The sequence below is a fragment of the Nocardia sp. NPDC049707 genome (assembly GCF_040674855.1).
Classification (GTDB): domain Bacteria; phylum Actinomycetota; class Actinomycetes; order Mycobacteriales; family Mycobacteriaceae; genus Nocardia.
In genome coordinates, this window is sequence record NZ_JBFANN010000026.1 from 1 (window position 1) to 108,735 (window position 108,735).

Genomic DNA, 108,735 nt, shown 5'->3' on the forward strand with positions numbered 1-108,735 from the left:
GCGTCCGGATGAATCCGGATTCACCGTTTCCAAGCACGACAGCCTCCGCGTCAGCCGCTTGAACCGGGATCCGCATAGAGGGGCCGAGTCGGCACTCGGACGCGAGACAGCAGGGGGCCGCGAACACGCCGCGCCGAAGGCGCGGCAAATCAAACACCGCGTAGCATCCCCGGGTGAATGGCCGGGAGAGAGAGTTAACGGGGAATGCTGGATAGGAACGTGTCACGGCGGCGGCTGATCGGGCTCGGTGCCGCGGCCGCGGCCTTCGTCGCGGGTTGCAGTACCGATAAGGGCAGTACGACTACCGCGCAATCGAGAACGACCGCGAACGCCGTTGACGTGCAGGCCATCCCCAGATCCCCGTTGCAGCAGGCGCCCGCGGCCAACTCCCCCGCGGCGGTGGCCGCCCGGCACGCGGGTGCGCAGCCGACGCGGTGGGGCATGGAGATGGATGGCATCACCAGCACTTTCGCGGCGACCGGCAAACAGATGGCGCTCACCTTCGACGCATGCGGCGGGCCGGGTAACAACGATATCGATGAGACATTGCTGAATCTGCTCATCTCCCAGCAGATTCCGGCCACCCTCTTCCTGAATAAACGCTGGATCGATGCGAATTCTGGTCGCGCCGCGCAATTGGCGGCCAATCCGCTGTTCGAGCTGGCGAATCACGGTGTGGCACACAAACCGCTCTCGGTGACCGGCCGGGCCGCCTATGAGATTCCGGGCACCGACTCGCCACAGGAGGCCGTCGACGAGGTCTGGGCCAATCACGAACGGCTCACCACCTTGCTCGGCAAACCGCCGCGCTTCTTCCGCCCGGGTACCGCGCACTACGACGATGTCGCGGTCGCGATCGTCAACGAGTTGGGTGAACGGCCGGTCGGTTTCAGCATCAATGCCGACTACGGCGCCACCGCGAGCGCGGCGCAGGTCCAGAATGCGATGAAAGCCGCCGCGCCCGGCGCGATCTCGCTGGCGCATATGCACCGGCCGAATTCCGGAACGGCCGCCGGAATGACGGCGGCGCTGCCCACACTGCGTTCAGCGGGGTTCACCTTTGTTCATCTCTGAGCACCGTTGCCATCGATAGTCCAGGTCGGCACGGCGTTGGCCCGGCGCATCGCGGGACCGAAGATCACGGATTGGAATGGACGTCTGCGGGATCGCGCCAATAGCGCGCAACCCTCGGCGGCGAGCCAGTATGGTACCGATGCGGACTTGTGTCCCGACGTCAGCCGACCGCGTGCCGGTCGCTCGAAAATCAATGGTGAGACGGATCATGGCCGTGCACCGGGCATTTCGCCAACGCGAGGTGACCGGATCGGCCCGATCCGCGCGGAAGGCGGTAGCTAGGGTGGCGCAGGGAATCTTCGCGCACACTCGATGGCGGAATCTCGAGCAGTGGCGAGTCCGCTGGAAAGTCGGTGCGGCCGTTGCGCTTCCGCTGGCCGCGGCCATTCTGCTCGGCTGTCTGCGCCTGACGGTCTTCTTCGGCGATTACTCCGAATACAACAAGGCGGCCGATCGCATCTCCGATATTCCGGCGATCACCGCACTCGAATCGGCGGCCTCGACCGTCGCCGGCGGGCAGGTTTACGGCACCACCACCGACCAGGATCTGGTCGAATTGTCAACGGCTATCACCGAAGCCACAGTGCGCGCGGGACGCAAGGGCATCGACGCGACGGTCGCCAGGGCGTTGAAGCAGATGACCGCGACCAGCGAGGTCATCCGCTCGGGCGGTAAGGGCGGCGCCGATCCGGTGAAGGCCGTCGAGCTGAACAATGCGATCGTCGCCGATGCCATCGGCACCGTGGACAAATTGCTCACCCCGATCGGCGTCGGCTCCGTCGTGGCCGCGAAAGCGCAGGTCTCCGATGTGCTGGTCGCCAAGGTCGAGGGCTTCAACTGGCTGATGGCGGCCATGTCGGCGATGCAACAGCCGTCCAAGGCCGAAGGTTTCGCTATCGCGCAGGGGCGCTTCCTGACCACGGCCGATGCGGTTGAGCGGGTACTGCCCACCGCCAAGCCCGATCTCGATCGGGTGGTGCGCCCCAACAACCTCGCGCTGAAGGGCATGATCGAGGTCGCGATGCGCACCCACGCCGTCGATCTGGCGGAAATGCGGCGGATGACCATCGAATCCCGCGATGTCTTCACCGGATTGACGCGCCAGATCGTGCAGGGCGTCATTCGCGATGTCGACGACAAGGTCGCCACGGCCCAATCCGCAGCTCTGCAGGCCTCCCTGGTGGTGCTCGGGACCGTCATCGCGGCGCTCGCACTGGCGCTGTGGGTCGCACACTCGCTGCTGCAGCCGCTACGCAGGCTGCGGGCGGGCGCCACCGAACTCGCCGAGAAGGACCTCCCGAGCGAGGTCGAGCGGATCATGCGCGGCGCTCAGCTCGCGGATATCGAGGTGAAACCGGTGCCGGTGCACACCGGTGAGGAGATCGGCGAAATCGCCCGCACCGTCGACGGTTTGCACACCCAGGCCCTCAAACTCGCCGCACAGCAGCAGCTGCTGCGCGATCAGGTCAACGGCATGTTCGAGACCATGGCGCGGCGCAATCAGACGCTGGTGGATCGCCAGCTCAGCATGATCGAGGCGCTCGAATTCGAGGAGAAGGATCCCGAGCGGCTCGGCCACCTGTTCCGACTCGACCACTTGGCCGCGCGCATGCGGCGCACCAGCGCCAATCTGCTGGTGCTGGCCGGGACGCGGTCACGCCACGATCGGTCCGGACCGATCGAGGTGCGCGATATTCTGCGCGCCGCGGTGTCCGAGGTCGAGGACTATCAGCGGGTCAAATCCGGTGCCACACCTGATGGTTGGGTCGCGGGCATCGCGGCCACCGATGTGGTGCATCTGATCGCGGAGATGCTGGAGAACGCGCTGCGGGCCTCGCCGCCCGATAGCGATGTCACTTTCGCCTACAGCCGGACCTCCGAGGGCGGCCTGCTCATCGAGGTCGTCGATGAGGGCATCGGCATGGTGGCGGAGGAACTGAACGAGATCAACGAGCGGTTGGCGACACCGACCGCGGTCACCGTCGCGACGACCCGGCAGATGGGCATGTTCGTGGTCGGCAAACTCGCCGACCGGCACGGCATTACCGTTCGCCTGCGCCGGACACATGATCGCGCGCTCAGTCCGGGAATCACCGCGAGCCTGCACATTCCGCCCGCGCTGATCGAGGTGCCGTCGCAGGATTCGGATGATCCGTCGACGCTGGAACCGTTGATTCCGGTGCATCGGGACACGCTCGGCACCAAGGCGGCGGCCGAGGCAAGCGCGGGTGTTGCCAAGCCAACGGCCAATACGGTGGCACCCTCTGCCAAGTCCGCACCCGCGGCGCGGCGGATCGGTGCGCCGCCCTCGCCCGCACCAAAACCGGCGGAGTCCACGGCCGATGTGGCCGCGGCACCGTCGGTGATCACCAGTTATGGTCTGCCGAAACGGGTTCCGGGAGTCAATCGCAAGGGACGTCGCAAGGCACGCGGGGCTGCCGCGACGTCGCCGAGCACAACCGCGGCCGGTTCGGGTCCTCCGACCGGGCCACAGGAGCGGGTGGCCGAGACGGCCTCGTTGTTCCACTCCGGAGCGGAGGATTCGGCGGAGTCCGTCGAATCCACTTCGAACGGGTCGGCGCAGCAGACCGAGGGGGGAGCGGCGCCGCCGATTTTCGCTGGCATGATGTCGGCGTGGTTGGCTGATCCGACCACAGGGGAGCTGCCGGTTCCGACAAATTGGCATTCGGCGGCGGATGAGGGCTGGTCCGCGGCAAAGCGGGCGGCGGATGCGCCGATCACAGAAAGGACAACATCCGGGCTACCGAAACGAGATCCAGGGAATCAGTTGGTGCCGGGAGGGGCCGAATCGGGGTCGGCGGCAACGGAATCGGCGGCGAGCACGCGCCGCGACCCGGATACGATCCGCACAGGATTGAACCGGTATCAACGGGGGGTACGTGACGGAAGAGCCACTGGTAAGTTGAAAACCCTTGCAGCCGAGGATGTTCGATGACCGCACCTGAACAAGCACCACCCGAAACCGCCTCCCGCGCGCTCTCGGCGAAAATCGTGATAGCCGGCGAGCTCGGCGTCGGCAAAACCACGCTGGTCGGCGCGGTTTCGGATATCGTTCCGCTGAAAACCGAAGCGCTGATGACCGATCTGGGCTCCGAAATCGACGACACCTCGGCGGTTCCGGATAAGACGACCACCACGGTGGCCATGGATTTCGGCCGGATCACCCTGAACGATGGTCTGGTGCTGTACCTGTTCGGCACCCCCGGCCAGCACCGATTCTGGTTCATGTGGGACGACCTGAGCCTCGGCGCGATCGGCGCGATCCTGCTGGTCGACACCCGTCGGGTGGACGAAAGTTTCGCCGCGGTCGACTATTTCGAGGAACTCGGACTACCGTTCCTGGTCGCGGTCAACGAATTCGAGGGTGCCCCCAAGTTTCCCGAGGAGGCCATCCGCGATGCTCTCTCGCTATCCGACGATGTCCCGGTGATGACGATCGACGCGAGGGATCGAGAGTCCGCCAAGACCGCGCTCATCACCCTGACCGGCCATGCGCTGGCGCGGGTGAAAGCCAAGAGTTAGCGAAATGGCGGCTCGTGCACCGAGCCGCCTCGCTATTCCTCGCCGAGGGAGGCGAGCCAGTCGACCGCGACGGATTCGCCGCGGTCGACGGTGAAGAAGGCGACCTCGAGGTGTTGGCCCAGATCGACGAGGCCGATCGCGGCCAGCGGTACCGGTTGGATCAGGCGCACGCGCCACGGTTTCACCTCGTCCCAGGCGCGCAGTTCGAGGTCCAGGCGCAGCACCGGGTCGTCGCGACCGGCGTAATCGGTGGCGACCGGTGTGGCGGCGAGCACGGTCGCATCGGCGCGGCGGCCGTCGGAGAGGATCTTCGAAATGCTCATCCGGCCGGTATCGGCGATATCGGGAACATAGAGCACCACGCGGTCGCGATCGCCGGGATCGACCCGGCAGCCGATCACATCACCGGGCTGCATCCACTCCAGGTCGTCCTCGCGCATCCGCTGCCGTACCCGGGTTTCATAGGGCAGCACACCTTCTACCTGCACGCGAACCCAGAAAACGTGTCCGGGTCCACTGCGCCCCGCGACGTTCGTGTCAGGCCTGGAGGCACCACGGGGCGCCGCCGAGACAGCGCTGGGCAAGGCATACGCGCGCACGAAGGGCCTCGCGAACGACGCCATCGAACTCTGCCGCACACCGAGGATGGTCGCCGAGCCGATCACCCCGCGCAGCAGCAATTCGCGCCGCTGCGCATCCGATAACGCACCCGCGCGCAGTCCGAAGTTCCGCGGTCCCCCACTGCGCGCTCGCCACCCCGAGTTAGCCGACGCCAGGTTCATGGGTGCTAACGTTAGCCGGAGTGTGGTCAGAGTCACAGCAACACCACCGTCTACCCTATTGGCCATGACCGCTGAGTTCCCGACCATTCCCGACGATCTCAAACCTGCCGACGGACGGTTCGGCTGTGGCCCCTCCAAGGTCCGCCCGGAGCAGTTGCAGTCTCTGGTGTCCGTTGGCGCCTCGGTGTTCGGAACCAGTCACCGGCAGAAGCCGGTCAAGGATGTGGTCGCGCGGGTGCGCAGCGGCCTGCGCGAGCTGTTCACGCTGCCCGACGACTACGAGGTGGTGCTGGGCAACGGTGGCACCACGGCATTTTGGGATGCCGCCGCCTTCGGCCTGATCCGGGAGCGCTCGCTGCACCTGACCAATGGCGAGTTCAGCTCGAAGTTCGCCGCGGTGGCCAAGGGCAACCCGTTCATCGGCGATCCGATCGTGGTCTCGGCGGAGCCGGGCAGTGCGCCCGAGCCGGTCGCGGATCCGTCGGCCGACCTCATCGGCTGGGCGCACAACGAAACCTCCACCGGTGTTTCGATCCCGGTGCAGCGTCCGGCGGGTTCGGAGCACGCCCTGATCGCCATCGACGCCACGTCCGGCGCGGGCGGCCTGCCGGTCAACATCACCGATGCCGATGTCTACTACTTCGCACCGCAGAAGTGCTTCGCCTCCGACGGCGGCCTGTGGGTCGCGCTGATGAGCCCGGCCGCGCTGGCCCGGGTCGAGGAGATCAAGGCCTCGGGTCGCTGGACCCCGGACTTCCTTTCGCTGCCGATCGCGATCGACAACAGCACCAAGGATCAGACCTACAACACCCCGGCGCTCGGCACCCTGCTGCTGTTCGCGGACCAGATCGAGTGGATCAACGGCAACGGCGGCCTGGACTGGGCGGTCAAGCGGACGCTGGATTCGTCGTCGCGGCTGTATGCCTGGGCCGAGTCGAGTTCCTTCGCCACCCCGTACGTCGCGGATCCGGCGCATCGCTCACAGGTGGTCGGCACCATCGACTTCGCCGACTCGGTCGATGCGGCCGCCGTCGCCAAGGTGCTGCGCGCCAATGGAATCGTCGACACCGAGCCCTACCGCAAGCTCGGCCGCAACCAGTTGCGCGTCGGTATGTTCCCCGCCATCGACCCCGAGGATGTTTCGCAGCTGACGCGTAGCATCGATTGGGTTGTCGAAAAGCTGGGGTAAATCGAGCTCGGTCATTGCGACACGCCCACTTTCGACACGCCGTATCTCCAGCGCTGCGAGTTGAATAGAGCAGATTAGCGGGGCGCGCAGGGTCTTTCGCAGATTTCCGCCCCGCGTGTCTTGCCGCCAGATCATCAGTAGTGCACTACTGTTTCGGAAAGTGGGCGGTGTCGCGAGCCGACGCGATAAGGAGGTAACGGTGCGTGAACTTCGAGTGATCGGGGTGACGCCCGATTCCACGCACATCGTGTGTATCGACACCGAGACCGGCACCAAGTACCGGCTGCCCGCCGACGACAAGCTTCGAGCCGCCGCACGCGGAGACCTTGCCCGATTCGGCCAGATTGAGATCGAGATGGAAGCAACTATGCGTCCCCGCGATATTCAAGCTCGTATCCGTGCCGGGGCATCCGTTGAACAGGTCACCGCAGAATCCGGTATGCCGCTGAGTCGCGTGGAGCGATTCGCCTATCCGGTACTGCTGGAGCGGGCCCGCGCCGCCGAACTCGCGCAGAAGGCGCATCCGGTGCGCGCCGACGGTCCGGCAGTGGAAACTCTCATCGATATCGTCACCGCCGCGTTCACCGAACGTGGGCACACACTCGAGAATGCCGAATGGGATGCCTGGAAGGACGAAAAGGGCTTCTGGGTCGCGCAATTACAATGGCAGAACGGCCGTTCCGAGATAGCGGCGCATTGGCGCTACCAGCCCGACGCGCACGGCGGCTCGGTTTCCCCGCTCGATGATCCGGCCTCGGATCTGATTGATCCCGACTTCGGCCGTGCCCTACGCGGGCTCGCCACCATCCTGCCGCCACAGGCGCAGATCGAGGCGCCCGCGGCGCCCGAACCGCCGGTAGTAGAGACACGGCCGGTGGAAACTCGTCCAACCGAGCCGCCGCGTCCGGCACGCGAGGCCGTCGCGGCACCAGCACGTCCGGCGGCGCGGACCCAGCCGACTCTGGACGAGTACTACGAGCAGCGTTCCGTTGTGGTCGCGGGCAGCAGTACCCCGGTCGGTGCGGGCGGTACGGCGGCCGCGATTCCCGCCGCCGCGAGCACGAATGCCATTCCGGCCGCCAGCAGTCCGGTCACCGCCGGGACGAATACGACTTCGGTCGCCGGTAGCGCTCCGGCCGGTGCGGCCACCGCCCCGTCCGCACCCGCTGCGCCCGCTGCAACCGCTGCGCCCGCCAAGGCCGCGAAGCCCGCAGCGGACGAAGCGCCGAAGAAGGCACCACCTACGAAGCCGGCTAGAAACAAGCGAGGAAAAGCACCGATGCCGTCCTGGGAGGACGTGTTGCTCGGAGTACGCAGCTCGGGGCACTGACTCCCGTTCCCGCACTCGGGTTCCGCGCGCATCAACTCCTGATCAAGATCAGGTGGACATGGTGGTGGGATCTCTCGTGCGATGCCGCCACAGGTTCCACCTGATCTTGATTCCAGGTCTGGGGCTGGCTGGCGTGTTCGGATGCGGAAGGTAAGACGTTGGGGCGGCAGTGCGGGTAGATTTTTTGGTGTGTTGTCGACTTGATCAGTCGACGTCGGGCAGTTCACGGTGGCGGGAGTTGCTAGCGGACGCCGTGGGTTGCTAGAAGTTCGCGGAGCTGTTTGGTGCAACCATCGGGAGGTGCCGGAAAATGCTGTCCAAGGCTTCGTCTCTCTGGTACGTCGACGCACAGGATCCGTTGGCCGTACTCCACGCGAACCACGATCCGGATCCCGAAGCCGCGCTCGCGCTGGCGAAACAGCTGCACACCGACCGCGATGTCAGGCCGATTATGGTCGGCACGCTGGGTGGGTGCGGCGGGCCGGCTGCCGACGAGGTGTATATCGGCTGTTATCCCGGGGTGACGGTGGTGTGCTCGGCGCAGGCAGCGCGGGTGCATCCGACGGCGCTGCCGGAGTTGCTGGTTCGCCCACTCGCCTCGGAGCACACCTATCTGATCTCGTTCGACGCCCATTACGGATGGGGCGCGTTCGCCCATTGGGAGCGTGGCGAATTCCGGCGCTCGTTCAGCTCGACGCGGGTGAACATCCTGGAAGACGAGGGCCTTCCGCTGGTTTGGGAACGTTCATTTTGGGCCGGTGATCATCCGGTGCGGTGGCAGGCCGGCGAACTGCCCAACCCACAAACCCTCCCTTTCGACCCACCCGATTTCGCCGACGCCGCTAATAACGAATGGCTCGGCTTCCAGTACCGCGCGCCATCCCCGGAAGGCGCACTGGTACCAGGCGATATCGCGGTCTGCGGATTCACCCTCTACCCCAAGGGCCAAGCCCCCGACCCGGCCGACCTGATACCGCTGGAGGAGCGCAACGGCGATACGAAACCGAGACGAGGTCTGCTCAATTGGCTGCGAGGCATTGATCGCGTCTCGTGAGCCGGTGCTATCGGCTTTACAAAGATCGACCGCCCACCCGACCGGCTCCGTGCCCCCCAACTGGCGGTCGTGGTCGCGCGAGCTACGAAGCCTGCTAGCTCGACAGACCGCCGATGATAAGGACGAACCAACCGAGCAGCACACCGGCGGCGCCCCCACCGATGACCCAGCGGGTCACGGGTACCAGACGCCAGCGCCACGCGGTGGGGGCGGCGCCGCCGACCGCGATCAGGTTGACCACGATCGCGAGCAGCGGATGGACGTCCGCCAGCGCCGAGCCGAACGCGTACACACCGACAGCCGTCAGCAGCGCAACCATGATCGCGACAGTGAGACCGGCGGCCCACGGGGTCGGATCCTGATACGGCTGGTAGGGCCGGTACGCGCCGTTCGGGAAGTAACTCACGGCTGCGCCTCGCTGACGCTCGGCTCCGCCGTGAGCCACGGCACGCTGTGTCTTTGGTTCACTCGCTGACGCTCGCTCACGACCGCACCCTCATGACGTCCTCACCCGTTCATAGAACGCCATGGCGGCCGCGGTCGCCACATTGAGCGAATCGGTGCCGGGTGACATCGGGATGCGGGCTCGAATATCGGTGGCTCGCATGGCTTCCTCGGTCAATCCCGGTCCCTCCGCGCCGAGCAGCAGCGCCACCCGCTCCCCCGTCATCGCCGTCGCCAGATTCACCGCTGCCGGGTTCGGAGTGAGCGCGATCAGCTGGAAACCCTTGCTCCGCAACATATCCAGGCCCTCTGGCCACTTCGGCAGTTGCGCGAACGGCACCCGCAGCACATGTCCCATCGACACCCGCACCGCACGCCGATACAGCGGGTCGGCGCATCGATCGCCGAACAGAATCGCCTCGACACCCAGTCCGGCGGCATTCCGGAACATCGAGCCGAGATTCTCGTGATCGTTCACGCCCTCCAACACCGCGACCGTGCGGGCCCGCTCGATGACGTCGGCCACGCTCAACTCCGCGGGCCTCCGAGCCACCGCGAGCACCCCGCGATTGAGATGGAAGCCGACCACCTCCGCCATTACCTCGGCTGTCGTCCGGTAGTACGGCACGTCGATGCCCGACAACTCGGCCGCGAGTTCGGCACGCCGCTTCTCCACCCCGAACAGCGCATTCGGCCGAAACCGCGAATCGAGCATCCGCTGCACGACCACCACACCCTCCGCGATCACCAGCCCCTTGCGCCCGGGCAGATCCGGCCGCAGATCCGCGGACTTCAGGTCGCGAAAGTCATCGACCCGCGAGTCAGTGGGGTCGTCGATATCGATCACTTCGGCCACCGCTACATCCTGCCGGGCGCCGACATCGCCGCGAAAACCGGTGCCGAACCGCTCGGATCCGGCGACCGCCCGACCGGAACGCTATTGGAGACAACGGGCGACAGGCACAGGCACAAGCACAAGCACAAGCACAAGCAACTCCCGACACGCGACCGGCAACGGCCGACACGCGACAAGCAACGGCCGACACGCAACGGGCAACGAGCAACGGGCAACGGGCAACGGGCAACGGGCAACGGGTGATGGCGCCGTGCTCGGGAAAGAGCCCAGTCCAACGCGTTCGTTCTGTCGTACGGACTGGACACGGCCATGAGCCCGCCGGAGCGCGGAAAATCGGCTGCGGGGTGGTCGCGCGGATGCGATCGTCGAGGGATGACGCGTATACCAGGCATCACCATTCGGTCGGCCACTGACGATGATATGGCGGACATCCAATTGCTCGGCGACACCTCGTTCGGGATGCGCAGCGACTCAGCCCGCGCGGAATTGCGGGCACGGCTCTTTCCGACCGAGGACGCGATCGTTGCCATCGACAACGGACGAGTCGTCGGACATGCCAGGTCGACCCGAATGACGCTGACGGTGCCGGGCGAACGCACTGTCGATGCTTGCGGAATCGCCGGAGTCGGGGTCGCGCCGCCGCACCGACGGCGCGGGATTCTGCGAGCCATCTACACCGAGCAGCATCGCCGCACCGAGGCGGCCGGACTCGCGCTGACCATCTTCACCGCGAGTCAGGGCGCCATCTACGGCCGGTTCGGATATGGGCCGACGATTCGGGAGAATGCGGTCTCGATCGATCGGCGGTTCGTCGAATTCCTGCCGTCGGCACCAGATCCGGGCGGCGTGGTGCTGAGCACGTTGGCCGACGCGGGCGAGCCGGTACGCGCGATCTACGACCGGTGGCGGCGCCTAGTGCCCGGTGCGCAGGTGCGTCCCGAGGCGCGATGGCACATGGAGTTCGCCGATCCGCCGGCGTTCCGCGACGGCGGCACCGATCTTTTCGCATTCCTGCACCCGGACGGTTACGCGCTGTACCGCTATCACCGTCGCGAACATGGGATGGTCGCGGTGGTCGCGGACATGCGCGCGGTGACCTCGGAAGCAGGTATCGCGTTGTGGCGGGCGCTATTCGGATTGGAACTGTGCAGCCACGTCGAGGCGGCGATCAGCGACAACGATCCGCTCCCATATCTGCTCACCGATCTGCGACTCGTGCGCACGAAGGCGCGCTACGACGCACTGTGGTTGCGGCTCATGGATGTTCCCGCCGCCCTGACCGCTCGCACGTACCTGCGCGACCTCGATGTCGTTCTCGCAGTACAGGATCCGTTCCGCAATGCGGGCGGCACCTTCGCGCTGAAGGCGCGCGACGGCATCGCCGAATGCGCACCGACCACCCGCCCACCCGATTTCGAACTCGGCATCGACGTCCTGGCCTCGATGTACCTCGGCGCATACCCGGCCCGGGTCTTCGCGGCCGCCAACCGTTTGCAAGCCAAGGACGCCGGGCGACTACGCGCCCTCGACGAGGCATTCGGCGCGGAACGCGACGCCGTGCTCGGCTGGGCCTTCTGAGCCGAACGGTCAGGCGGCCACCAGGAATTGTTGGCGCAGCCAATGAATACCTGCATAGTTGGCGACACCAATGTTGGAGTCACCAATAAAGGAGGATGCCATGTCCAGCGATACTGTGATTGCCGACCGTCTCGAGATCGCCGACCTGTTCACCCGGTTCGCCAGACTGCTCGACGAGCAGCGATGGGAGGATGCGGACACCATCTTCACCGAGGATGTGGCGGTCAACTCGCCGCGAATCCAAGTCCGCGGCATCGACAAGGTCGTCGACTACATGCGACAGGCCGAGGTCGAGGGCGAGCACACCCAGCACACGAACGCGGACCTGCTGGTGAATTTCGACCGCGACCAGGCCGCGGCGACGGCGAACTCGGTGGTGTACTACTACCGCGACGGTCGACCGCCCCACCAGACCGGCGGCCTGCGACTGGTCGGCACCGTGGTACGGACGCCCGCGGGCTGGCGATTCGAAGCCCGGATCATGCTCGCCTGGATGCACAAGGATTGATCTCGCGCGGCGCAGCATGAGCTTGGAACCGCTGTTCGGCCATCAGCGCGGACCTCGCCCGGGTTGGATCGAAGTTGTCGCTTCATCCATCCACGCGCGAGGTCGTGGTCGGCATGGGCTGGATCCCGTGCGTTGGGGCTGGTTCCGCCGGTTCGGCTGGGCCGGTATCGCCGATCGGGGATTCCCCTGAGTCGACCTCGTACTCCGGACCGATGTCCGAATATGCCGCGCGCTGGCATGCTTGATTCATGAAGCCGATTCAGCTGGTCCTCAATGTCCTGTGGCTCGTATTCGTCGGGTTCTGGATGGCGCTGGGCTACATCGTGGCGGGCATCATCTGCTGCATTCTGATCATCACGATCCCCTGGGGTATCGCCTCGTTCCGGATCGCGACCTATGTGCTCTGGCCGTTCGGACGCACCACGGTCGAAAAACCTTCCGCGGGGGTCGGTTCGATGATCGGCAACATCATCTGGTTCATCGTCGCCGGTTGGTGGCTGGCGCTCGGCCACCTGCTAACCAGCATCCCGCTGTTCGTCTCGATCATCGGCATCCCCTTCGGCTGGGCGAACCTCAAGCTCATCCCGATCTCCCTGTTCCCCCTCGGCCGCGAAATCGTGGACAGCGACCAACCATTCGGCGCCCGATAAGCCCGCGGCGGCTACGCACCTCGCCAGCAATCCGGGCAGCTTGTTCGGGTTACTCCGAGTCGTCGACGATTTGCTTCATGATGGCGACGGCGCGGGTCAGCACGAGCAGTTGTTCGTCGGTGAGAGTTGAGAGCTGTTCGGTCATCCAGGCTTCGCGGGCGCTGGCTTCGTCGGCGATCAGTGCGCGGCCGGCATCCGAGAGCGAGACGATGATCTGGCGGCCATCGGTCGGATGTGGTTTGCGCTCGACCAATCCCAGATCGCTGAGCGAGGCAATCACGCGCGTCATCGAGGGTGGCTGCACGCGCTCCTTGGCAGCCAATGCGCCCGGCGTCATCGCCCCCTCACGATGCAGGCTGGCGAGCGCGGAGAGCTGCGTCAGCGAAATCTGCGCGTCAGCGCGCCGCCCCCGCAGATGACGCGTCAAGCGCACCGCGGCGAGCGACAGCTCACCGGCGAGAGCTCGAACATCGGATGGCGTTGTCACAGAGCAGAACGATACGGGACACGCCGGCCGGTGACCCGCTGTTCCCGCGGCTACGCTGTAACTGTGCCCCAGAATGTCCCGCAGATCCCGCCGCGCTTCACCGATCCACGGCCGGTCCTCGCGTTCGGCAGCATTCTCTGGCTGATCGCTACGATCGTCGTGTGGACCAGCGATCGCTGGGAGTCCGCCCGCCCGGTGTGCCTGATGGGGCTGGGCGTCGGCCTGCTCGGCTACATAATCTTCGCGATCCAGCGCCGCAGCGCCCGTCGCGGCGACAAAGGCGCGCAAACCGGACTGTGACCGCCCGTCTCAGCTCACTTCGAACTCGGTGGTGGTGCCGGTGAAGGGGTGCAGAGCGCCGTCCGGGCTCAGGCTGTCGGCGAAGTGTCGCATGCGGTGGGTGCCGGGGGTGGCATCGGTGGGGATATCCCAGGTGAAGCGGGCCACGGATTCGGCGAGCCCCCGCTTGCTCCAGTAGAAGCGGACGGCCCATTCGCCCTCGTTGGCGACGCGGACCCAGTCGCCGGACGCATTGCGGCGCTGCACTTCCAGGAAGGTCCCGTTGCGGCGGGGGTTGTGTTTGGGGTGGGCGGAGACGAATTCGGCGGCGGCCTGGGTACCGCGCGCGTATGCGGCGGCGGGCTGGGTCAGGACATCGCCGAAACCACGGCCTGACGGTGTGGCATCCGGACCGGGTGCGGGTTGGAAGTTCGGCTGCAGGTTGGATACATCGCGGGGTGCCGGTCCGCGCGGGACCTGCCGACGGGCGGCGAAAGCCGTTGCCAGACGGGTGAATTCCTGCTGGTAGGCGGGCAATGTGTAGCGGCCGAAGAGGGTCGAACCGCCCTCGTACTGCTGGGAGTCGTACTCCTCCGGGGTGGTGACGTATTCGTGGTACGCGTTCGCGTAGCCCTGCATCAGCACCTGCTCGAGCGCAACGCCGAGCGCGGCGGCAACGGCTCGACGGATGCGCAGTCCGGCAACGATGGTGAATTCGCCACCGCCGCAAGCCAAGTAGAGCTCACCGATCCGAACAATTTGGATCGGCACCACATTCGGCACCCACGGTACCGGCGGCAAGAGTCCGAGCGGCGCAATGATCGCCTTGGGCGCCTGCGCATCCGCGAGCCAGGACGGGGCGGGCTGGCGCGGATCGCCGAGCGCATCGATGAACGGGTTGCGCACCCCCTCCGGGGTCGGGATACCCGGCAGACCCGGCCCGTCCTCGACACTGCCCGCGATGAGCGAGACACCCGCGGCGGCGGGCGCAGTGTGGCGCGGTTGGCCGTCGGGGGTGAATGAACCGTCGACGGCGGTATCGGCCAGGTCGATATAACAGAGCATTGAATCGACCGGACCGCTGATGGACTGTGCGCCCGCCAATGCAATTTTCGACGCGAGGTATTGGCGCTCGCCGATGATGCGGGTGTTATCGAACTCGTTCTCGGTCGGACCCGAACCGGGTTGCAGATTGAGATTCGGGGACATATCCCCCGCGTTGGTCTGCGCGAACGCGGCGATGAAATCGGCCGGGCCGTCGAGATAGCGAACGCCGTGCTCGGTGTGTTCATAGGAGAACGAGGCGTAACCCTTGTTATCCGCGCTGATCAGTCGGTTCTGGTTGGTCATCGACGTGTTGTGCGTGGCAAACCAGGTGATTGCGCCGACTTGTTTGCCGTCCTTGGCGAATGCCAGCGCGGTGACCGCCGGGTCGATCGCATTCGGGAAGTGCTGTTTATCCACATCCGGATTGCGTTCGAAGGCAACTCGCGATCGATTGACGCTTGCGTCGTGCAGTTCGGCGCGCCCCAGCGAAAGTGTGCCCGGTCCGAGATCGGCGTGCGCGGCGACGATAGCCTCGACAATGCCGTTCACCTCGGCGTCGTAGACCTGCTGTTGAAATCCCAGAATCGACAGGTTGTACGCGTAATCGTTGCTGGAGCCGCCACAGGTCGCATGCGAATGCGTCGAGGTGAGCAGGACGTTCTGTTCGGTGTACAGATCACCGAAGCGGCGGGCGAGTTCGAGCACGACGCCGCGATGCACGGACTGGAAAATCATGCCGTTCTCCGCGACCGCGAACACGATTCGACGCGCACCGCTGTCGATGATGAATGCGCGAGCGCGCGGGCGCAGATGGATGCCCGCGGTCTGCTGCTCGAACTGCGAATAGCCCATCATTCCGCATTCGGCGGCCGGGCCGGTGATATCGGAGAGACCGAGTCCGATCCGGTAGCCACCGGATTCGGGAGCCGCGGCGGCCGGTGCGCCGAGCGCCGCGGTCACCCCTGGCGCCGTGGCCGCGGCGGCGGCTGTCGCGAACACGGCGGAGCCCACCGCGGTTCGGGCCAGCACCGTTCTGCGTGACACCGGCATACCTGTCTCCCTTCGATCCCGTGGTGAAGCGAACCACACAACTGGACGAACGTCCAGTCCGAGATTTTCGGCCCTGCGAATTGACTGCGACGGAGTTGCGGACTTAACTCGCTTGGGTGTCCTCCCGATTGAGCGTCGAAGAACGACGGGCCCACCTTATCGAGGCAGCCATCGGCCTTGCCGAGAAAAAGGGTGTCGCGGGCGTGACCACGCGCGATGTCGCTCAGGCAGCTGGCGTTTCGCTCGGTGTGGTGCATTACTGTTTCGAAAACAAGGACGCGCTGATGACCGAGCTGGTCAAGGCGTTGTCGATGGAATTACGCGATTCCGTCGACGCCAACGAAACAGTTTGGCAAGACGTCGGAAGTGGAAAAGAAGCGCTTCAAAAATTGGTGCGCGCCGGACTGGAACTGATGTGGCTCAACATTGAAGCTACACCTGAGCGACAACTACTCACCTACGAAACCACGACATATGCGCTGCGCGAAGGGGAATCGACTCCCGCGAAACTCGCGATCGCGCGCGAACAGTACGCATTCAACGACGCCACCGTCGCCGACATCCTCGACCATGCCCGCGATGCCACCGGTTGCCGGTGGTCCGTGCCGGTGCCGACGCTGAGCCGCTTCACCTTGAATGTGATCGACGGTGTCGTGTTGCGCTGGTTGGTCGACAACGACAGCGAAAGTGTGCGCGGGCAACTGGATCTGGTCAGCGAGATGGTTGCGAACTACGCGGAGTAGGTACCGCTTTCGTGCCGGAATGCGTACGGATGCTCGATGATTCGTACGTCTTGTCGGGATCCGCACTGTTCATGGGCACGGGTGGAGAGTGCGGATTTGCGGCTGGAGCCCAAGCAATCAGGCTGGGCGGTGTGGGGTTTGGATGTGGGTGGTTGTACCTTCGCGCCACCAGGGGACCGCGACGGTGGCTTCCAAGGCACCGCGTAGGTGGATCCGGAGATCGTCGTGGAGCACCAGGTCGCCCTGCTGGTCGGGCAGTGTGAACAGTTGGCGGACAACGATTCCCAGCGGTTCGGCCGACCAGGTGCTGCGGCGGCCCTCACTCGTCACCTCAGCGGTGATCACCTCGGAGACCATGGGGAGATCGAGCAAGTTCGCGAGGGCGGATGCCGTGGCGGTATCGCCTGCTACCAGGTGATCCGCGGGCACGGCGAGGCCGAACCACGGCTGGTCGAGCACCCACGCTTCGTTGGGGTCGACGACCGCCGAGGACAGCGCGCGCACCCGCTCGGGAAGTTCGAGTTCGGTCAGGTCGAGGTGATCCACGGCGGCGGCGAGGCGGGCGTGGGTTCGGGAAACCACCTCGGGTGTAGGGGTTTTCGATGGATCGGCGAGGGCGTCCAGTAGTGCGGCGGCCAGTTCCTGGGTGATGGCATTCGGGTTCGCCAGGATCGCGCGTAACGCTTCCAGGTCGGAAAGCTCGAATTCGGGAAGTAGACCGGCGAATTCGGGATCGGCAGGGTGGCGGAGCAGGCCTAGGGGGGTGCCGTCGATGCGCGCATGTCTGCGCAACCACCAAGCCGTGTAGCCGTCGGGATCGGTGAGCAGTTCGCGGGTACGCGGACTGGATGCCAACTGCCGCAAGGCCGCTGGCCAGGACGACTCGTCGACGAGGTCCAAGTCGCGTACGGCCGCCAGTTCCGGCCGATCCTCGGGCAGACCCGACCACCAGCGCTCCTCGTCATCCAGGTGGTGGTCGGGGCCGGTGGGATCGGTTTCGGTGACAATGCTGAAATCCCAGCCGACGCCGACCGCGCGCAACGCCTCGGCACCGTAGCGATCCAGCAGATCCGTTGCGACGGTGCCGAATGGCGAATCCGACACCAGCAATGCGCTCAGCGGTGCGTAGGGGAGCAGCAATTCGTCGGCGGGGAGCAATTCGCCGGTCGTGTCGGGCAATTCGAGCAGGCCGAGCCAGGACGGGAGTGCCGACGGATCGGCATGTGCGGCGAGCCGCAGCACGGCGTCGGTGGTATCGGGATCGCCCGGCTGATCCTCCAGTTCGGCGCGCAATCCGGGATCGCTCAATAGATCCTCGGCGGTGGCCGAACGTGCGCCGAGTCGCGCGAGAAGCGGATGAACCGCCTCGGGATGCACCAAGCGAGCCCAGTGCACCGGTATGGCGACATCGAGCTGATCATCCAAAACCACTGTGCGTGGACCGGTTACCAGTCGGCCATCGGCGAGCGGTACCGCGAGCGCACCGAGTTCCTCGGCCGCCAACGGATCGACAACGTATGGCTCCAACGCCGCATACAGCGACTGCCACCACTTCGGGGACCGCTCGAGCCCGCCCGAAAGTTCCGCCAGCCGGGCCAGTCCCAGTCTGTGCACATCCAGCACACTCAGGGCCTCGGTATGTGCGCGCCCGGACAACTCGGGCGCCACGAGCGGTCCGACGATGTCATCGAGCAAGTCGGCCAATTCCCGAGTCAGACCGGTGAATACGCTCGCTCGCGTCGGAACTGCCGTTGCGTCATGGATTGTCTGTGGTGTGGACGCACGCTCGTCGCCGGGAATGTCCATGGCGGTTCGGTCGTCGATGTGTTCGGTGTCGAGCCGACCACTGTGCTCGGCATCTGTTCCTGCTGTTATGGTCCCCGAAAATGCTTGGTCCGCAGCGGAATCGGCCGACCCCGAATGCGCCCTTTCATCTTTCGGACGAGCGGTGCCGACCGGCAGCCAGGAATGCGACTGTAGCTCGCGGATCAGCGCCTCGCGAAGGATGCCGTCGGCCTCGCTGCGGGCGAAGCCCGGGGTGGGGACCAAGACGAGACGGTCGCGCGGCGGAAGTGCGCGGGCGAAATCGGCATACCCCTCGGCACATTCGACAATGCGGGCACCGGGAAGGACACGCCGACGGTCCGGCTGCATGGGAATGTCAGCGATCAGCAACGCCGGCAACGACAACTCCTCGTCGGATCGCGTGGGCGCGCGCAGCACATCATGCACGGCAGGCACCGGCCTACCATCCCGCAGCGGCAACAACCAGCGCGCCCGCGCAGTTCGGTACTCCCACCAAACCCGCCGCTGCGCCCCAGGGCCATCGATACGCAGTTCTCTGAGCCCAAGCCCTGCGGATCGGCGTGCGCTCAGATCTGCACCGAATACGAGATCTTGGGTTTCCTGCGACCCGTTCAGGTCCATCTGCTCGCCGCTCGGGTTCGCGACGGTATCACCACTGCCGTCGAGCATGCCTTCGCCGGCGTCGAAATCCTCGCTGCCTGGCAGGTATTCGTTGTTCAGATCGGTGACTGTGCTCGTGATCTCGTCGTCGCCGATGTGGATGCTCTGTAGGGCGGGCAGTTCCAGAAGGAGGTCTGCGGCCTCGGCGCGCATGGCGGCAAGGAGGGATTGGGGGTCGATGCCGGGGCGCAGGCGCAGGACGATCTCGGTGTCCGCGTCGGGTGGCGGGGTGGCCTCGGTCGGCCAGGCCAGGCGCAGGACGGGTGGCGTGAAGGTCTCGGCCGGGCCGGGGATGGTGATCGCGTTGTCGCGCAGGGCTTTCCCGGTGAGATCGTGGGAGAACCGCAGGGAGCCGGTGGTCGATCGCACTTCGATCTCGTCGCTGACCGTGCGTACGGCGGTGAAGCCGACACCGAAGCGACCGACGCTCGTGGCCGGATCCGCCTTGCCGGAGGCCCGCAGCGCGGTCAGCGCGTGTACGCCCGAAAGATCCAGCGGTGCACCGGTATTCGAGATGTGCACGGCGCGGTCGACAAGACGCACCACCACTCGCCCCGCCACACCGGCCTTGGCCGCCGCATCCGCGGCGTTCTGCGCCAACTCGGTCAGCAGCCGATCCCGATACCCCGCCCGCACCAGATCCGCCTCGGTCGCCGCATCCTCCCGCAACCGAGTAGGCGAATCACCCCAAGCCGCAAGAACCCCCGCTCGTAGCCGCGCCGTCCCGAACGGATCCCTGGCTCCGCCCTCCGCGCTCATTCCTGCAGCGATGATCCGAACTCCGGCCGAGCCGCAGCCCCGGGCCCACTGCCACCCGCAGCGTCCGTAGCCCCGCCGTCAGCGTCGTCCCGCCCGCCGTCATCATCCGCAGCCGCACTGTCCGCATCGGCCGGCTCTGCAACCGATTCCGGCTGAGTCACGGCCACTCCGGCGCTCGACTCGGTGGCAGCCGTGTCGCCTACCATGCCGATCGTCACAGTCTCGGGAACCAGCTGACCGCTCCCAGCTATTGCGCCGGACGCGACATCGGCACTCGACTCAGACTGCGAGGCTTCAGCGCTCGGCTCGGCCGAAGTGAGGACGCTCGCCGCGTCCGCGGTCGCCCCAGCCTCAGGTCCTGCCGCGCCAGCCGAACCCGCTGCGGCCGGACCGTTCGACTCGGCCTCGCCAGCCGCGCCGGGTACCACGCCGCCGATCGACTTGTCGGTCACATCCGACGCATCAGGAGCAGGCTCGACCACCGGCCCCGACTCGGCCACCACGTCAGCAGCGGGACCGAATGTGGCTGCGGCGCTGGATATGTCGGCCACATCCTGGGCAACAACATCGGGCTCACCGGAAGTGCTCGACTCTGCCGAAGCATCAACCGACCCCGCCGAACTGCGCGACTCGACCACAACATCGCCCGACACACCAACGCCCGGCTCGACCGAGGTCGGCTCATCGACATCACCCGTCGAACCACCAACAGCCTCAACACTGGGCTCACCGTCCCCGCCAGCTACGGAGACATCGTGCGCAACCGCCGTATCCGACTCGGCCACAACATCATCCGACAGGAGCGCGGCCGATTCCGCCGGGCTGGTCGAATCGGTCACAGCATCGCCCGACGCTGTGTCGCTCGGCTCGGCCACGGCTTCAGATGCGGCTCGATCATTCGGTTCGGCCACGGTCGCGGCCTTGTTGGTGTCCCAAGCGGTGGACGTCGACTCGTCCTCGGTACCGGTGACCGCATCCGGTGCGGCTTCGGTCACGGGCTTGCGCAATGCCTGCGCCGGGATCACATCGAACGCGGCGTCGTCGTATGCCTCGTACAGCGGCGATCCCCCGCCGGTCGGGACTTCCACATCGGAGTGCGCACCACAACCGTATTCGGCGTGGACTACGTGGCCGTCGGCGCCCATGGCGTTTCCGCAGACGCCGAAGGCGGAGCGGAGGGCGCCGGCGAGGGGGAGGAAGAAGCCGCAGCGGCCACAGGTGGAGGGAGCGGCCTTGGCCATATCGGTGTCGGGGCCGAATTCGGAGTACCAGCGTTCGGCGGCTTCTTCGCGGCCCTCGCGGCTGAGCACCTTGGTACGGCCGAGGCCGATTTCCAGCGCGACCTCGTCGACGGCCGGATCGCCGCTCGCGACATAGCCGGGCACCAGGCGCGGATCGTTCGCGGGCGGGGCAAGCAGGTCCCCGGGCGCCAGATCGCCGGGGCGGATGCGCTGCTCCCACGGGACGAAATCGGGTGCGACCAGCGCGTCCGGACCGGGCAGCAGCGCCGATTCGCTCACCGTCGCGTACTGCGCGCCGGGCGGGGCGGCCACCACGACCGCCCACTGCCAGCCGCGGTAACCGGGCAGGCTGGCCTCGAATCGGTGGGTTGCCGCGGCCTCGTCCTCCGCGGTGACACCGAGATGTGCGCCGACGCCGGTCGGCTCCAGCTCCAGGAGCGCACGACGGGCCACGTCGACGGCATCGGCAAGGATCGGCCGCACGCCGGACTGCGAAACAGATACTGCGCTCACGGCCTACATTTTGCCGTATGAAGCGCAATCGGCGTTCGTTGGCCATCGTTGTCCTGGTCAGCCTGCTCGGAACCACTGGATGCGGCAGCTCCGGAGACGATCCGCCGCGACTGCGCATCGAAGTGGTCGGCACCCGTCCGCACGATCCGCGGGCGTTTACCGAGGGTCTCGAAGTCGACGGCACCGTGCTCTACGAATCCACCGGCATGCCGGGCGCGTCGGGCGTGCGCGTCACCGACCTGACCACCGGCGACGAATTGACCCGATCCGAACTGCCCGCGCCCTACTTCGGCGAAGGCGTCACCAAAGCCGGTACCACCCTGTGGCAGCTCACCTGGCGGGACAGGGTGGCGATCGCCCGCGATCCGGTGACACTGGCCGAACGCACCAGGGCTTCCTACGACGGCGAGGGCTGGGGCCTGTGCACCCGCGCGAACACAGTGGTGATGAGCAATGGCACCGATACCCTCACCTTTCGCGATCCGGTCACCTTCGCCCCGACCGGCACCGTCACCCTCACCACCCGAAATCGCGCCAAGCTCAACGAACTCGATTGTGCCGCCGACGGTTCCGTCTACGCCAATGCCTATCCGACCGACGAGATCCTGCACATCGACCCCGAAACCGGCCGTGTCCTCGCGGTCATCGACGCGAGCGGACTGCTACCCGCGACCGTGCGCGCGGGCACCGATGTGCTCAACGGCATCGCCCAACTGCCCGGCACAGACCACTTCCTGATCACCGGCAAATACTGGCCGACCATCTTCGAGGTCCGATTCGTGCCGGAGTAAGTGAGCGCAGCGAGCGAACCATCAACACAGCCGAGCACTCGCCATGCCCGGTCCGAGCGCCAGCGAGGTGGAGGCACGAGCCACCAGGTCACCTTTCCGGACGGGTTGGACCGGCAAGTGAACCCAAGTCGCCGATGTACGACAGAATTGGGGTTGTGACTACTCCCCGCGATCCCTCCGGTTCCGACCGTGGTCCGTGGGATGGCGAGGAGTCCCCACCGGTCCAGCGTCACCCTGGTTACAACCGCTACCCGCCACCCCACACCGCACCCCATCGGTCCTCGCTTCCGCCCCTGCCGCCCGAACCGCCGCAACGCCGCGAACCACCGCCGACCAAACCACTGCCCGGCGGTTCCGCGAAACCGGCAGACCCGCCCGAGCCCGAAATCCGAGCCGAGCCGCCGCGCATACCCCGCAAGCTGACCGTCACCCGGGTCGCCGCCATGCGCGGCCGTGAACTCACATCCCGCGGCGTCGCCACCTTCCAGCGTGCCGCCAAGGCCGACGGTGCCGATAAATCCGGCCTCACCGCGCTGACCTACGCCACCATGGCGAATTTCGCGCTGGACGCCGCGATCGCGGTGGCCCTGGCCAACACCCTGTTCTTCGCAAGCGCGACCGCGGAGAGCAAAACCAAAGTCGCGCTGTACCTACTGATCACCATCGCCCCGTTCGCGGTGATCGCCCCGCTCATCGGACCGATGCTGGACCGCCTGCAGCGCGGCCGCCGCCTCGCACTTGCCACCTCGTTCGGCCTGCGCGCGGTGGTCGCGGTGGTGCTGATCATCGCCTTCGACAGCTGGGCGCTGTACCCGCTCGCCCTGTGCATGATGATCGGCAGTAAATCGTTCTCGGTGCTCAAGAGCGCGGTGACGCCGCGCGTGCTGCCACCCGACATCGATTTGGTGCGCACCAACTCTCGGCTCACCGTCTTCGGTCTGGTCGGCGGCACCATCGGCGCGGGCGCGGTCGCCGCACTCGCCGCCGCGATCGCCGGCTCCAATGGCGCACTGGTACTGGCCATCGCGATCGCGATCGCGGGCACCTACCTGAGCCTGCGTATCCCACGCTGGGTCGAGGTGACCGAGGGCGAGGTCCCGGCGACCCTCAGCTATCACGCGAAAACCGAAGTGCTCAGTCCGGCAACCGAAGCCACGGTGCCACCGCGCAAGCGCAGGCAGCCGCTCGGCCGCGCGGTCGTGACCGGGCTGTGGGGCAATAGCGCCATTCGTGTCTTGACCGGCTTCCTGACGTTCTATGTTGCCTTCGTCGCCAAGGCCACCGAACACGGCGGCTGGCAGCAGGCCGCCATGCTCGGCGTGGTCGGTGTGGCCGCGGCGGTCGGCAATTTCGTCGGCAATGCGACCGGCGCCCGGATCAAACTCGGCAAGCCATCACTGATCGTGCTGGGCTGCACCGCCGCCTGCTGCGCGGTAGCCCTGCTCGCGGTCTTCCTCAACAATCTGCTCGGCGCCGCATTGGCGACCCTGGTCGCGGCGGGCGCGAGCGCACTGGCGAAGGTCTCGCTGGATGCTTCCATCCAGGACGATCTGCCGCCGGAATCGATCGCGTCCGGCTTCGGCCGGTCCGAAACCGTACTGCAGCTCAGCTGGGTCCTCGGCGGCGCTGCGGGCGTGCTGATGCCGACCACCTATTGGCAGGGCTTCGCGTTCATCTCCGCGATCCTGCTGTTCGGGCTGCTGCAGACCTTCATAAGCGACCGCGGCCACTCCCTGCTGCCCGGCCTGGGCGGCCATCGCCCGGAACATGCGGAGCAGGAAGTCGCACCACCCAGACACGCCGACGCCGACCGAGCCCCGCAACGCGGCCGGGAACGCGATAGCGACACTAAGCACATGCAACGAGGCACAGGAGATCCGATCTGTGAGTGAGCGCAGCGAACGAACCAGAGGCAGAGCAACTCTGTTCGCGACGAAGCCGAGCACCAGCGAGGCGCAGTCGTGAACAAGCCGAGTACTCGCACTGTCGTCGCGCTATGCGTGGCTGCCCTACTGGTGTTCACCGTCGCGTTCGTCGGCGTGTTGACGGTGCTCGTCCGCCGGGCGAACCACCCCGACCCGACCGTCACCGCGTACGCCCACGGCAAGACCGTCACGGTGTCCCCATTCCTGTACTGCACAGTGAAGATGGAGAACTGCAAGTACGGCGAGACCGCCACCCTCGACGTCCCCGCCGGATATCCGTTGCAGCTGTCCCTGCCGAAGAGGATCGCCGACGCGCCCTGGCTGGCGCAGCTGGTCTACGTCACGCCCACCGGCGAGAAGGTGGACCGGGTGGTGAGCCGCAACAACTTTCCCGAGGGCGCCCTCGCTATCACCATCGATTCGAAGCCGGAGCCCGAGTTGCGGCTCGTCGGTGTCGAATTGCAGCTGCCGATCCTCGCGCGCGACGAGACCGGCCGGGAGTTCTACGTTCCGCACGCGGCTTGGTCGATCAGTACCTTGTCGTAGCGACTGCTTGCAGGTCGCTCGAAAGGGTCAGTAGCGACAGCTTGCAGGTCGCTCGAAACGGTCGGCAGCGACTGCTTGCAGATCGCTCGAGGGTCAGCCTGAAAATGATTCGCGCGCTGCTCGGTAGGCCGGGCAGCGCGCGAAATGCGTTATCCGCGAACGTCAGTGATCGAGTTCGCGCGCGACCGCCCGCACCACTTCCGAAATGCGCTGCGCGGTCTTGCGATCCGGGTACTTGCCCTTGCGCAGATCCGGCTGCACCTTGGCCTCCAGCAGGGTGATCATGTCCTCGACCATCCCGTGCAGTTCATCCGGTGTGTGCTTGCGCGCGACCGGTTCCTTGTGCGCCCCACGATCGCGGTCCTGGCCCTGACGGACCGAGGGCGGCGATTCGAGCACCTTCAGACTCAGCGCCTGCGGCCCACGACGACCGGCGGCCATGCCGAATTCGACGCGCTGACCAGGCTTTAGCCCATCGACGCCAGCGGGCAGCGCGGACGAACGGACATAGACGTCCTCACCCTCGTCCTGGGAAAGGAAGCCGAAGCCCTTTTCGACGTCGTACCACTTCACCCTGCCGGTCGGCACTGCACTCACCCGTTCGTCATCGAAACTCGGGCCCCAGCGGCCCGAGCACATCCGTCTGCCCAGGTGCCCGTCCGGCATACCGCCTCGGACAGCTCCTGTCAGTTTGCGAAAAGAACGCGCCCCACAGCTGTGCAGGACGCGATTGGCACCGAGTCTACCCCGGTGCGAATAACGCAAGCACATCAGTTTTACGGTCGAGCAGTGACGAACCCATCCGCGCCACCGCCCCCGAGCCGCTCACCGCGCCGCGCGGGCGACCGGTTGCTGTACGTGGCACTCGGTCTGTTCGCGATCGGCTTGCTCGCGATCGTCGCCATATTTCTGACGCCGGTCCTCAGTGATTCCGCCCCGGGTCTGTGGCTGTATCTGCTGGCGATGCTGGCACCGCTCGGCTTCTTCTGCGCGGTCGTCTTCGCACTGTGGTCCGGCCGACGATCGCGGTAAACCGTTTACCCTCGCTAATCGTTACCGAATCCAGGATGTGATCCTCGTCACATTACGGCGCGATAACGAAGCGGCGGCGGCCGGCGACCGGTTCGTCCGCACCAGCTCTCAACTGCGCGGAAGCGTCTCCGACGCAACCGATATCGGTCCGAGACCCAGGCAGACCCGCCGGTTACCAAATAGTGATTTTTCTCGGCAATCGTCGTACGGTCTTACCCAGCCGGGACAACCGGCAACCACCGGCCCGCCGCATCGAACCTCGCCCCGCGGGTACCGGAACCCCAAGGAAGCAGGGGTGAGGGCGGGACGGACGACCTCTCCGTCCGGACCACTTGCAGATGCGTACGAGAGGCAGACGAACCCGCAATGAGTGGACGCCATCGCAAGCCAACCTCCACCGGGCGCACCGTAGCCAAGGTCGCCGTCACCGGCGCGATCATCGGCCTCCCGGGTGTGGCACTCGCCGGAAACGCCAGCGCGGCACCCGACTCCGACTGGGATCAACTCGCACAGTGCGAGGCCGGCGGCAACTGGGGCATCAACACCGGCAACGGTTTCCAGGGCGGACTGCAGTTCTCGCCCAGCACCTGGAACTCCCATGGTGGCGGCGAATACGCCTCGACCGCCAACCAGGCCTCCCGCGAACAGCAGATCGCGGTCGCCGAGAAGGTCCTCGCCAGCCAGGGCTGGGGCGCTTGGCCCTCATGCTCGGCTTCGCTCGGCCTGAGCAGCGCGTCAACCCCGCGCTCCGCTCCCTCCTCCCCTGAGACCCCGCGCTGGAACCCGGTGCCCGCCGCTCCGCAGCAGCAGCAGCAGGCCGCCGCCGACCCGAGCCAGCAGGTCTTCGACGCGATCGACCGCGCCGTCGCCGTCGTACAGGGCCAGGGCGTGCAGATCCCGCAGGAAGCCCTCGATTTCTTCAATGCCACCAAAGGCACTCAGCTCGACCCGGGGATCGTGAACTTCTACGAGGCGAACAAGGGCCTGCTGCCCTCCTGATTCGCCACGAAGCAGCGTTCGATTTGCGGCTCTCGCGGGTCCCTCCGTGGTTACGCTCCGCTACCGCCTCCGGGCCCGTCGCTCACGCCGCAGACCATACGAAGAAGGTCCCCGCATCCGAGATGATGCGGGGACCTTCTTCGTATCCGCGGGTTTTCCGTACGGGCGCCGAGCGGTGTGCCGCTCAGCGGTTGATCACCGTATTCGGGTGCATGTACGGCAGCTGATCGGCCGGAACCGGAAATTCGGTGTCCTCACCGAACGGCGAGAGCCCACCGGAACGCGTCGACGAAAGTTCGGTGACCGCGTGGCCACCGTCCTCCACCGAGGGCCAGCCATTGTCGACATAGGGTTTTTTCGATTTGTTCACCACGACCACATTGTGGCATGCGAGCGACCCGCCAGCACTGCGCCCTCCGCTGCTGCCCGCGCCCGGCGACGGATACACGACATCCACTAGGCTGACAAAATCGACAATATTCGGCCTGCGACGCAACGACTGATCTCGAGAGCACATGGGTAACTCGTCGGGGACGCCCAAAGCCGGACCGGGCACACGACCGCCAGCCCGCAACGGCAGTCACGCAGCACCCACGACCGGCAAAAGGCCCGGGGAGCCTTCGATCGAATCCCTGGCCGGGTGGCTCGCGGCCCGCCGCGATGCGCAGCTGGTGGCCCTGCTCGAACTCCGGCCCGATCTGGCCGTGCCACTGCCCTCCTCCATGGCGGTGCTCGCGGCCCGCGCCGAGCAGCGCGCGTCGGTCCTGCGTGCCAGCGATGACCTGGACACACTCGAGTTCGCGATCGTGGAAACCCTTGCGGTGCATCGGGCGACGGGCTCCGGCGGGACACCGATGAGTCGCAAGGCATTGCGCGTGCGATTGAAAGATCGGGTGAAGGTCGCGGCGATCGATGCCGCGCTGGCCCGGCTGTCCGATCGTGCGCTGGTCTGGAACGACGGTGACGACCTCCATCTGGTCCCGGCCACCGCCGAGGCGCTACCGTGGCCGATCGGCAGCACCACCGAAATTCCGGATGCGCTGACCGAGCCCGAGGTGCTCACGGCCCTCGCGGCCGTTTCACCCGCTGAACGCGCGCTGCTGGACAAGCTGGCCACCACGGGCCCGCGCGGACGCACCAGGGACGCCGCATCGGGCACACCGGCCGACCGCCCGATCCAGCAATTACTCGCCCGCCGATTACTGCACTGGATCGACGACGAGACGGTCGAACTCCCGGTCACCGTCGGCCAGGTGTTGCGCCAGGAGCCGGTGACCCATCCGCACGCGTTGAAACCACCGGAGCCGGCACCGGCGAAGCACACCCCCACCGAAGTGAATGCGGTCGCGGCGGGCGAAGTCGGCGAGCTGCTGCGGCACTGTGCCGACATTCTGGAGGCGCTCGGGCAAGCACCCGCGCCCGCATTGCGCGCGGGCGGGCTCGGTGTGCGGGAGTTGCGCCGCATCGCCAAGCAGACCGGTATCGACGAACCGCGCGCCGGACTGCTGGTCGAACTGCTGGCCGCGGCCAAACTCGTCGAGAAGGGTACGCCCGACCCGCCACCGGAATTCGACTCCACCGACGACTTCTGGGCGCCAACACCGGCCGCCGACGGCTGGCGGGACGCACCGCCGGCGCGCCGCTGGGTGGCGCTGGCACAGGCCTGGCTGGACCTGGACCGCATGCCGTGGATGATCGGCATGCGCGACGCCAGTGACAAACCACTGGCGGCATTGTCGATCGAACTGCGCGCCCCGCACGCACCACGCGGCCGACACACCGTGCTGAATCTGCTGGCCGAATATCCGACCGGCACCGCACTCGACCCCGCCGGTATCGGCCGGCTGCTGGCCTGGCGGCAACCGCGGTGGCGCAGACACTTTCGCGCCGAGGCGGTCGAGCACACGCTGGACGAGGCCGCGGCGCTCGGTTTCCTCGGACGCGGCGCGCTCGGCTCACCGGCACGGGCACTGCTGCACGGTTCCCCGGCCAGTGCGTCCGATGCCGAGGCCGAGATGGAAGCGGCGCTGCCGGAACCGATTGATCACGTGCTGGTCCAGGCGGATCTGACGATCATCGCGCCCGGTCCGCTGACCCCGGAGCTACAGAGCCGAGTAGCACTCGTGGCCGATATCGAATCCGCGGGTGCGGCAACGGTTTACCGGATCAGCGAAACATCGGTGCGGCGCGCGCTGGATGCCGGGATGACCGCGGCCGAACTGCATACGCTATTCACCACGCATTCCCGCACCCCGATCCCGCAATCGCTGACCTATCTGATCGATGACGTCGCGCGCAGGCACGGCCAGCTACGGGCCGGTATGGCGCAGTCATTCGTCCGCAGTGACGATCCGACACTGCTCGCACAGGTACTGAGTTCGCCGGTGGCTAGCGAACTCGCGCTGCGAGCCATCGCACCCACCGTCGCCATCGCCCAGGCCCCACTCGGCGAATTGCTCGAACGGTTGCGCGCGGCCGGATTCGCACCGGCCGGTGAGGATTCCGCGGGCACCATTGTCGATCTACGCCCGCGCGGCGCCCGCATCGCGGTGCGCCCACATGCCAGGCAGCCGTACCGTCCGACGCCGCCGAGCACCGAACAGCTCACCCTGCTCGTCGCGGAACTGCGCGCGGGTGAGCGGGCCGCCAGCGCCCGCCATGGCCAGTCGGTGCGCCCCGACGGCACCAGAACCAGTACCGCCGCAACCCTGGCGCTGCTGCAATTGGCGGCGCGGGTGCGGCGGTCGGTCAATATCGGTTATGTCGACGCCAGCGGCGTCGCGTCACAGCGCGTGGTCGAACCGTTGAAGGTCGGCAACGGCCAGCTCGACGCGCTGGACCCGGTGACCGGCGCGATCCGGCATTTCACCTTGCACCGGATCGCGTCGGTCGCTCTACTCGAGTAGATCAGCCCTTGGTGGCGCCGAGGCAGAAGGTCACCTTCGGGTCCGGAACGGTCACGAAGCTGGTCGCGTTCATGCCGCACTGCAATTCGTCGGCCTGGCCGTCGATGCGCTGGATCACCTTGAAGGTGGCTTCGGAGGAAGAGCAGTCCACGTACTTGTACGGGTTGGTGCCGACATCGGCATAGCAGCTGCCCTGCTTGAAGTTCGGCGCGAGGCACATGTGGGCCTGGCCGCCACTGACCAGATCCTCGGTGTAGGTGGTGTATTCGGCCGCGCAATCGAGCTTCTTGTCTGCGGTCTGGAAGACCTTGTAAACCGCCTTCGGCGAGGAGCAGTCGACCGGCTCGGACTTGGTGGCCGATGACGAGCTGTCGGTGACATTGATGCACTCACCGACCTTCGCCTTGGCGGTATCGGACTTGCTTGCATTGTCGACCGCCGAACAACCGGTCACCACGGCCACCAATGCGCCCACCGCCAGGAGGGCGAGCACAATGCGTGCCAGCAGCCTCATTCCTGGGAACTTCAACGTGAAACCCTCTCTAACCGAACCTGTTCACGCAAGTCGTGAACGCGGTGAGGATACCGCCACGGTCACCCGAATCGCATCAGCGGTTCGGACGACCGACCAAACCCGAAGCGCGGCTCAGTACAGCCCGTAGAGTCCGGTCAGCCCCATCAGCGCGAGGCCGACGAATTTCGGGATCAGGTTGACCAGGACCATGATGCCAGAACTGTTCACTATCAACGCCTTTCACACTACGAACACACGGACGTTTGTCCAGTATGTGCACTCTGTCGCTTCCGGAGACCCGGTCGTTACGCTTGGCAAGCATGAGGCTCGAAGAGGTCGCCGTCGACTTGTACGGACTCGACCCTGGTGAGTTCATTGCTGCCAGGTCGGTACGTGTGGCCGAGGCCAAGGATGCGGGCGATAAGGAACTCGCGACCGCCGTCGGCAAACTGCGCAAGCCGACGGTGGTTGCCTGGACAGTGAATCTGCTGGCCCGCTCCGCGCCCGATGACGTCGATGCGCTACTACAGCTCGGAGCCGCGCTGCGTGCTGCGCAACGGGAATTGTCCGGAGATCAATTGCGCGCATTGACCACACAGCGGCAGCAGGTGGTCAATGCGCTCGCCAAGCGGGCGGGCGCACTGGCCGCCGATCGCGGACATCCCCTCACCGAGGGGGCGCTGCGTGAGGTGGGCCAGACACTTACCGCCGCACTGGCCGACGACGCGGTCGCCGAGCAGGTGCGCAGCGGAACATTGGTGACATCGGCGAGTTATGCAGGTTTCGGACCGAGTGGTGCCACACTCACCTCGGTAAGTGGAACGGGCACAACGGAGTCCGCCGAACACGAAGCCGGGGACAACGCACGCCAGGAACTCGATGATGCATGTGAGATCCTCGAATCTGCCCGTGCGGCAAGGGATTCAGCACAGGACGAAGCCGATTCGGCGGCAAACCGGTTGGCCGAGAGCGAATCCCGCATCGTCGCATTGCGCGAAGAGCTGGCACACGCCGAACAGCAGCAGCAGTTCGCACGTACCGCCGATCGTGGTGCGCAGGAGCAATTGCGCGCGGCCCAGAAACAGCTCGATCGGGCCGAGCGCCGGGTGGAACGGGCCCGCCATCGCATCGACTGAATGTCAGCCGCGCAGTGCGCCCGGGTAGAGGTATTCGTCCGGGGGCAGTGCGGTGCGGTTCAGCCAGGCGTCGAAGAATCCGCTCAGGTCGGTAGGGGATTTCGACTGCATGAAGGTGCGGAACTCCGGCATCGAGGCATTGCCGTAGGCATGCGCGGCGTTGAATTCCCGGACAGCGGCGAAGAATACGTCGTCGCCGAGTTGTTTACGCAGGGCGTGCAGGAACAGCGGACCGCGATAGTAGACGGAGGTGAATTCATTTCCGACGCCCGGGTTTTCCAGCGGGATATCCCAGAATTTCTGGTTGGAACCGTATTGCCGAATGGTCTCGCGGTAGCCCGCGTCGACGTCCTTGCCCTCCATTCGCTCCGGCCACAGATAGTCGGCGGTGTAGCTGGCGAAGCATTCGTTGAGGCAGATATCGGACCATTGCCGCACCGATACCGAATCACCCCACCATTGGTGCGCGATTTCGTGCACTACAGTCTGCAGATCGGTCCACGGTGCGTAGATCGGGCGGGTTTGGGTCTCCAGTGAGAACTCCAGATCCGCGTCGACGTAAATGCCACCCGCGGTGTCGAACGGATAGGGGCCGTAGAGCGTTTCCGCGAAATCGAGGATTTCGGGCAGGCGCTGTTCGGTATCCCGGTTGCGCTCCGCATCCGGAGCGAATGCGCTGATCAGCGGGGTGCCGTTGGCGCGGCGCTGCTCCAAGTAGCTGTAGTGATCGATCGCGATGGTGGTCAGATACCCGAGCACCGGTTGACGCGTTTCCCATGTGACGTTGCGCTTGGCACCGGTGACCGCGTTCTCGGTGCGCACCCCGTTGGAAACCACCTCCCATTCCTCGGGAACCGACGCGTGCAGGGTAAAGGTGGCCTTGTCCAGCGGGGTGTCGTTGAGCGGATACCAGGTGGTGGCCGAATGCGGTTCCCCCGCGACGAAAGCCCCACCGCTGGGCGCATAGGTCCAGCCCGCGCCCTCGGTATTCGTGGCCTGCCCGGCGTAGTCGACGGTCACGGTGAAGGGCAAACCGGGCAGCAGCGGCAGCAAAGGGGTCAAGGTCAGTTCGTGCGCACCATTGCGATCGAAGGCGGCGGGCAGGTTGTTCACCGAGACCATGCGCACATCCGGGCCGTCGAAGTCCAGATTGAACATCCGCAGCGGCTGCGTGGCGATGGCGTCGATCTTGGTCGTACCGGTGAGCTGATGACTGGGCGGGTCGTAATCGATGGTGACCTCGTAGTGGCCGACATCGTAGCCACCATTGCCGTCCAGCGGGTAGTACGGATCGTCGAGACCCGGCGCGCCGACGAGCGGATCGGCATTCGCCGGAACCGGGGCGGCGACCAGCGCGCCGATCACGGCCACACACAACCAGCCGGCCAACCTCATACGACCACCACCCTTTTCATGGCCCCACCTGACCTCGGTGGATGGTAGTCGCTTCAGTCCGCGCTACCGCTCAGCGCCACCGACGCGCCGAGGCCGAAGATCATCGCACCACCCACACCACCAACCGCCTCCAGTCGTTGCGGCGAACGGGCGAACCAGGCGCGCGCCGATGCGGCGAGCAGGCCCCACGCGCTATCGGAGACCAGCGCGATCGCCAAGAAGATGCTACCGAGGATCAGGAACTGCAGCGGCAACGAACCCGCCGACGGTACGGCGAAATGCGGCAATACCGCCGAGAAGAAAACGATCGCCTTGGGATTGGTCAGCCCGACGAACACGCTCTGCCGAAACACCTTGGCATCGACGGGGTCCATCTGGGCGTTCAGCGCCGCCCGCAACGCCTTGCGCTCGCGAATCGCCTGGACCCCGAGGTACATCAGATAGAGCGCACCGGCGAACTTCACCACGGTGAGCGCGAGCGCCGAGGCCGCGAGCAGGGTGCCGAGCCCCACCGAGACCAGCAGTAGCGCGAGGAAAACGCCCGCGGAGTGACCTAATACCGAGACCAGGGCGGCGCGGCGGCCGAGTGCGAGGGCCCGGCCGATGGTGAAGAGCACACCGGGTCCAGGGATGACGATGATGACGATCGATGCGGCGATGAAAGCCAGCAGGTTGGACGCCGGAACCATTTACCGAGTGTATTCGGCGGCGCAAGTGAATTCGGCTGATCAGGAACCCAGGTTATCGGGGAGCTGGTGCGGGTCGAGCAGCAACCGTTTGGCGGAGGTGCGCCGCACCTTGTCGGCGAGGTCCAGATTATCGGTGAGCAACCGCCACTCGACCTCGCTGATGGCCGCGCGCGCCCGATCGATGACCGCACCGTCGCGGGTACCCCAGGCGATCGGCATGGCACTGACCGACTGCCAGCGCTCGCCGACCTGACCCGGCGCCCGATCGGTGCGCACCGCGACCGACGGCACCCGTTCACCCGCGCGCTTCTCATGCCCTGGCAGATCCCTGACCTTCCTGATCACCAGGGCATAGCGCGGGTCAGGGGTCTCCGGTTTCGAGACATCGACCAGTGCGAGCAGCACCACCCCACTCGGATGCGTTTCGGAGACGACCGCGGGGACCAGCTCACCATCGGCATAGAGCTTGTCGATGTTGGATCGATGCGGTGTCCAGAACGCCACCCACAGCGCGACCACCGCGCCGAGTGCGAATGCGACAGCCAACAGATAGGCCCACGGATGGTTCAGCCAGATCAGGAGAGTGGTGCCGGTCGCGGCGACGACGGCAGCCGCGATCGCCATGACACGCAGTCGACGTAGGTCGGCGAAGACTTCGTTGACCGCATGGGCGTGCTGCCGATCCACCGCGAATTCGAAGCGTCGCACGTCTCATTCCTATCATCCCCAACAGACGTATCGGAGCTGATTCCGCCGCTCATCCGATGGCCGGTCCCAGCAAGTCATCGGCATCCGTAATGCGATAGGCGTAACCCTGTTCGGCCAGGAAACGCTGCCGGTGCGCGGCATATTCGGCATCCAGGGTGTCACGTGCGACGACCGAATAGAAGTGGGCTTGGCCACCATCGTGTTTCGGCCGCAACAACCGACCGAGCCGTTGCGCTTCTTCCTGGCGCGAACCGAATGTTCCCGAAACCTGTACCGCGACAGAGGCTTCGGGCAAATCGATGGAAAAGTTCGCAACCTTGCTCACCACCAGCACCGGAATCTCACCGCGCCGGAAGGCATCGAAAAGTTCTTCGCGCTCTTTGGTTCTCGTCGACCCCTGAATGACCGGCGCGTTGAGATCCGCGCCGAGTTCATCGAGTTGATCCAGATACGCACCGATAACCAAGGTCTGCGCATCCTTGTGCTGGGCCAGAATCGACTCCACCACAGGGATTTTCGTGCGCGCGGTCGAACAGAGCCGGTAACGCTCCTCGGGCTCGGCGGTGGCATAGGCCATTCGCTCGGCATCGGTGAGGGTGACCCGAACCTCGATGCAGTCCGCGGGGGCGATCCAGCCTTGCGCCTCGATGTCCTTCCACGGTGCGTCGTAGCGCTTGGGGCCGATCAGCGAGAACACATCGCCCTCGCGGCCGTCCTCGCGCACCAGGGTCGCGGTGAGACCGAGCCGACGCCGCGATTGCAGATCGGCGGTCATGCGGAAGACCGGGGCGGGCAGCAGGTGCACCTCGTCATAGATAACCAGGCCCCAATCCCGGCTGTCGAAGAGTTCGAGGTGCTTGTACTCGCCCTTGGTGCGGCGGGTGATGACCTGATAGGTGGCGATGGTGACCGGACGGATCTCCTTGCGCTCACCGGAGTATTCGCCGATCTCATCCTCGGTCAACGAGGTTCGCGCGAGCAGCTCACGCCGCCACTGCCGTCCGGCGACGGTATTGGTGACCAGGATCAGCGTCGTGGCCTGCGCCTTGGCCATCGCAGCCGCGCCGACCATCGTCTTGCCCGCACCACACGGCAGCACGACGACACCGGAACCACCGGCCCAGAACGAATCGGCCGCCATCTCCTGGTAATCACGCAGATGCCACCGGCCGCCGGTGTAATCCAGCTCGATCGGATGTGCCTCGCCGTCGACGTAGCCCGCCAGATCCTCGGCCGGCCAGCCGATCTTCAGCAGCATCTGCTTGATCCGGCCGCGCTCGGACGGATGCACGATGACGGTGTCCTCATCCACCCGGGCGCCGAGCATCGGGGCGATCTTCTTGTGCCGCAGCACTTCCTCTAGCACCGCACGATCCAGACTGACCAGAGTCAGCCCGTGCGCCGGATTCTTCACCAGCTGTAACCGGCCGTACCTGGCCATGGTGTCCACGATGTCGACGAGCAGTGGCTGCGGCACCGCATATCGCGAGTAGCTGACCAGGGCATCCACCACCTGCTCGGCATCATGCCCCGCGGCCCGCGCATTCCACAGCGCCAACGGCGTCACCCGATAGGTGTGCACATGCTCCGGCGCCCGCTCCAATTCCGCGAACGGCGCAATCGCCTGCCGCGCCACCCCGGCCAACTCGTGGTCGACCTCCAAGAGCAGCGTCTTGTCACTCTGAACGATCAGCGGACCGTCCGTCACAGCTCCGCCTCGCTGGCGCTCGGCTCCGCTGCGACCGTTGGTGCTGTGCCTATGGTTCCCTCGCTGCGCTCGATCACGATCTCTCCTCGTATACGGCGTCCGGCTCATTGCCCGATCGCTCGTGCGACTCCGGTCCATTCTCCCCGACACCACCGACAGTCCGTCGGATGCGGCATCGACCGGCCCGACGGGCGTAGCTCGCGTCGGCTCCGCACATACAGCGTCCGAGCGGCCTGTTTTGTTCCGGGACGAACGTGCTGACCGGCCATTCTCGTCCGGATACCGCTGGATCGGGACCCCGCGGACCCGGCCGGTCCACCGCCACGCAACTGGACCGAGACGGGTGCGCCGTGTGTGCGTGAGGATCGGGGACATGATCGAAACCACGGCGATTCTGGGTGTGGCGGCGGCCGCGTTGGGCATGGTCCTGACGCCGGGACCGAACATGATGTATCTGGTGTCGCGCAGTGTTTCGCAGGGGCGGCGGGCCGGATTGGTCTCACTCGGCGGGGTCGCGGCGGGGTTCGGGGTCTATCTGGCAGCGGCGACGGCGGGGATTACCGCGGTATTCGCCGTCGTGCCCGGCCTCTACCTGGCGGTGAAGTTGGCGGGTGCCGGATATCTGTTATGGCTGGCCTGGCAGGCGGTGCGGCCCGGCGGGACCTCGGTATTCGCGCCGGCGGAGTTGCCAGCGGATCCGACGCGGCGATTGTTCACCATGGGATTGGTCACCAATCTGCTGAATCCGAAGATCGCGATCATGTACATGGCGTTGATTCCGCAGTTCGTAGTGCCTGAGCACGGCCGGGTGTGGTTGCAGAGTCTGTGCCTCGGGACGGTGCAGATCGCGGTGGCATTGACGGTGAACGGACTGATCGTGCTCGGCGCGGGCGGGATCGCCGCCTTTCTCACCGGTCGGCCGCTGTGGCTGCGGGCGCAGCGCTACGTCATGGGCACCATGCTCGGCGCAATCGCGGTGCTGCTCGCGACCGACCGTGCGCGGCCGATGCCTGCCTGAACCCAGGTCCCGCGAAGTATGTGATCGTGTGCGCATGGCGCATTTCGATTCCGCGGTGAATACCGCACAGCATGTCGGTGAGTTATTCGGCGTCGTCGCCTTTGCGACGTCGGGGGCACTGCTCGCCGTGCGGCGCGGATTCGATGTATTCGGGATCGTGGTGCTGGCCTGTAGTACGGCGCTGGGTGGCGGTGTCATTCGGGATCTACTGATCGGCCGGACGCCACCCACGTCGTTCGTCGATCTCAGTTATCTGTGGACCGCGCTGCTCGCGGCCGTGGTCATCTTCTTCTGGCATCCGTCGCCGCGCGTGACCGGCCGTCCGCTGGAGGTGGCCGATGCGTTCGGGCTCGGACTGTTCTGTGTGACCGGCACGGTGATCGCCTACACCCATGGTCTCGGCGCGCCGTCGGCCGCACTGCTCGGACTGGTCACCGCGGTCGGCGGCGGAGTGATCCGCGACCTGCTCGGCGGGCAGACGCCGAGTGTGCTGATACCCGAGCAGATCTATGCGGTACCAGCACTATTCGGTGCCGCCGCGACCGCGACGCTACTGCATTTCAATGCCTTCAACCCGATCACCGGCGCCTGCGCAGCACTCGGGGCCATCGCATTTCGCTTGCTCGCGCTGCGATACGACTGGCACGCACCACAGGCGCGGCGACGCCCGCAGGACCGGGCCTAGCTCACTCGCACGCCCGCCCGGAGTCTGCGCACGCCCTCGTCCAGGGTTTCGTCTCGTTTGCAGAATGTGAAGCGCACCAGGTGATTCCATGCCTCGGCATGATCGGCGAAGACGCTGATCGGCACGGCCGCGACACCGAGGCGAGCCGGTAGTTCCCGGCAGAAGGCCAAACCGTCGCTTGCGCCTATCGACGTGATGTCCGCGCAGATGAAATAGCCACCCGCGCTCTGCTTGACACCGAAACCGGTGTCCTTCAGTGCGGCGGCGAGCCGGAGTCGCTTGTCCGACAGCGTGTCTCGTAGTCCGGCTACCCAGCCGAGTTCATTTTTCAGCGCGTGTGCGACGGCGGGTTGGAACGGCCCACCGGCGACGAATGTCAGAAACTGTTTGGCCGCGAGCACACCGTCGACGAGTTCGGCCGGACCGAGTGCCCAGCCGGTCTTCCAACCGGTGACGCTGAAAGTCTTTGCCGCGCTGGACACCACAACCGTGCGCTCGGCCATCCCGGGCAGGGTGGCGAGGCTGATGTGCTCGTTGCCGTCGTAGACGAGGTGTTCGTATACCTCGTCGGTGAGCACCAACAGGTCGTGTTCGCAGGCGATTTCCGCAATCGCGCTCAGATCGGCGCGGTCGAGTACGGTGCCGGTCGGGTTGTGCGGCGAATTGACGATCAACATCTTGGTCGCGGGCGTGATGGCGGCACGCAGACTGTCCAGGTCGAGCACGAAGCGGTCACCGTCGGCGACGAGATGGGCCGTGCGCCGTCGCGCTCCGGCCAGCGCGACCGCGGCGGCATAGGAGTCGTAATACGGTTCGATCAGCACAACCTCTCGGCCGGGCTCCACCAGACCGAGCACGGCGGCACTGATCGCCTCTGTCGCACCGACGGTGACCAGGACCTGGGTGTCCGGGTCGTAGTCGGTGCCATAGCGGCGGGCCCGGTCCGCGGCGATGGCGCGCCGCAGGACCGGCATACCGCGGCCGGGCGGGTACTGGTTCAGCCCGTCGGCGATGGCCTGGCGCGCGACCTCGAGCATGCCCGCGGGGCCGTCGGTATCCGGGAAGCCCTGGCCCAGGTTGATCGCCTCGTACCGAACGGCTAACTCGGTCATCTCCGCGAAGATCGTGGAGGCAAAGGGGCGCAGGCGGGCGACGGTCGCGGGTTGCGAGGACATATCCGGAGAGTAGCCCAGCGATCGCTATCGTTGCCATCAGATAGCGAATGGCTATGTTTCACTTTCAAGTTAGCCCTTCTACCTGCATGGTTGTGCGTTTCCTCAACGGCGGCTAGCCTCGCCGTGTTCTGCATCACACAACCGCCGTTCTGCGGCGGTATCTCGAAAGGGGCGCTTCATGGCCTCGTATCTGGACCTGGTACTGCAGCCGGCCGCGTCGGAGGTCGCCGGAACGGTACTGGGTTTCCTACGCAATGTCGCACACGACCTGATCGCCGGCTTCGGCTCCTCCACCGGCGATTGGTTCAGCGGTTCATCAACCGGCAATAGCGGCACCGGATCGTCGACCGGGGACTGGTTCCTGGGCTCGTCTACGCCGTAACCCAGCGGCGGTGTCGGACCGGGCGATGAGGGCACGGCCCGGCACCGCCTCACCCCAGGCGGACGTGGGACAGTTTGTCTGGATTCGCGAGATCGTAGATACCCCAGACCAATCCGTCGCGAACCGCGAATCCCACCACGCGGGGCGGACCCTCGAGTCGCCCGTACCCCGGGCCGACCCGGTGCACGACCAACCCCAATTGCCCGTTGACCGTGGCGAATTCGGATTCCAGCGTCGGTTCCGAGGAGCCGTCGATACGGTGCTTGCGCAGCAGCCCGAGGAAGAAACGGGCGACCTTGTCCGCACCGGTGATGACATTGATCGCGGTGGATGTGGTGCCGTTCGCATCGCCGATCATCACCGAATCCGGGTGCAGCGCAGCGGTTATCGCGGCGATATCACCGGCGGACAGCGCGGCGACGAACTTGCGCACCGCTGCCGCGTGCTCGACATCCGGGACGGGCGGCGGTGCCTGCGCGACGGACTTCCTGGCCCGCACCGCCAGTTGGCGCGCCGCCTCCACCGAAATGCCCAGGATTTCCGCGATCTCGTCGAAGGGCACCGAAAGCCCGTCGTGCAGAACGACTGCCACCCGCTGCGGCGGCGTCAAACTCTCCAATACCACCATGGCCGCGAGGCAGCACTCCTGTTTGCGGACCACCGCCTCCAGCGGATCCGGCATGGTCGATGGCGTGATACCGGTGACGACGGGCTCCGGAAGCCACTGCCCCACATAGGTTTCCCGGCGCACCGCAGCACTGCGCAAGTGGTCCAGACAGATTCGGCTGACCACGGTGGTCAGCCAGCCGCGTAGATCCTCGATCTCGGACTGATGCGCACCGGCCAGCCGCAGCCAACTCTCCTGCACCGCGTCCTCGGCGTCGCTCGCACTGCCCGTCAGCCGGTAGGCGACCGAGAGCAGATGCGCCCGATGCGATTCGAACAAGTCGGCGAGAAGAGCGGCAACCATTGAGCTGATTCTACGTTCCGCACCGAAGGCCCCGACGAGCCGGTCGCATGACAGCATGCCTACATGGAGGATCACCCGCTATCCGACACAACCATCTGGTTGACGCGGCCGACCGAGGCGGATATCGACGATATCGCCGTCTGCTGCCAGGAGCCCAGCATTGCCGAGTGGGTGACGATTCCGGTGCCGTATCACCGGAAAGACGCCGAATCCTTCCTCGCCGATATGATCGCGCCGGGCTGGGCCACCGCAGCCCGATCTGGGCGCTGCGCACGCGGGCCGACGGTCCGGTGGTCGGCATGATCGGTCTCAACGCGCGCGACGAATCGGCATCGGAGATCGGCTTCTGGTTGATTCCCGCGCAACGCGGCCGCGGGCTGATGTCGCGTGCGGTCGCCCTGGTGTGCGAATTCGGTTTCCAGCCAGACGGATTGGGGCTGAGCCGAATCAGCTGGCGCGCCTTCGTCGGCAACCATGCCTCGGCCGCAGTGGTCCGCCGCAACGGTTTTCGCTACGAGGGCATGGCGCGACTCGGCAGCATACAGCGCGACCGCCGCCGCGATACCTGGCTGGCCGGACGGCTAGCGACGGATCCGCCCGGCCCGGCCCCGGATTGGCCGGCCGGTGAATTCGGCATCGCGTAGCGATTCGATAACGGGGTGGCGGTCGGGCGACGGGTGGGCTCGAACCGCCGACCGGCGCGGCGTAACAGTCGTAGATTGCGATTATGGCGGCCGATACCCGATTCGAGTGGATCGCCGAAACCATGCACCTGCGGCCCGACGACCGGATCCTCGAAATCGGTCCCGGCGCCAGCGACTCGATCGCCTACCTGGCCGCACGGCTGGACGGCGGTCGGATCGTCGGCGTGGACCGTTCGCCCACGGCCATCGCTCGCGCTGAGAAACGCCATGCCGCACTGATCGAATGCGGCAAGGTCCACCTGTTGCAGGCCGGGCTGGAACAGCTCGACCGCGCCCGGGTACTCGCCGAAATCGGACCGGCCGGTGGCTTCGACAAGGTTATCGCCGTCAACGTGAATCTGTTCTGGACCAAACGACCGACCGCCGAACTGGCTCTGATCCGGCAGGTCCTCGTGCCCGACGGCACGCTGTATTTGTTCTACGGATACGGACAACCGGCCGGACCCGCCGGCGTCGGCCCGAAGCCCGCACCCGGACATCTCATCGATTATCTGGCCACCGCGGGCTTCGACGGTGCCACCGTCGGCTCCGGCGACATCCTCTGCGTCGTCGCGAGACCGCGCCGAAATCCATAGCCGCGCCCCGGCTTTCACCGGGGCGACCGGCTCGGGATTCAGCGCTCGCGGCGCTGCCGCACCGCGTCGGCGAGGCGGTCGAGCTGGGCGGCCGTGGTCTCCCAATCGATGCAGGCGTCGGTGATGGACTGGCCGTAGGTCAATGCGTCGGCATGCCCAAGGGTCAGATCCTGGCGGCCCGCGACCAGGAAGCTCTCCAGCATCACACCGACCACGCCCGGCTCGCCCGCGGCCAACCGGCCCGCGATATCGGTGACCACATCGACCTGCTTGTTGTGATCCTTATTGCTGTTGCCGTGGCTGGCGTCCACCACGATCCGCTGCGGCAGCGACGCCTTCTCCAACCGGATGCAGGCCTCGCGGACCGAAGCGGCATCGTAGTTCGGGCCGGTGCTGCCACCGCGCAGGATCACATGGCAGTCCGGATTTCCGGTGGTGCGGATCAGCGCCGAGCGGCCGTCCAGGTCCGTGCCCGGGAATACGTGACTGGCCGCGGCGGCCCGCACACCGTCGACCGCCACCTGCACATCGCCGTCGGTGCCGTTCTTGATGCCGACCGGCATGGACAGCGCGCTGCTGAGCTGGCGGTGCACCTGGCTGGCCGCGGTGCGCGCGCCGATAGCGCCGTAGGAGACCAGGTCCGCGATGTACTGCGGGGTGATCGGGTCGAGGAATTCGCAGGCCACCGGCAGACCGAGCGCGGTGATATCGACCAGTACCTTGCGGCCGATGCCAAGGCCGGTATTGACGTCGAAGGAGCCGTCCAGGTGCGGATCGTTGATCAGCCCCTTCCAGCCCAGGGTGGTGCGCGGCTTCTCGAAGTACACCCGCATCACGATGTGCAGCCGATCGTCGAGCTCGGCGGCCTTGGCGGCGAGGCGGCGGGCGTAATCCAGCGCGGCGGCCGGATCGTGGACCGAACACGGTCCGACGATCACCATCAGGCGATCGTCGGCACCGTTGAGCACATCGACGGTGGCTTTACGACCGGCTCGGACCACGTCGGCCAGCGAATCGGTGATCGGGCGTACCTGGCGCACCTCAGCCGGTGAGCGCAACGGGCTCACGCTGAGAGTGCGTTGATCGTCCAGATCGGAATGCCGCGCGTCGATGTCGGCTGCGGTAGTCATCGTTTGTGGGTTCCTTTACTTCAAGGCCGACCCACGGACGTGAAACCCGTCGAGCCGGTCCATCATCCGGCTCGGGGTGGAGGTGAGGTCAGCGCAAATGGTTGCCGCAGACCGACCCACCCGGGGCCGGCTTGCTAAACCAGAAATAGAAGCGCTGCACGATGGCGACTGTACCAGGGGTGTGTTCCCGGCGGTCAGCCCAGCTGCCCCGGAACGTAACCACCGGCCGGGGTGCGGACGATCACGTTCAGCCGGTTCCATGCATTGATCGTCGCGATGGCGACGATGAGCGCGGCGGTCTGATCGTCGTCGTAGTGCTTGCGCACCTGCTCCCAGGTCTCGTCGCTGACTCCGCGACCGTCTCCGATGCGGGTGGCCTCTTCGGTCAGGGCGAGGGCGGCGCGCTCGGCCTCGGTGAAGACGGTGGCCTCGTGCCAGGCGGCGACCAGGTTGAGTCGCACCGAGGTCTCACCCGCGTGCGCGGCATCTTTGGTGTGCATATCGGTGCAGAAGCCGCAGCCGTTGATCTGGCTGGCACGAATCTTGACCAGCTCGTAGGTGGCCGCGGGCAGGGAGGAGCCGTCGACGACCTTGCCCGCTGTGTTGAGGCGCTTGACGTAGCTACCTGCGATGGGGTTGGCGTAGAGGTTGAAGCGCTGTTCCATGATCTGTGCCTTTCCATTCGGTTGGGTTCACAGAGAGGACGATGCGGCCCAGCCGAGTGTGACATCTCCAATGTGACCCACACCACACAGTGCGGCACATTTCGAGTCGACCCGCACCGCGCTATTTATCGAAGGTGTAAGTGACGCCGGTCAGCTTCTCCGACAGCTCCCACAGGGCGCGCGCGACCCGCTCGTCCTTGGATGCCGCACTGGAACCGGACCGTCCCGGGTAGCCGCGCAGGCCGCCCCATCCGTCCGGACCATAGAACGCGCCCGGCTCGACCTGCTCGGTCGCCGCGTAGATCTCGGGCAGCGCACCCATTTCGGCGCTCTGCGCCAACAGTCGGTTGCCCAGCGCCATCACCGTGTCCTGGATGGATTCGGTATGCGACTGCAGTTCCGTTGCGGCATAACCAGGATGCGCGGCCACCGAAATCTTCGACGAACCCGCCGCGGTGAGCCTGCGCTGCAGTTCGTAGGCGAACATCAGATTGGCCAACTTCGCCTGACTGTAGGCGGCCCAGCGCTGGTATTTGCGGCGCTCCCAGTTCAGATCGTCCAGATCGATCTTGCCCATCCGGTGCGCACTGCTGGAAACGGTGACCACCCGGTCCGAGATCTTGTCCAGCAGTAGCCCGGTCAGCGCGAAGTGGCCGAGATGGTTTGTGCCGATCTGCATTTCGAAGCCATCGACCGTCCGCTGCTCCGGCAGCGCCATCACGCCGGCGTTATTGATCAGCACGTCGACCCGGTCCACCGCATCGGCGAACGCACGGACCGAGGCCAGATCCGCGAGATCGAGTTCACGCACCTCGGCCCGCGCACCGATCTCCCGGGCCACTTTCTCGCCCTTGGCCACATTCCGACAGGCCAGGATCAGCTGCGCACCCGCCCCGACAAGCGCACGCGCGGCCGCCGCCCCCAGCCCGCTGTTCGCCCCGGTGACAATGATCGTGCGGCCACTCTGATCGGGGATGTTCGAGGTATCCCAATGGCTCACACCAGAAAGTCTAGTTCGCACCGCCACCTCTCACAGCTCACGCCCGAGCCATGAACTCCTCGTCGGTCATCGCCGCCAGCCGGGACATCGCTGCCGCCGGATCGGTCACATACTCAACGCGCAAGCGCTCCGTTGCCGACAACGATCCTCTAAGGCTATGCTAACCTAATTCAGCAAGGTAAGGTTAGCCTTATCTTCATAGATCGCTGGGGTAGCGCAGACCACCGCAACACACCGAAATCGACTACCCGGCGGGCACCGCGAGCGCCGACCGCTCGACGCTCAACAAACTCTCCGTGCTGTGCTCCGCGTGATACGCGGCCCCGCCGCCACGCACCCCGAACAACCGCTTGCTGTAGACCAGCCAGACCACCGCGGCGACATTGATCAAGAGCGCGCCGATGCGCAGCACGGTGATCTTCTCGGTCAACTCGTAGATCTCCAAGGGCAGGAAAATACTCGTCGCGACCACCGCGAAGTACTCACCCCAACGCTTGACCAACCACAGCCCCACCGCCTCGACCCCCTGCAGTGCCGCATAGGTGAGGATGCCGACGGCCACCCACAGCAGGGTCGTATTCGATAGCGAGAACGCGTCATCGATCAGATGCACGATCTTGGATCGGTCGATATCCCAGCCGATCTGATCGGCCAGCGGTCGCAGCAGCGGCAGATCCTCGTCGAAGACCGCCCGCATATTCTCGCGCGAGGACCGGAATTTGAAGACGGCGAGCGCGGCCACCACCAAGAGCAAGCCGCGCACCACCCGCTCGATCGCCAACGCCCGCATCAACCAGCGGTCCCGCAGCAGTCGCCCGCGCGGCACCTCCGGTGCGTGGTCGGCGGGCCCGCGACCGACCGGTTCGCCGGGCACGAAAGTACCGCAGCGCAGACATCGCCACGCGATACCGGCAACCGTCTGAACATGCAACCGCTCCGCCAGATCCTGCTCGTCCGGCGCATAGGTGTAATGGCCATGCCAGCCGCACGCTCGTAACGCCCAATCCATGCGCGCAGCCTAGTTCGCCATGGCGATCGGCCGCGGTGGTAAACGCCGATGCCCAACTCACCCACCGGAGTTCCTGCGCGGAATGCACCGGCGGGCTTGAATAGGAGGATCGGCAGTCGCGGCGGCCTGTCGAGAAAGGACATTGGCGTCATGATCGATCACCGCGGGGATTCGCCCGCTCCGGCTCGAACAGCGGCACCGGATTCGGTGGTGGCACTGATCGATGCGGGCTCCGGCGTGGAACGCGAACTCGTCGGCGCCTGGTTGGCCGGCGGCGGCATCGAGCATGAACTCGGGGTCGACGCACCCGTCACCCAGTTGGATCTGGATGCGGATGCGATCGCCGATCGACTGGTCGGACGGCGCGATGATCCGCTGGTGGTGCCGATCCGGGTGGTGTGGCTGCCGCCAGAGCGTGCCGGGGTCCGCCGCGTCACCTTCGCCGATATGGCCCTGCTGACCAATCCGCGCAAGCCGAATCGACTCGCGCAGCGCCGGTTGGTCGGCAAACCGGACCGTCATGTGGTGCTCACCGCGCAGCCCGCCCTGCTCAGCGAGCTGCGCGCCAATAATCCGGAGGCCGCGGCACTGCTCATGAAGGGCTCCGCCGAGCCATTCGCCCGCACCATCGTGCGCGCCGCGGTCGTCGCGCTGGAACGCGCCGAACGTTCGGTCATCGGTGACCGGTACAAGGTGCCGCGGCTGGTGGCCGAGGAGATCCTCGATTCCCCCGACTTCCTGCGCAGACTCGAACTCATCGCCGATCAGCTCGGGACGAGTCCGCATGAGGTGTACCGGCGGGCGGAGAAGGCACTGAACGAACTCGTCGCCGCCCAGAGCAGGCTCGTCACGGATCTGTTCACCCAGGCGATGCGCCCGATCCACGCCTCGACCTGGAAGGTCGACTCCGACGACTCCGGCCTGGACGGGTTGCGCGCGTTGAACCGGAGCTATCCGCTGGTCTTCCTGCCCTCGCACCGGTCCTATGTCGATGCGTTCGTCCTCGGTGATGTGCTGGCCCGCAATGACTTTCCACCGAATCATGTGATCGGCGGCGCGAATCTGAGCTTCTGGCCGATGGGGCCGATCGCCCGGCGCACCGGCACGGTCTTCATCCGCCGCAGCTTCGGTGACGACGAGGTCTACAAGGCGGTGGTCGAGGAGTACTTCGCCTACCTGCTGGCCAAGCGCTTCAATATGGAGTGGTACTTCGAGGGTGGCCGCACCCGTACCGGCAAACTGCGCCCGCCGCGCTACGGCTTGCTGAATTACCTTGCCGCCGCGGTCCGTTCGAATCGGGTCGACGATGTCCTGCTCGTCCCGGTCTCGATCACCTATGAGCGACTCAACGAACTGGGCGCCATCGCCACCGAGCAGGTGGGCGGGAAGAAGAAACCGGAGGGGCTGGCCTGGCTGGCGCGGTATATACGCAGCCAACAGCATTCGGCCGGGCACGTCTATGTCCGCTTCGGCGAACCGCTGTCGGCTCGCGATCGGCTTGCCGCATATGGGGATCCACTCATTCCGGCACCGATGATCATTCCGCTGCACCGCACCGAACCGACGGGGACCGAACCGAACAACGTCGCCGTGTCGGCGAAAGTCACCGAGCTGGAGCGAAAGGCCGTGCAGCGGTTGGCCTTCGAAGTCGCCGTCGGTATCAACGCGGTCACCCCGATCACCGTCAACGCGCTGGTCACCCTGGCACTACTCGGTGTGCACGAGCGTGCGCTCACCCTCGGCGAGGTGCGTACCGTACTGGCCCCGGTGCTGCGGTATATCGAGAAGCGCGACTTGCCGCGCGGCGAATTGGCCGCGTTGCGTGACGAGCAGAGTCTCGCGGTGGTGCTCGAGCAGTTGTCGCTGGCCAAGGTCGTGACGGTGTATCGCGGTGGGCTGGAACCGGTGTACTCGATCGAATCGGGCGCGCATCTGGAGGCCGCGTTCTATCGCAATAGCGCGGTGCACTGGTTCATCAACCGCGCCATCCTCGAACTGTCCATCCTGTCCGCAGTGGAGACGCAGGCGCCGGATCAGCTGCGGGCGGGCTGGGATGAGGCCTTCCGGCTGCGCGATCTGCTGAAGTTCGAATTCTTCTTTCCGGAGCGGGCCGAGTTCTCGGCGCAGATGACCGAGGAAATGCTGCTGGTGGACCCGGATTGGTACCAGCACACCGCGGAAGACACCCTCGGCGAGGATATTCTGCACAAGCTCACCGCATCCGGATTCATGATGGCGCACCGAACGCTGCGCGCGTTCGTCGACGCGCAGCTGGTGGTGGCCGAGCGGCTGGCGGCCCGCGACAGCGCCGAGGACATCGATCGCAAGGAATTCATCGACGAATGCGTCGCGGTCGGTAAGCAGATGCTGCTGCAGCAGCGACTGCACAGTCCGGAATCGGTCTCTACCGAATTGTTCACCAGCGCACTCAAACTCGCGGACAACCACGGGTTGTTGACTCGGGTGAGTCATGATTCAGCTAAGTCGAGGGCGGAATTGACCTGGCGCAGAATTGAATTCGCCGACCAGCTGCGCACCATCGCGGCCCGGATCTCGCAGGCCGCCGCGCTCGATCCGTCCAATATGCCCGTACGGGGAGCCTGATGACAGAACAGCGCCCCGCGGTCCCAAGGGATCTCGCGGCGGCCATCGCCACGATCCGATCCGGGCCGCAGGGTCCGGAGATCGCCGCGGTCTTCGACTTCGCCACCGTTGTTGATGGTTTCGAGCCGCGTTCGCGATGGCGGACATTAGAGCACGATAGGGGCCGAACCGCCGAGGACACATTGCTCGGCAGCATTCGCAACGACCTCACCGACGGCGAATACGGCCGGTTTCTGCAGCGGGCCATGCGGACACTGGCCGGTCAGCCGGAAGCCGAGCTGGACGAGTTGGGCACACGGCTGTTCCGGCAGCAGATCTACGGACACCTGTATCCCGAAGCGTGGCAGCTGATCCGTATGCACGAGGCCGCCGGGCACACCGTAATACTGGCCACCGCACTGACCCGATTCCAGGTCGAACCCGCCGCGGCCGCACTCGATATCGAGCATGTGCTTTACACCCACATGGCGACTACCGACGGTGTGCTCACCGGTTATGCGGACGGAAAAACTCTGTGGCGCAATGGCAAGGCCGATGCGGTTCGTGAGTTCGCCACGGCGCATGGGCTGGATATCACCCGCAGCTACGGCTACGCGGATAGCATCGCCGATCTGCCACTGCTGTCGATGGTCGGGCATCCGGTGGTGGTGCGTCCCGATCGCACGCTCGGTACCGTGGCCGCCGAACAGAATTGGCCGGTACTGACATTCCGGCCGCGCCAACCACCGCGCCCGGCCGACTATCTGCGCACCGTCGCCGGATTCGCCGGGCTACTGATCGGCGCGTTGTTCGGTGTGCTGAGCCAGTCGTACACGCGCAAACGCCGGAAGATGGCTGATGCGCTGATGGCCTACGGAACCGGCGTCACACTCGGTGTGACCGGTATCCGGCTGCGCGTCAGCGGTGCGGAAAACGCCCGTACGCCGAGGCCTGCCGTATTCCTGTTCAACCATCAGAGCCAGTTCGACGTGATCATCCTGCCCAGAGTGCTCGGAGGAGGGGTCACCGGTATCGGCAAGAAGGAACTGACGAAGAATCCGCTTTTCGGTCCGCTGATGCGGTTCGCCGGAGTCACCTTCATCGATCGTGCGAACACCACGCAGGCGAAGGCGGCGCTGGCGCCGGTGGTGCAGACGCTGCGCGGCGGGCTATCGATCGCGATCGCTCCCGAAGGCACGCGGTCGTATACGCCGGGCATCGGCCCGTTCAAGAAGGGCGCCTTCCATATCGCGATTCGGGCCGGGGTGCCAGTGATCCCGGTGGTGATCCGCAATGCCGGTGAAGTCAACTGGCGCAACTCGATGATCGCTCGCAAGGGCACCGTCGACGTGGCCATTCTTCCCCCGATCGACGTCAGCGACTGGGACCCGAACAACATGGACGACAACATCGAAGCCGTCCGTCAGCTGTACACCGACACCCTGCTGAACTGGCCACCGGACCACTGAGGTCGTGTGCCCGCTGGCCGGACGGGGGTGCGGTGTCAGACGGAGCGGCCGAACAGCAGCTTCCACGGCATCAGCGCGGATTCCAGCTGCACCTGGAGGCTCATCTTGGAGTCGCCGAGGGTGCGCTCCTCGAACCGGATGGGCACCTCCGCGATCGTGATGCCCTTCTTGACCGTCCGGTAGTTCATCTCGACCTGGAAGGAGTAACCGTTGCTGCGGATCGAGGCCACATCGATGGCGCGCAGCGTATCGGCCTTCCATGCCTTGAATCCGGCGGTCGCGTCCTTGACGCGCAGGCGCAAGATCAGGTTCACGTAGAAGTTGGCCCAAGCGGACAGTGCCTGGCGGTACCACTTCCACTCCTCGGCGGTGGAGCCGCCGGGCACGTAGCGGGACCCGAGCACGACACCGGCATCGGTGGTGTCCAGCTTCTCCAGCATCGCCGGAATGACCTCGGCCGGATGCGACAGGTCGGCGTCCATCTGGATCACCACATCGGCACCCTCTTCCAGTGCCAGCGTGATCCCGGCCACATAGGCGCGGCCCAATCCGTCCTTTTCGGTGCGGTGCAGTACACCGACGACATTCGGCAGCTCCGCCGCCAACTTGTCGGCGACCTCACCGGTCCCGTCCGGTGAATTGTCATCCACCACGAGCACATGCAGATCGGGCACCGACAGCGCCGTCAGCCGCTCCACCGCAACCGGCAGATTCTCCCGCTCGTTGTAGGTCGGCACAACAACGGTAACCCTCAAGGGTCGCCCTCCCTGCTCACCTGTTCCAGCCCGCAGACCCACGACAGGACCCGGAGCACTCGTCTGATTGTCAAGAACCGTACTTGATCGACCTGACGACCACCTGAGCGCCCGCATACTCCCGCCGCCACCGGAATAACCCGGACATGCCGACTACCTCGCACATCGCGCCGCTACCCCCGCCGATCGCCCCCGATCCGCACCGAAATCAGTTGCCGCACACCACCCCTGACGCGCCCTCACTTATCCCCTTCGCGCCACTCCCGATCCCGCGCATCCTCGCGAGCATTGCGCGCACGCACGATCTCCAACGCCCGCTCAGCAGTGACCCGATCCGGATACGGCCCCATCCGATCCCGAAACCAACACTGCTTTCCACTCTCGGCCCGTTGATGCTTCAAGCAGTAATACCACTTCTCCGCCATTCCCCCAGCATCCCACCACCATGATCAACAGACCCCCCTTTTTTCCACCCCAACCCCAGGATCCGCCCTCTTGTGGGCACGGCTGTCGCACAGTCGAAAAACCGGCCGTCCTGGCTTGTGACAGCCAGGACGACCGGCGGGAGGGGCTAGCTAGAGGCAACCACTCGACTTGAGCTGGGCGGCAACCTCATCGGAGACAGTGACGGAGCGGCCGATATTGGCCTCGGTCAGGTCGGATGAGCTGATGCCGGCCTGACTCGCGCAGCCAAGCAACTTGGCGTCCACGTTGACGCTTTGGTCGGCGTGCGCGATGCCGGCCCCGGTCACGACAGCACCGGCCAGCGCTACAGCGAGAACACCGGTCTTGACGAATCGCATGAGATTTCCTCCTTTGAATCGCAGTCCTACGGTTCTGCTCGACACCTGATTCACATACCTGATGTGTTCGGAGTACGCCCGTCCGTCGTAGCTGACGAAGCTCACCCCCTGAGTTGCAGGCTCCAACATACGCACTGGACACCGATTCGCGCCGGCACATTCGCCACTTCGGTCGAAGTTGATCGCCGAGCCTGGCCAGAAAAGTCCCCCCGACCAGGTGATTTGCCGGGGAGATTTGGTGGCCGGGCCAGGATCGAACCGGCGCCCCTCCGCTTCACCTGATGGGAGCCGAGGCCCCCGGGCTGGTCAGCTACGTCGTGCTATCCGCGGGAGCCCTGGGTTTCCTCGACGTAGATCCGCATGCCCTCGGCGATCTTCCCCGCTGCGTTCTCCAGTTGGTCGGGAGTCATGCGCTTGCCGAACGCGGCGGCGTCGAGAAGTTGCCCGCGCACCTGCTCCAGATTCATCCGTGCCCAGTCCAGGCGAGAGAGTTCCGGCATAGTCGGGAGACTACTCCGAATCGAACAAAGTTTCGATAGTGGGTTATCGATGAGCGAACCGACCAAAGAGGCGAACATCACAATTCGGGCGTGCAATCCATGCGCGACAGGCCCCAGTCTTCGACGGTCAACCACGGTAGACAGATGAGCCATACATCATGGACATGGAAAATCCCCCTGACCTCGTTCGATGTCAAGGGGACTTGGTGGCCAGGGCCGGGATCGAACCGGCGACCTTCCGCTTTTCAGGCGGACGCTCGTACCAACTGAGCTACCTGGCCGCAGGCACCCGTGGTGAATGCCATACGCGAAACGCCGGATTGCTCCGGCGCTTATTTTGCGACCCTGACGGGACTCGAACCCGCGACCTCCGCCGTGACAGGGCGGCGCGCTAACCAACTGCGCCACAGGGCCTTGCGTTGCTTCCAACGGTCCGAAGACCGTACCCCCTACGGGATTCGAACCCGCGCTACCGCCTTGAAAGGGCGGCGTCCTAGGCCGCTAGACGAAGGGGGCTCGCCCCGGATTTCTCCGGATCGGCTTCAACGGCTGTCCGTTGGGAGCTGGGATAGCTTATGACAGACCGGCCGCGTTTCCCAAATCGGCTGCTCAGGCTCCCAAACCGAGCTCTTCGAGTCGAGCCTGCGCCCGCCAGCCGTCCTTGCGGAACTTCTCGACCCACTCCGGGGTGGCCATCGCCTCGACCACAACCTCGAGCGCCTCCTGGAACCGGGCACGCAGATCGATCCCGCTGCCGAGGGTGTCGATCAGATAGCGCTGGCCGACCAGGGCGGCGGAAATCGTGCGAGTGAAGCGGTCCGGGTCGGCGTCGGCGCGCAGCTGCCCCTGATCGATCGCACGGACCGCGAGCACTCTGGTGGCGCGGCCGAGTATGCGACCGCCGCCGGTCTGCACATCGCGATAGAAGTCCGGTTCGATGATCAATCGGAATTCGGCCTGCACGATGATGTCGTGCTCGAGTCGCAATGCCACCTCGTCGACCATCCCGTGCAGGACGTCGAGTGGACCGAGATCCGCCCTGGCAAGCCAGCGCTCGGCCGATGCGCGGTATCGGTCCACCGCGGTCTCGAGCACCGCGCGTGCGAGATCTTCCTTGGAATCGAAATGGAAGTACATGGCGCCCTTGGTGGCGCGTGAACCTTCCAATATGCGGTTGAGCGATGCAGCGGCATAGCCGCTCTTCCCGAACTCAACGGCGGCGGACCTGATTATCGCCGCGCGTGTCCGGCGGGCCCGCTCTTGCTGCCGTGCCATGCTCGAAACGCCTCCGAAGCCTACTCGTCGCCAATCGGTGCCATAAAGAACAGACCCTTGGCGCGAATTTACGAGTTTTATCAATACTTCAATCCGGGATTTCGCCCCGTTTCAAACTTTCGGTACGAAAACTTGGGAAAATCCTCAAATACACCAGCTGGTATACTTTTGCCGCCCAGGTGCGCCGCAGGGGGTGCGCACCTGGGCATTACTTGGTCTCGGATCCGCCTCCCCCGCCGTCGACTCGTAGGAAGTCGCGATCGGTCGTACCGGCCGCGACACGTTCGGGCACACCAACGTTAAGCCGAATTCCGGATCGCCGGGTAAGTCGGCGATTCTTCCGTAATTCACCAAGCCGCCACGGTACCCGGAAACACCATCCGACACGCGGCAAACCGAGGACTCCAGCCGCCGAAACATCTGGATATCCGTTACAGCTAACTTCACGCAATCGAGCAAAGTGCTGCCGCGGATTTCCGAATTCGACAGCGACGCAGCATCGTTCACCCGACTCGACCAGCGGCCCGGTCGCCGCGGCGCCGACCGCGCGACACCGGCCAGCCGCCGCGCTGCGTCCCCCCACACGCTGGCCCTACCCCTCCCGCAAATCCAAAGACATTGGTACGCAACATGATTGGATCGTATCCCGGCTCGGTAGGAATGAACAAAGCTGGGTGCCAAATGTTTACCGGCAGCATCGCTACCCGCACGGGTCGTGTTACCCGGCGCGGCAGCACGACTCGGTACCGGCCCCTGACAACCCGGAGCGAACCGAACTACGCCCGAGCCGACCCACCCCGGCCCCCGGTTACCCGATCCGCGCCCGGCCAACTACACTGTCCATCCGCGCCCCTATAGCTCAGTTGGTAGAGCTACGGACTTTTAATCCGCAGGTCGTAGGTTCGAGCCCTACTGGGGGCACCGCGTCAGGCGTCCGGTTTACCGGACGCCTGAGCCATTTCCTGGTCGAACGCCCGTGACAACGCACATCCGGTCCGGCCGTGAAACACCACATTCCGTGCGGGCATTCTCCCAGGTTCCCATCGCGCAGATCGCCGACGAATTGGGTGTCGACCAGGCCACCGCGACGAATGCGGTAAAGGCGGCATTGCTCGGCGGATTGCAGGCCAACGCGACCGTGCCCGAGGGTGTGGCCGCTTCGGTGGGCGCGCTGGCGAACTCGGCGAGAGCAGGGGCACGGTGGATGTCGATCGGATCGATGTCGAGCTGGCCTATCGGCCGAGCGGCTCGGCGATGGCGCGGCCCCGTAGACGCAGTCGGGCGGGTGCGGCATCGGCGGTTGTGTGCGTTACCGCACGCCCTGCTAACGACTCTCGGCCGGTAGCGATAAACCCCTCGTTGCGGGCTGAACCCCTACACTCGGTGTGGCTGTCGAACGCCGACGTCGGCGTATGACCTCTATCACGGGGTCCCACCTGTCAGCCCGATGCGTTTCGCATCACACCTACGGTGCCGTAAGGTATGGCCGCATCGGCACACGGTCCACCCCGGGGAACTGACCAGCAAGAGCGCACACACATGAAGGGCTTGTATATGGCAAGGGATCTGACTCAACTCGAGCTGCTCACGGAGTTGGAGCCGGTTGCCGAAGAAAACGTCAACCGGCACCTCTCCATGGCAAAGGAATGGCATCCGCACGACTATGTCCCGTGGGATGAGGGCCGCAACTTCGCGGCACTCGGCGGAATCGACTGGGACCCTGAGCAGTCCCGATTGAGCGAGGTCGCGAAGGCGGCCATGATCACCAATCTCCTCACCGAAGACAATCTGCCCTCCTACCACCGCGAGATCGCCGAGAACTTCTCCCAGGACGGTGCCTGGGGTACCTGGGTGGGCCGCTGGACCGCTGAGGAGAACCGCCATGGCATCGTCATGCGCGACTACCTCGTGGTGACCCGTGGTGTCGATCCCGTCGCGCTCGAAGAGGCGCGCATGATCCACATGACCAATGGATTCGCGTCGCCGACCGAAGCCGATGCGGGCTTCCTGCACTCGGTCGCGTATGTGACCTTCCAGGAGCTGGCCACCCGGGTCAGCCACCGCAATACCGGCAAGGTCTGTGACGACCCGATCGCCGACCGCATGCTGCAGCGGGTCGCCGCCGACGAGAACCTGCACATGATCTTCTACCGCAACATGTGCGGCGCGGCCCTGGACCTCTGCCCCGACCAGGCCCTCGAGGCGATCACGCTGATCCTGGAGAACTTCCAGATGCCCGGCGCCGGCATGCCCAACTTCCGCCGCAACGGCGTGCTGATGGCCAAGCACGGCATCTACGATCTGCGCCAGCACCTCGAAGAGGTGGTGCAGCCGGTGCTGAAGAAGTGGAATATCTTCGAACGCACCGATTTCACCGCACGCGGCGAGGCTGTGCGCGAGCGGCTGGGCCTGTTCCTGGAGAAGCTGGGCCAGGACGCCATCAAGTTCGAAGAGCAGCGCGACCGCATGCTCGCCCGCGAGGCGAAGAAGCGCGAGCTCGCCGGGGTCGCCGGCTGATCCCGACCTCCCGCAAACGTAAACGCGCCGCCGCCGGATTTCTCCGACGGCGGCGCGTTTATGTTCGGCAATGCCGCTCTCGGCGGCGAACTTATCGGTTCAAACCACCAAACTCGTTGCGGCGCTACTTAACCGGCAATGCACCGTCGACACCGCCCACATCGACGACCTTCCAATCCGAGTTCTTGTCCAGCGTGACGTTGTAGGCAACCGTCGTCTGCGCGCCCTTCGGGCTCTGCGCATTCGTCGAAATCACCGTGACGAACACATCGACTTTGCGGATAGCGCCTTGGTCCGACCTCACTTTTGCGGCAATCGGCGCAGCGGTGGAGGTCCACTTCAACGGAACCAGAATCTGTTCGAGTTCGGGCACGGTCGCATCGAACTTATTCGCCAACTGCGGAACGGTATTCGCTTTCAGCTTGGCAACCCATGATGGGATGTCCTGATAATTGACGGTGGCCGCGCCGACCGCGTATTCGGTGGCCACCTGTTCGGCCTTCTTATCCGCGGCCGCCCGATCGTTTCGATCGGCGAGATCGCGGCGCGCCGACCACAGAAATCCGGTCGACACGCAGACCGCGACTACCAAAGCGCCGACGGTCGCGCCGAGAACCATGGTGGAGCTGCGAACCGAAACGGTTCCCGACTGTCGTCCGGACTTGTCGGCCTTCGTCTCGGATGCCTTCGTCTCGGCAGTCTCACCCAACTCCACGCTGGAGTCGTCGTCCCGCCCCGATCTGTTGCCCCCGATCCGTTCCGTCATTCGCCCTATCCGATGATTCTGGTGGTCACGGGCGATTACCCGCGAGTAACAGGCTACTGAGGCCGTCTGAGAAGGTCGCAGCGCCCTCGGCGCACGAGGCGGGCCGGGCCGCTCGAGCCCCATTCCGAATCCGCCGACGATCCGGCCGTAAACGTCGACACTGAAGGTATCGCCGTCGAACCGGCGGTGCGGCTGGCCGCCGACGGCCCGCCGCGCCGACCGGCCAAAGCTCAGAGGACCGTAGGAGGCCGAGGACATGTCGAGCACATCGAAGGACGACGGGGCGCTCACCGGTAGGGTCGTCGCGATCACCGGAGGGGCGCGCGGTATCGGACGCGCCACCGCAGCGGCATTTCTGGCGGCGGGCGCCGCGGTCGCGATCGGCGATATCGATGTCGAACTGGTGGCCAAGACAGCGTCGGAGTTGGGTGCGGACCCGGACGCCAAGGTCGTCGGGCTACCGCTCGACGTCACCGATCGCAGCTCGTTCGCCGCCTTCCTCGACACCGTGGACGACGAGCTGGGGCCATTGGATGTACTCGTCAACAATGCGGGCATCATGCCGACCGGCCTATTTGTTGATGAGGACGAGGCGATGACCGATCGAATCATCGATATCAATCTCAACGGAGTGATCCACGGTTCGCGGCTCGCCGTCGAGCGGTTCAAGGACCGCGGCACCGGACACCTGATCAATATCGCGTCTTTGGCTGGGACACAGGGCTTTCCGGGTCTGGCCACCTACTGCGCGACCAAGCACGCGGTGGTCGGGTTCACCTCGGCGCTGCATTGGGAGATGAAGGAGCACGGCGTACACGTCGGCGCCGTGCTGCCGGGCATCGTCCGCACCGAACTATCCGCCGGTACCAACATGCCCGCCTGGATTACACCGGTGACCACGGTGGATCCGGAGGAGGTCGCGCAGGCGATCGTGAAATTGGTACGGCAGGACAAACCGCTGGTGACCGTGCCGCGCCGACTCGCGGCCATCATCAAATCGGCGCAGCTGCTGCCCTACCGTGCACAACTGCGCATCGCCAAATTCACCGGCGCGACAACGGCTTTCACCCAACCCGACCCCGCGTTGCGCGAGATCTACCACCGCAGACTCCGCGGCGAATAGGCCGCTGCGCACGTCTCGACCTCATCGGCAGGCCGCTGAAGCGGGCGATGCGGCCCCGCACACCGGATTCCCGCGAACTTCTGCGAGTACGGTCCGGTGCAGATACGGGTTCGCGATCATCGCGCGGGCTCGGGGCTCCATCCGCTCGGTGCGCACGCAGACCGACGATCGCCGGGACTCACGTGCTGTACGAGCCCTGCCATGCGGGAGCGGAACTTCGGCTGAGGCCGCAGGTCAGCCCCGCGTACGGTACCGGTGCAGGGTGCGCAGGACCGGGGCCGCGAGGCGTTGCAGCCGAATCACGAGTTGGAACAGGCGGGTTCGAGGGGCAGGGAGCAGGCCGACCTGGCGGGCCAGGTCGAATAGGTCGGTGGTGGTGGACCAGCGGGTGAGCAAACCGTTGCGTAGTTCGTAGACATCGACGCCGCGGGTGTCGAAGTAGTGTCCGGTCGGCGCGATTCCGAGCGGGGAAGGACCGCCGCCCATATCGCCCGCGAAGGTACCGCGCATGCGCCAGGGGGCGGCCATGCCGGTGCCGAGGATGGCGAGGTAGGGGGTGCCTGCCAGTTCGAAGCGCACGTCCGGGAAGGCTTGCCAGGTCATGGTGACGACCTCGCGGAGAGCCGATTTACCGAGGAGGTGTTCGCCGAACAGGGACGGGTCTTCGTAGCGGATGTCCTCGGCGACCAGGGCCACAACGGCGTCGAGGTCGTGCCGGTCCCAGGCATCGAGCCAGCGTACGGACCAGTCTCGCCACATGATGGCTTGTTCGGCGGCACGCTCGGCGAAGGACGCCACCAGGTCGGGCATGGCGGCGGCGAGTTCCTGGGAGGTCATGCCGTCGACGAGGGTGGGCTCGAGGTTTGTCACGGTGGTACCCCGGATCAGTTGCAGGCGGTCGAGGTGAGCTGCGCGTTGGCGAGCATCTGGCAGGCCCAGGCCTTCTGGAGCTTCCAGCGACCTCCCTCGGCGACGAAGGGGATCGATGCCTGCCCCTCCACCGGCTTGCCATTGAGAGTGAGGGTTGTGCTGGCCTGCATGACGCCATCGCCGACATATTCGACCGAGGTCACGGTCATGGTGACCTTGTTGGCGGCTCCGGCCTGGGTCATCTTGTCGACCAGGTCGGGGTCGATATCCGCGCCCTGGACCGCGCCGATCTTCTGGTCGCGGGAGGTGTTCGGGTCCAGCGCCATCATGAGGCCCACATTGAGATCGCCCGGACCGGGCAGCGGGATCGGCGGCTGGTCGACGACCACCTTCGTGGTCGATTGCACCGCACCGTGTTTCGAGCTGCCGCTCTCGGAGTCGCCACATGCGGCCGTGGTGAGCGCCAGCGCCGCACCGAGCATGATCGCTACCACCCGGACACGAGTCGTCTTCATGGATACGTTCTCCTGCTTCGTCATTCGATGGTGACGGCGTCGATGATGTTGAGCCGGGACGCCCGGATCGCGGGAGGAATGGAGCCGAGCAGGCTCAAACCCACTGCGGCTGCGGCGAATACGATGGCCATGACGCTCGGGGAGTAGCCGACGTCGATATTCATGATGCCGGGAGTGACGCTGTCGAAGAAGTACTGGCTAGCCAGTCCGAACAGCAATCCCAGCCCGCCGCCGACGCCGCCGATACCCGCCGCTTCGGCGAGGATCATTCGCAGCGTGACGCGCCGGCTCGCGCCCATCGCCCGCAGCACGCCGATTTCCCGGCGTCGCTCCAGGACCGAGAGGGTGAGGGTGTTCAGCAGTGCGACCGCGGCGATCAGGACGATGATCACCCACACGGCATTGGCCACGGCCATGCCCTGCCGGATGGCCCCCTCGACACCGGCCAGCGATTCCGCACCGGAGTACACGTACACCTCGGCCGGACTCGCATCCCGAATCGATTGCAGCAGTTGGGCTTTGTCCACCCCCGGACGGCCGTCGATCTGCAACAGGGTGGCCCCCGGCTGGTCGAACCAGTCGCGCATCAGCGGCAATCCGATGCCCGCCGTCCCGGTCAGCGCCGAGAAGTACGACACCACCTCCAGCACCCGAATATGTTGCAGCCCACGGGGTGTGCGAACGGCGAGTTCGTCGCCGGTGTGCACGCCGAGGGACCGGCTGAGGTCACGTGAGAGCACCACCCCTCGCCCGGCGACAAGGTCGGCCCTGGTCTGCGCCGACACCTGTTGGTAGAGCGGGCTGACACTCCCGTCCTGCAACCCGTACAGAATGATCTTCTCGTCGGCGAGCGTGGCGTAGGCGAGCTGCCCCTCGGTGACGTGCTCGACGCCCGGCAGTGCGGCGATATCGGTGGCCAGCCCGGAGGGCAGCACGCCGGTCGGGAACTCTTCGGGCGGATGCGAGGCTACCCACACGTCCACGTCGCCGACCGATCCGAGCGAGGTCCGCACCGCATTGAGCAGGTCATTGTTCGCGCCGGTAATGGTGACAGTGACCGCGACCGCCATGAAGACGGTCATCATGGTCGCCCAGACCCGGCGCGGCGCGCGTTCCAGAGTGGCCGCGGCGAGGTCGCCCGCACGACCGCACTGCCGTGCCACCCAGGCCGCCGCCCGCACCAGTGCGCCGATGGCGGCGAAGCAGGCCGCGATGCCCGCACCGAAGAACAGGGACAGGGCGATGCCGGAGAAGAGGAAGTTGCTCAACCGCAGCCACACCAGCCAGATAGCGACGGTGATGCCGCCGACCGTCACACAGATCGCCGCCAGCCGCAGCCACGGCCGGACCTGGTCGGCGACGGATGCGCCGACCGGCGCGAGCGCTTCGATCGGCGACACCTTGTACACCTGGTAAGCGGCCACGGCCGAGGCGGCGACGCTGGTGCACACGGCCGCGCCGATGGCGATCGGAATCGCGTACGCGGGTAGCAAATACGTGGTACGTGCTTCCACCGCCTGCATGAGTGCGACCGGCAGGGTTCGAATGGCCATATGGCCGAACCCGATTCCGATCAGCGAACCCAGTGCGCCACCGACACATCCGACGATGGCGGATTCGGTGAGCAGATCGGTGACGATGGTTCGCCGTCGTCCGCCGATCGCACGCAGCATCGAAATCGTCGGCCGCCGTTGGGCGATTGCCATCGTCATGGTCGTGTAGATGAGGAACGCCGCCACGATGAATGCCAGCGCGGCCCCCATCAGCGTCATGTATTGCAGAATGCGCACGCCGCTGCCGGTCTGCACCGCCCGCACGCTGGGTTCGGCGACCAGCGCCCGGCCGTTGACCACGCCGTCGACGGCGCTGCGCAGCGAACCCGGATCGGTATTCGGCGCGGCGACGACCAGCACTGAATCCAGTCGCCCTGGATGCTCGCTGACCTGTTGCGCGATGGCGAGTGTGGTGAGGACGTAGTGGCCTTCATTGAGCCGCGCCGCGGTGCCGCCGTGGGTCACGCCCGCGACCTTGACCCGGCGCGATCCCAAGCGCAACGTATCGCCGGCCTGTACGCCGATACCGGGTCCGACCAAGACGCCGTTGGGGGTCGAGATGAGGGCGGCGAACTGTTGCTCGACGGCGGCCTGCAGATCACTGCCCAGCGTCGTAGCGGACGCGTCGGTCCCCAGCAGCAGCAAAGGCCCGGTGTCGGAATCGATCTGGGTGCGGACCATCGGGACCGCCTGCTCGACGCCGGGGGTCTTGGCGATCTCGTCGCGAATCGAGGTTGGGAATCCGGAGTCGGTGACCCCGGTGACCTCGAGTGCCGCATTACCCGCCAGCCCGCCGACCAGCCGGTCCACCGAGCCGGTGAGGGAGCCGAAGATGCCGAACACCGACACCAGGAACGCGGCCGAGACCGCCATGACGATCACCGAGGCGAGGGTGCGGCCGCGGTGGGTCGCGAATTCCCGCAGACTGAACAACCGCCAGCGGTCGATCAGCGCCGTCACCGGAGTTTTCCGGCGAATTCTTCGGAAACCACTGGTGCGCCGGGGGTCTCGTCCCGCACGATGCGACCGTCGGCAAGTGTGATCACCCGATCGGTGGTGCTGGCGGCCTCGGTGTTGTGGGTGACCATGATGACCGCGCGTTCGCGCCCGGTTTCGTGGGCGATCCGGGCGAGCAGGGCCATGATGTCCGCGCCGGTCTTGGAGTCGAGATTGCCGGTGGGTTCGTCGGCGAGGATGAGCGGCGGGTCCATCAGCAGCGCGCGGGCGAGCGCGACACGCTGCATCTGCCCGCCCGAGAGTTCCGCTGGCCGGTGTTCGGCGCGATCACCGAGTCCGACCAGTGTGAGCAGCTCCAGTGCGCGGGCCTTGGTGGCGCGGAGTCCGGTGCCGTCCAGCAGTTTCGGCACCGCGACGTTCTCCCATGCCGAAAGCGTGGGCAGCAGGTTGAAGAACTGGAAGACGAATCCGACGTGATGCCGCCGGAATTCGGATTGCTGATCGTCGTTCAGCTTCCCGATTTCATTGCCGCGGAACCGGATCGACCCGCTGTCGGGGAGATCCAGCGCGCCGAGCAGATGCAGCAGGGTGCTCTTGCCGGCTCCGGACGGGCCGACCACCGAGACGAACTGGCCGGCTTCGATGGTCAGGTCGATGCCGTCGAGGGCGCGCACACCCTGTCCGCCGATCCGATAGGTCCGAACGACGCCGTCGAGTACCAGCATCAGGCGGCCGCGATCTCACGTAGCTTGGCCATGGATTTGACCAGCTGGGTCTGGGCGTCGTTCTCGATCACCTGTGACAGCTGCCCGGTCAGCACCGGGCCCGCGAAGTCACCGGAGATGGTGAGCTGGCACCCGCCGGGGCGGCGTTCGATGGCGAAGGTGAACTCGCAGGTGATCCCCGCCGGGCTGCGGCCGGACAGGGTCAGTTCCATGGGCGGTTTGAATGCGGTGATGGTCAGGTCCAGCCGCTGGGTCATGCCGAGCATCCGGATGTTCTGCGCCAGCATCGAGTTCACGCCGATGTGCTCGGGCGGATCTTCGGCAAACCCGCCGTGTAGCTGGAACCAATCTCCCCACCTGGAGGTGTCCGCGATGATGGTGTAGAGCCGCATCGGATTGACTTCCAATGCGTTGGTGACCTCGAATTTGGCCATGAGAGCGCCCTCCCTTGTAATTACGCAGCAAACTTCCTCGCCGAATCGGCTTCGGCAGCTCGACGGGACACGGGTCCCGGCTCCCCCAGGAAGTGGTGCTTTGGCGTGAATCTGGCTGTGAGTGTTCATGACCAACCGCCAAGGTACAAGTGACCGCGTGTCACATCAATTAAAAAATTGAAACGTGTTGTATGCGTCCAAGCCGTGGATTACAGTGACTCTGACTGCGGGGATTCAGAGATCAATCACACAAATAGATCTCTCTATGGGCCTTGTCGGCCGACATCTACAAGAACGTGTTCTATCTGCATGTTGTTTTCGCATGCTGGGGAAGGGGGGATTTCGCGATGGATAAAAATCTCTCGCCGGATTCTGTCGCCATTGTTGGAATGGCATGTCGTTTTCCAGGGGGTATCGATTCTCCGGAATCGCTGTGGCGGTTCCTATCCGAGGGGAGCCATGTCTCCAGCAAGTTTCCCTCAGATCGGTCCATGACGGAATTGGCCGATATGGCGTCGCCCGAGGTCGCGGCGGCCATGGCCCCGATGGGCGGCTTCATCGATGAACCGGGCCTGTTCGATCCGGAGTTCTTCGGGATCAGTCCCCGCGAAGCCAAAGCCATGGATCCGCAGCAACGCATGGTGCTCGAATCCACCTGGCAGGCACTGGAAGACGCCGGCATCGACCCGAATACGCTGCGCGACAGCGATACCGGCGTCTACGTCGGTGCAATGGGCGGCGACTACGCGTATTTGATTCCCGGGCAGAAGGATCTGGATCCCGGGTACGTCTCACTCGGTGTGAGCCAGAGCGTGCTGTCCGGACGGGTGTCCTACATCCTCGGGTTGCAGGGCCCCACCATGAGCATCGACACCGCCTGCTCGTCCTCACTGGTGGCCATGCATCTGGGCGGCCAGGCGCTGCAGGCCGGGGAGTGCTCGCTGGCCCTGGTCGGCGGCGTCTCGATCATGTCCACGCTGACCGGATTCTTCGCGCTCGGTCAGCACGGCGCCATCTCGAAAGCCGGTCGCAGCAAGCCGTATTCGGCCGATGCCGATGGCTTCTGCATGTCCGAAGGCGTGGCCATGCTGGTGCTGGAGCGCCTGTCGGACGCGCGCCGCCATGGTCACCGCGTGCTGGCCGTCATCCGCGGCGGGGCGATCAATCAGGACGGCGCCACCAAGGGCCTGACCGTACCGAGCGAACTCGCGCAGCGGAAGTTGATCCAGGCCGCGCTGGCCAGTTCCGGTCTGACCGCCGCCGATATCGATGCAGTAGAGGGACACGGAACCGGCACTCCGGTAGGTGATCCCATCGAATTGCGCGCGCTGTTCGACACATACGGTCAGGACCGCGCCGACGGGCAGCCGCTGAAGCTGGGCTCCATCAAGGGCAATTTCGGGCACACCCAGGCGGCGGCAGGCGCGGCCGGGGTGATCAAGATGATTCAGGCCATGCGCCACGGTGAGCTGCCCGCCACTGTCAATGTCGGCGAGCGCACCGCTGCGGTGGATTGGTCGAGCGGCGCGGTGGAGCTGGTGACCGAGCGCGGTGCGTGGCCGGAGTCCGACCGTCCGCGCCGTGCCGGCGTGTCTTCATTCGGCATCGCGGGCACCAATGCGCACGTGATTCTCGAGCAGGTTCCCGAGGTCGTCACGGGGCCCTCGGCTGCCCCGGAATCGGCTGTGCCGGTGGCGGTGTGGCCGATCTCCGGCCGAACCGCCGAAGCACTGGCCGATCAGGCGGTGCGCCTAACCCATCATGTCAAGGCCAACCCGGAGTTCAGCCTGCGCGATGTGGGTTGCGCGCTGGGGACGACTCGCGCGAGCTTCGAGCATCGCGCGGTGGTGCTGGGCAGCAATCGGGTGGATCTGCTCGCCGGTCTGGCCGAGGTGGCCGAGAACAAGCCGGTCGGGCCGATTCGCGGGCAGGCCATGGACCGCCAGGTGGTGTTCGTCTTCCCGGGCCAGGGCGCGCAGTACGCGGGCATGGCGGCGCAGTTGATGGAGGAATCCCCGTTCTTCGCCGACCGGATTCGCGAGTGCGAGGCGGCCTTCGCCGACTATGTGGACTGGTCGCTGACCGATGTGCTGCGGCAGGTAGACGGCGCGCCGTCCATCGAACGTGTAGATGTGGTGCAGCCCGCCCTGTTCGCCACCATGGTTTCCCTTGCGGCCCTGTGGCGTTCGTACGGTATCGAGCCGACGGCGGTGCTCGGGCATTCGCAGGGTGAGGTCGCGGCGGCGTACGTGGCCGGCGCGCTGTCGCTCGGCGATGCCGCTCGCATCGTGACCATGCGCAGTAAGCCACTGCGCAGCCTGCCCCGTTCCGGCGGGATGGCTTCGATCAATGCTCCGGTCGCCCGGGTGCGTGAGTTGATGGCCGGGCTCGAGGATCTCTACATCGCCGCAATCAACTCGCCGTCCACCACGGTGGTGGCCGGTGGCGCGGACTCGGTCACCGCCATCGTCGCGCTGGCCGAGCACAATGATGTGCGCGCCAAGCGAATTCCGGTGGATTACGCCGCGCACACCCCGCACCTCGACCCGCTGCGCGAGGAGCTGCGGGCCGCGGTCGCGCCGATCGTGCCGCAGGGCACCGATGTGGTGTTCTTCTCCACCGTCACCGGTGACGTGCTGCCGGGCGAGGAGCTCGGCCCCGACTACTGGTTCCGGAATCTGCGTGAGCCGGTCGATTTCGAGGCGGGCTTTCAGGCCGCCTTCCAGTCCGGCTACAACGCCTTCCTCGAGATGAGCGTGAACCCCGTGCTCACCTCGGCCATGCACGAATCCCTGGAACAGTTCGGCTCTTTCGCCGATTCATGCCTGATCGTCGGCTCGCTCAAGCGTGCCGAAGCGGGTATCCGCCGCTTCCTGACCGCCGTCGCCGAAGCGCATGTGCAGGGTGTGTCGCCGGACTGGTCCACGCTGTACCCGCCCGGTACCGCGCACCCGGCACCGCTGCCCACCTACGCCTTTCAGCGTCAGAAGTATTGGCTGGCAAGTGTTTCCGGCACCGGCGGCGGCAAGCCCAGCGGACTCGGCCTGGCCGAGGCGGGTCATCCGCTGCTGGGCGCGATCTCCGAGTTGCCCGGCGCGGACCGCTACCAGTTCAGCACTCGGTTGGCGCTGGCAACCCATCCGTGGCTGGCCGATCACGCCCTGCACGGCAATGTGCTGGTCCCCGGTGCGATGCTGCTGGAGCTGGCGCTGCACTCCGGTGACAAGCTCGGCAGCCCGCGGGTGGAGAAGCTGACCATGTACACACCGGTCACGCTGCCCGCCGACGATGCCATCCACCTGCAGGTGGTGGTCGGTGAACCGGAGCGCGGCGGCCGTCGCAAGGTGGCCATCTACTCGCGGCCGGAGGTCAAGGACGAGGCTCCTGGCGCGAGCCAGTGGAGCCTGCATGCGGACGGATTCCTGACCGCGGCAACGAAATCCGATGACGCCGAGGTGCAGAGCCTGGAGCTGTGGCCGCCGGTCGGCGCGGAACAGGGTATGGAGCCGGAGAACGCGTACATCACCCTGGCCGCGCTCGGCTACCAGTACGGTCCGGTGTTCCAGGGCATGAAGGCGGTGTGGAAGCGCGGCGAGGATGTATTCGCGGAAGTGGCACTGCCGGATTCGGTGTCCGATGCCGACAAGTATGGTCTGCATCCGGCTCTGCTGGACGCCGCCATGCAGTGTGGCGCCGCCGCTGCCGCGCTCATGCCGTCGGAGGCCGGCGCGATCCGGCTGCCCTTCGCCTGGGAACGCGTCGAATTGCGGGCGGTGGGCGCGAAGGCATTGCGCGTCAAGCTGACTCCCGCCGGTGACGATCGCCTGCGCTGGGTGCTCGCCGACAGCGCCGGTCGCGTGGTGGCGGTCGGCACTTTGCAGGTGCGCTCGATCTCCATGGGCACGCTGGCCACGCGCGGTCTGTCCGGCCGCCAGGATTCGCTGTTCGGGGTGGACTGGCTGGCCGTTTCCGCACCGCGCGTGCGGTATTCGGCTCGCCAGGGCGAATGGGTGGTGGTCGGTCGCGAATTGTCCGGCATCGCCGCCGATGCCGCCCTGACCTCCTACCCCGATCTCGATGCCCTTGGCACGGCGATCACGGCGGGGACCGAGGTGCCCAAGGTGGTGCTGCTACCGCGGTCGACTGCCTCCGCCGGCACCGAGCCAGGTGCGCAGGTGACCACGGCGGTCCGGGATGAATTGGCCCGCATGCTGGCTCAGCTGCAAGGTTGGTTCGCCGACGAGCGTTTCGCTGAGACGAAGCTAGTGGTGCTCACCCGCCGCGTACAGGGCGTGGATCTGGCCGAGGATGTCTCCGATCTGGTCGGTGCGACGGTCTGGGCACTGGTGCGCAGTGCGCAATCGGAGTTCCAGGACCGGGTCCAGCAGATCGATCTGGACGAGGACGATCTCGGTCTCGATCAGCTCAGCACCGCAGTGCAGTTGGACGAACCCGAATTGGCAGTGCGCCGTGGTGAGTTCTTCGGCCGCCGCCTGCGTTCTGGTCTGGACAGCGCGGCCACCGTGGGCGCTCGATTGGCCGGTCCGTGGCGGCTCGACATCCCGGCCTCGGGCAATCTCGACGATGTCACGCTGGCCGAGGCAAGCGCGGCACACGACACCGCGCTGCCGCCAGGCACGGTATCGGTGGCCTTGCGGGCGGCCGGACTGTCGTTCCCGGTGGCGCTCACGGGCTTGGCTGCTACCTCCGGAACTCCGGCGCGGCTGGTGCACGAGGCGGCGGGCGTCGTGGTCGCCACCGCCCCCGATGTGACCGGTCTCGCGCCTGGTGACCCGGTGTTCGGGCTGTTCGACGAGATTGCCGCGACGGTGGTGACCGATCGGCGCTTGCTCGCCGCGGTCCCCTCGGGGTGGTCGTTCGCCCAGGCCGCCGCTGCGCCGGTGGCTTACCTGACCGCGCTGTACGCCTTGCGTGAGGTCGCCGCGGCTCAGCCTGGGGAGCGGGTGCTGGTGCATGCCGCCACCGGTGGTGTCGGCACCGCCGCGGTGCACCTGGCTCGCCGTCTCGGCCTGGATGTACTGGCCACGGCGTCCCACGGCAAGCGGGACACCCTGCGCGGTATGGGTTTCGCCGAGACTCATCTGGCCGATTCCCGGTCCGCCGAATTCGCCGCCCGGTTCGCGGATCTGTCCGTCGATATCGTGCTGAACCTGCTGCCGGACACCTTCACCGACAGCTCGCTCGACCTGCTGGCCCCCGGCGGCCGGTTCGTGGAGATCGCCAGGGACGTGGTGCGCGATGCCGATCAGGTGCGTTCCGACCATGACGTGAGCTACCAGACGTTCGAACTCGGCGCGCTCGGCGCGGATGTGCTCGGTGGCCTGCTCGCCGAACTCGCGGACCTGTTCGCGAACGGTGGCCTGGCCCCACTGCCCTTGCACCGCTTCGATATTCGTCAGGCATCGTCGGCTCTGCGCCTGCTGTCGGAGGCGCGCCATACCGGCAAGGTGGTGCTCACCTGGCCGCCCGCGTTCGACCCGGAGTCGACGGTCCTGATCACCGGCGGTACCGGCACCATCGGCGCGATCATCGCGCGGCATCTCGTGCACGCTTACGGCGCGAAGCATGTGCTGTTGACCAGCCGTAGCGGTTCCCGGGCCGCGGGGGTCGAGGAGCTGATCGCGGAACTGGCCACCGCGGGTGCACAGGTCACGGTGGCCACCTGCGATGCCGGTGATCGGGATGCCTTGGCGGGCGTGCTCGATTCGATCCCCGCACAGCATCCGCTCGGCGGCGTGGTGCATCTGGCCGCGGCGCTGGCCGATGCCACCTTCGCCGCACTGACCCCCGAGCACCTGGACGTGGTGTTGCCGGCCAAGGCGTACGGCGCGTGGCATCTGCACGAGCTGACCCAACATCTGGATCTGTCCATGTTCGTGCTGTTCTCCTCTGCCGCAGGCACTTTCGGTAGCGCGGGCCAGGCCAACTACGGCGCGGCCAATGTGTTCGCCGACAGCCTGGCCCGGCACCGCTACCACCGGGGCCTGGCCGCCACGTCGATGGCCTGGGGCTGGTGGGCGGAAGACACCTCCAATACCGGTGGTATGGACGAGAAGGACCGCGCTCGCCTGACCCGCATGGGTGTGACGCCCATGCCGACGAAGGAGGCGCTGGACCTGTTCGACGCCGCCCTACGGACCGGCCGCCCGTACGTGCTGCCGGTCGGTATGGACCTGTCGCTGCTGCGGGTGGCCGCCCAGGTGACCGAGCTGCCGCCGTTCTTCCGGGCGCTGCTGCACACTCGGCCGCGCGCCACCCAGCAGATGAGCGACTCCTCGCAGCTGGCCAAGCGGCTGGCGGGGCTGAGCCCGACCGAGCAGCACGAGGTGATCGTGGATCTGCTCAGGACGCCGATCTCCATGGTGCTGGGCTACAACTCACCCGATGCGGTGCTGCCGGATCGCGAGTTCACCGAGATGGGTGTGGATTCGCTCAGTTCCATCGAGCTCGGCGCGCATCTGCGCGCGATCACCGGTGTGAAGCTGGCCAATTCGGTCATCTTCCAGTACCCGACGGTCAATCTGCTGGCCCGCCATGTGCTCGATCAGGTGACGCCGCAGGACACGGAACTGGCGGATCCGATCGTGGCCGAGGTGGAAATGCTGTTGGAGCGCCTGGCCGCCATCCACGGTGAGACGCAGATGCCCGGCGAACTGCTGGCCCGACTCTCCGGCGCGGTCGGTCGGTTGAGTGGATCCGCTGCCCCAGAGGCGGTTTCGTGACCCGGTTGCTCGCTGTGAGCGACCTACACATCGGTCATACGGGGAATCGGGAAGTGGTGGCGGCGATCCGGCCCGATTCCCCGGACGACTGGCTGATCGTGGCGGGCGACGTGGCGGAGAAGACCGACGCGATCCGGTGGGCGCTCGGTACACTGCGCGACCGGTTCGCGAAGGTGATCTGGGTGCCCGGGAACCACGAATTGTGGACCACCGCACGGGATCCGCTGCATCGTCGGGGCGAGGGACGCTACCAGCATCTGGTCGACGTGTGCCGGGCCCTGGACATCGTCACCCCCGAGGATCCCTACCTGGTGTGGGAGGGGGCGGGCGGCCCGGTGCTGCTGGTGCCGATGTTCCTGCTCTACGACTACAGCTTTCTGCCGCCGGAAGCGCGCACCAAACGGGAAGGCCTCGCGCTGGCCGAGGCCCGCGGGTCGGTCGCCACCGACGAGCAACTACTCACCTGCGACCCGTACGCCGCACGGGAGGACTGGTGCCGGGAGCGTGTCGCGTACACCCGCGCGCGGCTCGACGCGCTCGATCCCGGGATGCCGCTGGTCCTGATCAATCACTTCCCGCTGACGCGCCAACCGGTCGAGCGGTTGTTCCGGTCGGAGTTCGCGCTGTGGTGCGGCACCGAACTGACCGCCGACTGGCATCGCCGCTACAACGTGCGCTGTGTCGTCTACGGGCACTTGCATATTCGCCGCACCGATCACTTCGACGGGGTGCGCTTCGAGGAAGTGTCGATCGGCTATCCACGGGAATGGCAGCGGCGGGGACTGCCCGAACCGCTGCTACGGGAAATCCTTCCGGGCCGGACTGAATCGCCGCGTGCGGGGAGTGCGCTGGGCCGACGGGCCGCCGCCCGCGCGTGGCGGCTCGCTCGCGGTCTGACCAGAAAAGTCGAATCCCGACAAGTTATCGACGAACAAGGAACGCTGCCACGATGACCGACCCGATCGCCGGACGACAAGGACTCGAGCAGGCCCTCGGCACGGGGCTGGCCGCCGTCGACCTGATGTCCGATGACCAATGTGCCGACCTGCTGGCCCTGCTCGACGACGCGCCCCGGCGCGATCGCGCGCTGGCCGAGACCGAACTGGCCGACAATCTGGCCCGCCAGCCGCGTGCGCTGCGATTCGTGCTGCGGGCGGTGCTGCTGAGGAGACGGCGATGAGTGAGAAGATGACCCGCGATCAGCTGGAGAAGCTGGCCGCCGCGCTGCACGTGCCCAGTTCGCGCATCGAGTACCTGAGTTTCCTTGGCGGTGAGCGGCTGGCGGTGCTGCGCGAGGAGATCGTGCGCGTGCTGCACACCCGCTATCCGCGGGAATACAGACGGTTTTCGGCACTGGCGCGGCGGGTTCCGCTGCGCTTGTCGCTACCGCTGGCCACCCGGGTGCTGCCGCCGCGCATTCTAGGCCGCTCGCTGTCGGCCGAACTGCTCGATGGGCGCAGTGCGGCCTCGCTGGCCATGCTGTCGGCCATCGATCCCGTGGTGGTAGCCGATGCCGCGCCCTTCATCAATCCGGCCGTCGTCGGCCGGCTGGCGGAGCTGGCCGCACCGGAGCTGATCAGCGGTGTGATGGCGGAACTCATGGCGCGCAATGACTTCGACACCGCGGATCTGTTCGTCGATACCTTCACCAGCTATGTGATGACCTCGGGCGGTCAGGTTCGCGCACCGGCGGCGAACCCGGAAATGGTGCCCGCACGCGGTTTCCGGAGTCTGCTGCGCGGTATCGGGCGGCGACCGTGATCGCGGCGAGCCGAACCGACTTCGAGGTGGTCGTGGTCGGTGCCGGGTTCTCCGGTATCTGCGCGGCGATCCGATTGCGGCAGGCCGGGATCCACGACTTCGTGGTGCTCGACAAGGCCGACGATGTGGGCGGTATCTGGCGGGACAATACCTATCCCGATGTAGGCGTTGATATTCCGATCTGGGGTTATTGCTTTTCGTTCGAACCGAATCCGGACTGGCGGCATGCCTATGCCAAAGGGCACGAACTACAGACCTACGCCACCCGATGTGTCGAAAAGTACGGGGTGCGTGAGCATTTGCAGCTCGGGACCGAGGTGACCGCGATGCGGTTCGACGACGACCTCGACCTGTGGGTCCTGCAGACCGGGCGCGGGGCGATACGGGCTCGCTTCGTGATCAATGCCTATGGGGCACTCGGGCATCCCAAGATGCCCGATATCCCTGGACTGGACAGCTTCGGGGGCGCGTTGATCCACAGCGCCCGGTGGGATCACACGGTGCCGCTGGCGGGCCGGGTCGGGGTGATCGGTACCGGCTCCTCTGCGGTGCAGATCATTCCCGAGGCCGCCGAGCGGGCCGAGCGGCTCACGGTCTTCCAGCGCACGCCTATCTGGGTGATACCCAAGCCCGACTTCCGCATTCCGCGACTGCTGCGCATGGGCTTTCGAATGTTCCCGTTCCTGCTGAGGATTCCGCGTTGGATCGTGCTCCTGTGGCTGGAACTGTTGTACAACGGCGTCTTTCGGTTCAAGTCGCCGGTCACGGTGACCGCCCTGGAGCGGCTGGCGGGCGCGGCTCTGCGCAGCCAGGTACCCGATCTCGACGTACGCGCAAGGCTTTCGCCGCACTATCGGTTCGGTTGCAAGTTCCTGACGCTGTCCAACCGGTATTACAAGACCTTCGCTCGCGATAATGTCCGGCTGGTCTCCGAGAATATCGAGTTGGTCGACGCGACCGGGGTCGGCACCGCGGACGGGCAGCACCATGAGCTCGACACCCTGGTCATGGCAACGGGTTTCGAGGTATTCGAGCGCACCAGCCTGCCCCGCTATCCGATCACCGGCATCGGCGGCGTCGATCTGGGCGACTACCTGCACGACAATCGCAATGTCTGCTACGAGGGCGTCACCGTGCCACCCTGCCCGAACGCGTTCGTCATTCACGGCCCGTACTCGATGACCGGGTCGTTCTTCATGACCATCGAGAACGCCGTCGCACACGCCGTGCGGTGCATCACCGAGGGGCGCCGGCGCGGGGCGACCCGGGTCGCGGTGAAGGCCGAACCCTATGCTCGCTTCGCCGAGGAGATGATCACCCGGCAGGCGCGGTCCATCTTCTACAACTCCAACTGCGAACAGGCCCGCAGTTTCTATTTCGATCAGAACGGTGACGTGCCGCTGTTCCGGCCCTCGACCAGCGTCGAAGCCTGGTGGCGGATGCGCAGATTCCCACTGGCGGACTACGCCTTCAGCACCTGCGCATCCGTCGGGCAGCGCGAGCAGCGAGCCGGGCAGCGGGGCGCATCATGACACCACCGGCCATCGGGCACGTCTCCGATACCGCGCGCTGGGTCGCGATCTATCGTGCGCTGGAATCGGCGCGGCCGGACGCACTGTTCCGTGACGAGCTCGCTGCAGCGCTCGCAGGTGAACAGGGGAGTGCGCTCACGCAATCCGGGATGCTGCCGCGCGGGGCCCGCGATCACTGGCCGACGGTGGTCCGCACCCGACTCGTCGACGATGTGATCCTCGGTGCGCTCGGCCAGGGGTGTGATCGCGTGATCAATCTGGCGGCGGGGCTGGATACTCGTCCGTTCCGGCTGGACCTACCAGCCGAAATTCGCTGGTACGAAGCGGATCTGCCGGACTTGGTCACGTACAAGGAATCGCGACTGGGAGGTAGGCAGGCGCGGTGTGAGCGGATCGCCGTGCCACTCGACATCACCGATGCGGCCGCGACCACGGCATTCCTCGCCGAGGCGCGTGCTGGGGCACGCAGGCCGCTGGTCATAACCGAAGGGCTGCTGCCCTATCTCCAGGCGCACCAGGTGCTGATCCTGAGCGAGCAGCTGCGGGCAGCCGGAACGCGTTGGTGGGTAATGGATCACTGGTCACCCGCCATGCTGCGAATGGTCAATCTGACCATGGGTCGCGAATTGGGTTCGGCACGATGGACTTTCGCGGCCCCGCTCGGATTCTTTCCGGGGTGGTCGGCCGAGATCGCCCGCTCGACGTTCCTGGCCGCGGCACGGTGGGGCCGTTCGCCGTTGCCTTTGCGCGCGACGACGCTGCTGCCGGAAATCACACCCGGCCCGCGACTCGACCGATCCCGGTTGTGGTGCGGCGCAGTGCGATTGGCTCCCCGTGATCTGCGAGGACGGATATGAGTTCGGTGCTGGTACTCGGTGGCGGGTTCACCGGACTGCTGGCGGCCGCCGCGGCGAGCCCGGATGCGCGCGAGGTCACGGTGCTCGAGCGCGATGCCTTTCCCGAGGGGCCGCAACCGCGGCGCGGGCAACCGCAGGCTCGCCATCCGCACTTCCTGGCACCCGGTGGCGTGCTCGGGCTCGAACAGTTGCTGCCCGGCGTGACGCACCGGCTGCTGGCGGCGGGGGCCAATCGGATCGGCGTCGGAGCCGACCTGCTGTTCCGTCCGGCCGCCGGTGGCTGGCTGCACCGTCAGGACACCGGGCGCTACGGCATCAGCTGCACCAGGCAATTGCTCGATCACGTGGTGCGCACGATGGTCCGGGAGCGGGGCGGGGTGACCTTCCGACCGGAGTGCGATGTGGTGGGCCTGCTCGGCGACGGCCGTGCTGTGCGCGGGGTGCGGGTGCGCGAGCAGCGGCTGGGAGCCACCGAAGTGTTCGAGGCGGACCTGGTGATCGATGCCACTGGTCGCGGATCGCAGGCCGGGCAATGGCTCGACCAGTTGGGGATCGTCGTTCCGGCGGCGGAGATCGTCGACTCCGGGCACGCGTATGCCACCCGGGTGTATCGCGCGAGGCCGGGGGCCGAATCGGGTTTCCCGCTGATCCTCATCCACGCCGACGGCCGGTCCGGGAGTCCCGGCGGCAATGCCACTCTGCTGCCCGTGGAGGACGGGCAGTGGCTCGTAGCCATCGGTGGCACCCGGGGCATGAACATGCCCGCGAGCAATGACGATTTCCTGGAATTCGCGCGCGAGCGCGTGCCGCATCCATTGATCGGCGAACTCCTCGCCGAAGCCGAACCACTCAGCGGCACAATGACTTCCCGCAGCACATGCAACAGGCGCTATCGATTCGACCGGGTGCGCGCGTGGCCTCGCGGGTTCGTGGTAGCCGGAGATGCCGCCTCGGCGATGAATCCCGTATACGGCCAGGGACTTTCGGTGGCCGCGCGTAGCGCGAACGTACTGCGTTCGGGATTCGCCGCGCGCGGTGTCGATCCGGCTGCCGCTGTCCAGCTCCAACAGTCGATCTGTCGGGCGGCGCAGGATCCCTGGCAGATGGCGACCAGCCAAGATCGTCAGTTCCGCGGCACCGAGGGCCGTGGGGCCTCCGTGCTGGAGCGGGTGCAGTTGCGCTACGGAGAGCGAGTCTTCCAGGCGGCGTCGGCGCGGCCCGCAGTCGCGGCCGTCGTCTCGGAGGTGATGTTCCTGGTCCGTCCGGCGCTGGCAATGGGGCATCCGGCGGTAATCGCCGGTGCACTGCTCGGGCCGCGACGGCCCGTGCGGTCCGAGCCGCCGCTGACCGCGTGGGAGCGCGGGTTCGTCACCGGTGGACGGGTCGCATGAATCGCGCGATCGCGCTGGTGGCGTGCTGGATGCTGGCTTCGGGCGCGGTACTGGGCACGAATGCCGCTCTGGCGTCGGCGGATGCTGTCGCGATCCGCGCCGTCGGAGGCGCGGCAGAGCATCTGGCACTCACCGAAATCGACTCCGGCCATTGGTCGCCGATCACCGACCCGCAGCAACTCACAGCGGCAATCGTCGCCGGACTCGGGACGGAACCGGGATGGAATCCATGAACGAACCCATTGCGATCGTCGGCATGGCGGCTCGATTCCCCGGGGCCGACGACGTCGACGCCCTCTGGGAGTTGCTGAGCTCCGGTGGTACGGCGATCCGTACGGTGCCTGCCGAGCGCTGGAATTCGGACACACCCCTGGACGGCGGTAAGCGGGTACCGGCGGTGGGCGGATTCCTCGACGGGGTAGACGAGTTCGACGCCGCGCTGTTCGGCATCTCCCCGCGCGAGGCGGCCGATATCGATCCACAACAGCGGCTCATGCTCGAAATCGCCTGGCGTGCATTGGAAGACGCGGGCATACCGGGTCATACCCTGCGCGGCACCCGAACCGGTGTCTACGTCGGCGCGTCCTGGCACGACTACGAGACGCTGCGCAAGCAGCGCGGGATCGGCGCCACTCAGCACAGTCTGGTCGGTACCGCGCTCGACGTGATCGCGGCGCGTCTGTCGTATCTGCTCGGCCTCACCGGGCCCAGTCTCGTCGTCGAGACCGGATGTTCGTCGGCGCTGGTAGCGCTCGACCTCGCCGTGCGGGCCATGCGCACCGGTGATGTCGAATCGGCCATCGTCGGCGGCGCTAATCTCATTCTGACCCCGGATGTTTCGATCGGGCTCACGCATTTCGGGGCACTGTCGTCCAACGGTCGCTGCGCGGCGTTCGGTGCCGACGCGGACGGGTTCGTTCGTGGCGAAGGCGTCGCGGCGGTGTATCTCAAGCCGTTGAGCGCGGCGGTGCGTGACGGCGACCGGGTGCGGGCGCTCGTCACTGCGACCGTGGTGAACAATGACGGCGGTGGCGAAAGCCTGGTCACGCCGAATGCGGCGGGGCAGCGGGATCTGCTGTGGCGAGCCTACCGGGACGCGGGACTCGATCTCGATCGGCTGGCGTACGTGGAAGCGCATGGAACCGGTACGGGGCGAGGGGATCCCATCGAAGCCGGAGCGATCGGAGAGGTGCTGGCGCGGCCACGTGGATCGGCTGCCGGGCCGCTGCCCATCGGATCGATCAAGACCAATATCGGGCATCTGGAAGCGGCGGCCGGGATCGCTGGGCTGATCAAAGGTGTGCTGTGTCTGGAACGCGGGCTGATCCCGCCGAGCCTGCACGCGGAGGAACTCAATCCTGAAATCGCTTTCGACGCACTGAATGTGGCCGTGGTGCGCGAGCATCTCGCCCTACCCGAGACCGGACCGGTACATCTCGGTGTCAACTCGTTCGGCTGGGGCGGGACCAATGCTCATGCTGTGCTCAGTCGCGCGGAAGTCGCGGCGGTAGCGCATCTTTCCGGTTCTGATCTCGGGTTCCTGCCCCTCTCGGCGCATACCGACGATGCGCTGGGTCTGCGCTGCCACGACATCGCCGACCTGTTGGATACCGATCCGAGTGGAATCGGATCGGTGACGGCCGCCCTCGCCCGACGAGCCCATCAACTACCCAGGCGCATAGCGGTTTTCGGCACCGAGCCGGACAGGCTCGCTGCGGAGTTACGGCGACATGCCGCCGACCCCGCTGCCGAGCATCCTGCGGTCCTCGTGGGGCGAACCCGCGAAATCGGTCTCGTGGCCTTCGTCTTCCCCGGACAAGGCGCGCAATGGCACGGCGTCGGCACGGTGTTGTATGGCACGGACCCGGCCTTCACGGCCATGGTGAACGATTGCGCTGCTGCGCTCGCACCGCATGTCGACTGGGATCCCCTCGCGGTCATTTCCGGTGCGGCTGGGCCGGATTGGCTCGACCACGTCGATCAGGTGCAGCCGGTGCTGTGGGCGCTGTCGCTCGGGATCGCCGCTATGTGGCGCACCATGGGCATCGTTCCCGATCTGGTCGTCGGCCACAGTCAGGGCGAGATCGCGGCCGCTACCCTCTCCGGTGCGCTGAGTCTCGCGGACGCTGCGCTCGTGGTGGCGCGCCGCAGTGCCGCATTGCGTGCCGTGGCGGGCACCGGCCGAATGCTGGCCGTCGAACTGCCGGTCGATGAACTTCCGTCGTGGATAGCGGGTTTCGAAGACTCGGTGACACTTGCCGTGCACAACGGTCCGATGTCGTGCGTACTTGCCGGGGATCGGGATTCCATCGAGGCATTGCACGAGATCCTCTCGGCCGACGGAGTGTTCTGCCGAATGGTCGCGGTGGACTACGCCTCGCACGGTCCGCATATGAATTCGTTGCGCCCCGCATTGTCGGCGGCGCTGGCCGAGGTGAAACCTGGGCCGACATCGGTCGAGATGCTGTCCACGGTGACCGGACGGCCGTGCGCACCCGGTGCAGTCGATGGCGACTATTGGATCGACAACCTTTGCCGCCCAGTACTTTTTGCCGAGACCATGGCTTCGGCCTTCGACTCCGGCGTCACCCACGTGATCGAGATCAGCCCGCACCCGGTGCTGACCGCGGCTCTCGAACAGCTATCCGCCACCCGATCGCACCCGCCGGTGGTGGTGCCGTCGCTCTACCGCGACCGGGACCCGATCGCCGAGATGCGGCGCAGTCGCGCCCGCGCCTACCTGAGCGGGCTGCATCCCTTCGCCGATATCTCCCACGCTGCCTCGGTCACGCTGCCGCCGTATCCCATGCAGCGCAGTTCATTCTGGCTGCCTGAATCCGAAGCGGGTGGGACGCAGGCGGAGGGACTGCGGGTTCCGGTATATCCCAGCGTCATGGAATCCGGTGCATGGCAGGCCGATACCTCGATATCGCTCGACCACGAAGGCTGGCTCGGCGACCATCGGGTCGGGGCTGCGGTCGTGGTGCCCGCCGCCATGATGATGGCGTTCGCCATCGCGGTCGCTCGCACTCGATACGGGCATCAGCCCGCGGCGCTGCTCGACATCCGGTTCACCGAGGCGCTGACGTTGCCCGCCGCGCCGGTGCGCCTCGATATGACGTTGCGCGAGGACATTACCGGCGGCGCGAGCTTCGAACTCCGCTCACTCGCCGCGACGGCCGAGAGCTGGACCACTCATGCCCGGGGCCGGGCCATGCACACCATCGAAGCGATGGATCTCCCGGAGCTGCCCGGTACACAGCCCGGGGCTGACGTTCCCGGTGCCGAGTTCTACCGGTTGTGCGCCGGGCGCGGATTGAACTACGGCCCCGAATTTCAAGGCGTGCAGGTGATCAGGCATGTCGACGGCGGGGTCGTCGCCGACATCGAACTCGGCGAGCAATGCCGGGCGCAGCTGCATCGGGGTGAGTTGCACACAGCGCTGATCGACAGTGCGATGCAAGCGGCCCTGGCCTTGTTCGACGACGCACGAACCGTCGTACCGGTGGCGGTCCAGGAGCTGCGCCTGCACGCCGTGCCGGACACATTCATCGATACCGCACGGGTGTTCGCGGTCCGGCGCTCCGATACGTCGGCGGACATCCATGTGTTCGACGACCGGGGCACTCCGTTCGCCACGGTCCGCGGGCTGCAACTGGCCGCTATCGACGGCGGCGATACGGTCTGTCGCCGGTTCGATCGGGAGTTCCGGTTCGTACTGCATGCGGCCGAACGTTCGGAGGCGACTGGTCGCGAGGGCGACGGCTCGCGCGGGTACGGTGCCGACATCGTGCTGGACGGTGACGTGACCTGGCATGCCGCCTTGGCCGATGCGTTGCGTCGGCGCGGAGCTCGGGTACATTCCGGCGGTGCCGCGCACGCGGGCGGTACGCTCGTATATTGCGTGCCCTCGGGCGATCTCCAGGCCCAGCGAACTCGGCTCGCGGCCCTGACGGAAGCGGTGCGGGCGGCTACGAGCACCGGCTCGACACCGCCGCGGCTGGTCGTCGTGACGGAGCATGCCGAATCACCCACATCCGATGATCGCCCCGATCCGGGGAGCGCGATGTTCTGGGGCTTCGTCCGCGTCCTGCGGCGGGAACATCCCGAACTGTCCGCCACCCTCGTCGATATCGCGGGCGCGCGGGAGATCGACGAATGTGCGGCCGAGCTCCTGGCCGCGCCCGGCGAAGATCAGGTAGTGCTGCGGGCCGGGCGTCGCTACGTCGGCCGGCTGGAGCAGGGCGAACATTCCGGAGGTCCGCAGCCGCGGCCATGGCGGGCGCAGCACCGGCCTTTCCGCCTGCGGTCGGCTGCCGGTCGGCACTGGGACGGCCTGCGCTTCGCGCCGCTCTCGGTACGCACGCCGGGTCCGGGTGAAGTCATGGTCGAAATCACCGCGGCGGCAATCAATTTCATTGATGTCATGAAAGCGGCGGGTACCTATCCAGATGGCTCCGCCGGGGCGAGGGAGTTCGGTGTCGAAGGCGCGGGTGTGGTTCGCCAGGTGGGCCCGGGTGTGACCGATCGGTCCGTCGGCGATCGAGTGATCGTGTGCGGATTCGGTGCGATCGGTTCGCATCTCACCGCGCGTGCCGATCACACCGCGCCGATCCCGGCCGACATGCCGTTCGAGGACGCGGCGGCGCTGCCGATGGTCACGACCACGGCCTGGTACGCCCTGGCCATGCTGGGGCACGTTGTCCCGGGCGAGACGGTGCTGATCCACTCCGGAACGGGTGGATTGGGCCTCGCCGCCATCGGGATCGCGCGCCACCTGGGTGCGCAGGTGCTCGCCACCGCCGGTTCGGCCGAACGTCGCGAGTACCTGCATCGCGCGCACGGTATCGAGCACGTCTTCGATTCCCGTGCATTGACCTGGGCCGATGAGGTGCTTGCCGCGACCGGCGGGCGGGGTGTCGACGTTGTGCTCAACTCCCTGTCCGGCGTCGCCATCGACCTGGGCCTCGAGGTGCTCGCCGAGGACGGCCGCTTCCTCGAAGTCGGGAAGAAGGACATTTACGCGAACCGGCGGCTGGGTTCACGCGCCTTCGCCAAGGGAATCGGCTTCCTGGCCATAGATCTGGCCGGAATGATGACTCGTCGCCCGGATCGGTTCGCGGCGGCCCTGTCTGAAGCCTGGCAGCTGATTCAGGACGGCGGCCTCGCGCCGCTGCCCATCTCGGTACACCCGCTGGCCGAGGCTCCAGAAGTGCTGCGACGCATGGCCCGTGGGGATCACATCGGCAAGTTCGTGCTCAACCATCCGGAGACGGTCTCGCGTATTGCTCCGGAACCCATGCCGGACGGGCGATTCCGCGCGGACGGAACCTATGTCGTCACCGGAGGCCACGGCGCGCTGGGACGCAGTCTCGCGCACTGGCTGCTCGAGCACGGAGCGGGATGTGTGGTGTTGCTCGGACGCAACGCACCGGACGGGCCGATTCCGTTGCGGGAGTTCGATCTCGACATGCTGCCCGACCAGGTGTCGATCCTCAGTCGCCGCGTTGACGTCTCCGATCGGGAAGCGGTTGCCGCGGTGTTGCATTCGATTCGCGCCGAGGCGCCGCCGCTGCGCGGGATCTTCCATGCCGCCGCAATCCTCGACGACGCCACCGTGCTCGGGCTCTCCGCCGACCAAATGGAACGAGTATTGCGGCCGAAGATCGACGGTGCGCGGCATCTGAACGAGCTGACGGCCGACGATCCGCTGGACCTGTTCGTCCTGTTCTCCTCGGCCGCGGCGCTCATCGGAAATCCGGGTCAGGCTGCCTACGCCGCCGCGAACTCCTACCTCGACGCCCTGTCCGTAGCCCGTCGCCACGAGGGCCGACCGGGGTTGAGCATTCAGTGGGGTCCGTTCGCCGAGATCGGATTGGCTGCTGCACAGGACAATCGAGGAAATCGGCTGGCCGTACACGGTATGGAGAGCATCACCGCGGCCGAAGCATGGGAGGCGCTCGCCGGATTCCTCGCCGAGGATCGTCAGGTCGTCGGCTATCTGTCCTTCCACGCGCGCCGCTGGTTCGACGCCTACCCCGACTGTGCCGCGCAACCCAGTTGGAAAGCCTTGCGGCGCACCGCCGACACCGGCCCGCAACCGGCAGCGAGCGAGTTCCGCTCGACCCTGTTCGAAGTCGCCGATGCCGAACGCCCCCGCCTGGTCCTGGGCAAGATCGTCGAACTCGCCGCGGGCGTACTGCGCATGACCCCGGACGATCTCGATATCCATACGCCCCTGCGATCGCTTGGTCTGGATTCGCTCATGAGCCTGGAACTGCGCAACAAGCTCGAATCCAGTTTCGCACTGCGGCTTTCGCCGACGGTGCTGTGGACCTACGGCACGGCCGAGGCGCTCGCCACCGCATTGGGACAACAGCTGGCAGCGCCGGTGCCCTCCCCATGAATATCAGGAGAGACAATATGGACGAATCGGAGACCGGCGCACCGCAGGGTGCCGCCCTGCGCCGCGCCACCGAGACCATCAAGCGATTACGGGCCGAACTGGCTCAGCGCTCCGAGACGGGCCCGACAGCGGTCATCGGTGCCGGACTGCGCCTCGCCGGCGGGATCTGCGACCTCGACGGCTATTGGTCGGCCCTGCTCGAGGGCCGCGGCATGATCGGCGAGATGCCCATGCACCGCCGCTGGCCGTTCGAGGACGAGTGGGCGCAACTGCCATTGCGTGGCGGCTTCATCCATGACGCTCTCGATTTCGATCCGGAATTCTTCGGTATCACGCCCCGTGCGGCGCAGGCTATCGACCCGCAGCACCGCCTGCTGTTGGAAGTTGCCTGGGAAGCCCTGTGTGACAGCGGTATCGACCCAGCTACGCTGCGCGGCGAACAGGTGGGCACCTTCGTCGGCATCACCGGCCGCCAAGACTACGCCGACTGGGCCGGCCAGTACGCCGACGCCAACTGGGCACTCGGCAACGGCCACAGTTTCGCCCCAGGTCGTATCGCCTACACCTTCGGATTCACCGGCCCCGCAGTAGCTTTCGACACGGCGTGCTCCTCTGCGCTGGTGGCCGTCGCCCACGCCGTGCAGTCCCTGCGCCGCGGGGAAGTCGACATCGCCCTGGCCGGCGGCGTCAATCTCATCCTGGCGCCCGGATCCACCCGCGCCATCAACCGCACCGGCTCGCTCTCCCCGGACGGCCTGTGCCGGACCTTCGACGCCCGCGCCAATGGTTTCGTCCGCAGCGAGGGCTGTTCCCTGCTCGTCCTCAAACGCCTGGCGGACGCGGAACGCGACCACGACCCTATCCTGGGCGTGATCCACGGCGTCGCAATGAATCAGGACGGCCGCACCTCCGGTTTCAGCGCCCCGAACGCCGAAGCGCAACGCCGGGTGATCGAAACCGCGCTCGCCGACGCCGGTTGCAGCGCAGCCGATCTCGGTCTGATCGAGGCCCATGGCACGGGCACCGCCCTTGGCGACCCCATCGAGATGAGTGCGATCGTGGCAGCGCTCGCCGCCCGCAATGGCGGCAAACCCCTCCACGTCGGCTCGGTGAAGACGAACTTCGGACACCTGGAAGCGGCATCCGGAGCGATCGGCCTGCTCAAGGCGCTGTTGTCGGTCCGTGAACGAACCGTCCCGCCCCTGGTGCAATTCGACACCCTGAACCCGCGAATCGAACTGAAGGGCAACGATATTCAGCTCTCCAATCGGTCGATGCCCTGGCTGACCACCGAATCCGGCCCACTGGCGGGCGTGAGCTCCTTCGGAATCATCGGCACCAACGCCCACATCATCGTCGGCCCAGCCCCGCAGACATCCAATCCGATCCCGCCTCGCCCGGCCCTTCCCCGACCACAGTGGAATCGTGTCCCCTGCGTCCCCGCATTCCTGGGCGACGCCCCGCCCGGATACGTCGTACCCGCCTGACCCATCGACACGGAAGGCTGCGCCATGCCCGGATCGGATTCCCCACTCCCCCGACGGCAACGCACTCCCATCCCGCTCTCCCTCGCGAGTCCCGCCCGCTTCCGCCTCGTGATGGGCCTCTACCCACCTCTGCTCTTCGCCGGCGTTCGAGTCACCCGAGTAACCCCCGACTGGACCGCCATCACGGTCGCCCACCGCGTCCGCCCCTGGAACTCCAACCTCAACCACTCCGCGTTCGGCGGCACGCTCTTCGCCATGACCGACCCCTTCTACGCCGTCATGGCAGCAGGCCAACTCGGCCCCGGCCACCGCATCTGGAATACCACGGGAACCATCGAATTCCTGTCCCCGGGGCGCGGAACGGTCAGTGCCACCATGGAACTCACCCCCGCTGAGACCGACATCATCCGCGCGAGTATCGACGCCGAGGGATGTTCGGTGACCACCCACGTAACCGAAATCCGCTCCGCGGAAGGCACTTTGGTCGCCCGCGCAGCACAGCGCCTTTACGTGCGCGGCCTGGACAGCCGAACCGGTCAAGATCATCAACGGCGAAAATCTCGCTGATCACATCGATACGAACTATGGCGCGCCCAACCCATCGCCCGCACGCGCCGCGCAGGCATATCGCAACGGCGTCGACGATCTGATCAGCGCCGCACGTGCAGCCGAGACCGGCCGAACCATCGCTTCACCCGATGCCGAAGCCACCTACGGTGACCTCGGCCACGAGATGGAATCTGACAGACTGAAGAACATGACAGCCGCCATCGAGACCCGACCACAACTGCGAATCGGCCCCTACTCGGTCGATCCGGCGGTGGTGCTCGCGCCGATGGCGGGCATCACCAACCTGGCGTTTCGCAAGTTGTGCCGGGAGTTCGGCAGCGCTACCTCTATCTATGTGTGCGAGATGATCACCGCGCGGGCCGTGGTCGAGCGCAATGAGAAGACGCTGCACATGATGTCCTTCGACGCGGACGAGCATCCACGCTCGATGCAGCTCTACGGTGTGGATCCGGCCACACTGGGCGAGGCCGTGCGCATCATTGTCGGCGAGGGCTGGGCCGATCACATCGATCTCAACCTCGGCTGCCCGGTGCCGAAGGTCACGCGACTGGGTGGCGGCGCGGCGCTGCCGTACAAGCGCGCGCTGTTCAGCAAGATCGTGAAGGCGATGGTTTCCGGCGCCGAACCGGCCGGTGTTCCGGTCACGGTGAAGTTCCGCATCGGCATCGACGACGACCACCTCACCTACTTGGACGCGGGCCGCATTGCCGAGGCCGAGGGCGCCGAGGCCGTCGCCCTGCACGCCCGCACCGCCGCACAGCGGTATTCGGGCCAGGCCGACTGGACGGCCATCGCCCGGCTCAAGGAGGCCGTCACAACGATTCCGGTGCTCGGCAACGGTGACATCTTTTCCGCCGCCGACGCGGTGCGCATGATGGACGAAACCGGTTGCGACGGTGTCGTTGTCGGCCGCGGCTGCCTCGGCCGCCCGTGGCTGTTCGCCGAATTGCAGGCCGCGCTGCGCGGCGAGGCACTGCCCGAGGCGCCGAATCTCGGCCGCGTCGGCGAGGTGCTGTACCGGCACGGCGCCCTGCTCGCCGAACACCTCGGCGAGGACAAGGCCATGCGCGATCTGCGCAAGCATATGGCCTGGTATCTGATGGGCTTCCCGGTCGGCGCGGACCTGCGCCGTTCCTTCGCCACGGTGTCGAGCCTCACTCGATTGCAGGACCTCATCGGCGAACTCGACCCGACCGCGCCGTTCCCCCGCGACGCCGAGGGCCCACGCGGGCGCCAGGGTTCGCCGGGCAAGGTGGCGCTGCCGCACGGCTGGCTCGACGATCCCGACGATCCGGCCGTCCCCGCGGGCGCGGATCTGATGCACAGCGGCGGCTGACCTTTTTCCGCAATCGCACCGTTATCCGATCCTCGAGTACTCTCCGACCAGCACACATTCGGATGCCGAATGCGAACTCGGCCTGTCGAGTCCGCACTGGGCTGGCTGACCGTGGCGGAATCGTTATCATTGGCGGAATCGGTCATGCCGGTCGAAAGCGGCCGAACGGCAGCAGAGACGAAGCGAGGTTCGTAGGTGGGTGACGATCGGCACGGGCAGTCGCCACGGCCCGGAGGTCGCGCCCCGTGGGAGCGCTCTCCCGCGGAGGATTACCCCGACCACGACGGCGCACGGTCGTCCCGCAGATCCCGACATAACGATCCCGACTCCGGCTCGGCCCCGCTGACCGTTCAGGACCTGGTCCAGCGGGTCGACAACGAACGCAGCGGGCGCAGACGTCGACCAACAACACCGGACACGCCGCCCACGCACGCGAATCGGGCTGCCCCCAAGCCGCCGGAGTCAGCCGCACGACAAGCCGATATTCCGCCGCGCACAGGGAGCGGCCCATCCGTACGTCAAGCGGACGCACCGCGTACATCGGCTATGCCTGCCGGGCGCAACGCCGACGCACCCCGCACGTCGAGCACCCCGGCCGCACGCAACGCCGACGCACCCCGCACGTCGAGCACCCCAGCCGCACGCAAGGGCGACGCACCCCGCCCATCGGCCGCCAAGGCCGACGCCGCCCGCCGGTCCGGGGCCTCCCCGGTCGTCGACGACATCGCGGGCACTCCGACGACGGCCGCGCGTCCGGCCAAACGCCGCGCCTCGACCGTATCCGGCGCGAAAGAGGCGCCCGAGGTGGTCACCGACATCATCGACCCGGTCGAGGACACCCCGCCCGCGAAGACGCGCACCAGCGGCTGGCCGACCACCGATTCCGATGCCCCGAAAACCGCTGCCGCATCCACCCGCGTCGGCCTTTCGCGGCTCGCGGCGAGTCGACAGCGCCGCAATAGGCGGCTGCAGGTCGCGGGCCGGGCCACCCTGACAATTTCCGCGGTGGTCGCACTGCTGGTCACCGGCGGCGGCTGGAGCTATCTACGCTCGACCGCCAACGGCTTCACCCAGGTTTCCGCCTTCGACGACCACCCGGAAGACGTGCTCGACTCCGGCGCCCAGCTCGGCGACGAGAACTACCTGCTCGTCGGCACCGACACCCGCGCGGGCGCCAACGGACAGGTGGGCGCGGGCAGCGTCGACGACGCCGAGGGCGCCCGCGCCGACACCGTCATGCTGGTGAACATCCCCAAGAACCGCTCACGTGTGGTGCTCGTCTCGTTCCCCCGCGATCTCGACGTCACCCGGCCGCAGTGCAACGGCTGGGATAACGACAAGGCCGAGTACACCAATGAGGTGTTCCCCTCGGCCATGGGCGACAAGCTCAATGCCGTGTACGCGCTCGGCGGACCGAAGTGCCTGGTCAATGTCATCCGCAAGATGACGGGCCTGAGCATCGGACACTTCATCGGCATCGACTTCGCCGGATTCGAGGCGATGGTCGATCAGGTCGGCGGCGTCGATGTCTGCACGCCCAAGCCGATCATCGACGGCATCCTCGGCACCGTGCTGGAAAATTCGGGCCACCAACACATCAACGGCGAGACCGCACTCAACTACGTGCGCGCCAGACACGTCTATGGCGAGGAACGCAGCGACTACGACCGGATCAACCGGCAGCAGCGGTTCCTGGCCTCACTGCTGCGCAGCGCATTGTCGAGCCGGGTGCTCTTCGATCCCGGCAAGTTGAACGGCTTCATCTCCGCATTCACCGCCCACACCTTCGTCGATAAGGTGCAACCGACCGACCTGCTGACCCTGGGCCGTTCGCTGCAGAAGGTCGACGCGGGCGCGGTCACCTTCCTGACCATCCCGACCGCGGGCACCACCTCCTACGGCAACGAGATTCCGCGTGATTCGGATATCAAGGCGATCTTCCGCGCCATCATCGATGACCAGCCGCTGCCCGGTGAGAAGAAGTCGGCCCCGGCCCCCGGTTCGATCCCGTCGGCCCAGCCGGCGCCGCCGAAGCTGATCGCGGTCGATCCGAGCACGGTATCGCTGCTGGTCTCCAATGGTTCGGAGACGTCCGGCGCGGCCAGTAAGGCGGCGACCAAGCTCGGCAATCAGGGCTTCCAGATCTACAACACCGGCAATTACTCCGGCGGCAATTCCGAGGTCGCCACCAGGGTGCGTTTCGGGGCCGGTCACGAGGCCGAGGCGGCCACGGTGGCCAGTTCCCTGCCCGGCGCGACAATGGAGCAGTCGAATAGTCTCGGTGGCATCGTCGAGGTCGTGATCGGCGCCGATAACCCGACCATTCGGACTCCTACACCGGTCGGTGATCCGATCCCGAACGTCTCGGTCACCGTATCGAGTGCGGAACCGGTCACACTGCCCTCGGACCTCGAGCACGTCAACGCCGCCGACGAAACCTGCAAGTAAGAGCCGCTCCGAGCTGGGGCAACGCCCCCGCTATCGTTTGGCACCACCCATTAACCCCGTGTTGGTGACTAGGTCAGCACATGGCACTAGTGTCTGTTTTCATGCGTGTCATCTACAACGAGCAAATGGCCGACCTTGCCCACCTGCTGGGCGAGATGGCCGGTCTGGCGGGTTCGGCGATGGAGCGGGCCACCCAGTCTCTGCTCCAGGCCGATCTGGCTCTGGCCGAGTCGGTGATCACCGAGGGCGACCGGATCGCCGAAATGATCGCCGATGCCGAGGAGAAGTCGTTTGCCCTGCTAGCGCTGCAGGCACCGGTGGCGGGTGATCTGCGGCAGGTGGTGAGCGCGATCCAGATCGTCCAGGATGTCAACCGGATGGGCGCGCTGGCACTGCATGTCGCCAAGGTGACCCGGCGCCGCCACCCCAACCACGCGCTGCCCGAGGCGGTGAACGGCTACTTCGCGGAAATGGGCCGCATCGCCGTGAATATGGGCGCCAGCGCCGAGGAGGTGCTCGAGACCCGCGATCCGGAGCGCGCCGCGCAGCTCAACGAGGACGACGAGGCGATGGACGATCTGCACCGTCATCTATTCACGTTGCTGATGGATCGCGACTGGAAGTACGGCGTCGCCGCGGCCGTCGATATCACGCTGCTCGGCCGCTACTACGAGCGCTTCGCCGACCACGCCGTGGAGATCGGCCGCCGGGTGATCTTCCTGGTGACCGGCGAGCTGCCGCCGGATTCCGACGCCGCGGTGTGAAATATCGAAAAGGCCCGCGTCAGACGCGGGCCTTTTCGATACAGCGGGTTCAACTGATTGCGCTAGCACATGGGTAACTCGCCGGGTACGGGCTGAATTGATCCGCTCATACCGCTGGCCGCCAACATCGCCTTCCCGCACCTGAGTCTGGCACCTGAAGATCCGGGAAGGCGAGGGAGCCTATCCGAAGCGGCCGGAGATGTAATCCTCCGTCGCCTTCTGCCCCGGGTTGGAGAAGATCTTCTCGGTATCGTCGATCTCGATCAGCTTGCCCGGCTTGCCCTGGGCCTCCAGGTTGAAGAAGCCGGTCTGATCACTCACGCGCGCGGCCTGCTGCATATTGTGCGTGACGATGACGATGGTGAATTCCTTCTTCAGCTCGGTGATCAGGTCCTCGATCGCCAAGGTGGAGATCGGGTCCAGCGCCGAACACGGCTCGTCCATCAGCAGCACATCGGGCGAGACCGCGATGGCGCGCGCGATGCACAGACGTTGCTGCTGACCGCCGGAGAGGCCGCCGCCCGGCTTGTCCAGCCGGTCCTTGACCTCGTTCCACAGATTGGCCCCGCGCAACGAACGCTCGGCGACCTCGTCGAGCTCTTTCTTGCTGCGCACGCCCTGCAACTTCAGCCCGGCCACCACATTGTCGCGAATCGACATGGTAGGGAACGGGTTCGGGCGCTGGAACACCATGCCGATGGTGCGGCGCACGCCGACCGGGTCGACGGCGGAGCCGTAGATGTCCTCGCCGTCCAGCAGCACCGCGCCCTCGACGCGGGCACTCGGGGTCACCTCGTGCATCCGGTTGAGCGAACGCAGCACCGTGGACTTACCGCAACCCGACGGGCCGATGAATGCGGTCACGCTACGCGGCAGCACTGTCAGGTCCACATCGGCGACGGCATGGAATTTGCCGTAGTAGATGTTCAGGTCTTTGACGTCGATCCGCTTGGCCATCTCTGAATATCCGTTCGCTGTATTTGAATGTGCATGAGCGTGGGCCCTACGTGGTTACGCAAGCTGCCTCCTCCGGGCCGGACCTGCTCATGCGATCATCGGTTCCGCGTGAGCAGCTTGTTGACGACGGCGGCCGCCGCGTACAGCAGGGCGATCAGCAGGATCAGCGTCAGCGCCGCACCCCACACGCGCGCCCGGCCCGCAGGCTCCGGATTCGCCAACTCTTGGTAGATCAACAGCGGCAGCGAGGCCATATTGCCGTCGAAGAGATTGGTATTGATCGACTTGCTGTAGCCGACCAGCACCAGCACCGGCGCGGTCTCCCCCATGACTCGGGCCAGCGCGAGCAGGATACCGCTGATCATGCCGGGCGCCGCGGTCGGCACGACGATCCGAACAATGGTCTTCCACTTGGGAATTCCGAGTGCGTAGGACGCCTCGCGCAACTCGTCGGGTACCAGCTTCAGCATTTCCTCGGTGCTGCGGATCACCACCGGCAGCATCAGCAGCACCAGCGCCAGCGATACCGCGAAGGAGCTTTGCGGGAAGCCGAATGTCGCGATCCACAGCGCGAAGATGAACAGGGCCGCGACGATGGACGGCACACCCGCGAGGATGTCGACCATGAAGGTGGTCACCTTGGCCAGCACGCCACGGCCGTATTCGACCAAGTACACCGCGGCCATGATGCCGAGCGGCACCGCGAGGATCGCGGCGACAACGGTCTGCACGATGGTGCCGTAAATCGCGTGGTACACACCGCCACCGGTCTGATCCGGCAGGATACCCTTCTGCGATTTCTGCCACCAATCCGGCGAGACGACCGAGTCGATGCCCTTCGACACGACCATGAACAGCACCCAGATCAGCGGCACAAGTGCGATCGCGAAGCAGAGCCAGACCATCGCGGTGGCCATATTGTTCTTGACCCGGCGAGCCGTGCTGACATGCCGGAAGGTGGCCGCCTTGACCGGCTTGTCGAGAGTCGTCGTGGTGGTCATTACCCGTTCACCCTTCCACCGGATACGAGCCGCGCCAGCGCATTGACGATGAAGGTCAGTGCGAACAGCACGAAGCCAGCCGCGATATAGGCACCGGTCGGCAGTGGCTGACTGAATTCCGAAGCGGCGGCGGCGATTTTGGAGGCGAAGGTGTAGCCGCCGTCGAACAGCGACCAGTTTCCGGCCTGCGCCGAGGTGCGCAGGATGACCAACACCGCGATCGTCTCACCGAGCGCGCGGCCGAGGCCGAGCATGGATCCGGCGATCACACCGCTGCGACCGTAGGGCAGCACCGTCATACGCACCATTTCCCATTTGGTTGCGCCGAGCGCCTGCGCGGCTTCGATATGCGAGACGGGCGTCAGGTTGAAGACCTCGCGCGAGACCGAGGTGATGATCGGCAGGATCATCACCGCGAGCACCACGCCCGCGGTGAAGACGGTGCCGCCCCCGGAGATCGACACATTGCCGTCGGCGAACAGGAAGAACCAGCCGAGCTTTTCGTTGAGGAATGTCTCTACGGGTTCGAGCTTCGGCGCGAGCACCAGGAAGCCCCACAGACCGAATACGATCGACGGCACCGCCGCCAGCAGGTCGACGAGCATCGCGAACGGACGCGCCATCGACTTCGGCGAATAGTGGGTCAGGAATAGCGCGATGCCCACGCCGATGGGCACCGCGATCACCAGCGCCAGCATCGAGCTCAGCACCGTGACCATGAGCAGGTCCCGAATGCCGAACCGCAGGTGGTCGGCATTGGAGGTGCTGAACTCGCTGCTGGTGAAGAAGTTCGCCTCGTTCGCCATGATCGAGGGCCAGGCCCGGATCAAGAGGAATAGGGCGATCAGTGCGATGGCCGCCACGACCGTGGCACCCGCTGCGGTGGCAAGCGACCGGAAGATAACCTCGGCCCCTTGGTTGTGGCCTTTCCTGGCCGGTGTCGCCGCCGGATCCTTCGGTGAGGCCGGTTCGGTGCTCGGTTCACTCGACATAGGGGCAGTATCTCCAGCCGCCAACGGACCAGTCGAGTCCGACTGGTCCGCGGCGGACACCTCATGGTGCACGGTCATGGCGTTGCGGCTATCAGTTGATGGCGTTGATCGCGGTGGTCAGCTTGGTCTTGAACTTGTCCGGGATCGAGACGTAGCCCGCGGTGTCCAGACCCTGCTGGCCATTATTGACGGCCGAGGTCAGGAAGGCCCTGACCGCCTTGGCCGTATCGGCGTCGGCGTACTTCGAGCAGACGATCTCGTAGGTCGGCAGGATGATCGGGTAGGCACCGGCCGCGGTCGGCTTGTAGAACGACGAGGTGTCGAGCACCAGGTCGTTGCCCTCACCCTTGATCTTCACGCTGTCGACGGCCTTGGCCGCGGACTCCGGGCTCAGCTTGACCGGATCCTTGCCGGCCGAGGTGACGACCTGCGCGATGGACAGGTTCTGCGCCTTGGCGAACGACCACTCGTTGTAGGTGATCGAGTTCTTGGTGGTCTTGATGGCGGCCGAGGTGCCCTCGTTGCCCTTGGAACCCTCACCGACACCGCCGTTGAAGGTCTTGCCCGCACCCTTGCCCCACGCCCCCTCGGAGGCGGCGTCCAGGTAGAGCTGGAAGTTGTCGGTGGTGCCCGACTCATCGCTGCGGAAGATCACCGCGATCTTGTCCGAGGGCAGCTTGGCGGTCGGGTTCAGCGCCTTGATCTCCGGGGCGTCCCAGGTCGCGACGGTGCCGTTGAACACCTTGGCGGCGGTCGGGCCGTCGAGCACCAGATCGGTCACGCCGTCGATGTTGTAGGTGATGGCGATCGGGCCGAAGACGGTCGGCAAGTTCCATGCCGGGGCGCCGCAGCGCTCCTGCGCCTTGGCCGGCTCACCCTTCGAGGCGCTCAGCGGCGAGTCGGAACCGGCGAAATCGGTCTGGCCGCCGAGGAATTCGTTGACGCCGGCGCCGGAACCGCTGGAGGTGTAGTTCAGCGTGGAGCCGCTGCAGTTGGCCTCGTAAGCGGCGACGAAACGGTCCATGGCGTTCTTCTGGGCCGAGGAACCGCTGGCCTTGAGGGCCTTCTTACCGCCGCAGGCGACATCGACCTTGGCGGTGGAATCGCCGCTGGCAGAGGTGTTGTCGTCACTGCCACAGGCGGCCAGAGGCATGGCGACGGCGGCCAGCACACCGATCAGGGCGCTGCTGCGCTTGAAGTTCACTTCTTCCTCCGGGGAATCGCGTTCGACACGCCCGGTCCCTCACCGGCCCGGGCGGGTTTCGTGGTGCCGTTCGCGAGGAACTCGCGCACCAGGCGGCAACGGTGCCGCCCTTATGTAACGTAAGGTCGTTCGGTTGACATTTGGACCAGGCTGGGTGAACGACAGGTGAACAGCCCGGCGCGATTGCGACCGTTGCGTGTGAGATTTGCCCCGGCGTTACTCGAGTACCCCCGGCGGTCCGCCTGATATTCAGTCGGCGGCCGAATACGCGGCATCGACATGCGCCGTGACGAAGCCGAGTCGTGTGTAGGTGTGCACGGCCGCAGTGTTATCGGCCTCGGTATAGAGCAGCACCTCCGACAGCCCACGTTCGCGGAGGTAGCGCAGGCCCGCGAGGGTGAGCAGGCGGCCGAGTCCCCGCCCCTGCGCGGCCGGATCGATGCCGACCACATAGACCTCGCCGACCGGCGGGTTCTCCTCGTAATGCACCTTGGTCCAGTGGAATCCGAGGATGCGCTCCGGATCGGCCCGATCCACCGCGATGAACAAGCCCTTCGGGTCGAACCAGGACTCCGCGCGCCGGACCTCGATATCACGCCGGGTCCATCCGCCCTGTTCCGGATGCCAGGCGAAGGCAGCGTTATTGACGCGCAACAGTTCGGTATCGTCGGCGGGCCCTTCGTAGATCCGCAACGCGATACCTTCCGGCATGACCAACTCCGGTAGCTCTGGCGTTGCCAGCGACCGTCGCATCTGCCACAACTCGCGTGCGATGCGCAGTCCAAGCCGGTTCGCGAGCGCTGCGGCGGCGGGCCGATTTCCGTGCGCCCAGACCCGAGCACCCGGTCCGCCCTTCGCCAGCGCCGCGGAGACCAATTCCGCACCGATGCCATGGCCACGCGCGGCGGGATCGACGGCGACCTCCGTCATTGCGGGGTGTTCGTTATGTGCGGGAACGAGATTCGCGTACCCGGCGACGACACCGTCACGCAGCGCCAGCAGATGTTCGGCCGCGGAATCGGTCGCGACGAGCGAAAGCACGGCCTGTTCGGAGACCGGCGCAACACCGTCCGCGGCACTCGCTCGCTCCAACAGTTCACGCACCGCCCGCGCCACCGAGGCATCGAGCCCCACGTTCCATCGCAGCGTCGTCTCACCCATGAGCGTCTCCCTCGTCGAACCCGTCACCGCGATGAACGTGCGAATCCAGCGCGCCATTCCATCGGCTCGAGGTCAGGTGGAACTGGTGGTGTGGCTTTACGACGAATACCGCCATGGATTCCCTGCGATCTCGCGCGACTACGAGACGGAACCGTTGACGGTGACGGACGGAGAATCGTCGGTGCCCTCGGCGGATTCGTCGTCGGCAAAGGTGATGTGTTCGCCCTTGGTGTTGGTGCGTGCGGGGCGGACGGCCTTGTAGCCGACATTGCGGACGGTGCCGATCAGCGATTCGTATTCGCTGCCGAGTTTGGCCCGCAGGCGTCGCACATGCACGTCGACCGTGCGGGTGCCACCGAAGAAGTCGTAACCCCAGACCTCCTGCAACAACTGAGCCCGGGTGAAGACCCGGCCCGCATGCTGCGCAAGGTATTTGAGGAGTTCGAATTCCTTATAGGTGAGATCCAACGGGCGACCGCGCAACCTTGCGGTATAGGTGCCCTCATCGATCATCAATTCGCCGAGGGTGATCTTGCCGGTGTTCTCCGGGCTCGCGACACCGCCATTGCGGCCGACCAGCAGGCGCAGCCGGGCGTCCAGCTCGGCCGGTCCGGTACCGGGTAGCAGAATGTCGTCCAGACCCCAGTCGGCATTGACGGCGACCAGTCCGCCCTCGGTCAGCACGGCGACCACCGGGACCGATGAGCCGGTGCTGCCGAGCAGCCGGCACAGGCCGCGGGCCGCGGCCAAGTCGGTACGTGCGTCGACCAGCGCGACATCCGCGGTCCCCGCCTCGAGCAGGGACGCAACCTCGGTCGGCGCCGGGCGCACATGGTGCGCCAGCAGCGACAGTGCGGGCAGTACCGACTCTGGGTTGGGGTCGGAAGTCAGCAGGAGCAGCTCCACAAGCCCTCCTCCCATCTAGTAGCTCCGGGCAAACAGCCACACCGCCGGGGCACGTCGCTAGTCACAGGTAATCGGATGCAAGATTAGCGCGTGAACCCCGATGACCTCGCTATCCGGGGTTAGTGTGGCATCTCGGGCGAGACATTCGATACCCGAAAAGCATGCCAAGTAGTGTGGCCCGCATGCGCAAGCTGATCATCGGGCTGCTGTGCCTCGCAGTACTGGCGGTAGTCGTCGATTTCGGCACCGCCGCCTACTCCGAGTACCGCGTTTCGCGTGCCCTGCGTGTCGGCGCGGACCTCACCGCGGATCCCGACGTGATCATTTATGGGTTCCCGTTTTTCACCCAGGCGCTCAACGGTCGGTACCAGACCGTCGATATTCGCGCGCGCATCATGCGCCCCGATATCCCGGGTGAGATTTCGGTCGGCGCGAAGCTGACCGGAGCGCACCTTTCCATGGGCGATCTCACCGACGGGAATGTGAGCGCGGTGCCGGTGGATCGGGTCGAGGGGCAGATGCGGCTCGAGCCGACCGAACTCGGCAGGCTGTTCAAAATTCCGGACCTGCAAGTACATTCGGCGCCGGGGGATAAATCCGACGGAACGGGCGGATCGGGCGGGTCCGGCATGACCACCGGCGGGCAACTCCTGCTCACCGGAACCATGCCGGGCAAGACGCCGACCAAGCCGGGCGCGCCGCTCGGCGGTGACAATGTGAGTGTGACGGCAGACCTCACGGTCGACGGCGATCAGGTGAAGATCATCGCGACCAGCATCTACCACGGCACGGGTGATGCCACGACGACCGCGGTCGTCACCGATGGCGACCGCCCCAAGGTGCTCGAGTCGTTCACCCGGACCATCGATACGAACGAACTGCCGTTCGGGCTGCGGCCGACGAAGGTGTCCGCACAGGGCGGACAGATCGTCATCGAGGGCAAGGCCGAGAACGTGACCATCGACCTGGACAGATTGCGGCGACCATGACTGAAATCACAATCCTGTTGGCAGTGGTGCTTGCCGCCGTGGCCGTCGGCGTGGTGCTGCAGCGCCGCGACGGCAAGCTGCGCGCGAGCGACACCAAGGCACAGGTCGAGTCGGCGCGTACCGATCTGCTGGCATCGGTCGGTGCCGACCACTCGGGCCCTGCGGTGCTGCACTTCTCCGCCGACTGGTGCGGACCCTGCACCGCGGTGCGCCACGTGGTTGCCGGGGTGACCGAGGAATTGTCCGGATCGCCGCGACCACCGCTGGATATCGAGGTCGATATCGATGCCGAACCCGCGCTGGCCAAGGAACTGAACGTGCTCTCGCTGCCGACCACCTTCGTCTTCGATATCGAAGGGCGGGAACGGTTCCGGATCTCCGGCGTCCCCAAGTCCGCGGACCTGCGCACCGCACTCGAGCCGCTGACCGTGGGATAACTCTTCCGGTGGATCGCGGCTGACGGTGGAAAACCAGGGCGTGACAAGGGTTTGTAGCAACTGTGACGAACCCCGGGTCCAATTCTCCGGCAGAACCAGGTAAACTGCTCTGCGTGCAAGCCAACCACGAGCTGATGCTCACCCGACGCCGCACAGTTGATCTGTGTCGCCTCGGTGGTTGTTGCTGCCTGTGTGGCTGAGCGGTCGGCTCCCGCAAAATTTCTGATGCCGACCTGCGTCCGTCGTGCGAGTGATCTTTGATCCCCCGGCGAACTGGCATTTTTCCCGCCAACAGCGAAATTCAGCGCAGGAGCACGCACAATGTCTACAAATTCCCGAAACACGTTGGTTGAGACCGGAATTCCGTCCCTGCGGCACTTCCTCAGGCCCGGAGACGGTAGCTTGCGTAACCACGCAGGGGCAGGGAGCGCCGCAAATCCAGCTCTAGTCGATGTACGCGGTCCACGCTTCGCGGCGTGGGTCACCACCGGCGCGCTCGTTCTGGTTCTGCTCGCCGCCGCCGTTTCGACGCCGCTCGCCGCGGTGCTCATCGCCGTGCAGGCGGCGGTCTTCGCGATCGGCGCGGCCTACGGACCGCGGCGACATCCCTACGGCCGCATCTTCGCCGCGTTCGTCGCGCCGCGCCTGGGTCCGACCCTCGAAACCGAACCAGTGGCCCCGCTGCGGTTCGCCCAATTACTCGGCCTGGTATTCAGTGCCGTCAGCCTGCTGGGTTTCCTGGTCGGCTCCACCGTCGTCGGCGCGGTGTTCGCCGGCTTCGCCCTGTTCGCGGCGTTCCTGAACGCCGCGTTCGAGATCTGCCTGGGTTGCCAGATCTATCCGTTGGTCGCCCGCCTCCGCCGGACCGATCCGATGGGCGGTGTCCGCGGGCCCTCCGTGGTCACACAAGCTACCGCCTCCTGGCCCGACGCGGACACCGCCGGATCCCCGGCGAACTGACCCTGCAAGTCACCACCCGAAAGGAACAACATGGCCCGCTCCGATGTCCTGGTCTCCGTTGACTGGGCCGAAGAGAACCTCAACGCACCCGGCATAGTCTTCGTCGAGGTCGATGAGGACACCTCCGCCTACGACGGCGGCCACATCGAGGGTGCCGTTCGGCTCGACTGGAAGAAGGACCTGCAGGATCAGGTTCGTCGCGACTTCGTGAACCAGGAGCAGTTCTCCGATCTGCTTTCGGTGCGCGGTATCGCCAACGACGACGAGGTCGTGCTGTACGGCGGCAACAACAACTGGTTCGCCGCGTACGCCTACTGGTACTTCAAGCTGTACGGCCACAACAACGTCAAGCTGCTCGACGGCGGCCGCAAGAAGTGGGAACTCGACGGTCGTCCGTTGTCCCGAGAGGCTGTGGTTCGCCCTGCCACCCAGTACAAGGCCGCCGCGCCCGACCTGTCCATTCGCGCGTTCCGCGATGAGGTCATCGCCGCTATCGGCGCCAAGAACCTGGTCGACGTGCGCTCCCCTGACGAGTTCTCCGGCAAGATCCTGGCTCCGGCGCACCTGCCGCAGGAGCAGAGCCAGCGTCCCGGCCACATCCCCGGCGCCATCAACGTGCCGTGGAGCAAGGCCGCGAACGAGGACGGCACCTTCAAGTCCGATGCCGAGCTGGCCCAGATCTACGGCGAGGCCGGGCTGGACGGATCCAAGGACACCATCGCCTACTGCCGCATCGGTGAGCGCTCCTCGCACACCTGGTTCGTGCTGCAGGAGCTGCTCGGCCACCAGAATGTCAAGAACTACGACGGCAGCTGGACCGAATACGGCTCGCTCGTCGGTGCACCTATCGAGTTGGGAGCTTAACCACATGTGCGCAGCACCTACCCAAGGCCAGGCCATTCCGGCCGGAGTCGATGTCGAGAAGGAAACGGTCATCACCGGCCGCGTATTGAGCGACGGTCAGCCGGTTGGTGGCGCGTTCGTGCGCCTGCTCGATGGCAACGGTGACTTCACCGCCGAGGTCGTAGCCTCGGGCACCGGTGATTTTCGCTTCTTCGCGGCGCCGGGCACGTGGACCGTGCGGGCGTTGTCCTCCTCGGGCAACGGCTCGGCCGAGGTTCGTCCGGCGGGCGCGGGCATCCACGCTGTGGATGTGGCGGTCGCCAAGTAAGTAGTACTACCGACGGCCCCGTCGTTTCCCGATAGCCGGGAAGCAACGGGGCCGTTGTGCTGGGCGAGGCGCGAGTCGTTAGACTCCAAATGTGGTCCTCTTCTTCGAGATTCTGCTGGTGGCCGTGGCCGTTCTCATCGGCTGGTTCGGCCTGTACGTCTTCTACCGGTTGTTCACCGAATCATGAGTGAACTCGCGAGCGAAGGTTCCAACCCGGCCGAGCGAGCGAGCGAACAACTGAACGGCAACGGCCCGGCCGAGTCGGCACCACGCCGCAGCGGCGACGAGGCCGTGGCCGGCGCGGCCGAACGGGCGAAATCGACTGGTGTGCGCAATATTCCGGTGCTACCGGATCTGCCGCTGCCGGAGGACACCGCTAACCTGCGGCTCGGGCCGGATCTGAGTTCATCGATGCTGGCGCTGCTACCGATGGTCGGGGTCTGGCGCGGTGAGGGCGAGGGCAACGATCCCGGTCGCGGCGACTACCGCTTCGGACAGCAGATCATCGTCTCCCACGACGGTGGCGACTACCTGTCCTGGGACTCCCGCTCCTGGGTCATCGAAACCGACGGCTCCTACGGTGGCCCCGACCTGCGTGAGAGCGGCTTCTGGCGGGTCGGTATCGACGGCGATGACGAAGTCATCGAACTGCTGCTGACCCACAGCACCGGCATCGTCGAACTCTTCTATGGCACCGCGCTGACCCAGTCCTCCTGGGAATTGGCCACCGATGTCGTCATCCGCAGCCAATCCGGCATCGTTGTCGGCGGCGCCAAGCGCCTGTACGGCATCGTCGAAGGTGGTGACCTGGCCTACGTCGAGGAGCGCGTTGTGGCCGACGGCCCCCTCGAGCCACGCCTGTCGGCCCGTTTGCAGCGCTACATCGGTTAGCCGCGCCGCCCGATCGATGTCAGGTCGATATCGATCGGGAACGGGACGCTGATCTTCAGGCGGTCGTGGAAGATGCCCACGGGGACATAGCAATGCACGACTGGGTCGAGTTCGTAGGCGTAGACGACGGCCTCTGTGTCTCGCCGCTCGATCCGCCAGTAATGCGGAATCCCAGCCTTGGCATATTTGCCCGGCTTGGTCTCGCGGTCGCGCTCCTCGGAGTCCGGGGACACGGCCTCCACCGCAAGGACAAGATCCTCGGCAAAGTAGTACGTCGAAGGGTCCCCACGCAGGAACGCCTCCTCAGTCACGACGAGGACGTCCGGTTCCGGCATCTGACGCTTACCGAGTCGCACCGCCATCTCTCGATCGGCCCGCAGGTTCGACGGTGCCTGTTGGTCCAGTTCCCGGCGGAAAAGTGAGAGGACTTGACGGTGCCACTTTTCCTGCGGACTCACGAAGACCAGACCCCCGTCGATCAACTCGGTGTGCTTGGGAAGGCCGCCTAGCGTCAAGAAGTCGTCGACGGTGAATCCACCAGCAGGTGGAATCAACCAGTCGGGAATCGGCTCAACGGTCATTGCCCCAGCCTAGCGCCTGCCAGGTTGGAACCTCACCGAAAAAGGGACGGCTAGGACAGCAGCGCGGGCGGATCACATTGGGCGCCAAGTGACGAGGAGTTCGTCGGCGAGGGTTTCGATGGCGAGTTTCGAGCCGTTCACCAAGAAGGTAGCGGCGCGGAGGCGATCGTCGTGCAGGCGGGATTCGGAGACGGCGGCGATTCGGCAGCCGAGCAGCTGTGCGTACGGGAGTTCCGCGCCGACGTCGAATGCGGTGTATTTGCCGGTTTCGGCGATGTAGTCGATGTATTCGGGTTCGGTGAGGCCCGCGAAGGGGTCGCACCATGGTGTTGATCCGACGCGGAGTTCTTCGCCGTCGGTTCCGGCGTCGAGCAGCAGCACCGAACCATCGTCGAAGGTCAGTTCGATCGGGCCTTCGGTGCGGTCGACGTCGGTGCCGTGTACATAGAACATGCGGCGAATCGCCCTGATCTGGCGACCAACCACTGCTGCGAGTCCCTCCGATGGCATTGGCTACCCCTCGTATCGAACCGGTCGCCGGACTCGACCGCTTCGTACAATCATCGGGGTTCCGGTAGTAATCGCCGAAAATCCACGAAGCTCTCAGTGCAGCGAGGCCATGGGGTTGTCTGGTTGAGGTGCCGGTAGATGGTGGGCCGGGTGACACCGAACTCGGCGGCGATCTGGCCGACGGTGTCCGCGGCCTCGGTGTCGGCGGGCATCGGGCCGACGTGCGCCGCGCGGGAGTTGATTACCCGGGCCCGCCAGTACGCTGGGCCTGGACACGCTCACCACGGCGGTATTCACAAGATCGTTGGTCACGGGCCCGTAGCCACCCGAAACACACCACGGCAGCGGCCACCGCGGCCGTGACGACACCGGTGGTGATCGTACTGATCGGCCGGTCGTACCCCGGGGTGTAGACGGCGATCACGTTGACCATGGTGTGCATCAGGATCGCGGCACTCACTCCGTATCCGGTTCGGACGTGCAGCCAGACGATGAGGACGCGAAGTGCGACAGTGCCGAGAAACCAGCCCGCGATCCAGGTCGCCGGGTGCCCGGCCTGCAGCAGCGGAATCAGATGCCAGGCGGCCCAATACACACCCAGCCCCAACCCGGTCCGCAGCATGCCGAAGCGCTGTTGCAACGGCTCGGTGGCATATGCGGTCCAGCCCAGTTCCTCACAGGTCGCCGCGATCGCGGAGACCACGAGCAGAACCGGTACCGCGGTGAGTGACAGCGGCAGTGCCGCCGCGGGCTGTTCCGCCCAGCGTGCCCACGCAGTGGACACCACGGCGATCACCGACACCAGCAGCACCGCGAGCGCATACCAGCGCAGCGGCGCCGCGGGCCGATCCACCGCACGCTTCAGCAACCCCGCTGCGGCCGCTCCGCCCGAATGCCACCGGGTCAGCGCCGTGGCGACAATGACCGGCACCACGAACATGACCGCACTCGGCGGCAGATACATCGCACCCACCCGCATGCCGCCGGCGACCGCGCCCAGCACGAACAGCGGAATCGAGGACACCGCAACCAGACCCAGAAACACCAGTGGCCGACGCTCTGCACTCACGATCCGACCATACGGCCTGTTGTTGTGTCCGGTAACCGCCGGCCATTAGTGGCCCGTGACAAGCACGCCTGTGACCGTGGTCGGATCCACCCCATCGGACGAGCGAACTACTTGTGCTGCAGGCGACTTCATGGCCTAGCCAGGATTGAGCAACGGCATGACCAGGGTCCTGGTTCGGGTCCTGAACGATCTGAAGCGCCTGACCGGCGGGGGATCCGAGGGCGTTGCACCGCTCTTGTTGCCAACCAGCCGCCAATCGTCACCGACCAGCGTCCACGACCCGACCAGTTCCTCGGGCGAACACTCCTGACGCACGAACCGGAACCGTAAACCCAGTCACCAGTTACTGCGGCTCGGGCCACGGACCTTAGTTCGGGGCCGTGTCGGCGTAAATCGTGTCCGGTTGCGCGTCGGAGTCGTTGCGCAGCAACCCATCGATGATGTGGACGGCCTCCCACGCCCCGCACGGCACGAAGTGGAGAACAGGGCGATGTAGGAGTAGTCGCCGGAAAAGGAACGACCCCCGAGCCATACCCTGCCGACGGTAAAGCCTGCATGGGTCCCGGTCGGACTAGACCGGTAGCTCGGGGGCCGGGTGGCTGCCTGGAATTCGCTCAGCGCTCGCGCGAACGGAAATCCGTTGCAGCGGTGGCGCTAGCGGACAGCCACCTCACAAGTCCTATGAACATACATTCTTCGAACCACCTCCTTCCTTGTGTACAAACGAATCTAGTCAACGGTCAGTGCGTCGGCAACGGAATTTCGCGGGGCGCTGAAGCGGTCAGCTCCTCGGCGTCGAAATCGGTCGTTACCTGGCCTGATGCATCGATGTGCAGCACCACCGCGGCGCGGTGGTCGGAAGGCAGCTGATGTGTGACGACAACCACAATTCGGTCGGGTTCGACCAAGCCGCTGTCGATATCGAGTAGCTGGCGCAGCATTCGGCCACCCGCCTCGGCCTCGAGATGTTCGGTCGGCTCATCGAGCAGCAGTACCCGCGCGGGCGAAATGAGCGCGCGGGCGAGCAGAATCCGCCGCCGCTGCCCACCCGAAACCGCCGCCGCACCCCCGACCAGATCCGTATGCACACCATCCGGCAGCGATTCCAGCCAATCCCCGAGACCGACTGCGCACAAAGCCTTCTCGGCTTCCGCAACCGTGAGATCCCCACGCGCGACACGCAGGTTCTCGAGCACGGAGGTGCTGAAGATATGCGCATCCTCGGCAAAGAATGTCACGCCGGGCACGGGTGTACCGAACAGCCCCGCCCACGCCATGAGCAGTGTGGTCTTCCCTGCACCGCTCGGTCCGACGACGGCAATCCGCTTACCCGTGGGACGCTCGGGAAGGTTGCCGGGCAATAGATTTCGTGAGTCGTGGACAGCCGCATCAGCACTTCCACGATCGGATGCCTGCGGAATGCCGTCCGACGGCGAGCCAGCAACGCCGTACACACGGTCCTGCGCTGGGCCGGACGCACTGTACGGCGATAAATCTCCGCGACGGATATCTTCATCGGCATTCGGACGATCGGATACGCGCGGGCCACCGGTCGGCGACGAACAGGCGATGCGGTCGTCGGCTCGGCCGGTCGCCTTGTCCGGCAGATGGTCTTGTGCCGAGCCGCTGTGGTGGTTCGTAGTGGATCGCACCGGGTTTCGGGTGGTGGGTTCGAGCAGGGGCAGGCGGTGGAGGGCAGCGCGGGCAGTGGTCAGGGCCTGGGCGGCGGCGGGGAGGGGGGCGACTGCTTCGAAGGCAGAGAGGGGGAGCAGGACGAGGATGGTCAGGGCCATGGGGGTCATTACGGGCGGATCGGCGCTGTAGGTAGCGATGCCGATCAGGAGGGCGCCGATGACGCTGGCGCCGATCGAGAGGGGCGTTGCCGCGGCGGCCCAGGCGCTGCGCGCGGCCGCGGAATCTTCGGCGGCTACCGCACGTTGTCCGGCGCGGTCGGCGGCCGCCAGCGCGGCATCCAGCTTGCCCGCGACACGGAGTTCGGCCGCGTGGTCGAGAACGGTGAGCGACTGCGCGGTGAATTCGGCGCGGTCGGCGCGCAACGCACGTTCGGCGGCACGAGCCGCCCAACCCGACAGCCACGGCGCGACGATTCCGGCAATGCCGAGCGATACGGCGAGGATCGCCGCCGCGCCTACCGAAATCGTGGCCATGAGTCCGATCGCCGCCAGCGACAGCACAATCGCGACCGCGATCGGCACGAATGCGCGCACAACGACGGCACCGAGATCGTCGATATCGCTACCGATTCGAACCAGCAGGTCTCCACGCCGCAACGACGCAGCACCAGCCGCGCTCGTCGAATCCGTCACGGCAACCGGCCGACTCACACTTCGGTCCGAGGTATCTCCCCGGTCGAACGCAGACGCCGCGCCGGATCGACCGGACAGTACGCCGTCGCTGCCATTGGCTGCGGCTGCTCCGTCCGAATCGCCGCCTCGCATATCCCGCCGCATCCAGACATCGGAGTGCGCGAGCGTCCGGTAAACGGTTGTGCGAGCAGTGGTCATCGCGCGCAACGCAACGTCATGAGTGGCGAGGCGTTCCAGATACCGGCACAGCCCGCGCGAGATACCCAGCGCCCGCACCGCGACAACGGCAACGCTGAGATCGAGCACCGGAGGCATCTCCCAGGCACGCGCAATCAACCAAGCCGCCAACGCCGCCAGCCCGAGCCCACTCCCCAGCGCCAACACTCCCCACCCGATCGCCACCGCAACTCGCCACAGCGACAACTCGAGCAGTCCCCATATCCGCCGCAGATCCGCCCGCACGGTGCTACCGCCGCGACGAGCCGTTGCCCGCGGCACCGAAGTGTCTCCCGTGCTGTTCATGAGGCGACTGCCTGGGGTTCGCTGGCGTGGACAGGGATTATGTGGTCGGCGGCGGTGAGGACGGTTGGGCGGTGGGCTATGACGATTACGGTGGCGCCGGTGCGGGCTCGCCGTTGTAGGGCGGCGAGGACGGTGGCTTCGGCGGCGGGGTCGAGGTGGGCGGTTGGTTCGTCCAGCAGGAGTATGGGGCGGTCGGCGGCGAGGACTCTGGTGAGGGCGAGGCGTTGGCGCTGGCCGAGGGATAGACCGATGCCGCCCGCGCCGACGATGGTGTTCCAGCCGTCGGGGAGTTCGCTGAGTACCGTGTCGAATCCGGTTGCGACGCAGGCGGCATCGAGTTCGTCGAGAACTCGGGCCGCGCTCTTCGCCGTGGTGACGGATGTGTGTGCGCCGAGCAGTTCCAGGTTCTCGCGCAGCGTTCCGGGGACCAGAACCGGTCGCTGGGGCAACCAGGCGATACGGGACCACCACGCGTTCTGATCCAGCGCACGCACATCTGCGCCGTCGACCTTCACCGAGCCGAGCTCAGGGGTGAGCAAACCCAGAATTGCTTGCAGCGCAGTCGATTTCCCGCTCCCGTTGGGGCCGGTCAATACGGTCATCACCCCCGGCCGCAGCACCGCTGTCAGTCCGGCAGGGGCAAAGCCATCTCTGGCACGCACCGAGAGCTCACATATCTCGATGACGCCCGAGTCATCTCCACCACTAGGCCCCGGGTCGGTATGACCGCCAAGAGACGCTTCTACACCGCGTCGACTGATATCCCGGCCGTCGGACCCACTCGGTTCCGCACTCTCGCTGCCGGCTTCCGCACCCGCATTCCCAGCGGTAACCGGACCATCGGCACCCGACTCGGGCTGAACCCGAGGTTCGAGAACAGCAAAAGCCTTATCCGCAGCCGCCATTCCGTCCTGCGCCGCATGGAAACGCTCCCCCACCATCCGCAGCGGCAGGTACACCTCCGGCGCGAGAATCAATGCCACCAGCCCGGCATACAGACTCATCCCGCCATATACCAACCGCAGACCGATGGACACCGCGATCAGTGCGACGCTCAGCGTGGCGAGCATCTCGAGCACCATCGACGACAGGAACGCGATCCGCAGTGCACGCATGGTGCGCTGCCGCAACGCATCTCCGAGCTCGCGCACCCGATGCTCCATCGAACCCGTCCGCCCCGCGACGCGCCCCTCCCGCCCCAGCGCACGCAATGTCGGCATCCCGGCGAAGAGATCGAGCAATTGATCCGACAGCCGAGTGGTCGCAGCGAGCGTTGCCGCCGCCCGCCCCTGCGTCAGCAGACCGATGAGCACCATGAACACCGGAATCAACGGCAACGTGACCACCGCGATGGCACCGGATATCGGATCGTGGAATCCGATGACCACCAAGACGATCGGCGGCACCAGGCAGGCGAGCAGCAGCGCGGGCAGATATCCGGTGAGATACGCCCGCAGCCCGGTCAGCCCGGTACTCACGACAACCGCGAGTTCGGTTCGTCGAGTTTCGAGTTCGCGGGGCGGCAGCTGAGCTCCAGCGGCAAGAACCTTGGTTTCCAGTTCCGTGACCACCGCGGCCCCGGCCCGATGCGCGATCCGCGATTGCACCCAGGTGGCGAGCACCCGACAGCCGATGGCGACCGCGAGCACGATCAACTCGAATGTCCACGCACCGAAGCTGCGCCGACCGGGATCGGTGACGACCCCGGCCAGCACCTTCGCCAGTGCGACTGCCGTAACCACGATCGAACCCGTAATCACCACCGACAGTGCCACACTCAGCACCAGATAGCGGCGGGCCGAGCGTGCGTACTTCCACAACCGGGCGTCGACGGGCGGACGAGCCATGATCAGTCCTTGGCGGCTTCCAGCGGCAGGCCGATCGGCGCCGGAATATGCTCGACCGTAATCCGCTTGCGGAAGACCCAATACGTCCACCCCTGGTAGCCGAGCACCACGGGCGTGACGACCACGGCCGCCCAGCTCATCACCTTCAACGTGTACGGCGTCGAGGAGGCGTTGTCGATGGTCAGGTTGAACATGTCACTGATGGTGGACGGCAGCACATTCGGATACAGCGACCCGAACAGCAGCACCGTCGCGGCGGCGGTGGTGACCGCCGTGCCGACGAACGCCCACCCGTCGCGGTGGGCGAAACTCGCCGCACCCGCGAGCAGCAGCCCGATTACGGCCAGCGCCAAGGGAATCCAGGTCCATCCGGTTCCGTAGGCCAATTGCGTCCACACCCCGAACACACCGACCACCACCGCGGTCGGCACCAGCAACAACCGCACCGTCCGCACCGCATCGTGGCGCACCTCGCCGCCGGTCTTCAGCACCAGGAAGACCGCACCGTGCAGCGCGAACAGCAATCCGGTCGCGAGCCCGCCGAGCAATGCGTACGGTCCGAGCAGATCCCACACCGAACCGACGATCTGCTTCTTCTCGTTCAGCGGCACCCCGCGTACCACATTCGCGAATACCCAGCCCCACGCGAATGCCGGTACCCAGGAACCGATTCCGATCGCGGCGTCACACCAGGCGCGCCAGCGCGCATCGTCGATCTTGCTGCGATATTCGATCGCGCAGACCCGCACGATCAGCGCGACCAGCACGAGCAGCAGTGCGATGTAGAAACCGGAGAACAGGCTCGCGTACCACTCCGGAAAGGCCGCGAACATCGCACCGCCCGCGGTGAGCAACCAGACCTCGTTGCCGTCCCACACCGGCCCGATCGTATTGAGCACCACCCGCCTCCGGGTATCGCTGCCCTTGCCGAGGATCGGCATCAGCATGCCGACCCCGAAGTCGAAGCCCTCCAGCACGAAGTAGCCGGTGAACAAAACGCCGATCAGCAGAAACCAGAACTGTTGCAGATTCATCGTCGGCTCCTAGTAGGCGAAGGAAAGCTGTTCGACGGCAGGTTCTTCGGCCCGATGACCGCCACCGGTATCGTCCGGCCCGCCGGGCGGAATCGTCGCGGGCGCTTCGGGTCCGGCGATCGTGTACCGCCGCATCAGGTAGAACCACACCACCGCGAGGACGCCGTACAGCAGGGTGAAGACCACCAGCGAGGCGATCACTGTGCCCGAGGCGTGGTCGGAGACGCCCTGCTGCACCATCAGCCGCAGGCTCTGGTCACCGGTCGGATTCGGCGCGACAACCCAAGGCTGCCTGCCCATTTCGGTGAAGATCCAGCCCGCGCTATTGGCCAGGAACGGTGTCGGGATGGCGATCAGGCACAGCCACGAGTACCAGCGCTTATCGGTGATCCGACCACCGCGAGTCAGCCAGAGGCCGACCAACCAGAGCAGGATCGCACCGGCCGACAGGCCGATCATGGCGCGGAAGGACCAGTAGGTGACGAACAGATTGGGTCGGTAGTCGCCGGGCCCGAACTTGGCGTTGTAGGCGTGCTGCAGATCGGTGACGCCCTCGAGGGTGACGCCGCTGAACTGGCCCTTGGCCAAATACGGCAGGACATACGGCACCTCGATCACGTGCGTCACGCTGTCGCAGTTGTTGTGCGTGCCGATGGTCAGCACCGAGAAGTCCGGATCGGTTTCGGTATTGCACAGCGATTCCGCCGAAGCCATTTTCATCGGCTGCTGTTCGAACATCAGTTTGCCCTGCACATCGCCGGTGAAGAACAGCGCGACACCGGCGACCACGATCACCCACAGGCCGGCGCGTCCACCGGAGCGCCACATCGTTCGTGCCTCGGCGATTTTGGTGCCGTCACCACTGCGCGCATTGCGCACCATCCACCAGCCGCAAATGCCGACCACGAAGGTCCCGGCGGTCAGGAATGCCCCGGCCACCACGTGCGGAAATGCCGCCAGCGTCGTGTTATTGGTGAGCACCTGCCAGATGCTGGTGAGTTCGGCGCGCCCGCGCTCCGGGTTGTATCTGGCGCCGACCGGGTGCTGCATGAACGAATTGGCCGCCACAATGAAGTACGCGGAGGCATTCACACCGATCGCGACGAGCCAAATCGTCGCCAGGTGCAGCATTTTCGGCAATCGGGTCCAACCGAAAATCCACAGTCCGAGGAACGTCGACTCGAGGAAGAACGCGACGAGCGCCTCCAGCGCGAGGGGTGCGCCGAAGACGTCACCGACGAAGCGGGAGTATTCGCTCCAGTTCATGCCGAACTGGAATTCCTGCACGATGCCGGTCGCGACACCGAGTGCGAAGTTGATCAGGAACAGTTTTCCGAAGAATTTGGTCAGCCGGTACCAATGCTCTTTGCCGGTAATCACCCAAGCGGTCTGCATGCCTGCCACCAATGGGGCCAGACCGATCGTCAACGGTACGAAAATGAAGTGATAAACGGTCGTGATGCCGAACTGCCAACGTGATAAGTCCAGGACGCTCAAAACCGACCTCCCGCCGTACTACGACATGACGTAGTAAGAGTACGCCCGGAGAAGGGTCCATCAAGGAGTCCTACGCCACGACATACCGGGGCTTACGACCCTCAACGACCCGTTTTCCAAGCTCGCCCCGTACTCCTACCTGCTGTAGTAGGACGAAGATCACGGCCCGGCGAACTCACCAATCGCCGATTGCCCCGGCCCGCTCCACTGCCCGGTCGACCAACTCGATGATTTCGGCCGCATTGTCCGGCGCCATCATGCGCAATCCGTCCAGTGAATTCACCCGGGCGGCGAGCGTGATGCTCGACAGCAACCAAATACTGTCGCAAGTCAGCAGGTCCGCGGTGAACAACGAGTCGTAGCTGCACTTCCACCCGGCCTTTTCGGCCTCGGCGAATAGCGCGCGCTGGGTAACTCCGGGCAGTACGCCATTCTTCGCGGGCGGGGTGATCAAATGGTCATCGCGCACGATCACCACCGACGAGCGCGGCCCCTCCAGCACCCGGTTCTCGGTACTGGTGAAGATCACGTCATCGGCGCCCATCCGCTGCGCGAACCGCAGCGCCGCCATATTGGTGGCATAGGAGAGCGTCTTCGCACCCAGCAGTTGCCACGGCGCGGCCTGAGCCAGATCGACCGAGATCCCGCGCGCCAGCGACACCACCGCGACGCCATCGGTGCGCGCCTTCTGCACCCGCTCCGGCACCGGCAGCACCAGCACGTACGAGGTCGGCACCGGCACCGCGGCCGCGAGATCACCCGAGGTGACGCTGGACGGGGCCGAAAGCTCGGTATCACGCCCCCGGGTGAGGACCAGCCGCATCAGACCCTCGCGCTCGGTCCCCCATTCCTTCGTCGCCGTCTCGACCGCGTCCCGCCATTTCCCCAACTCGGGCTCGGGTAGATCGAGCGCCTGCGCAGAACGGCGCAGTCGGCCTAGATGAAATTCGATCGCGCACGCGTTTCCAGCACGAACCAAAACCGACTCGAAGACACCATCGCCGCGCAGCACGCCGATGTCGTCGGCAAACAACAACGGAGCGTCCGGATCCTGGACGGCGCCGTCAAGTGTGACAAGAACTCGATCCACCATGGGTCGAGCGTAGGCGGTGTTCCTCGCCCGCGCTGTGTTTGATTTGCAGCGCCTGCGGCGCTGCGTGTTCGCGGCCCCCTGCTGTCTCGCGTCCGAGCCGTCGAGACTCGCGCCTACGGCGCATGCGCTTCGACGACTCGGACGCGAGGCGGGCCGCGGACCGTGGCGCGGAAGACTAGCGTAGGTGTGGG

94 protein-coding genes, 4 tRNA genes and 1 pseudogene are annotated in these 108,735 nt (G+C 66.0%); 50 read left to right on the forward strand and 49 right to left on the reverse strand.

The genetic code is table 11. The features are described 5' to 3' along the window. The first annotated feature begins 219 nt into the window (after positions 1-219). The 3 genes from AB0J29_RS22365 to AB0J29_RS22375 all read left to right on the forward strand — a co-directional run bounded on the left by AB0J29_RS22365 (position 220) and on the right by AB0J29_RS22375 (position 4,617). A complete protein-coding gene (locus AB0J29_RS22365) occupies positions 220-1,074 on the forward strand; it encodes a polysaccharide deacetylase family protein (RefSeq protein WP_364789312.1) in 855 nt (284 codons plus the stop codon). 208 nt (positions 1,075-1,282) lie between these two features. After that, the gene (locus AB0J29_RS22370; protein ID WP_364789315.1) at positions 1,283-4,030 is read left to right on the forward strand and encodes an ATP-binding protein; all 2,748 of its coding nucleotides are present in this window, start codon (positions 1,283-1,285) and stop codon (positions 4,028-4,030) included. Further along, positions 4,027-4,617, forward strand: coding sequence for an ATP/GTP-binding protein (locus AB0J29_RS22375; RefSeq protein ID WP_364789318.1), 591 nt, complete (start codon positions 4,027-4,029; stop codon positions 4,615-4,617). Before AB0J29_RS22370 ends, AB0J29_RS22375 begins: the two co-directional genes overlap by 4 nt. A gap of 32 nt (positions 4,618-4,649) precedes the next feature. Here the strand turns inward: AB0J29_RS22375 and AB0J29_RS22380 are convergent, their stop codons facing one another. Beyond that, positions 4,650-5,399, reverse strand: coding sequence for a hypothetical protein (locus AB0J29_RS22380; RefSeq protein ID WP_364789321.1), 750 nt, complete (start codon positions 5,397-5,399; stop codon positions 4,650-4,652). A gap of 64 nt (positions 5,400-5,463) precedes the next feature. Between AB0J29_RS22380 and serC the strand changes: the two genes are divergently transcribed. From serC to AB0J29_RS22395, 3 genes are all read left to right on the forward strand, one after another. After that, complete coding sequence (gene serC / locus AB0J29_RS22385) at positions 5,464-6,588, forward strand: phosphoserine transaminase (RefSeq protein WP_364789324.1); 1,125 nt, start codon at positions 5,464-5,466, stop codon at positions 6,586-6,588. A gap of 199 nt (positions 6,589-6,787) precedes the next feature. Continuing rightward, positions 6,788-7,918: a septation protein SepH gene (gene sepH, locus AB0J29_RS22390; protein WP_364789327.1), complete on the forward strand. Its 1,131-nt coding sequence runs from the start codon at positions 6,788-6,790 to the stop codon at positions 7,916-7,918. Positions 7,919-8,228: 310 nt separating this feature from the next. Then, on the forward strand, positions 8,229-8,972 hold the full coding sequence (locus AB0J29_RS22395; protein WP_364789330.1) for a hypothetical protein: 744 nt from the start codon (positions 8,229-8,231) through the stop codon (positions 8,970-8,972). Between the two features lie 94 nt (positions 8,973-9,066). Here the strand turns inward: AB0J29_RS22395 and AB0J29_RS22400 are convergent, their stop codons facing one another. Together AB0J29_RS22400 and AB0J29_RS22405 are read right to left on the reverse strand one after the other, a co-directional pair. After that, positions 9,067-9,378: a DUF2537 domain-containing protein gene (locus AB0J29_RS22400; RefSeq protein ID WP_364789333.1), complete on the reverse strand. Its 312-nt coding sequence runs from the start codon at positions 9,376-9,378 to the stop codon at positions 9,067-9,069. Between the two features lie 90 nt (positions 9,379-9,468). Beyond that, positions 9,469-10,272, reverse strand: a complete 804-nt coding sequence (locus AB0J29_RS22405) for an RNA methyltransferase (protein ID WP_364789336.1) — start codon at positions 10,270-10,272, stop codon at positions 9,469-9,471. A 372-nt stretch (positions 10,273-10,644) separates the two neighbouring features. Here AB0J29_RS22405 and AB0J29_RS22410 point away from each other — a divergent pair, with 372 nt between their 5' ends. The 3 genes from AB0J29_RS22410 to AB0J29_RS22420 all read left to right on the forward strand — a co-directional run bounded on the left by AB0J29_RS22410 (position 10,645) and on the right by AB0J29_RS22420 (position 13,008). After that, positions 10,645-11,850 (forward strand): GNAT family N-acetyltransferase, encoded by a 1,206-nt coding sequence (locus AB0J29_RS22410; RefSeq protein ID WP_364789339.1) that lies wholly within the window; start codon positions 10,645-10,647, stop codon positions 11,848-11,850. A gap of 100 nt (positions 11,851-11,950) precedes the next feature. Beyond that, the gene (locus AB0J29_RS22415; protein WP_364789342.1) at positions 11,951-12,358 is read left to right on the forward strand and encodes a nuclear transport factor 2 family protein; all 408 of its coding nucleotides are present in this window, start codon (positions 11,951-11,953) and stop codon (positions 12,356-12,358) included. Positions 12,359-12,606: 248 nt separating this feature from the next. Then, positions 12,607-13,008: a YccF domain-containing protein gene (locus tag AB0J29_RS22420; protein WP_364789345.1), complete on the forward strand. Its 402-nt coding sequence runs from the start codon at positions 12,607-12,609 to the stop codon at positions 13,006-13,008. Between the two features lie 49 nt (positions 13,009-13,057). Here the strand turns inward: AB0J29_RS22420 and AB0J29_RS22425 are convergent, their stop codons facing one another. After that, positions 13,058-13,495 (reverse strand): MarR family transcriptional regulator, encoded by a 438-nt coding sequence (locus AB0J29_RS22425; protein WP_364789348.1) that lies wholly within the window; start codon positions 13,493-13,495, stop codon positions 13,058-13,060. 63 nt (positions 13,496-13,558) lie between these two features. Between AB0J29_RS22425 and AB0J29_RS22430 the strand changes: the two genes are divergently transcribed. After that, complete coding sequence (locus AB0J29_RS22430; protein ID WP_364789351.1) at positions 13,559-13,795, forward strand: DUF2530 domain-containing protein; 237 nt, start codon at positions 13,559-13,561, stop codon at positions 13,793-13,795. Positions 13,796-13,804: 9 nt separating this feature from the next. On the opposite strand, the gene AB0J29_RS22435 is transcribed toward AB0J29_RS22430, so the two are convergent. Further along, entirely contained in the window at positions 13,805-15,871 is a 2,067-nt protein-coding gene (locus AB0J29_RS22435; RefSeq protein ID WP_364789354.1) for a neutral/alkaline ceramidase, read from the reverse strand. Positions 15,872-15,999: 128 nt separating this feature from the next. On the opposite strand from AB0J29_RS22435, the gene AB0J29_RS22440 reads away from it, so the two are divergent. After that, positions 16,000-16,614 (forward strand): TetR/AcrR family transcriptional regulator, encoded by a 615-nt coding sequence (locus tag AB0J29_RS22440; RefSeq protein WP_364789357.1) that lies wholly within the window; start codon positions 16,000-16,002, stop codon positions 16,612-16,614. Positions 16,615-16,731: 117 nt separating this feature from the next. On the opposite strand, the gene AB0J29_RS22445 is transcribed toward AB0J29_RS22440, so the two are convergent. Both AB0J29_RS22445 and AB0J29_RS22450 read right to left on the reverse strand, forming a co-directional pair. Next, positions 16,732-19,839, reverse strand: coding sequence for an ATP-binding protein (locus tag AB0J29_RS22445; RefSeq protein ID WP_364789360.1), 3,108 nt, complete (start codon positions 19,837-19,839; stop codon positions 16,732-16,734). A 1,019-nt stretch (positions 19,840-20,858) separates the two neighbouring features. After that, positions 20,859-21,593: pseudogene (locus AB0J29_RS22450) on the reverse strand (DUF3027 domain-containing protein); the annotation flags it as partial. 17 nt (positions 21,594-21,610) lie between these two features. On the opposite strand from AB0J29_RS22450, the gene AB0J29_RS22455 reads away from it, so the two are divergent. The 3 genes from AB0J29_RS22455 (at position 21,611) to AB0J29_RS22465 (ending at position 24,855) form a co-directional block, all read left to right on the forward strand. Further along, positions 21,611-22,384 (forward strand): glutaminyl-peptide cyclotransferase, encoded by a 774-nt coding sequence (locus AB0J29_RS22455; protein WP_364789363.1) that lies wholly within the window; start codon positions 21,611-21,613, stop codon positions 22,382-22,384. 155 nt (positions 22,385-22,539) lie between these two features. Then, the gene (locus AB0J29_RS22460; RefSeq protein WP_364789366.1) at positions 22,540-24,276 is read left to right on the forward strand and encodes an MFS transporter; all 1,737 of its coding nucleotides are present in this window, start codon (positions 22,540-22,542) and stop codon (positions 24,274-24,276) included. 69 nt (positions 24,277-24,345) lie between these two features. Next, on the forward strand, positions 24,346-24,855 hold the full coding sequence (locus tag AB0J29_RS22465) for a DUF2771 domain-containing protein (protein ID WP_364789369.1): 510 nt from the start codon (positions 24,346-24,348) through the stop codon (positions 24,853-24,855). A gap of 162 nt (positions 24,856-25,017) precedes the next feature. Here the strand turns inward: AB0J29_RS22465 and AB0J29_RS22470 are convergent, their stop codons facing one another. After that, a complete protein-coding gene (locus AB0J29_RS22470) occupies positions 25,018-25,443 on the reverse strand; it encodes a cold-shock protein (protein WP_364347367.1) in 426 nt (141 codons plus the stop codon). A 201-nt stretch (positions 25,444-25,644) separates the two neighbouring features. On the opposite strand from AB0J29_RS22470, the gene AB0J29_RS22475 reads away from it, so the two are divergent. Together AB0J29_RS22475 and AB0J29_RS22480 are read left to right on the forward strand one after the other, a co-directional pair. After that, a complete protein-coding gene (locus tag AB0J29_RS22475; RefSeq protein ID WP_364789372.1) occupies positions 25,645-25,887 on the forward strand; it encodes a hypothetical protein in 243 nt (80 codons plus the stop codon). A 366-nt stretch (positions 25,888-26,253) separates the two neighbouring features. Beyond that, positions 26,254-26,886: a transglycosylase family protein gene (locus tag AB0J29_RS22480; RefSeq protein WP_364789375.1), complete on the forward strand. Its 633-nt coding sequence runs from the start codon at positions 26,254-26,256 to the stop codon at positions 26,884-26,886. 184 nt (positions 26,887-27,070) lie between these two features. Here AB0J29_RS22480 and AB0J29_RS22485 read toward each other — a convergent pair whose 3' ends face one another. After that, positions 27,071-27,259, reverse strand: a complete 189-nt coding sequence (locus AB0J29_RS22485; RefSeq protein ID WP_364789378.1) for a hypothetical protein — start codon at positions 27,257-27,259, stop codon at positions 27,071-27,073. Between the two features lie 142 nt (positions 27,260-27,401). Between AB0J29_RS22485 and AB0J29_RS22490 the strand changes: the two genes are divergently transcribed. Further along, a complete protein-coding gene (locus tag AB0J29_RS22490) occupies positions 27,402-29,792 on the forward strand; it encodes a helicase-associated domain-containing protein (protein ID WP_364789381.1) in 2,391 nt (796 codons plus the stop codon). 1 nt (position 29,793) lies between these two features. On the opposite strand, the gene AB0J29_RS22495 is transcribed toward AB0J29_RS22490, so the two are convergent. Then, on the reverse strand, positions 29,794-30,306 hold the full coding sequence (locus tag AB0J29_RS22495; protein ID WP_364789384.1) for a hypothetical protein: 513 nt from the start codon (positions 30,304-30,306) through the stop codon (positions 29,794-29,796). Between the two features lie 320 nt (positions 30,307-30,626). Between AB0J29_RS22495 and AB0J29_RS22500 the strand changes: the two genes are divergently transcribed. After that, entirely contained in the window at positions 30,627-31,442 is an 816-nt protein-coding gene (locus tag AB0J29_RS22500; RefSeq protein ID WP_364789387.1) for a hypothetical protein, read from the forward strand. A gap of 3 nt (positions 31,443-31,445) precedes the next feature. Here the strand turns inward: AB0J29_RS22500 and AB0J29_RS22505 are convergent, their stop codons facing one another. The 4 genes from AB0J29_RS22505 to AB0J29_RS22520 are packed head-to-tail and all read right to left on the reverse strand — an operon-like array spanning position 31,446 to position 35,942. Next, entirely contained in the window at positions 31,446-32,837 is a 1,392-nt protein-coding gene (locus AB0J29_RS22505) for a M1 family metallopeptidase (protein WP_364789390.1), read from the reverse strand. 53 nt (positions 32,838-32,890) lie between these two features. Further along, the gene (locus tag AB0J29_RS22510; RefSeq protein ID WP_364789393.1) at positions 32,891-33,526 is read right to left on the reverse strand and encodes a LysE family translocator; all 636 of its coding nucleotides are present in this window, start codon (positions 33,524-33,526) and stop codon (positions 32,891-32,893) included. Positions 33,527-33,565: 39 nt separating this feature from the next. Next, the gene (locus tag AB0J29_RS22515; RefSeq protein WP_364789396.1) at positions 33,566-34,234 is read right to left on the reverse strand and encodes a DUF3239 domain-containing protein; all 669 of its coding nucleotides are present in this window, start codon (positions 34,232-34,234) and stop codon (positions 33,566-33,568) included. A gap of 49 nt (positions 34,235-34,283) precedes the next feature. Then, positions 34,284-35,942 carry a DNA repair helicase XPB gene (locus tag AB0J29_RS22520; RefSeq protein ID WP_364789399.1) on the reverse strand — a complete coding sequence of 553 codons (1,659 nt, stop codon included), beginning with the start codon at positions 35,940-35,942 and terminating at the stop codon, positions 34,284-34,286. Positions 35,943-36,315: 373 nt separating this feature from the next. Here AB0J29_RS22520 and AB0J29_RS22525 point away from each other — a divergent pair, with 373 nt between their 5' ends. Together AB0J29_RS22525 and AB0J29_RS22530 are read left to right on the forward strand one after the other, a co-directional pair. Continuing rightward, the gene (locus AB0J29_RS22525) at positions 36,316-36,960 is read left to right on the forward strand and encodes a LysE family translocator (RefSeq protein ID WP_364789402.1); all 645 of its coding nucleotides are present in this window, start codon (positions 36,316-36,318) and stop codon (positions 36,958-36,960) included. Positions 36,961-36,994: 34 nt separating this feature from the next. Next, positions 36,995-37,645 carry a trimeric intracellular cation channel family protein gene (locus AB0J29_RS22530; RefSeq protein WP_364789405.1) on the forward strand — a complete coding sequence of 217 codons (651 nt, stop codon included), beginning with the start codon at positions 36,995-36,997 and terminating at the stop codon, positions 37,643-37,645. Here the strand turns inward: AB0J29_RS22530 and AB0J29_RS22535 are convergent. Continuing rightward, positions 37,642-38,820: a pyridoxal phosphate-dependent aminotransferase gene (locus AB0J29_RS22535; protein WP_364789408.1), complete on the reverse strand. Its 1,179-nt coding sequence runs from the start codon at positions 38,818-38,820 to the stop codon at positions 37,642-37,644. The genes AB0J29_RS22530 and AB0J29_RS22535 overlap by 4 nt on opposite strands. A gap of 178 nt (positions 38,821-38,998) precedes the next feature. Here AB0J29_RS22535 and AB0J29_RS22540 point away from each other — a divergent pair, with 178 nt between their 5' ends. After that, a complete protein-coding gene (locus AB0J29_RS22540) occupies positions 38,999-39,202 on the forward strand; it encodes a hypothetical protein (RefSeq protein ID WP_364789411.1) in 204 nt (67 codons plus the stop codon). Positions 39,203-39,251: 49 nt separating this feature from the next. Here AB0J29_RS22540 and AB0J29_RS22545 read toward each other — a convergent pair whose 3' ends face one another. Further along, positions 39,252-40,172 carry a sigma-70 family RNA polymerase sigma factor gene (locus tag AB0J29_RS22545; RefSeq protein ID WP_364789414.1) on the reverse strand — a complete coding sequence of 307 codons (921 nt, stop codon included), beginning with the start codon at positions 40,170-40,172 and terminating at the stop codon, positions 39,252-39,254. A 63-nt stretch (positions 40,173-40,235) separates the two neighbouring features. On the opposite strand from AB0J29_RS22545, the gene AB0J29_RS22550 reads away from it, so the two are divergent. The 3 genes from AB0J29_RS22550 (at position 40,236) to AB0J29_RS22560 (ending at position 41,451) form a co-directional block, all read left to right on the forward strand. Beyond that, positions 40,236-40,475, forward strand: coding sequence for a hypothetical protein (locus tag AB0J29_RS22550; RefSeq protein WP_364789417.1), 240 nt, complete (start codon positions 40,236-40,238; stop codon positions 40,473-40,475). Beyond that, a complete protein-coding gene (locus tag AB0J29_RS22555; RefSeq protein ID WP_364789420.1) occupies positions 40,472-40,816 on the forward strand; it encodes a GNAT family protein in 345 nt (114 codons plus the stop codon). Before AB0J29_RS22550 ends, AB0J29_RS22555 begins: the two co-directional genes overlap by 4 nt. 83 nt (positions 40,817-40,899) lie before the next feature. Further along, positions 40,900-41,451 (forward strand): class I SAM-dependent methyltransferase, encoded by a 552-nt coding sequence (locus tag AB0J29_RS22560; protein WP_364789423.1) that lies wholly within the window; start codon positions 40,900-40,902, stop codon positions 41,449-41,451. 38 nt (positions 41,452-41,489) lie between these two features. On the opposite strand, the gene AB0J29_RS22565 is transcribed toward AB0J29_RS22560, so the two are convergent. From AB0J29_RS22565 to AB0J29_RS22580, 4 genes are all read right to left on the reverse strand, one after another. Next, positions 41,490-42,581, reverse strand: a complete 1,092-nt coding sequence (locus AB0J29_RS22565) for a 3-deoxy-7-phosphoheptulonate synthase (RefSeq protein WP_364789426.1) — start codon at positions 42,579-42,581, stop codon at positions 41,490-41,492. 194 nt (positions 42,582-42,775) lie between these two features. Continuing rightward, positions 42,776-43,246 carry a carboxymuconolactone decarboxylase family protein gene (locus AB0J29_RS22570; protein WP_364789429.1) on the reverse strand — a complete coding sequence of 157 codons (471 nt, stop codon included), beginning with the start codon at positions 43,244-43,246 and terminating at the stop codon, positions 42,776-42,778. A 121-nt stretch (positions 43,247-43,367) separates the two neighbouring features. After that, positions 43,368-44,246 (reverse strand): oxidoreductase, encoded by an 879-nt coding sequence (locus tag AB0J29_RS22575; RefSeq protein WP_364789432.1) that lies wholly within the window; start codon positions 44,244-44,246, stop codon positions 43,368-43,370. A 244-nt stretch (positions 44,247-44,490) separates the two neighbouring features. Next, the gene (locus AB0J29_RS22580; protein WP_364789435.1) at positions 44,491-45,255 is read right to left on the reverse strand and encodes a DUF2127 domain-containing protein; all 765 of its coding nucleotides are present in this window, start codon (positions 45,253-45,255) and stop codon (positions 44,491-44,493) included. A gap of 150 nt (positions 45,256-45,405) precedes the next feature. On the opposite strand from AB0J29_RS22580, the gene AB0J29_RS22585 reads away from it, so the two are divergent. Both AB0J29_RS22585 and AB0J29_RS22590 read left to right on the forward strand, forming a co-directional pair. Then, positions 45,406-47,859, forward strand: a complete 2,454-nt coding sequence (locus AB0J29_RS22585) for a glycerol-3-phosphate 1-O-acyltransferase (RefSeq protein ID WP_364789438.1) — start codon at positions 45,406-45,408, stop codon at positions 47,857-47,859. Then, on the forward strand, positions 47,859-49,307 hold the full coding sequence (locus AB0J29_RS22590) for an HAD-IB family hydrolase (protein WP_364789441.1): 1,449 nt from the start codon (positions 47,859-47,861) through the stop codon (positions 49,305-49,307). The genes AB0J29_RS22585 and AB0J29_RS22590 overlap by 1 nt, the downstream gene beginning before the upstream one ends. Positions 49,308-49,342: 35 nt before the next feature. Here the strand turns inward: AB0J29_RS22590 and AB0J29_RS22595 are convergent, their stop codons facing one another. The 7 genes from AB0J29_RS22595 to AB0J29_RS22625 form a co-directional block, all read right to left on the reverse strand. After that, the gene (locus AB0J29_RS22595; RefSeq protein WP_364789444.1) at positions 49,343-50,062 is read right to left on the reverse strand and encodes a polyprenol monophosphomannose synthase; all 720 of its coding nucleotides are present in this window, start codon (positions 50,060-50,062) and stop codon (positions 49,343-49,345) included. Positions 50,063-50,637: 575 nt separating this feature from the next. Beyond that, positions 50,638-50,865, reverse strand: coding sequence for a hypothetical protein (locus AB0J29_RS22600; RefSeq protein WP_364789447.1), 228 nt, complete (start codon positions 50,863-50,865; stop codon positions 50,638-50,640). A gap of 320 nt (positions 50,866-51,185) precedes the next feature. Further along, complete coding sequence (locus AB0J29_RS22605) at positions 51,186-51,365, reverse strand: DUF6374 family protein (protein WP_364789450.1); 180 nt, start codon at positions 51,363-51,365, stop codon at positions 51,186-51,188. A gap of 204 nt (positions 51,366-51,569) precedes the next feature. After that, positions 51,570-51,646: transfer RNA gene (locus tag AB0J29_RS22610), tRNA-Phe, on the reverse strand. A gap of 59 nt (positions 51,647-51,705) precedes the next feature. Continuing rightward, a tRNA-Asp gene (locus AB0J29_RS22615) sits at positions 51,706-51,779 on the reverse strand. 29 nt (positions 51,780-51,808) lie between these two features. Next, positions 51,809-51,881 (reverse strand) — tRNA-Glu (locus tag AB0J29_RS22620). A gap of 93 nt (positions 51,882-51,974) precedes the next feature. Then, on the reverse strand, positions 51,975-52,640 hold the full coding sequence (locus AB0J29_RS22625; RefSeq protein WP_364789453.1) for a TetR family transcriptional regulator: 666 nt from the start codon (positions 52,638-52,640) through the stop codon (positions 51,975-51,977). Positions 52,641-53,488: 848 nt separating this feature from the next. Between AB0J29_RS22625 and AB0J29_RS22630 the strand changes: the two genes are divergently transcribed. The 3 genes from AB0J29_RS22630 (at position 53,489) to AB0J29_RS22640 (ending at position 55,157) form a co-directional block, all read left to right on the forward strand. Continuing rightward, positions 53,489-53,561, forward strand: a tRNA-Lys gene (locus tag AB0J29_RS22630). A gap of 55 nt (positions 53,562-53,616) precedes the next feature. Further along, positions 53,617-53,985, forward strand: a complete 369-nt coding sequence (locus AB0J29_RS22635) for a DUF937 domain-containing protein (protein ID WP_364789456.1) — start codon at positions 53,617-53,619, stop codon at positions 53,983-53,985. Positions 53,986-54,194: 209 nt separating this feature from the next. Continuing rightward, a complete protein-coding gene (locus AB0J29_RS22640) occupies positions 54,195-55,157 on the forward strand; it encodes an acyl-ACP desaturase (protein ID WP_364789459.1) in 963 nt (320 codons plus the stop codon). Positions 55,158-55,281: 124 nt separating this feature from the next. On the opposite strand, the gene AB0J29_RS22645 is transcribed toward AB0J29_RS22640, so the two are convergent. Continuing rightward, positions 55,282-55,923, reverse strand: a complete 642-nt coding sequence (locus AB0J29_RS22645) for a hypothetical protein (protein WP_364789462.1) — start codon at positions 55,921-55,923, stop codon at positions 55,282-55,284. Positions 55,924-56,179: 256 nt separating this feature from the next. On the opposite strand from AB0J29_RS22645, the gene AB0J29_RS22650 reads away from it, so the two are divergent. Then, positions 56,180-57,046 carry an SDR family oxidoreductase gene (locus tag AB0J29_RS22650; protein ID WP_364789465.1) on the forward strand — a complete coding sequence of 289 codons (867 nt, stop codon included), beginning with the start codon at positions 56,180-56,182 and terminating at the stop codon, positions 57,044-57,046. Positions 57,047-57,280: 234 nt separating this feature from the next. Here the strand turns inward: AB0J29_RS22650 and AB0J29_RS22655 are convergent, their stop codons facing one another. The 5 genes from AB0J29_RS22655 to AB0J29_RS22675 are packed head-to-tail and all read right to left on the reverse strand — an operon-like array spanning position 57,281 to position 62,100. Beyond that, a complete protein-coding gene (locus AB0J29_RS22655; protein WP_364789468.1) occupies positions 57,281-57,916 on the reverse strand; it encodes a nuclear transport factor 2 family protein in 636 nt (211 codons plus the stop codon). Between the two features lie 14 nt (positions 57,917-57,930). Beyond that, positions 57,931-58,431, reverse strand: coding sequence for a hypothetical protein (locus AB0J29_RS22660; protein ID WP_364789471.1), 501 nt, complete (start codon positions 58,429-58,431; stop codon positions 57,931-57,933). Between the two features lie 20 nt (positions 58,432-58,451). Beyond that, positions 58,452-60,944, reverse strand: coding sequence for an FtsX-like permease family protein (locus tag AB0J29_RS22665; RefSeq protein ID WP_364789474.1), 2,493 nt, complete (start codon positions 60,942-60,944; stop codon positions 58,452-58,454). Further along, positions 60,941-61,666, reverse strand: a complete 726-nt coding sequence (locus tag AB0J29_RS22670; protein ID WP_364789477.1) for an ABC transporter ATP-binding protein — start codon at positions 61,664-61,666, stop codon at positions 60,941-60,943. The genes AB0J29_RS22665 and AB0J29_RS22670 overlap by 4 nt, the downstream gene beginning before the upstream one ends. Next, on the reverse strand, positions 61,666-62,100 hold the full coding sequence (locus AB0J29_RS22675; protein ID WP_364789480.1) for an SRPBCC family protein: 435 nt from the start codon (positions 62,098-62,100) through the stop codon (positions 61,666-61,668). Before AB0J29_RS22675 ends, AB0J29_RS22670 begins: the two co-directional genes overlap by 1 nt. Positions 62,101-62,447: 347 nt before the next feature. Between AB0J29_RS22675 and AB0J29_RS22680 the strand changes: the two genes are divergently transcribed. From AB0J29_RS22680 to phoU, 14 genes are all read left to right on the forward strand, one after another. Then, complete coding sequence (locus AB0J29_RS22680) at positions 62,448-68,843, forward strand: type I polyketide synthase (RefSeq protein WP_364789483.1); 6,396 nt, start codon at positions 62,448-62,450, stop codon at positions 68,841-68,843. After that, positions 68,840-69,796 carry a metallophosphoesterase gene (locus tag AB0J29_RS22685; RefSeq protein WP_364789486.1) on the forward strand — a complete coding sequence of 319 codons (957 nt, stop codon included), beginning with the start codon at positions 68,840-68,842 and terminating at the stop codon, positions 69,794-69,796. The genes AB0J29_RS22680 and AB0J29_RS22685 overlap by 4 nt, the downstream gene beginning before the upstream one ends. Then, a complete protein-coding gene (locus AB0J29_RS22690) occupies positions 69,793-70,023 on the forward strand; it encodes a hypothetical protein (RefSeq protein ID WP_364789489.1) in 231 nt (76 codons plus the stop codon). Before AB0J29_RS22685 ends, AB0J29_RS22690 begins: the two co-directional genes overlap by 4 nt. Continuing rightward, a complete protein-coding gene (locus AB0J29_RS22695) occupies positions 70,020-70,604 on the forward strand; it encodes a hypothetical protein (RefSeq protein ID WP_364789492.1) in 585 nt (194 codons plus the stop codon). Before AB0J29_RS22690 ends, AB0J29_RS22695 begins: the two co-directional genes overlap by 4 nt. Beyond that, positions 70,601-72,136, forward strand: a complete 1,536-nt coding sequence (locus AB0J29_RS22700) for an NAD(P)/FAD-dependent oxidoreductase (RefSeq protein ID WP_364789495.1) — start codon at positions 70,601-70,603, stop codon at positions 72,134-72,136. Before AB0J29_RS22695 ends, AB0J29_RS22700 begins: the two co-directional genes overlap by 4 nt. Next, the gene (locus AB0J29_RS22705; protein WP_364789498.1) at positions 72,133-72,993 is read left to right on the forward strand and encodes an SAM-dependent methyltransferase; all 861 of its coding nucleotides are present in this window, start codon (positions 72,133-72,135) and stop codon (positions 72,991-72,993) included. Before AB0J29_RS22700 ends, AB0J29_RS22705 begins: the two co-directional genes overlap by 4 nt. Continuing rightward, on the forward strand, positions 72,990-74,384 hold the full coding sequence (locus tag AB0J29_RS22710) for an FAD-dependent monooxygenase (protein ID WP_364789501.1): 1,395 nt from the start codon (positions 72,990-72,992) through the stop codon (positions 74,382-74,384). Before AB0J29_RS22705 ends, AB0J29_RS22710 begins: the two co-directional genes overlap by 4 nt. Then, a complete protein-coding gene (locus AB0J29_RS22715; protein WP_364789504.1) occupies positions 74,381-74,617 on the forward strand; it encodes a hypothetical protein in 237 nt (78 codons plus the stop codon). Before AB0J29_RS22710 ends, AB0J29_RS22715 begins: the two co-directional genes overlap by 4 nt. Further along, positions 74,614-80,790, forward strand: coding sequence for an SDR family NAD(P)-dependent oxidoreductase (locus tag AB0J29_RS22720; protein ID WP_364789507.1), 6,177 nt, complete (start codon positions 74,614-74,616; stop codon positions 80,788-80,790). The genes AB0J29_RS22715 and AB0J29_RS22720 overlap by 4 nt, the downstream gene beginning before the upstream one ends. Positions 80,791-80,807: 17 nt before the next feature. Beyond that, the gene (locus AB0J29_RS22725) at positions 80,808-82,277 is read left to right on the forward strand and encodes a polyketide synthase (protein ID WP_364789510.1); all 1,470 of its coding nucleotides are present in this window, start codon (positions 80,808-80,810) and stop codon (positions 82,275-82,277) included. 24 nt (positions 82,278-82,301) lie between these two features. Then, positions 82,302-82,844: a DUF4442 domain-containing protein gene (locus AB0J29_RS22730; RefSeq protein WP_364789513.1), complete on the forward strand. Its 543-nt coding sequence runs from the start codon at positions 82,302-82,304 to the stop codon at positions 82,842-82,844. A 190-nt stretch (positions 82,845-83,034) separates the two neighbouring features. Next, on the forward strand, positions 83,035-84,183 hold the full coding sequence (dusB, locus tag AB0J29_RS22735; protein ID WP_364789516.1) for a tRNA dihydrouridine synthase DusB: 1,149 nt from the start codon (positions 83,035-83,037) through the stop codon (positions 84,181-84,183). Between the two features lie 546 nt (positions 84,184-84,729). Beyond that, on the forward strand, positions 84,730-86,631 hold the full coding sequence (locus AB0J29_RS22740; RefSeq protein WP_364789519.1) for an LCP family protein: 1,902 nt from the start codon (positions 84,730-84,732) through the stop codon (positions 86,629-86,631). Positions 86,632-86,732: 101 nt separating this feature from the next. Beyond that, positions 86,733-87,395, forward strand: a complete 663-nt coding sequence (gene phoU / locus AB0J29_RS22745) for a phosphate signaling complex protein PhoU (protein WP_364789583.1) — start codon at positions 86,733-86,735, stop codon at positions 87,393-87,395. Between the two features lie 180 nt (positions 87,396-87,575). Here the strand turns inward: phoU and pstB are convergent, their stop codons facing one another. The 6 genes from pstB to AB0J29_RS22775 form a co-directional block, all read right to left on the reverse strand. Continuing rightward, positions 87,576-88,352 carry a phosphate ABC transporter ATP-binding protein PstB gene (pstB, locus tag AB0J29_RS22750; protein WP_364496443.1) on the reverse strand — a complete coding sequence of 259 codons (777 nt, stop codon included), beginning with the start codon at positions 88,350-88,352 and terminating at the stop codon, positions 87,576-87,578. Positions 88,353-88,447: 95 nt separating this feature from the next. Further along, positions 88,448-89,353 carry a phosphate ABC transporter permease PstA gene (gene pstA / locus AB0J29_RS22755; RefSeq protein WP_364789522.1) on the reverse strand — a complete coding sequence of 302 codons (906 nt, stop codon included), beginning with the start codon at positions 89,351-89,353 and terminating at the stop codon, positions 88,448-88,450. After that, positions 89,353-90,345, reverse strand: a complete 993-nt coding sequence (pstC, locus tag AB0J29_RS22760) for a phosphate ABC transporter permease subunit PstC (RefSeq protein WP_364789525.1) — start codon at positions 90,343-90,345, stop codon at positions 89,353-89,355. The genes pstA and pstC overlap by 1 nt, the downstream gene beginning before the upstream one ends. Before the next feature lie 91 nt (positions 90,346-90,436). Continuing rightward, positions 90,437-91,549 (reverse strand): phosphate ABC transporter substrate-binding protein PstS, encoded by a 1,113-nt coding sequence (gene pstS, locus AB0J29_RS22765; protein ID WP_364789528.1) that lies wholly within the window; start codon positions 91,547-91,549, stop codon positions 90,437-90,439. A gap of 249 nt (positions 91,550-91,798) precedes the next feature. Then, entirely contained in the window at positions 91,799-92,710 is a 912-nt protein-coding gene (gene mshD / locus AB0J29_RS22770) for a mycothiol synthase (RefSeq protein WP_364789531.1), read from the reverse strand. Between the two features lie 138 nt (positions 92,711-92,848). Further along, the gene (locus AB0J29_RS22775; protein ID WP_364789534.1) at positions 92,849-93,616 is read right to left on the reverse strand and encodes a response regulator transcription factor; all 768 of its coding nucleotides are present in this window, start codon (positions 93,614-93,616) and stop codon (positions 92,849-92,851) included. A 182-nt stretch (positions 93,617-93,798) separates the two neighbouring features. Here AB0J29_RS22775 and AB0J29_RS22780 point away from each other — a divergent pair, with 182 nt between their 5' ends. The 6 genes from AB0J29_RS22780 (at position 93,799) to AB0J29_RS22805 (ending at position 98,064) form a co-directional block, all read left to right on the forward strand. Next, positions 93,799-94,605 (forward strand): LmeA family phospholipid-binding protein, encoded by an 807-nt coding sequence (locus AB0J29_RS22780; protein WP_364789537.1) that lies wholly within the window; start codon positions 93,799-93,801, stop codon positions 94,603-94,605. After that, positions 94,602-95,042, forward strand: a complete 441-nt coding sequence (locus tag AB0J29_RS22785; protein WP_364789540.1) for a thioredoxin family protein — start codon at positions 94,602-94,604, stop codon at positions 95,040-95,042. The genes AB0J29_RS22780 and AB0J29_RS22785 overlap by 4 nt, the downstream gene beginning before the upstream one ends. 402 nt (positions 95,043-95,444) lie before the next feature. Beyond that, on the forward strand, positions 95,445-96,002 hold the full coding sequence (locus tag AB0J29_RS22790) for a DUF4395 domain-containing protein (protein WP_364789543.1): 558 nt from the start codon (positions 95,445-95,447) through the stop codon (positions 96,000-96,002). Between the two features lie 30 nt (positions 96,003-96,032). Beyond that, positions 96,033-96,866, forward strand: a complete 834-nt coding sequence (locus AB0J29_RS22795) for a sulfurtransferase (RefSeq protein ID WP_364789546.1) — start codon at positions 96,033-96,035, stop codon at positions 96,864-96,866. Between the two features lie 4 nt (positions 96,867-96,870). Then, positions 96,871-97,173, forward strand: coding sequence for a DUF1416 domain-containing protein (locus tag AB0J29_RS22800; RefSeq protein WP_364496468.1), 303 nt, complete (start codon positions 96,871-96,873; stop codon positions 97,171-97,173). A 183-nt stretch (positions 97,174-97,356) separates the two neighbouring features. Beyond that, on the forward strand, positions 97,357-98,064 hold the full coding sequence (locus AB0J29_RS22805) for an FABP family protein (protein ID WP_364789549.1): 708 nt from the start codon (positions 97,357-97,359) through the stop codon (positions 98,062-98,064). Here the strand turns inward: AB0J29_RS22805 and AB0J29_RS22810 are convergent. The 10 genes from AB0J29_RS22810 to AB0J29_RS22855 all read right to left on the reverse strand — a co-directional run bounded on the left by AB0J29_RS22810 (position 98,061) and on the right by AB0J29_RS22855 (position 108,544). Beyond that, positions 98,061-98,645 (reverse strand): Uma2 family endonuclease, encoded by a 585-nt coding sequence (locus tag AB0J29_RS22810; protein ID WP_364789552.1) that lies wholly within the window; start codon positions 98,643-98,645, stop codon positions 98,061-98,063. The two genes, AB0J29_RS22805 and AB0J29_RS22810, sit on opposite strands and share 4 nt — an antisense overlap. Before the next feature lie 72 nt (positions 98,646-98,717). After that, complete coding sequence (locus AB0J29_RS22815) at positions 98,718-99,155, reverse strand: hypothetical protein (protein WP_364789555.1); 438 nt, start codon at positions 99,153-99,155, stop codon at positions 98,718-98,720. 50 nt (positions 99,156-99,205) lie between these two features. Next, positions 99,206-99,367 (reverse strand): ArsR family transcriptional regulator, encoded by a 162-nt coding sequence (locus AB0J29_RS22820; protein ID WP_364789558.1) that lies wholly within the window; start codon positions 99,365-99,367, stop codon positions 99,206-99,208. Between the two features lie 29 nt (positions 99,368-99,396). Beyond that, positions 99,397-100,224 carry a type II CAAX endopeptidase family protein gene (locus tag AB0J29_RS22825; protein WP_364789561.1) on the reverse strand — a complete coding sequence of 276 codons (828 nt, stop codon included), beginning with the start codon at positions 100,222-100,224 and terminating at the stop codon, positions 99,397-99,399. A 367-nt stretch (positions 100,225-100,591) separates the two neighbouring features. Next, a complete protein-coding gene (locus AB0J29_RS22830; RefSeq protein WP_364789564.1) occupies positions 100,592-100,756 on the reverse strand; it encodes a Tn3 family transposase in 165 nt (54 codons plus the stop codon). Between the two features lie 208 nt (positions 100,757-100,964). Next, complete coding sequence (locus AB0J29_RS22835) at positions 100,965-103,073, reverse strand: ATP-binding cassette domain-containing protein (protein ID WP_364789567.1); 2,109 nt, start codon at positions 103,071-103,073, stop codon at positions 100,965-100,967. Next, on the reverse strand, positions 103,070-104,920 hold the full coding sequence (cydD, locus tag AB0J29_RS22840) for a thiol reductant ABC exporter subunit CydD (RefSeq protein WP_364789571.1): 1,851 nt from the start codon (positions 104,918-104,920) through the stop codon (positions 103,070-103,072). Before cydD ends, AB0J29_RS22835 begins: the two co-directional genes overlap by 4 nt. 2 nt (positions 104,921-104,922) lie before the next feature. Continuing rightward, positions 104,923-105,954: a cytochrome d ubiquinol oxidase subunit II gene (gene cydB, locus AB0J29_RS22845; RefSeq protein WP_364789574.1), complete on the reverse strand. Its 1,032-nt coding sequence runs from the start codon at positions 105,952-105,954 to the stop codon at positions 104,923-104,925. 9 nt (positions 105,955-105,963) lie between these two features. Continuing rightward, positions 105,964-107,451 carry a cytochrome ubiquinol oxidase subunit I gene (locus AB0J29_RS22850; RefSeq protein ID WP_364789577.1) on the reverse strand — a complete coding sequence of 496 codons (1,488 nt, stop codon included), beginning with the start codon at positions 107,449-107,451 and terminating at the stop codon, positions 105,964-105,966. Positions 107,452-107,626: 175 nt separating this feature from the next. Continuing rightward, entirely contained in the window at positions 107,627-108,544 is a 918-nt protein-coding gene (locus AB0J29_RS22855; protein ID WP_364789580.1) for an aminodeoxychorismate lyase, read from the reverse strand. Between the last annotated feature and the right edge of the window lie 191 nt (positions 108,545-108,735).

Bases quoted from the DNA above. Each gene is read 5' to 3' on its own strand.
- AB0J29_RS22370 (WP_364789315.1), top strand. From the start codon at position 1,283: ATGGCCGTGCACCGGGCATTTCGCCAACGCGAGGTGACCGGATCGGCC.
- AB0J29_RS22375 (WP_364789318.1), top strand. From the start codon at position 4,027: ATGACCGCACCTGAACAAGCACCACCCGAAACCGCCTCCCGCGCGCTC.
- AB0J29_RS22380 (WP_364789321.1), bottom strand. From the start codon at position 5,399: ATGAACCTGGCGTCGGCTAACTCGGGGTGGCGAGCGCGCAGTGGGGGA.
- serC (WP_364789324.1), top strand. From the start codon at position 5,464: ATGACCGCTGAGTTCCCGACCATTCCCGACGATCTCAAACCTGCCGAC.
- AB0J29_RS22395 (WP_364789330.1), top strand. From the start codon at position 8,229: ATGCTGTCCAAGGCTTCGTCTCTCTGGTACGTCGACGCACAGGATCCG.
- AB0J29_RS22410 (WP_364789339.1), top strand. From the start codon at position 10,645: ATGACGCGTATACCAGGCATCACCATTCGGTCGGCCACTGACGATGAT.
- AB0J29_RS22415 (WP_364789342.1), top strand. From the start codon at position 11,951: ATGTCCAGCGATACTGTGATTGCCGACCGTCTCGAGATCGCCGACCTG.
- AB0J29_RS22420 (WP_364789345.1), top strand. From the start codon at position 12,607: ATGAAGCCGATTCAGCTGGTCCTCAATGTCCTGTGGCTCGTATTCGTC.
- AB0J29_RS22435 (WP_364789354.1), bottom strand. From the start codon at position 15,871: ATGCCGGTGTCACGCAGAACGGTGCTGGCCCGAACCGCGGTGGGCTCC.
- AB0J29_RS22445 (WP_364789360.1), bottom strand. From the start codon at position 19,839: ATGAGCGCGGAGGGCGGAGCCAGGGATCCGTTCGGGACGGCGCGGCTA.
- AB0J29_RS22455 (WP_364789363.1), top strand. From the start codon at position 21,611: ATGAAGCGCAATCGGCGTTCGTTGGCCATCGTTGTCCTGGTCAGCCTG.
- AB0J29_RS22480 (WP_364789375.1), top strand. From the start codon at position 26,254: ATGAGTGGACGCCATCGCAAGCCAACCTCCACCGGGCGCACCGTAGCC.
- AB0J29_RS22490 (WP_364789381.1), top strand. From the start codon at position 27,402: ATGGGTAACTCGTCGGGGACGCCCAAAGCCGGACCGGGCACACGACCG.
- AB0J29_RS22495 (WP_364789384.1), bottom strand. From the start codon at position 30,306: ATGAGGCTGCTGGCACGCATTGTGCTCGCCCTCCTGGCGGTGGGCGCA.
- AB0J29_RS22500 (WP_364789387.1), top strand. From the start codon at position 30,627: ATGAGGCTCGAAGAGGTCGCCGTCGACTTGTACGGACTCGACCCTGGT.
- AB0J29_RS22505 (WP_364789390.1), bottom strand. From the start codon at position 32,837: ATGAGGTTGGCCGGCTGGTTGTGTGTGGCCGTGATCGGCGCGCTGGTC.
- AB0J29_RS22510 (WP_364789393.1), bottom strand. From the start codon at position 33,526: ATGGTTCCGGCGTCCAACCTGCTGGCTTTCATCGCCGCATCGATCGTC.
- AB0J29_RS22525 (WP_364789402.1), top strand. From the start codon at position 36,316: ATGATCGAAACCACGGCGATTCTGGGTGTGGCGGCGGCCGCGTTGGGC.
- AB0J29_RS22530 (WP_364789405.1), top strand. From the start codon at position 36,995: ATGGCGCATTTCGATTCCGCGGTGAATACCGCACAGCATGTCGGTGAG.
- AB0J29_RS22535 (WP_364789408.1), bottom strand. From the start codon at position 38,820: ATGTCCTCGCAACCCGCGACCGTCGCCCGCCTGCGCCCCTTTGCCTCC.
- AB0J29_RS22540 (WP_364789411.1), top strand. From the start codon at position 38,999: ATGGCCTCGTATCTGGACCTGGTACTGCAGCCGGCCGCGTCGGAGGTC.
- AB0J29_RS22545 (WP_364789414.1), bottom strand. From the start codon at position 40,172: ATGGTTGCCGCTCTTCTCGCCGACTTGTTCGAATCGCATCGGGCGCAT.
- AB0J29_RS22550 (WP_364789417.1), top strand. From the start codon at position 40,236: ATGGAGGATCACCCGCTATCCGACACAACCATCTGGTTGACGCGGCCG.
- AB0J29_RS22555 (WP_364789420.1), top strand. From the start codon at position 40,472: ATGATCGGTCTCAACGCGCGCGACGAATCGGCATCGGAGATCGGCTTC.
- AB0J29_RS22560 (WP_364789423.1), top strand. From the start codon at position 40,900: ATGGCGGCCGATACCCGATTCGAGTGGATCGCCGAAACCATGCACCTG.
- AB0J29_RS22565 (WP_364789426.1), bottom strand. From the start codon at position 42,581: ATGACTACCGCAGCCGACATCGACGCGCGGCATTCCGATCTGGACGAT.
- AB0J29_RS22570 (WP_364789429.1), bottom strand. From the start codon at position 43,246: ATGGAACAGCGCTTCAACCTCTACGCCAACCCCATCGCAGGTAGCTAC.
- AB0J29_RS22580 (WP_364789435.1), bottom strand. From the start codon at position 45,255: ATGGATTGGGCGTTACGAGCGTGCGGCTGGCATGGCCATTACACCTAT.
- AB0J29_RS22585 (WP_364789438.1), top strand. From the start codon at position 45,406: ATGATCGATCACCGCGGGGATTCGCCCGCTCCGGCTCGAACAGCGGCA.
- AB0J29_RS22590 (WP_364789441.1), top strand. From the start codon at position 47,859: ATGACAGAACAGCGCCCCGCGGTCCCAAGGGATCTCGCGGCGGCCATC.
- AB0J29_RS22600 (WP_364789447.1), bottom strand. From the start codon at position 50,865: ATGCGATTCGTCAAGACCGGTGTTCTCGCTGTAGCGCTGGCCGGTGCT.
- AB0J29_RS22605 (WP_364789450.1), bottom strand. From the start codon at position 51,365: ATGCCGGAACTCTCTCGCCTGGACTGGGCACGGATGAATCTGGAGCAG.
- AB0J29_RS22625 (WP_364789453.1), bottom strand. From the start codon at position 52,640: ATGGCACGGCAGCAAGAGCGGGCCCGCCGGACACGCGCGGCGATAATC.
- AB0J29_RS22640 (WP_364789459.1), top strand. From the start codon at position 54,195: ATGGCAAGGGATCTGACTCAACTCGAGCTGCTCACGGAGTTGGAGCCG.
- AB0J29_RS22645 (WP_364789462.1), bottom strand. From the start codon at position 55,923: ATGACGGAACGGATCGGGGGCAACAGATCGGGGCGGGACGACGACTCC.
- AB0J29_RS22650 (WP_364789465.1), top strand. From the start codon at position 56,180: ATGTCGAGCACATCGAAGGACGACGGGGCGCTCACCGGTAGGGTCGTC.
- AB0J29_RS22660 (WP_364789471.1), bottom strand. From the start codon at position 58,431: ATGAAGACGACTCGTGTCCGGGTGGTAGCGATCATGCTCGGTGCGGCG.
- AB0J29_RS22670 (WP_364789477.1), bottom strand. From the start codon at position 61,666: ATGCTGGTACTCGACGGCGTCGTTCGGACCTATCGGATCGGCGGACAG.
- AB0J29_RS22675 (WP_364789480.1), bottom strand. From the start codon at position 62,100: ATGGCCAAATTCGAGGTCACCAACGCATTGGAAGTCAATCCGATGCGG.
- AB0J29_RS22680 (WP_364789483.1), top strand. From the start codon at position 62,448: ATGGATAAAAATCTCTCGCCGGATTCTGTCGCCATTGTTGGAATGGCA.
- AB0J29_RS22690 (WP_364789489.1), top strand. From the start codon at position 69,793: ATGACCGACCCGATCGCCGGACGACAAGGACTCGAGCAGGCCCTCGGC.
- AB0J29_RS22695 (WP_364789492.1), top strand. From the start codon at position 70,020: ATGAGTGAGAAGATGACCCGCGATCAGCTGGAGAAGCTGGCCGCCGCG.
- AB0J29_RS22705 (WP_364789498.1), top strand. From the start codon at position 72,133: ATGACACCACCGGCCATCGGGCACGTCTCCGATACCGCGCGCTGGGTC.
- AB0J29_RS22710 (WP_364789501.1), top strand. From the start codon at position 72,990: ATGAGTTCGGTGCTGGTACTCGGTGGCGGGTTCACCGGACTGCTGGCG.
- AB0J29_RS22715 (WP_364789504.1), top strand. From the start codon at position 74,381: ATGAATCGCGCGATCGCGCTGGTGGCGTGCTGGATGCTGGCTTCGGGC.
- AB0J29_RS22720 (WP_364789507.1), top strand. From the start codon at position 74,614: ATGAACGAACCCATTGCGATCGTCGGCATGGCGGCTCGATTCCCCGGG.
- AB0J29_RS22725 (WP_364789510.1), top strand. From the start codon at position 80,808: ATGGACGAATCGGAGACCGGCGCACCGCAGGGTGCCGCCCTGCGCCGC.
- AB0J29_RS22730 (WP_364789513.1), top strand. From the start codon at position 82,302: ATGCCCGGATCGGATTCCCCACTCCCCCGACGGCAACGCACTCCCATC.
- dusB (WP_364789516.1), top strand. From the start codon at position 83,035: ATGACAGCCGCCATCGAGACCCGACCACAACTGCGAATCGGCCCCTAC.
- AB0J29_RS22740 (WP_364789519.1), top strand. From the start codon at position 84,730: ATGCCTGCCGGGCGCAACGCCGACGCACCCCGCACGTCGAGCACCCCG.
- phoU (WP_364789583.1), top strand. From the start codon at position 86,733: ATGCGTGTCATCTACAACGAGCAAATGGCCGACCTTGCCCACCTGCTG.
- pstB (WP_364496443.1), bottom strand. From the start codon at position 88,352: ATGGCCAAGCGGATCGACGTCAAAGACCTGAACATCTACTACGGCAAA.
- pstA (WP_364789522.1), bottom strand. From the start codon at position 89,353: ATGACCACCACGACGACTCTCGACAAGCCGGTCAAGGCGGCCACCTTC.
- pstC (WP_364789525.1), bottom strand. From the start codon at position 90,345: ATGTCGAGTGAACCGAGCACCGAACCGGCCTCACCGAAGGATCCGGCG.
- mshD (WP_364789531.1), bottom strand. From the start codon at position 92,710: ATGGGTGAGACGACGCTGCGATGGAACGTGGGGCTCGATGCCTCGGTG.
- AB0J29_RS22780 (WP_364789537.1), top strand. From the start codon at position 93,799: ATGCGCAAGCTGATCATCGGGCTGCTGTGCCTCGCAGTACTGGCGGTA.
- AB0J29_RS22785 (WP_364789540.1), top strand. From the start codon at position 94,602: ATGACTGAAATCACAATCCTGTTGGCAGTGGTGCTTGCCGCCGTGGCC.
- AB0J29_RS22795 (WP_364789546.1), top strand. From the start codon at position 96,033: ATGGCCCGCTCCGATGTCCTGGTCTCCGTTGACTGGGCCGAAGAGAAC.
- AB0J29_RS22800 (WP_364496468.1), top strand. From the start codon at position 96,871: ATGTGCGCAGCACCTACCCAAGGCCAGGCCATTCCGGCCGGAGTCGAT.
- AB0J29_RS22805 (WP_364789549.1), top strand. From the start codon at position 97,357: ATGAGTGAACTCGCGAGCGAAGGTTCCAACCCGGCCGAGCGAGCGAGC.
- AB0J29_RS22810 (WP_364789552.1), bottom strand. From the start codon at position 98,645: ATGACCGTTGAGCCGATTCCCGACTGGTTGATTCCACCTGCTGGTGGA.
- AB0J29_RS22815 (WP_364789555.1), bottom strand. From the start codon at position 99,155: ATGCCATCGGAGGGACTCGCAGCAGTGGTTGGTCGCCAGATCAGGGCG.
- AB0J29_RS22820 (WP_364789558.1), bottom strand. From the start codon at position 99,367: ATGCCCGCCGACACCGAGGCCGCGGACACCGTCGGCCAGATCGCCGCC.
- AB0J29_RS22830 (WP_364789564.1), bottom strand. From the start codon at position 100,756: ATGGCTCGGGGGTCGTTCCTTTTCCGGCGACTACTCCTACATCGCCCT.
- AB0J29_RS22835 (WP_364789567.1), bottom strand. From the start codon at position 103,073: ATGAACAGCACGGGAGACACTTCGGTGCCGCGGGCAACGGCTCGTCGC.
- cydD (WP_364789571.1), bottom strand. From the start codon at position 104,920: ATGGCTCGTCCGCCCGTCGACGCCCGGTTGTGGAAGTACGCACGCTCG.
- cydB (WP_364789574.1), bottom strand. From the start codon at position 105,954: ATGAATCTGCAACAGTTCTGGTTTCTGCTGATCGGCGTTTTGTTCACC.
- AB0J29_RS22855 (WP_364789580.1), bottom strand. From the start codon at position 108,544: ATGGTGGATCGAGTTCTTGTCACACTTGACGGCGCCGTCCAGGATCCG.